The following is a 115,343-nucleotide window of genomic DNA, read 5'->3' as shown; positions in this document are numbered from 1 at the left end:
ACGCAGAGGGTCAAAGACGTTACGTAGAGAGTTTATCCTCATACGCCAGGCAGTTCTTGGGTAAACTTGACAAACCTAAAGTAGACTATATAAAAGGTATTGCCCCGGCCATTGCCATTGAGCAGAAAGTAAATTCTACAAACCCGCGATCTACCGTGGGTACCACTACGGAGATTTATGATTACTTAAAATTGCTATACGCCCGTATAGGACGTACCATATCCCCTATTTCTGGCCGTGAAGTAAAGAAAGATACGGTTACAGACGTTGTGGACCATGTAAAGAAATACGAAGAAGGAACCAAATTACTGTTACTGGCTCCTATAGTTATTGATGAAAATAGGGAACCTTTAAAATCACTTCAACTACTTTCTAAACAAGGATATGCTAGGATAAAATATAATGATGAAGTCTTACGCATAGATAATGTGCCGGAAGATATTGGCAGAAATTTTGAGTTAGTGGTTGATAGAATTATCGTAAAAGACGATGAGGATTTCTACAACCGATTGGCCAATGCCGTTGACACCGCTTTTTTTGAAGGAAAAGGAGAATGTGCTATAGAAGAACTGGCCACAGGAGAAAAAATTCCGTTTAGTAACAAGTTTGAGCTAGATGGTATGTCTTTCTTAGAGCCCAATGTGCATTTGTTCAGCTTTAATAACCCTTATGGAGCATGCCCAAAATGTGAAGGTTACGGAGATGTAATTGGTATAGACGAAGACCTTGTTATTCCCAATACTGCCTTATCCGTTTATGAAAATGCCATATTTCCATGGCGAGGTGAAAGTATGGGGTGGTATAGAGATCAACTGGTAAACTCGGCTTATAAGTTTGATTTTCCCATTCACAAACCTTGGTTTGAGCTTTCGGATGAGCAGAAGCAATTGGTTTGGAACGGGAATAATCACTTTATTGGACTCAACAAATTTTTTGAGCAGCTAGAGGAAAAAAGTTATAAAATACAGAATAGGGTAATGCTTTCCCGTTACCGCGGTAAAACAAGATGTAATGTTTGCCATGGGAAACGGTTACGGAAAGAAACCGATAATATTAAAGTTAACGGAAAAAACATTTCCGATTTGGTGGAGCTGCCCATTAAAAAATTGATCCCGTTTTTTGAGGAGCTGGTTTTGGATAAAACCGATGAGAAAATTGCTTCTCGCTTATTAAAGGAAATCAAAACCAGGTTAGGCTTTTTAAATAAAGTAGGTTTAAGCTATTTGACTATTAACCGAAAGTCCAATAGCCTATCCGGCGGAGAGAGTCAGCGTATTAATCTAGCAACATCATTGGGCAGTAGCCTTGTGGGAAGTATGTATATCCTAGATGAGCCCAGTATAGGTTTGCACCCTAAGGACACAGAGAACTTAATAGATGTTTTACTATCCTTGCGCGACCTTGGCAATACGGTTATTGTTGTTGAACATGATGAAGATATCATGAAAGCAGCGGATGAAGTTATTGACATTGGCCCAGAAGCAGGTACACATGGCGGAGAAGTAGTTGCGCATGGGACTCTTAATGATATTTTAAAATCAACCTCCTTAACGGCTCATTATTTAAACGGAACAGAAGAAATTCCCGTTCCCAGTAAAAGAAGAACTTCTACAGATTACATAACTATTATAGGAGCTCGGGAAAATAATCTTAAGAATATTAATGTAACGTTTCCGCTTCATATGCTTACCGTGGTAACTGGTGTTTCCGGTAGCGGAAAAAGCACTTTGGTCAAAAAACTGTTGTATCCCATTATCTTGAAAGAAATTGGCGGCTATGGAGAAAAAGCGGGACAGTTTACCAAAGTTGAAGGAAAATACAAGACCATCAAGCATGTTGAGTTTGTAGACCAAAATCCAATAGGGCGGTCATCACGCTCAAACCCGGTAACCTATATTAAAGCATATGATGACATTAGGAGTCTTTTCGCTGCGCAAAAACTTAGTAAAATAAGGGCATATCAAGCCAAGCATTTTTCTTTTAATGTAGATGGTGGCCGATGCGAAAAGTGTAAAGGTGAAGGTGAAATTACTGTAGAAATGCAGTTCATGGCAGATGTTCACTTGGAATGCGACACCTGCGGAGGAAAACGTTTTAAAAAGGAAGTGTTAGAGGTCAAATTTGAAGATGCCAGCATAGATGACGTCTTAAACATGACCATTGATGATGCCATTGCCTTCTTTGAAAAGTACAAACAAACCAAAATTGTTACCAAACTGAAGCCTTTACAAGATGTAGGTCTTGGCTATGTAACCTTGGGGCAGTCCTCTTCTACCCTATCAGGTGGAGAAGCACAGCGTATTAAACTTGCTTCATTTTTAGTAAAAGGCACCACAAAAGACAAGGCGCTCTTTATTTTTGATGAACCTACTACAGGTTTGCATTTTCATGATATTAAAAAGCTTTTAAAGTCTTTTGATGCTCTTATCTCAAAAGGACATTCCGTAATTGTTATTGAGCACAACATTGAATTGATTAAATGTGCAGACTATATTATAGACCTAGGCCCCGAAGGTGGTGAAGGAGGTGGAAACTTATTAGCAGAGGGTACTCCTGAAGAGGTTGCAAAAAGTAAAACTTCTTTTACGGCTACCTATTTAAAAGAGAAACTATAGGAGAATCAATATTTCACCTAATAGAATATAAAAGACCATATTTTCTGTAAAAAAGGAAATATGGTCTTTTACTTTTTCACTTTTTCAAACCTATCTAAAAACAAACACTTCTTTTTACATCGACCTCAAAACTTATAATCAACTCATTATAAGATACTTGACTATATCTTATAGTTTTTGGCACGCTGTTTGTTTATTACAACTCGAATGTAAATAATTACACTCAGGAATTTAAAACCTTATATCATGAGAAACTTACTACTCTTTTTTTCGGCCCTAATTTTTACCACTTCTGGTGTTATGGCCACAGGTACAGTTGAAGATAAGGTTGCAGAACGCAATGCTTATAGATACAACGACTCATTTATTTTTGTTGAGAATGGCATTACGTTTTCGGTATACCCAGATGGTGAATTCGATTTTTACATAGACAGTCGTGTAAGCGGCCGTAGAAATGGGGTTACCTTTAATTCGGGATTTGATTATAGTCCGTATGCCCAGTACGATGATTACGGTGCCGTAATACAAGTTGAGAACGTACCTATTTATTATGACTATTATGGTCGTGTTACACAAATTGGAGATGTAGATATTAGCTATAATAACAATCGCGTACGTAGTGTAGGTGGAATGTATGTGTACTATAACCGTAGAGGTTTATATGATTATCACACCGGATACATCAATATTTATAATAGAAATTATGTGTACAGACCTTTTCATGCATTTTTTGCAAGACCTACATTAGGCTTTTGTTTAGTGTTCAATAGACCTTATAGAAGATTTTACAGCCCTATTCGTTACACCTATTACAATCCTTATAGATATAATACTAGACGTGCTTATGCCAAAATTGGAAGAACGCATAGATATAATAAAGTAAGAAATGATAGGTCTAGAATCTATAAAAATGACAGAAGAGTAGCAGTTAGAACAAATAACTCAAGAAACAACAGGTCTGTTTCAAAGAGAAATTACGCTACTACTCGTACGAATAGGTCGGTTGCAAATCGTGATAATTCAGCAAGAAGAACCGTTTCAAAAAGTGGTGCCACACGTTCTAATAATACGAATCGTAAAATTACGAACCGTAGCACAACGGTGAAATCTAGAGCAAACACCCCATCTAGAAATAGTTCGGTAGCGCAGAGGTCTACTGCGGTAAGAAAAGCTAACGGCAATACGGTGAGCAAAAGAACAGTAACCAGATCACCACGTAGCACAACGGTAAAAAGAAGTACGACTACTTATAGAAGTCCCCAAAATAACAGGAGTACAAATAGAACTGTTAGAAAAGCTCCTTCGCAAAGTAGAAGTAACGTTAGTACAAGAAGTTCTTCTAGAAGGTCTGTAACTAAGGCCCCATCTAGAAGTAGTAGAAATAATACATCTTCAAGGGCTACAACATCAAGAAGTTCAAGAAGATATTAAGATAGTTTTTAGGTTGGTTAGTTGTTGCCCCCGCAGTAGATTTATTTGCTGCGGGGGTTTTTCTTTTTAGCACAGAAATTAGCCCACCTTTGTTACAGTAACTTTTATGGATTTACTAATTGGCGTTTTACTTTTATCCGCATACTGATCATGAGGAATAAGAACATTGGTCTCTGGATAGTACGCTGCCAAATCTCCGGAAGGGATATTGTAAGGTACCACCAAAAACTTATTGGCCGTACGCACCTCACCATTATATGAACTGCTAATATTTATAACGTCTTTTTTCTTAAGCCCCTGTTTTTCCATATCCTCCGGATTCATGAACAATACCCGTCTTTCATTATAGATTCCGCGGTACCTATCATCCATACCGTAAATAGTGGTATTGAACTGGTCATGAGACCTAATTGTCATTAACATGAACTCCTCTTCCTTTAAGTTATGTTCCGGCAAAGGGTTAACGGTCAATTGGGCCCTGCCATTAGGAAGCATACTAAAATCAAGGTTACGGACATTGTTGGGTAAATAGTAGCCTATACCCTTAGATCTCTCTTTTGTATTTTCAAAGCCCTTAACTACCTTATCTATGCTTTCCCTAATAAGTTCGTAATTCTCGCCCATGGCTTTCCAATCTACAGAGTGTCTACCACCAAAATAAGTATGGGCCAATTCAGCAATAAGTTCAGGTTCACTTTTAATGTTATCTGAAGTCGGTTTTAAAAGTCCACGAGATTGTCTTACCCGCCCCATACTATCCTCCATAGTCTGATAGCGTAACGTGCCATCTTTCATATCTTTTTCAGATCTACCAAAAGTGGGCAATATAAGTGCCGTTTTTCCAGTAACCAGGTGAGAGCGATTCAACTTAGTACTTATCTGTACAGTAAGTTCACAATTTTGCATTGCTTGTGCAGTATACATAGTATCCGAAGCGGCCATCAGAAAATTTCCGCCTAAACAAATAAACACTTTACCTTTTTCATCGTGCATGGCCTTAATAGCTCCCACAACATCTACACCTTCTTTATCCGGAGCAGTAAACCCTAAGTGTGTCTTTATACGCGCGTTTAGTTCTTCATTCACAAAATGCATAATACCCACAGAGCGATCCCCTTGCACATTGCTGTGACCACGCACCGGGCAGGTACCTGCATTAGGTTTTCCCAAAGACCCTTTTAATAACAATAGGTTTAAATATTCGCATATGGTAGCTACCCCATTTTTATGCTGAGTCAACCCCATGGCCCAACATACTACGATGTTGCTACTTGTTGCCAAAAGGGCTACCGTTTCATTAATTTTTTCGTTACTAACACCACTCAAGGCTAATAGTGATTCCTCATCATAATTCTTAAAGTCCGAAATCAAGGATTCATAACCATCTACATATTTAACCATAAAATCATGGTCAAAAACCTTTTGTCCGCTCTCATCCAAAGCGGCAAGTCTCATTAAGATGAGCTTCATTAAAGCGATATCTTGATTGATGCGGACTTGCAAATGAATATCCGTTAGGTCTTCCCCACCACCAATTAAACCATTTAAATGTTGTGGATTTTTAAAATTTATTAGACCGGATTCCTCCAAAGGGTTAATACTAATTATCTTTCCCCCATTCTTCTTGCATTTCTCCAATGCCGATAGCATCCTAGGATGGTTCGTACCTGGGTTTTGACCTGCAACAATAACGACATCCGCACCATATAAATCCTCCAATTTCACTGAACCTTTTCCAATACCTAAAGTTTCCGAAAGTGCTACACCACTAGATTCGTGGCACATATTGGAACAGTCGGGCATATTATTGGTCCCAATAGCACGCGCAAACATACCGTATAAATAAGCTGCTTCATTACTTGACCTACCTGATGTATAGAAGATAGCGTCGTCCGGTGAATTTAATTTATGTAGCTCTATAGAAATAAGTTCATAAGCCTCTTCCCAAGAAATAGGTTCATAGTTTACACTTCCTGTTCTTAGCACCAACGGTTCGGTAATTCTACCAAATTTGTTCAGTTGATATTCCGTTAATTTGGAAAGTTCCTCTACAGAGTATTTTTTAAAAAAATCACGACCAATTTTGTCCGTAGTGGCCTCATCGGCAACAGCCTTTGCCCCATTTTCACAGTATTCTGCAATAGACGAAGGGTGTTCTGGGTTGGGCCAAGCACAACTTGGACAATCAAAACCATCTTCTTGGTTAAGTTCCAAAAAGGCACGCATAGAGCGTACTATACCCATTTCTTTAAATCCGTGACGTAAAGCCTCGGTAACCCCTAATTTCCCTGCTGCATACTTAACAGGTTCTGTAATTTTAATATTTGAAAAATCTTCGGAACCTATTATTGTAACATTCCTTTGATTGTCTTTATGTGACATACTTAACTTCTATTTCTAGTGTTTCAATTTCGGGTTAGGGTAATTATCGGATTCATCTTCTCCCCTGTCTTCTAGACAATTGAAATCCTTTTCTACCAAAAGAGATAGAGTTTTTCCATCTTTAAGAGGTACTAAATTACTAAACCCTACCTTTTTACTGCTTTCCCAACCCTGAATCATTTCCGAAGGTAAAATCAAAGTAATTTTATCATTCTCAAAACTAGCCGTAAGCGAAGTTGCTCTGGTTTGGCTGCTTAAAGCATATGTAAATGTGCTATTTACAAATTGTGTTTCTTCTTGAATATATCCTTCTTTACAAAGTTGTGACACTTCTGTTTTGGTAATACGCACACGTATAGAGTTACCTTTTATCCGTATTTTCATTGAGGCACTTGTTGATACTGACTAGTAGAAATAGCCCGAAATTATAATTAATGCTAAATATACAAGTCAATATTGAAACAGCGCAGAATATTTTTTCTTTCTTCCGTTCTACCTACCGCTCTTTTCTCTTCATATAACAAAATACCATCAGAAGTTGTAATTTTAAAATAGACACCAGGCCCGGGCATGGAAGAAATAGGAGTTTCTATACTTATAAGTGGAGATAGAAACGTTTGCATATAATCTATACTCGTATAGTCAATCCTAAATTTTCCAGTTCTATCCGTTGTGGCACTCCCTAATAAATCATCTTTAACCCAATCCACATCCATAGCTGATACAACTACCCCTTCTACAGGTGTTTTCCTATCTTCAATAGACTTAACACTTCCTATAATGGTCCAAATATCAAAATGATGCCTTACTTGGCTCCACAATTGAAAACCAAAACTGTAATTCCAACTAAATTCTTTAAGTTCACCATTATTCCTCCATACAGGCATTAACCGTTTGACCGTGAAATGGATAGGGTCTATTTTTTTCTTTTTACGTGCTTGTTTATCCTTTACGACGAGGTCTATCTCAATGGCACCTTCATTGTACGAATCGCACACATCAACTACATAATTTCCTTCTGAATCTGTAAAACCACTTCCCAAAATATTTTTAGATTTATTTAAAATGGCATCGGCAGATAATATGTGTAGTTCATTTTTGTAATCGTGAGTAACTTTTGAACCACTATTTACTTTGTAGATTTTTACTTCTACATGTTCCAAAGATTCATAGAGGTCCAAATGCAGACAAGCTCTAAGATTACCTTTAACCATGTAGCTCATTTCATTTAACATTAGAAGGTGACAAAATAAAAAATAAAAGTCTATCCAATAGACCGTTACATGCAACTAGGGAGCTTTCTTTTAAAGAAGCTGAGTGTTAAGATATAGTTATTGACCTTTCTTTCCAAATACTTTTGAAAGCACTTGAAAAACATCTTCCGAGATTTTAAACTTATATAGAACCCCAACATAGAGCAAGGTTATCCCCAAACTTTTTATCATAATGCTTATGATAGGATGAAAAGGTAGGTGGATAAAATAGAAAGTAAGCAAGGTAATGGCCAACAATACCGAAATTTGAACGGTTTCTTTAGTAAAGGGTAGCATGTTGAATTTCATCTTAACATAAATCAATTTTACCGTGTTATAGATGAAAAAAGCTGAAAAACTGGCAATTGCGGCACCATCTAGACCATAAGCAGGAATAAGCCAAACATTGAGCAATACGGTTACAATAGCCAAAAATATTCCCATATATAAAACCGCCCTGTAATAATCCGAATTATATAAAATGGAATTGTTATTCCCCAACAAAGCATCATAAAGCTTTGCCAGGCCCAACCATACAAAAATTATATATCCATTACGATAAGCATCTGGCAGGAGTTCATAAAGGTCATTGAGATTCAAAAATATAAGTGCAAACAAAAGTCCGGATATAATATATAGTGTTAGCGAGCTTTTTTGATAGAGCCTGCTTAATCCCGCCAAATCATTCTTGTTCATAAGCTCCGCTGTAAGCGGATACATTATTTGATGCATGGAACGTGAAGGCACGGCTATCACCAAAGCTATAAAGCTGGCTACGCTATAATAGGCTACGTTTTCAATTTTTATAAATTGATTGATCATTACCTTATCAATCTCTAAAAGAACAATAGCAACTGAGCCACCCAAAATAATCAATGCACTATACACCAAAATTTTACGCGTGTTACTAGGGAAATCAAAAACCAATCTGGGCCTGTACAAGGTATATGCGTAGATTTTCATAAAAAGCATCCGCAGTACATATACCACCACTAGGCCATCTATAAAGGAGGTTACTGAAATTACGTCAAAATACAAAAGCACCAAAAGAACGGATTGCCCTACCCGACCGAAAATTTCTTTCATAAAATTACCAAAAACCGATTTCATATGGACTCTGGCCCAAGCATAAAAAACTTCAAAATAGGCCATGGTCATAGCTACAAAGAAAATATGCCAGACATACCCTCTTACAATTGGGTTTTCCTTGGATAAAAAGTTTGAAATACTATCGTTCACTACATAGGTTATGCCCGCAATGGGTAGCATTAATGCCAATGGCAAGAAAAGCATAAGGGTAAGAAAACCATCTTTTGATTTAACATCCGTGAAACCACTATAAAACTTTACCAAGGTATTGGGTACACCAAAAGCAAGTAATGGCATTATAACTACTGAAGCCGATAATACAACCTGTAGTAACCCATAATATTCGGGTTCCATAAAACGTAGATAAAGCACTAAAGTATTTAATGCCCCAAGACCAAAACCCAAATATGTAATGATCGAATTGTTCAGTGATTGTTTAAATACCACTCCCATTACAATAATTTTGAAAGTTCTTGAGTAAGTGCCTTTCGGCTGTACTTTTCAATATGAATAGATTCTGAAGTAATTGTCCCTTTTTTAAAGTCGTTATACCAGTTAAGTATGGTTTTTTTTAGTTCTGCATCGGCATCATAATCAAATACCTTTCCGGCCACGGTCTGTTCTATAATCTTACCTGCCTCCCAATTCTTTGGCCCCACCGCTAAAATAGGCCTTTTTGCAATCATGTATTCAAAAAGCTTGCCCGGTATAATTCCCTTAGTTTCCTCACTATCTATTTCTATCATAAGTAGTAGCTGAGACCTTTGTTGTCTTCGTTGGGCTTCGGCGTGGGAGCCATACCCTCTCATTTTTATATAAGGACCTAACTCATATCTATACATTGAATCCATTACATCCTGACTTACTACCCCCATAAACTCCAATTGAAGGTCTCCACGGAAAACGGCATTTTCCGCAGCAATTTGAGATAATACCTTCCATAGGTTTTTAGGATTTCTGCCCGTTAATAAGGATCCAATATGGGAAATTGTAAAATTGTTATCTAAATCCGCATCATTCTCATAATCGGAATCATACCCATTGGTAATTACAGAAATAGGCTGTTTTGTAATTTGCTCAAATTCTAATTTGGTCGTAGCACTGGTCACAAGAATTCTATCCGTTTCGTTCAACACGGCATACTCCAACTCCTTGTGTTTTTTTTCGGAACTTTTGGTCAGTTTTAATTCTTTGTGATACCCAATAGAAGTCCATGGGTCCCTAAAATCGGCCAACCAAGTTACCCCTTTATCCTTTTTTAATTGTCTACCGATCAGATGAACACTATGCGGTGGCCCAGTAGTGATTATCCTCTCAATCCCTTCTTTAGAAATGATATCCGACAAATATTTTACTGAAGGCTTAATCCAATATTTTCTAGCATCGGGAATAAAAAAATTTCCTCTAACCCATAGCATGGCCTTTTCAAAAAACGATTGGTTCTTGGTTTGAATAATACCAGAGCTAATACGTTTTGTTTTTTTTGAGGACAACACCTTTGCCAATCCATAAGGTTCAAAAAGGGGCTGTGAATAAATTGTAATGTCCTTAGGAACTTCAGCAATTAGAGTGGCATCCTCTATTGGGTAATGCGGGTTTTCCGGAATGTAAACTATGGGTTCCACATTAAAATCGCGAAGGTACTTTACAAACTTTAACCACCTCTGCACACCTGGCCCACCAGCAGGAGGCCAATAATAGGTGATAATGAGGACTTTCTTCATAAGCTTAAATTACTAGATGTAAGATTGGGGAACCTGTACAAACTATTTTTCAACTTCTTTCTTTTCTTGACCTTCGTCCTTCTTTGAACTATAAAATGTAAAACCTATTCCGCCTAAAACTATAAGCACCAATACAATGGAACTTGCTAGCGTAATCTGGCTTCCTATCCTTACCACTTCAGGTTCAAACTTGAATTCTATGGTGTGCTCCCCACTTGGAACCTCTATGGCCCTTAGGGTATAATTTACCTTAATATGGTCTTTTAACTTTCCATTTATATAAGCGTTCCATCCGTTTTGGTAATACATTTCGGAAAAAACAGCAAGGCCATCATTAGAATTTTTAGACTTATAAGTTAAGTGATTAGGAGCGTAATCCGTTAAAACTATAGCAGCTGTAGAATCTACCTTAAATTCAAAATTGTTCAAATTTTTAACCTTGGCCACGTTTAGGACAGCTTCGGTTCGCGTATCCAATTTATCCAGAGCCTGAATTTCTTCATCTGCAGAATTCACTTTTACTACATGGTTTACAAACCAAGCATTGCCATTGGCGTTAGGGTTTACAGCTGGGTAACTTTTACCTTCTTCATCCTGCTGAATTACATACTTTACATTTAACATGTTCAATACGCCCATGTTGCCTTTATACACGTAAAAGCTGAAAAGGTCTTCCAGTCCGGCTGGTTTTGCCGCATGATACCCACCAATAGATTGATGATAGTAAGATGTACGGGCACCGTTAATACCTTCATTGGGATCATACACCCTATAGATACTCTTATCCTTACTTATTTCCTTGTCCAAAGCAGTTTCAGGAAACGGCTGTGTCATTTTCCTTTTAGAAACAAAATTCTCGGAGTCAACATAGCGTAAACCAACACCAACCAAATCAAAAATAATCAATGCCCCAATTGCAACTATGGCTATGTTCTCTTTAAGTTTTCCTTTAATATAGAACCAAAGTGCCAAGGCCGCCAAAAAGACAAATATCATAGACCGTAAAAGATCTGAGTTATATACGGCTTTACGGTCTGCTTGAATCAAAGAAACCAGTTCATCCCCATAATTTCGTTTTAGAAAATCGTCACTAGGGCCTTCAAAATCAAAACCGGCTTTAAAGATGAACAAAGCAACACTTAAACCCAATACCATAAAAAATGATATCTTAAGTGCATTCAGCTTTTCGGAAACATCAACCGTAGATTTAAAAAGTTCGCGCAATGCTAGAATAGCTAACACCGGAGCACACAACTCCAAAATCACCTGTATAGAGGAGACTGCCCTAAATTTGTCATATAACGGGAAATAGTCAATCATGAAGTCCGTCAAGAAGTTAAAATTCTTTCCCCAAGACAGAAACAGAGACATAAGCACGCCCCCAAGAAGCCACCATTTGGCTTTTCCCTTCACTAAAATAAGCCCTAAGATAAACAGGAAAAAGATAATGGCACCGATATAAGCAGGACCTGACGTTCCCGGCTGATCGGCCCAATACAAGGGCAAACCACTAGAAAAATTCAATGCTTGGCTACGAGATACACCTTGATCTATTAAGAAATCATAACTTTTGGAGTTTTCTCCCAGGTTCTCGTTATTTGATCCCCCAAACAAGCGGGGTACAAAAAGGTTCAATGATTCCGTAATACCGTAGCTCCATTGGGTAATATATGACTTCTCCAGCCCTCCCGTATTTTCTTTTGTTGAGCCATCTGGATTAATGGTTAGTTCAGATTTACCACGGGTGCTCCAATCCGCATATTCTTTTGTTGCCATTAAACTAGTTGCATTAGCGGCAATCCCCAATATAACCGCAACCAGGAGTAGGCCTACAGAACTAAAATAATGTTTTAGCTTTTCCGTTCGGATGGCATCTACCAAGTAAACTACACCTAAAATTAAAACTAAAAGCATAAAATAATAGGTCATCTGATAATGATTGGCCCGTATCTCCAATGCCATTGAAATTGCAGTTAAAATAAATCCCCAGAGATATTTTTTACGGAACACCAATACAATACCTCCTAAAAGCATGGGCAGATACCCCAAGGCATGGGCTTTTGCATTATGCCCAACACCAAGAATAATGATGAGATAGGTTGAAAAACCGAAGGCCAAGGCACCAACTATGGCCAATCTATAATCTACTTTCAGGCAACAAAGCAAGATATAGAAGCCGATAAAATATAAAAACAAATAATCTGCGGGTCTAGGTAAAAACCGGATTAGATTATCTAATTTCTTAACGTAATCGTGAGGATAATACGCGCCTAATTGATAAGTGGGCATGCCTCCAAAGGCACTATTTGTCCAATAGGGCTCTTCCCCCGTTTTCTTTCTAAAATCGTTCTGCTCCTTGGCCATACCCGTAAACTGAACAATATCTGACTGTTCTATTACCTTGCCTTGAAGCACAGGATGAAAATAGGCCAAAGCGGCAATCACAAAAAAAATAGTAACAAAAAAATGTACGAAGAAGGCCTTCAATCCTTTTTGCATAATGGGATTTATCGGTTGTTTCGGCTAAAATAATGAAGTTATCTCTACTTTCGAATTTGTTTTGAACTTAACTTAAAAGATAGTCGTAAGTTTTAAAAACATAAACGCAGATTGCAAAGCTTTTATAGGTTCAAAAAGTATTCGATTTTAAAGTATAAAAAAAAAGAACTAGTGTAGTACAAAGAAGTTTACTCTACTTCCTCAAAATCAATATAATCACCCACCTGATTGTTTGAAGTATTCTTTTTTGATGGTTTCTTATCAATTATAACATCTCCTACCCGTTCCTTTTGATTTTGGCCATTTGTTTGTTGTGCAAATTCACCAAACTTTTCATTAAAATGTTCTTGGGTTTTTCGAGCGGCATACCCGAATATTTTGGGGGCAAACATCTTCACTAAGATCTTAAAAAGATAATAGACCAATAAAATTATTAAGATTGTCTTTAAAAATGCCATACTTTTTTCAAAATGATTATATCAAAAATACGATTCTAACGTTGTAATAACTGTGTAGAAGTGCTAAAATATTATTAAAGTAGTTTTTATGAATCTATATTTCGGATTCCAACACAGAGATAAACCACTGAAAACAAAGGCTTACAAGACGTTTTTTGTTTTAAAAATGGTTATATGCATACGATAGATTTTAGATTTTTCACACAAAAAAGAACAAGCCTGAATTAATTAATCAAGCGACCCAAAATGAAAAAGTATCTATTAACTCTCCTTTTTACGCTACCTATGGTAGCCACAGCACAATATACAGATGTAATTAATTCTAACCGCCCAGGTATGTCCGTTAGTGCATACGCAGTTGGTAGAAATGTGTTGCAGTTGGAGGCCGGTATTCTTTACGAACAGCGAGACCATACTCTTTTGGACACAAAAAGTAATATTTGGGGTTCTGATATTTCACTACGGTACGGTCTGTTGTTTGAGCAATTAGAAATAAATTATGAAGGCACGTATGTAAACCAGAACATTACTTATAACAGTTTGAACGTTTCTGAGAATTTAACTGATTTTTCAAGAAATCGGGTTGGTCTTAAGTACTTGATTTATGACCGATATAAAAACCCGGAACGTAATAAACCCAATTTATATAGCTGGAAAGCCAATTATGGTTTTAAATTTAAAAACTTAATTCCCTCTGTTTCCCTCTATGGTGGCACCACTTTTAATCTAGGCGATAACCCTTTCTACGTTGTTGACCCAACCGTATCTTACCGCGGAATGATTGCGACCCAAAGTAGATTAACTCCGCGATTTGTACTTATAACCAACATTGCATACGATAGAATTACCACGGATTATCCTGAATTAAGTTACCTAGTTTCCATAAGCCATGCTTTTCGCAATCCCAAATGGAGTGCCTTTATAGAGAACCAAGGTATACAGAGTGATCGTTATTCAGATGCCCTTATACGTGGTGGTGTGGCCCACTTACTTGCGGATGACCTACAGGTTGATTTTAATTTGGGTGCCAGCTTTAAAAACACACCTTCCAGAATTTTTATGACCGTTGGCGGGTCTTACCGATTTGACTTTCACAAAGACAAGCTCATATCAATTGATGAGCAAAGTGCCGGTGAAAATGGCGGCCCTATTAAAAAGAACGCCATGAAGAAGAAGGAAAAAGAGGATCGTAAAAAAAATAAGAAAAGCGGTGGCGCCGAGGATATCGATTTAGGTCCATCTAAGAAACAACTCAAAAAGCTTAAAAAGGAAGAGCGAAAGAAACGCAAAAACAAAGACCGTGATAACGGAGCTATAGATTTTTAAGCCAAGACAACTCATTCATTATTCATAAAATTAAGTTTCATAATTTTATTCTAACCCTATTTATCCCTAATATTGACCTTACAAAAAGAATTGTATGGTCACCCTTAAAGAAGCGATTTCAAAAGCAGAGCTAAAAGAGTTCGTGAAATTTCCATTTTCGCTTTATAAAGGCTCCTCTTATTGGGTACCACCTTTGATTGCCGATGAGATGGCTACTTTTGACAAGGATCAAAATCCAGCCTTTCAAAATGCGAGTTGCTGGTTCTATCTGGCCTATAAAAACAATACGCTTGTAGGAAGGGTCGTAGCTATAATCAACCACCTGGAAGTGAATGATCAAAACGTAAAAAAAATGCGTTTTGGCTGGTTTGATTTTATTGATGACCCAGAAGTTTCGGAAACCCTTCTAAATAAAGTTGCAGAAATTGGAAAAGCGCATAATCTAGAGTTTATGGAAGGCCCTGTTGGCTTTTCCAACTTAGATAAGGTTGGGGTGCTTACGGATGGTTACGATCAACCGGGAAGCATGGTGACCTGGTATAACCACGCCTATTACATTAATCATTACGAACGTTTGGGTTTTGCAAAGGAAAAAGGATATGTTGAAAACAAGTTCCCGGCCAGCAACGCAGATCCGGCTTTATTTACAAAATTGAACGAACTGGTAAAAAGACGTTACGGCTTACGTGAAATAAACTTCAAAAAAACCAGCGAAGTCTTACCATTGGTGGATCAAATGTTTGACCTGTTCAACCAAACCTATTCCAAATTATCCTCGTTTGTTCCTATAACCGATGTTCAAAAGGAATATTTCAAGAAAAAATACATAACCTTTATAGACCCGGAGTATATTAAGTTTATTGTAGACAAGAATGACAGCCTAATTGCGTTTGCAATTGTTATGCCCTCGTTCTCCCATGCATTACAAAAAGCTAAGGGAAAGTTGTTTCCTTTTGGTTTTTTACACCTTCTTCGTGCGAAAAAATACAATAAAGATGCCGTTTTTTATTTGATAGGTATTCACCCGGATTATCAAAATAAAGGAGTTACGGCCATTATTTTTAATGAATACTACAAAACATTCAACAAGCGCGGTATTCAAATGTGCTATAGAACCCCGGAACTAGAAGATAATATTGCCATCCGCCAAATGTGGAAGCATTTTTCCCCAATAATTTATAAGCGGCGTGCCACCTACAAAAAGAGTCTATAGCCGCAAATGGCTACTTCCCTACTCTTCATTCGCTCACTCTAAGAAATAATCGAACTCCCTATAAAAAACAAAATGCCCCATTTAAAATGAGGCATTTGTTTCATAAAGATTATTTAAGCCGATGTTACTCGCCCATAGCCGCAGCTACCGCAGCGGACAATCTTTTATAAGTACCATTCTCCAAACGGTCTCTAATAGCAGAGAATGCATCTAATGTCTCTTCTATATCCTGCATAGTGTGTGTAGCGGTAGGAATCATACGTAAAAGTATCAACCCCTTTGGTATCACTGGATACACTACAATTGAACAGAAGATACCGTAATTCTCACGTAAATCCTTTACAAGGGCCATAGCCTCTGGAATACTACCGTTCAAGTACACTGGAGTTACACAAGTATTGGTACTTCCAATATCAAAACCTCTACTCTTAAGTCCGTTTTGAAGTGCGTTTACGTTCTCCCATAACTTAGCCTTAAGCTCAGGCATAGTACGCAACATGTCCAATCTTTTTAAGGCCCCTTTCACATAAATCATAGGTAATGACTTAGCGAACATTTGGGACCTTAAATTATATTTTAAGTAGTCTATAATCTCTTTATCTGCAGCTAAAAACGCTCCAATACCGGCCATAGACTTTGCAAAGGTTGCAAAATATACATCTATATCCTTTTGTACGCCCTGTTCTTGTCCTGCACCTGCACCAGTGGCACCCAAGGTTCCAAAACCATGTGCATCATCTACAAATAAACGGAACGTATATTTTTCTTTAAGGGCAACTATTTCTTTTAGTTTTCCTTGCTCACCGCGCATTCCGAAAACACCTTCCGAAATAACTAATATTCCTCCACCGGTCTGTTCGGCCATTTTTGTGGCGCGCTCTAAGTTTTTCTCTAAACTATCAATATCATTATGCTTAAACGTAAAACGTTTTCCCATATGTAGCCTAACACCATCAATAATACAAGCATGGGCATCTACATCATAAACAATAATATCGTCCTTTGATACAAGGGCATCAATAGCAGAAACCATTCCCTGATAACCAAAGTTCAGCAAATAAGCAGATTCCTTATCAACAAATTCGGCTAATTCTTTTTCTAATTGCTCATGAAAATCAGTATGACCGCTCATCATTCTTGCTCCCATAGGGTAAGCCGATCCATATTCTGCAGCGGCTTCACCATCTACCTTCTTAACTTCAGGTAGGTTAGCAAGACCCAGATAATCGTTAATACTCCAGGTAATTACCTCTTTTCCCTGAAACTTCATTCGGTTAGAAATTGGCCCTTCCAACTTAGGAAAAACGAAATATCCCTCCGCCTGTGAAGCCCATTTTCCTAATGGCCCCTTGTTCTCAATAATTCTATCAAATAAATCTCGCATTTAGGTGTACTTTGGATTTTAGTGCAAAAGTAAGATTTTAAGAGCAACATTCATAAAATATTATTCTCTAACAAAAAAGCAACAACCTTTACGATTATTGCTTTCCCACTTTTACAAACTTGTAATTTATTCTTTTATGTATTGTACCTTTTGAGTTTCGCTTACTTCATTGGTATCAAAGAAGCCTTGATCCTCCATCCATTGATCACTATATACTTTACTCATATATCTTGAACCGTGATCTGGAAAGATAACAACAACATTATCTTTAGGACCAAATTCCCCTTCTTCGTTCAATTGTTTCAATGCCTGCATAACGGCACCACTGGTATATCCTGCAAAAATACCTTCGGTTCTTGCCAATTCACGAGCCGTGTGGGCACTTTCTGAATCCGTAACTTTAATGAACTTGTCTATTACATCAAAATCCGTTGCTCCAGGTATAAGGTTCTTTCCTAACCCTTCAATTCTGTACGGGTAAATTTCATTGGAATCAAACTCTCTTGTTTCGTGGTATTTTTTCAACACAGAACCAAAAGCATCAACACCTATTACCTTAACATTGGGGTTTTGTTCTTTTAAGTATTTGGCAGTTCCGGAAATAGTACCTCCAGTACCACTACATGCAACAAAATGTGTGATTTCACCTCCAGTTTGCTCCCATATTTCAGGCCCGGTACTCTCATAATGGGCATGCATGTTGAGCTCATTAAAGTATTGGTTGATGTAAATAGAACCGTTAGTTTCTTTATGCAACCGTTTTGCTACTTCATAATAAGAACGTGGATCGTCTGCACTTACGTGAGCTGGGCAGACATATACCGTAGCTCCCATTGTACGAAGCATATCGATCTTATCTTTTGATGATTTTGAACTAACCGCCAAAATACACTTATAACCTTTTATAATACTCACCATGGCAATACTAAAACCGGTATTACCAGAAGTTGTTTCTATAATGGTACTTCCTTCGGTTAAAATACCTTTACGTTCAGCTTCCTCTATAATGTGCATTGCGATGCGGTCTTTAGAGGAGTGACCTGGGTTAAAGGATTCTACTTTTGCATAAAAGTTGCCGGTAAAGCTTTCGGTTATTCTATTTAGTTGTACTAGCGGTGTGTTTCCTACAAGTTCTAGGATATTATTGTAAGCCTTAATTTTGTTTTCCATAAAGGATGTCTGGTTTTGGGAACTATTGATAAAAAGATAAGTTTCCACAAAATTACTTGGACAAAATTACTATTTTTTTTGAATATGTCATTTTATCATGCAAAATACCTCCAAAAAATGAAGATTTTCATTCATAAACCATGATTTGTTAACGTTTCATTAGCATAATTGCCCTAATCTAGTCAATTCTGAAGTGGTCATAAGGTTCCTTTTTATCCCCTACTTCTATTAGATTCAAAAAATTACCATATATACAGTATGCTTATTTAGCCTTCCCCTCTAAGTCCAACAGAAAGGCATACTCTTTTGCTACTTCTTTTAAGGACTCAAAACGGCCCGAAGCACCTCCGTGACCCGTATCCATATTAATGTCCATCATCAATAGGTTATGATTAGCTCTCAATTCCCTCAATTTGGCCACCCACTTTGCAGGTTCAAAATATTGAACTTGAGAATCATGCAGACCTGTAGTAACCAGTAAATTAGGATAGTCCTGTGCTGTAACTTGATCATATGGGGAATATGATTTCATATATTCATAATACGTCTTGTCATTTGGGTTTCCCCATTCATCGTACTCGCCCGTGGTTAACGGAATGGAATCATCTAACATAGTAGTTACAACATCTACAAACGGTACAGCGGCAATAACCCCGTTATATAATTCCGGAGCCATATTAATGATGGCGCCCATAAGAAGGCCTCCTGCAGAACCACCCATAGCATATAGGTGCTCAGATGAAGTATAGCCTTCTTGTACCAAATGCTTGGAACAATCTACAAAATCCGTAAAAGTATTCTTCTTTTTGAGCAGTTTTCCATCTTCGTACCAAGGTCTCCCCAGGTACTCACCTCCTCTTATATGTGCTATGACATAAACAAAACCTCTATCCAAAAGACTTAGTCTTACCGTTGAAAAATAAGGGTCTATTGTATGACCGTATGAACCATAAGCATATTGCAAAACAGGAGTGCTTTCATTGAGCGGCGTGTCTTTATGATAAACAACGGACATAGGGACTTTTACACCATCTCGGGCCGTGGCCCAAATACGTTTCTCCTTATAGTTGTCCTTATGAAATTTACCGCCCAAAACTTCTTGTTCCTTCTTAACTTCCTTCTCCTTGGTTCGCATATTAAAATCAATGATGGAGCTAGGAGTTGTCATGGAATTATATCCATAACGAAGAATCTCAGTATCAAAATCCGGATTACGGCCTACACCAGCAGTATAGGTTTCGCTTTCAAAAGGAAGGTAATATGCATTAGTACCATCCCACCTATTAATTTGCACACGATTAAGGCCATTGGTTCTTTCGGAAATAACGTAATAGTCTTTAAAAATATCAATGTCCTCTAAAAGCACATCATCTCGGTGTGGTATAAATTCTTTCCAACTGTCTGAGGAAGTATTGTTCTCATCGGTTTTCATCAATTTAAAATTGGTTGCACCGTCTTTATTGGTCAACACATAGAAATGATCACCGTAATGCGAAATACCATACTCTACTCCCCGCTCCCTTGGAGAAAACATCTTTAATTCCCCGTCCGGATTGTCCGCTCGTAAAAATTGATATTCAGAAGTTAGGGTACTGTAAGAACCAATGATGATATATTTTTTTGATTTTGACTTGTAGACATACGTTCCAAACGTATCATCCGTTTCATGAAAAACCAACTGATCATCCTCTGCAGACGTACCAAATTTATGCTTCAGAATCTGGTCCGATCGTAAAGTAACTTCATCTTTTTTGGTATAAAAAAGTGTTCTATTGTCATCTGCCCATACTGAGCCTCCTGTAGTATTTTCTATTTTATCCTCATAGATTTCTCCCGTTTCCAAGTTTTTGATACTTATAGTGTATTGGCGGCGAGAGACTGTATCTACCCCAAAAGCTGCAAGTTTATTATCAGGGCTAATGGCTATACCACCAATACTAAAGAATTCATGCCCTTTAGCCATTTCATTACCGTTAAACATAATCTCCTCAGAAGCATCAAGAGTTTCTTTTTTACGGGCATAAATGGGATATTCCTTACCAATCTCATATCTAGTAATATACCAATATCCGTTTTGTTTGTAGGGTACCGATGTATCATCTTCTTTAATTCTGGACTTCATCTCATTAAAAAGATCATCCTGAAATTCTTTGGTATGTGCAGTAGAAGCATCATAAAATGCTTTCTCCGCTTCAAGATAAGAGATAACCTCCGGGTTTTCCTTATCGTTCAACCAATAGTAATTATCTACCCTAACATCACCATGCTTTTCTAAATTATGTGGAACCTTCTTTGCTATTGGTGCTTTTACTTCACTCATATGTATTTCTTGACTTTGTACTAAAGGCACAAATGTAAGGCATAAGGCAAGAACGATTTTCTTTTTTTTACATAGCTTCATTAGTAATGGGTTTTCTTACACAATTTAGTAATTTTGTAACCTAATTCAATTTTTAAAATTAAACTTATGTTTGGAGACATGATGGGTATGATGGGGAAACTAAAAGAGACCCAACAAAAGGTAGAGGCCACAAAAAAACGGATGGATACGGTAACCCTTGAAGAAGCTTCTTCCGAAGACTTACTAAAGGTGACCATAACCGCGAACAGAGAAATTAAAAAGATCCAAATTGATGATAGTTTGTTGGAGGACAAAGAGCAATTAGAAGATTTTCTGATTCTTACCCTTAACAAAGCAATTGCAAAAGCAACACAGGTAAACGAGACAGAACTTGCTGCTGTGGCTAAAGAAGGTATACCCAATATTCCAGGTATGGATTCGTTATTTAAATAATGGCAAGCTATTTGCTTTTATTTAAAAAAAAATCGCTCATGAAGTTTTTGCTTTTTCTTTTGCTACCTCTTTTTCTAGTTGGACAGAATGATACTTCCAACACTGTCGATTGGTTGAAAGACTATGACACGGCCATAAAAGTTTCAAAAAAAGAAAACAAAAATGTTTTGGTTTATTTTACCGGAAGTGATTGGTGCCCGCCTTGCAAAATGCTTAAACGCGACCTATTTGATACAAATGAATTCTCTGAATTATCTAGCAATTATGTGTTATTGTATATAGATATCCCCAGAAATAGGGATCTGTTAAGCGAAGAGCAATGGAACCACAATCAAGAACTTTTTAAAAAATTGAACAAGAAAGGGGTGTTCCCCATGCTTGCCGTAGTAAATGAAAAGGGAAAAATGCTTGATGAATATTCCGGTTATGGTATGACCGGAGAAATTAAATATCACATAGACTTCTTGAAAAAAAACAAATAAAAAAGCCCCATATATGGGGCTTTTAATTTTTAGGGGATTATAGTTTAGTTATTTATCAACCTAAACTCCGTTCTTCTGTTTACGGCATGCTCTCTTGCTGTACAAGAAACTCCATCTTTACATCTGTTCTTAAGTTTAGTCTCACCATATCCGTTAGCTACCAAAAGACTAGAATTAATGCCTTTAGAAATTAAGTATTGAGCTACGGACTTTGCTCTACGTTCCGATAAATCTTGGTTAGAAGAAGCACTACCTTGAGCATCTGTATGAGAAGCCAACTCTACCTTAACTCCAGGGTTTTGAGCCAATACCGGTAGTAATCTTGTATCTATAATGGATTTAGCCTGAGCGGTTAAAGTAGCGCTACCCGAGTTCCAGTTTATAGGAAGTGCCTGATAGGTAACTAACTCACATTTAACCTCTTTCCAAGTGGTAAGCCCACCTTTTTCCTTCAACACCTCTTTTGTATAGGATTTTGTTACCGGTGGCACCATTTCCTCAACAGTGTAAGCATCTTTATCTAAGACTGTTCTTGTAATTTCATCATAAACGGCGGGAACAACTTCCTCAACAACCTTAGCTGGAGAAATAAGTACTCTTTTCGTATAGGTAGCACTCTTTTCCGGAATAGCCGTTTTACTAGTACTTGCATCACTGGCAAGCGTTGATGTCTCTATTGTCTGGAATTCTGCAGGGTACCCTTTGTAGCACCAGTATCTACAATCGTCCGGGTTTCCAGAGTCACAGTCCGGAGCAGATGCTCCCAATTCCCATTGGGCATAGGCAGGTTTCACCTCTATGGTCTGCGATGCACTTCCAAAACTAGCTGGGATAACATTTAAGGAGTTACCACCTTCTTTAGAAACGTAGGTCACTTTCTCGGTACCCCACTCTTCAGGAATAATTCGTAATTTCTTACTCTCTTCTTTAACTAGGACACGCTCTGTAACAGTTTTATACGTCGCAGGTACAGTTTTTAGAACCTTGTAACCCGGTTTTACGGTAATAGTTACGGTTTCGTTTACATAAACGTCAGGAGTAGTACATCGTACATAACATTTTCCTGGTTCAGGGTTTTCGGGCAGGTCTTGCGCCATACCAAATGTAGCCGTAAGCACGGCAATTGAAAAAAGAATTTTCTTCATAATACGGTTAATGTTTAATGTGTTTATTATAGTTGCTTTAAAGTTAAACTTTTAATGTTTTTTAACAAGCCCTTTCCTGTTAAACATTAAAATGATCGATGAACTACATCATATTAACCAAAAAATGCACTAAATGACAGCACTAGCATAGAATAGCTCAATTAAAAATAATGATTAAGATTAGACAGTTATTTTTCTATGGAAGAAAGGGTTTCGAGCTTTAAAAATGATGTAACATTTAAATACAACTACACATATAACTGTTCCTGTTATTTTGTATCTTTTACCTAAAAATTACAAAGTGATAGAAATAGTTGCCCTACCAAATTCCGATTTTCAGTTTCACGTCAAATCCAAAAGTGGTTCCATTTTACTCACTAGCAAGGACTTTGATGACAAAACAGCACTAGAAGATACGCTGTCCCGTCTTAACAATCTTGAAATTGCACGTGGCAATTTTGAACGAAAGACTAATCATCAAGGAAAATTTCTATTCAATTTTAAAGATGAAAACGGCAATCTACTTGGTTCAAGCCAGCTATATGACTCCGAAGCAGGAATGGAGAACGGTATAAAAAATTTACGTAACCGCTTAAACGAATTAAGGGAGTTATAAATTTTTCAAAATATTCAAGAAAGCATTGTGCATTGTATCTGTATAATCTAAATGGGTAACTATCCTGAGCTTTCCTTGCCCCATATCAATTATGGACACATCTTTTTCTTTTAGTTTTTCAACAAAAGTATCTCCCGTCATAAACTTTTCATCAATTTCAAAGATGATGATATTAGTCTCAATGGGCTCTACTTGTTTTATATAGGTTAGCTTACTCAACACCTCCCCTATTTCACGCGCTTTTTGATGATCTTCTAACAAACGTTCTATGTGATTGTCCAATGCATAAATTCCCGCAGCCGCAAGAAAACCTGCCTGACGCATGCCTCCTCCAAAGATCTTGCGTACGCGTAGCGCTTGTTGCATCTGTTCTTTACTACCCACGAGAACGGAACCTACGGGGCATCCCAAACCTTTACTTAGGCAAACACTAATAGTATCGAACAAGGTCCCGTACGCTAAGGCGTTTTCCTTTTTTTCTACCAAAGCGTTCCACAAACGTGCACCATCAAGATGATAAGCCAGTTGGTTGGTATTACAAACCTCTTTTATTTTCTTTAACTCCTCAATATCCCAACAAGCACCACCGCCTTTATTGGTTGTATTTTCAACACACACCAAAGAGGTTAACGGACTATGGTAAAAATCCGGTGGGTTTATGGCTCCTTCTACCTGTTTTGCCGTAATCATTCCTCTATCTCCATCTATCAATTTACACGAAACCCCACTGTTAAAACTGACGCCACCGCCTTCATAATTGTATATATGGGCATATTTATCGCATATTAACTGGTCTCCAGGTTGTGTATGAAGCTTTATTCCTGTCTGATTTGCCATGGTGCCGGAAGGAAAAAAAAGAGCAGCTTCTTTGCCGAACATTACCGCTACTTTTTCTTCAAGGGCGTTTACCGTTGGGTCTGTTTTAAACACGTCATCTCCCACTTTGGCGCTCATCATAGCATCTAACATTCCTTGGGTGGGCTTGGTTACGGTATCACTAATAAGGTTAATATGCATGTAAAATATCTATTGTTAAATTCTAATATTCAGGTTTTTTAAGAAGCGTCATTCTCTTTGAGAATAATCTACAATATCAAAGCAAATACCGCAAAAAACATACCCATTTGCTCATGTTTAAAATCAAAACACCAAACATTCACGCCATTTATTACACAAATGATAAAATTACATTTCGATTATTGTAGTATTCTTTCCACAAAAAAGGATGAAAATAAATAACTTAAGTACAAACAAATATACTATGGTAAACTTAGAAAATCAGATTTTTTCATCCTACCAAAGAAACCCTAATTTATTTGACGAAATCTTTGATGAAAAAGGACACGTTAAGGACGTATATTCTAAACTTTTTAACCTCTATGGAGAGCATTCTATTAACGACTATGTTAATCTAAATGAGAAGGCTAAATCGTCTTTTTTTAACCAAGGAATTACTTTTCAGGTATATGATAAAAAGAAAACTCAGGAAAAAATTTTTCCGTTTGATCTTTTCCCAAGAATTATTCCTCCTGAAGAATGGAAAGTAATAGAATCTGGCTCCATACAGAGAAGTAGGGCCTTAAACCTTTTTTTATGGGATATTTACCATGACAAAAAAATCATAAGACAGGGAATTATACCCATGGAACTTATAAGTTCCTCAGCCAACTATCTGGACCAAATGAATCACCTTGATCCTCCCGGTGGCATTTATAATCATATTTCCGGCACCGATGTTATCAAGCATACGGATGGACAGTATTATGTGCTGGAAGACAATATAAGGTGCCCCAGTGGTGTGAGTTATGTAATCTGCAATCGTACCGCTCTTAAAAGGGCTCTTTTTGGAGTGTTCAATCACTATAAAACTTACTCGGTAACCAACTATGCCGAAAACCTATTGGACTTACTTGAGACCGTAAAACCCAAAGGTGTAGACGTACCAAATGTAGTTGTTATTACTCCTGGCATGTTCAATTCTGCTTTTTACGAACATTCCTATTTAGCAAAAACAATGGGTGTTGAACTGGTTGAAGGCCGTGACCTTTTTGTTGAAAATGACTTTGTTTACATGAAAACCATTCAAGGTCCACAAAAGGTAGATGTGATATATAGAAGGATCGATGATGCTTTTATTGACCCATTAGAGTTTAGACCTGATTCATCCTTGGGTGTCCCGGGACTTTTTGCTGCCTACAAAAAAGGCAATGTTACCTTGGCCAACGCTCCAGGAACCGGAGTAGCAGATGATAAAGCGGTTTACACCTATATGCCGGAAATAATTAAATATTACCTTAACGAAGAACCTATACTCAATAATGTACACACCTATCATTGCAGCAGACCCAAAGAACTGAAGTATGTTCTGAACAACATAGAAAACTTGGTTATAAAACCTGTTGACGAAGCGGGTGGATACGGTATATCTATAGGTAACCGATTAAGTAAAAAGGAGGTTGAAGTAGTAAAGGCTCAGATACTGTTGAATCCTAGAAAATATGTGGCTCAACCGATCATGTCTCTTTCGGTACACCCAACTTATATTGATAAAAGCGAATCTTTTGAACAACGTCATGTAGACCTTAGAACATTTACCGTATTGGGGAAGGACAAGGATTTTGTCTTAAAAGGAGGTTTAACCCGTGTAGCTCTAAAAAGAGGCAATCTGATCGTGAATTCCTCTCAAGGAGGAGGCTCAAAAGACACTTGGGTACTAAAAACTTAATACACCCATCTCTAATATTCAATATCATTTTTTTACGGAACACTAATATTTAAAAAATACCTATGCTAGCACGAGTAGCCAATAATCTTTTTTGGATGGGACGTTATATTGAACGTTCGGAACACATTGCCCGATACCTTAGGGTAAATTATTTTTCGTCACTCGATGCTCCTAACCAACTATCACAATCCAGACAATTTGTACTACGCTCTATGCTAACCATGATCGGAGACCCTATAGTTAACGAGTCTCAAACCCTTAACGAAGAAGAAGTGCTCTATAAAATTGGTTTGGATCCGGATTACACTTCGTCTATACTAAATAACGTGAGAAGTTCAAGGGAAAATGCCAATAGTGCCCGGGATTTAATATCGACTGAATTGTACGAATCCATTAACAAATTCTACCACTTTATCTCTAACTATGATGCCCAAGCTTATAGCAAGAATGGGCTCCACGATTTTACCCTCACCGTAACCGAGATGTCCGCTATCCTAAGAGGCAAAGTGCGAAGTACGCTCATGCATGATGAAATTTATGCTATTATAATGATGGGGGCCAACATTGAAAGGGCAACCCAGATTATACGTATAATAAACGCCAAACATAATGACGCTCTTAAAGCTCAAGGCAGTTATGGCGATAAATTCAAGAACAGCTTTGAATGGACTACCCTATTGAAGTGTACGGAATCTTATGATATGATGCGCAGGTTTTATAAAAAAACACCTAATAGTATATCTACCCTGGAGTTTCTAATCCTTAATCCAGATTGTCCAAGGTCTATAATGAACAGCCTAAACCAAGTCTGTAAGCACATAAAAATACTAGATTCCAATAAGAAACCTTGTCAAAATTCAACCGCCTTTTTAGTGGGGAAAATTAGGGCAGAATATGAGTTTAAGTGTATTGTTCAGATTGAAAATGACATTCAATCTATAATAGACAGTACTTTAAATAGTCTTTATGAAATTAGTCAGAAAATGGAAGAAGAATTTTTTAGTTATTAAAAAAGTAGACATAATCCGTTTCGAGTAAAACATATTCAAAACCAACTTATCCAACTATACCATGCCTTTAGAATACTCTATTACCTACAAAGCAAAAAACACCTATGAAGAAGCGGTGCATGAAGCATATTGGCAATTTTTGATCATCCCCCAGGAGAATGAGTCGCAACAATTTATTGGAGTGGACTTTGCAAACTCCATTCAGGCCAACAATGAATACTCCATTAACGGTTATGGCTTTAAGACCATACGGGTACACCCCAAACAAAAATTTAATGACATTGGTTTTGAAGCCAACTTTAAATTAATAAAGAAGGAAATTAACCCTTTTGATTTTGAACCGGAACAAGATATAGAAAGGTCCTATAAAAAAATTCAAGAACTAGATTTTAAAGTTGACCACGAGGCCTTTTTAAAAACAACTCATTTTACGAGTATTCCGGAGCAGAAGACACCCCTTTTTCAGTGGAATACAAGCGAATCCATTTTTGATAATATGCTTAGGCTCAACGAATATACCTATACTTATATTCGTTTTAATGCAGATGCCACAGATGTCCACACTACACTTGCCGAAATTCTAAAAATCCGTCAGGGCGTTTGTCAGGATTTTACACATTTATTCTGTGCATTGGTACGCATGCACGGCATTCCGGCTCGCTATGTTTCAGGATATCTACACCAAGGAAATGGCTATTTTGGAGATTCCCAGATGCATGCTTGGGCAGAAGTCTTCGTTCCTTATGTAGGCTGGCACGGTTTTGACCCTACAAACAATATACTGGCCGGCACCAATCATATAAAAGTTGCCCATGGCAAGGATTATAAGGACTGTTCACCTTTAAAAGGCGTGGTATATACCGCAGGAAAGAATGAAACCGTTCATTCCGTACAAGTTAGCAGTCAAAATCAGCAATAGCTCTTTTCAACTTATAAAAACCTAAAAGACATATCCATAAGAATAGCTTATTCCTAAATATAAACAATCAACTATTTACTGCAGAATAGATAAAAAAGAGTAGTATTTTTGTTTATAAAACAGAATACAATGACAATTACTACAGACCTATTTAAAGGTCTACAGGATCGCCTTGGTGCGTTAAGGAGGTATCTTTGACGTTGATGCTAAGCTTATAGAAATAGAGAACGAACAGGAGAAAACTTTGGCTCCTGACTTTTGGGACAACCCACAAGAGGCTCAAGCTCACATGAAATTCATACAGTCCAAAAAACAGTGGGTAAACGATTATAATGTTGCCAAAACACTAGTCGACGACTTGGAAATCTTATTGGAATTCCAACAAGAGGGAGAAGATAACGAAGCAGAAGTAACGGCTCAGTACCATAAGGCATTAAGCAAATTGGAGAATCTGGAGTTCAAGAACATGCTTTCCGAAGAAGGAGACGAACTCCCCGCTGTACTGCAAATTACAGCAGGTGCAGGAGGTACGGAAAGTTGTGATTGGGCATCTATGCTTATGCGCATGTATATGATGTGGGCCGAGAAAAACAAGTACAAGGTAAAGGAGCTCAACTATCAAGAAGGAGATGTTGCCGGTATAAAAACCGTAACGTTGGAGATAGATGGCGATTTTGCATTTGGTTGGTTAAAAGGTGAAAATGGTGTTCACAGATTGGTGCGTATTTCACCGTTTGACAGTAATGCCAAACGCCACACTTCATTTGCATCTGTATATGTATACCCTCTTGTAGATGACAGTATTGAGATTGATGTGAACCCTGCTGATATTACCATTACAACGGCACGGTCCAGTGGAGCGGGTGGTCAGAACGTAAACAAGGTAGAGACCAAGGTACAATTGGTGCATCACCCCACAGGCATCCAAATTTCTTGTTCGGATTCTAGGAGTCAGCATGACAATAGGGCTACGGCCATGAAAATGTTGAAATCCCAACTGTACGAAATTGAGCTTCGGAAAAAAATGGAGGCCCGTCAAGAAATAGAATCCTCTAAGATGAAGATTGAATGGGGTTCTCAAATTCGAAACTATGTTATGCACCCGTACAAATTGATTAAAGATGTACGAACGGCAGAAGAAACAGGAAATATAGATGCCGTTATGGATGGCGATATAGATATGTTTTTAAAAGCCTATCTAATGATGATGGGGCAGAAAGATGAAGATTAGACTTACTGCATAAATTAAAATTTAAAATCAAATAACAAATGATCAAGATATACCACAACCCAAGATGCCAAAAATCCCGAGAAGGATTGAAAGTGTTGGAAAATTCAGGTAAGGAATTTGAAGTTATAAAATATCTAGAAGAAATTCCAACTAAGGAGGAGCTACGTAAGGTCATAGACTGTTTAGGAATAACTCCAGAAATGCTTGTTCGTAAAAACGAGCAAATTTGGAAAGATAATTTTAGAGGTAAGTTGCTTTCAAGTGAAGAAGTTTTGGACGCTATGATTCAGCACCCTAAATTAATTGAAAGACCAATTGTAGTAAACGGTGGAAAAGCCGTTATTGGCAGACCCGTTAATTTAATTGACGATATTATTTAAATTAAGGGTGCTTCTTAGCATCCATGCAAAAAGTAAGCATTTCGTTGATTTTCAACGGAATGCTTACTTTTGTTTTATTAAGTTTCCGTCTTCAATAATTTGGTACATTTGTTGCTGTTTCGTTTTAACAAAGCTTTAACCATAATGGGTTAAACCAATCGTAAAAAATACAATCATATAAACTGATATCGTCATGAAAAACAATATCCCATACGTTATTTTATTTTTTGTTCTATTGCTCTCAAGTCCAGAATTAGTGGCCCAATACGGCTACGGTGGCGGAGGTTATGGTTATGGTGGTGGCGGCTATGGTGGGTACGGAAGACAACGTAGTGCCATTCCGCAAGTTCAGGAAACCCCAAAAGAACCAGAACCAAAGACCGCTGAGCAAATTGTGAATGATGAGATGCCCAATATTGCAGCTGTATTGGAACTTAACGAGTTTGAGTCCGCTGTAATGAGTTCTGTGTTAAAAAAGTATCTGCAAAAGCGAATTGAAATGCAGATTTTACAACTTACACCCGAGCAAATGCGCGAGGGAATGGAAAAGATTACAAAGGCACAGGACGAAGAGTTAAAAGCTGGGCTCCCTATTGAAAAGTACGATGCTTTTGTAGAAATGCAGAAGAAAGGGATGCAGAAGACCAAGAAAGAAAAGAAGCGAGAGAAAAAACGAAAGAAGAAAAAATCCAAAGACTGACATGAATAAAACGTTCTTGATTGCCCTGTTACTGTTATCGCTAAACACATTTGCACAACGGCCGCAGCGGCCCCAAAGTCAAGAACAACAACCCATTAAAATTACCGGCACCGTTCTGGATAAGGATAACGGCCTCCCTCTTGAATATGCCACTTTAGTACTTCATAGTGTAAAAGACCCGAAAAAAGTAACCGGTGGAATTACTGATTTAGACGGTAAGTTTGAAGTTGAGACCCTGCCAGGCAAATACAATATAAGTGTAGAGTACATCTCCTATAAAACCTATAAACTAGCGGAACAGGAGCTCACACAATCCACAGATTTAGGCACTATAAAACTCGCACTTGATGTTGCCCAACTAGAAGGTGTAGAAGTTGTTGGCGAGAAAACCACGGTAGAAGTTCGCCTTGACAAAAAAATCTATAACATAGGTAAAGACCTTACCACTAGCGGCGCAACCATAAGCGACGCCCTTAACAATGTACCTTCCGTAAATGTAGATGTAGAAGGAGCTATTAGCTTGCGAGGTAACGAAAATGTTAGAATTCTAATAAACGGAAAACCTTCCGCCTTAGCAGGTTTTGGCTCTACGGATGCCCTAAGGGAATTGCCGGCAGATGCCATTGAAAAGGTTGAGGTAATTACAAGTCCCTCCGCTAGATATGATGCAGAAGGTACGGCAGGTATTTTGAACATTGTTTTGAAGCGGGAAAAAACACTAGGATTTAACGGTTCCGTAAATGTAAATATAGGGTACCCTTCACAAAGTAGTATGTCCGTAAATGCTAATTTAAGGACGAATAAGTTTAACGTATTTAATACGCTGGGCTATAGATATAATGAATCGCCTGGTCATGCTTTTTATGAAAATTCATACAACAACGGCCAATATGACCAAATTAATGAAAACCGAGATTATACCCGATCAGGCAAGGGTTTCAATAATAATTTTGGCGTTGAATATTTCTTTAACGAAAAGTCATCGCTTACGGGAAGTTTCTTTATGCGTTTTCAAGATGGGGACGACTTAACTGAAAACTATAGCGATTATTTTGAAAATGGACTTTTAACAAGGCAGAGCTTTAGAGAAGAAATTGAACTTGAGGACGAAGAAAATTATCAGTTCTCATTAAATTATGTAAATACTATTGATGATGACGGTCAAAAGCTTACCGCAGATTTACAGTATTCCAATGGTGATGAAGTAGAGAATTCTACAATTGATGACAACAATACTTTTCCCAACACCAGTCTTAACACACTTGAAAGCGTCTATCAAAACGAAATTGATGACGAATATTTAGTACAAGCCGATTATGTACTACCTATGGGAGATGCACAGTTTGAAGTAGGTTACAGGGGTACTTTTGAAAGAGAAATTACAGATTACAAACTAGACTCTTTAGATAGGTCTACCAATCAATTTGTAACCAATGAAGATTTAACCAACAAATTCAATTACCAAGAAAATGTAAATGCCCTATATACCCAATACGGTAATAAGTTCGGGAAGTTTTCTTTCTTGGCAGGTTTGCGTTTGGAAAACACGCAATTAAAGGGAGAAGTAACTTCGGACTTTGACACATCTGCCATAGAAGATGCCTTAGGCGAGGATATAGATTTAAATTTTGACAAAAACTACTTAGGGCTCTTCCCTACCCTTAACCTTATATTTGAAATTGGGGAGATGGAAAATATTTCTTTAGGCTACAATAGAAGAATCAATAGGCCTAGAGGGCGTTTTATAAATCCATTTCCCTCTAGATCCAGTAGAGCTAATATTTTTCAAGGAAATCCAGATTTGGACCCAGCTTATTCAAATTCGTTTGATTTAGGTTATTTAAAACGTTGGGACAAGCTTACGCTTACTTCATCTGTATATTATAAACGTGAGACCAATTCATTTGAATACATACAAGAAGCCACAGGACAAACCACAACGGACAGTGTGCGAATCATTAGATCCTTACCCATTAATTTATCCTCTAACGAAAGAATAGGTGCCGAAGCCGGTGTACTTTACAATCCAAAAAAATGGTTGCGCCTAAACGGTAGTGTCAACTTCTTTCAGTTCTCCAGTGAAGGAGAACATAACGGAACGGATTATGGCACGGATAACACCAGTTGGTTCGCCCGGTTTAGTTCTAAAGTAAGTCTACCCAAGAAGATAGAATGGCAGACGAATGCTTTTTACATGGGACCTCGCCAGAATGCACAGACTGAAACAAAGAGTATGCTATCCATAAACCTAGCTTTCAGCAAAGACATTATGAAAGATAAAGGTACGGTATCACTAAACGTAAGTGACCTTTTGAATTCAAGAAAAAGACAATCGTATACCGTTTCCGATGATTTTACCTCTAGAAGCGAGTTTCAGTTTAGACCTAGGTCGATTAACCTCTCCTTTAGGTATAGAATCAACCAATCTAAAGAACGAGATCGCAAAAATGGCAGAGGCGGAAATGAGAATGGTGGTGGAGAAGATGAAATGGAAGGTTAAAAGAACAGTCTCAATAAAAAATCCCTGCTAATTTAATAGATTAGCAGGGATTTTTTTATTCGATTAGATGCACAAAAAAGCAGGAAAACAATAATTCGTTTTCCTGCTTTTATATGGTTACTAGCGTTAAACGCTACGTTTTGCTTTCTTTTTATCTCTCCACTCTTTATAGAGTTCCAAGATATTTCCTCCCAACCAATAAGGTACAACAAAGGTCAACAAGAAAATCATTAACCAAAACCCAATGGTCAAAATGGTTAAAAATGCTAAAAATCCAAGGTACTGATCAAATTCCATCTTCTAAATTTTGCTATACAAAGATACTTTAGAAAGAATGAAAATTGCAAATCGAAATCAAAAAAAATAGCATAACTTAAAAAACCTAAAATTTTAAAGTCCCAAAGAGGATATAAAATGGTGAAATAGTACCTTTGTTAACTAACGTAATACTACCATAATGAGCTTTAGAATCGAAAAAGATACCATGGGCCAAGTAGAGGTGCCCAGTGATAAATATTGGGGTGCCCAAACTGAGCGTTCTAAAAATAATTTTAAGATAGGCCCAACGGCATCTATGCCTTTAGATGTGGTCTACGGATTTGCTTATTTAAAAAAAGCTGCCGCTTATGCCAATCATGAACTTGGTGTTCTTGCCGTAGAGAAAAGAGATCTCATCGCCCAAGTTTGTGACGAAATTTTAGAAGGCAAACATGATGACCAATTTCCTTTGGTTATTTGGCAAACAGGATCGGGTACACAGAGTAACATGAACGTTAACGAGGTTATCGCCAATCGTGCCCATGAAATTGCCGGAAAGAAGATTGGAGAGGGCGAGAAAACCATTCAACCTAATGATGACGTAAACAAATCGCAATCTTCCAACGATACCTTTCCAACAGGTATGCATATTGCAGCCTATAAAAAGATAGTTCAGAATACAATTCCGAGTGTTACCCAATTACGGGACACTTTGGATAAAAAATCCAAGGATTTTGCCCAAGTAGTAAAAATTGGTAGAACGCATTTAATGGATGCTACCCCCCTAACCTTGGGGCAAGAGTTTTCAGGTTATGTATCGCAGTTAGATCACGGCTTAAAAGCACTTAAGAATACATTGGACCACTTAAGTGAGTTGGCTTTAGGTGGAACTGCTGTAGGAACCGGATTGAATACACCAAATGGCTACGATGTTGTGGTGGCCAAGTATATTGCAGAATTTACGGGACTACCTTTCCGTACTGCGGAAAATAAGTTTGAGGCCCTTGCTGCGCACGATGCTATTGTTGAGAGCCATGGCGCTCTTAAGCAACTCGCGGTTTCCCTTAATAAAATAGCCAATGACGTACGTATGATGGCTTCCGGACCAAGATCTGGTATAGGCGAAATTATTATTCCGGCAAATGAGCCAGGTAGTTCAATTATGCCCGGTAAGGTGAACCCAACGCAATGTGAAGCAATGACTATGGTCTGTGCCCAAGTAATGGGTAACGATGTAGCGGTTTCTGTTGGCGGGACCCAAGGCCACTATGAACTGAATGTTTTTAAGCCTATGATGGCCGCTAACATTCTTCAGTCCGCTGAATTGATCGGAGATGCCTGTGTAAGCTTTGACGTGAACTGTGCGGCCGGTATTGAGCCAAACCATGAGGTAATTAAAGAACTCCTGAACAACTCTCTTATGTTGGTTACTGCCCTGAATACAAAAATTGGGTACTACAAAGCCGCAGAAATTGCAAATACGGCTCACAAAAACGGAACAACATTAAAGGAAGAAGCCGTTAATCTAGGTTATGTTTCTGCAGAAGATTATGACAACTGGGTAAAACCGGCAGATATGGTAGGTAGTCTTAAATAGACCAAAAACACAAATAACTGAATAAAAAAAGGGGCAATCTAGAAGATTGCCCCTTTCCATTTATATATAATGGATAGTGTGTATACTTATTATTTTAAAGTGAACTTAGAAGTTCCCAATAATTTTAATCTATCGTCATAAACATTCACCATATAGTTTCCATCTTTGAAATCTCCTGCAGGCTTGCTAATATAATCGCAAACATCTAAAGATTTGTTCTCGTAGTAGAAACCTGTTCCTTTGCTATATGTTACTGAAGCCCCAGAATCATTAGTTTTAGAGTAGCTCTCACCCAAAACGTTACCCTGTGGATCAAGAACCTCTATGAAAAACTCTCTGTCTCCAGCCTGAGCAATAACGTTATCGGCAACTGTAAAACAAATTTTAAACTTATCTGTTCTTTTAGCTCTAGAAGTAGATACCAATTTACCGCTGCTTCGCTCTTTAACGGCATCAACACTAAATTTTGATAAGTTAAGCGCAGAACCTTTCTCTACAACATCTGCCAATTGTGTGTTTTGTACAACCAAAGAATCGTTAAAAACGGTTTGTTTCTCTAATTCAGTATAAGTACTGTCTCTTTGCATTGCAATAAAAGTATTCGACTTTGTAAGTGAATCTACTTGCTTAAGCAATTGCTCTCTCTCCTGCTTTAAAACACTTACTTGTCTTCTGTATTTAGAAAGAGAAGAAATATCAGCTTTCATGTTTTTTACAGAATCAATGTATTTTGCAATGTTATCTCTAGCTGAAACCAACTCTTCGTTGGTTGCGTTGCTTTCTAGAATAGCTTTATCGTATTCAGATTTTAAACTGTTTAAATCCTCAACTACCAATTGCTTTTCTTGAGTAAGAGCGGTTTCATTCTTTTTCTTCTCTTGATAAAGGCTAACTGTGTATATGATGGTTCCCAAAAGCACCACACCTAGCAGTCCCGCCAGTACTTTTAATCCATTGTTGTTTTTTGTTTCAGTCATAATGTTAAGGTTTATTACTAGTAAGAATTATTTGTTTGTATCGCTGTATATACGGTAAGATTTTCTTTTTAGATTTTTTGATGTAAAAAAATCGATTATTAAGACAATGAAAACATTATGATATATTAACTTTAAAGTATAGTTCAATTTTTTTAAAATCACATGTCCCTTAAAATTACATCTTTTAAACCCGCGTACGCCCCAGTATTTAAAGAGCTCAACCAGAATTGGATAGAACAATACTTTTCCATAGAACCTATGGATATTTCTGTATTGGAAAATTGTCAAGAATATATAATAGATAAAGGCGGATACATCTTTTTTGCTCAAAAGGAAGATAATATAATAGGATGTTTTGCTCTTGTAAAAGTAAACAGTACCACATATGAGTTAGGAAAAATGGCTGTTTCAACAGAATTTAGAGGCCTCAAAGTGGGTCAGAAATTGTTGTCATTTGCTGTAGATTTTGCCAAAGAGCAATCTTGGGAAACCCTTATTCTATATTCAAGCACCAAATTAGAGAACGCCTTACATATTTATAAAAAATTTGGTTTTAGAGAAGTACCTATGGAAGCACATGTAGAATACGCTCGAAGCGATATAAAAATGCAATTAACCTTATAACACTGTCATGAAAAAATTATTAATCACACTTATAAGCTTTTCCGCCCTCTGTATGGGATGTAAAGAGAGTAAAAAAGAAACTGTAATTAACAAAGAGAATACGCTGGAGGTCAACACTTCTGCAAAAGCGCCTTCTAATGATAACACTAAAGCTTCAGAGGTAAGAATAATTCCCATTGAACATGCAACCGCGGTTTTAGAATGGAAGAATATCACCATTTACGTGGACCCCGTTGGAGGTTTTGATGCTTTTAAAGGTCAAAAATCACCTGATTTAATATTGATCACAGACATACATGGAGACCACTTTAACCTAGAGACGCTTGAAGCCCTAGGGACGGACAAAGCGAAAATAATAGTACCGCAAGCCGTTGCCGATAAACTTCCTAAAGTTTTCACCCCTCAAATAGACGTTTTAAATAATGGAGAAAGCAAAGAACGTTACGGAATAATGGTTGAAGCTGTACCTATGTACAATTTACGAGAAGAAGCGCTGAAGTTTCATGAAAAAGGTCGTGGCAATGGGTATATCCTAAACTTTGACAATCAACGTGTTTATTTTTCAGGTGATACCGAAGACATTCCAGAAATGAGAAGTTTAAAAAATATAGACAAAGCTTTTATTTGCATGAACCTGCCATACACTATGACTCCTGAAAGTGCCGCTGATGCTGTATTGGAGTTTAAACCAAAAGAGGTCTACCCTTATCATTACAGGGGAAAACCAGATGTTAGTGATGTTTCCAAGTTTAAGGAATTGGTAAACGCCGGTGATAAAAATATTAAAGTAGTTCAACTGGATTGGTATCCTAATGAGGATTACTAGATGTAACGAGAAGAACATAAAAAAAGCTCTTGAAGGATTTCAAGAGCTTTTTTATTGTTAAAATCGAATTTATTATCGAATCAATTTCTTGTATTTTATTCGCTTAGGAATTAAATCTCCGCCTAAACGTTTCTTCTTGTTTTCTTCATAATCCGAGAAAGAACCTTCAAAGAAATACACCTGAGAATCACCTTCAAAAGCCAAAATATGCGTACAGATACGATCTAAGAACCAACGGTCGTGAGAAATAACAACAGCACAACCCGCAAAGTTTTCAAGACCTTCTTCCAATGCGCGTAAAGTATTTACATCTAAGTCGTTAGTGGGCTCATCTAAAAGCAATACATTACCTTCTTCTTTTAAGGTTATTGCCAAGTGCAAACGGTTACGTTCACCACCGGAAAGCATGTTTACTTTCTTATTCTGCTCACTTCCCGAAAAGTTGAACCTGCTTAAATACGCCCGAGAATTTACTTGTCTACCACCCATCATAATAAGCTCTTGCTCATCACTAAAGTTTTGCCAAATAGTTTTCTCCGGGTCTATATTGGAATGACTTTGGTCTACATAGGAAATTTTTGCGGTCTCCCCTACTTCAAAATCACCTTTGTCCGGCTGCTCCTCGCCCATGATCATTCTAAAAATAGTGGTCTTACCAGCTCCGTTCGGGCCAATTACACCAACAATACCTGCCTGTGGAAGTTTAAAGTTCAAATCTTCGTAAAGCAATTTATCATCATATGCCTTACTTACTCCTTTCGCCTCCAATACATTTGTTCCTAAACGCGGTCCGTTTGGAATATAAATTTCAAGTTTCTCGTCAAGCTGTTTTTGATCTTGACTCATTAACTTATCGTAATTCTTTAAACGCGCTTTCTGTTTGGTCTGACGCCCTTTAGCACCTTGACGCACCCAGTCTAGCTCGCGCTCCAATGTCTTTTGTCTTTTGGAGGCCGTTTTACTTTCATCCGCCAATCGTTTGGATTTTTGGTCCAACCAGCTAGAGTAGTTTCCTTTCCAAGGAATACCTTCTCCGCGGTCAAGCTCTAAAATCCATCCTGCAACGTTATCCAAGAAATATCTATCGTGCGTTACGGCAATAACGGTTCCTTTATATTGGGCCAAGTGATGTTCCAACCAGTGTACAGATTCGGCATCAAGGTGGTTGGTAGGTTCATCCAATAATAATATTTCAGGTTCCTGAAGCAGTAAACGGCAAAGTGCCACTCGTCTTCGCTCACCCCCTGAAAGCACCCCTATCTTTTTATCCGGGTCCGGAGTACGGAGCGCATCCATAGCTATTTCTAGTTTTGTATCCAGTTCCCAAGCATTAGACGCATCAATTTTATCTTGAAGCTCAGCTTGCTTATCCATCAACTTCTGCATCTTGTCCGCATCTTCATAAACTTCAGGAAGACCGAACATGTCGTTTATTTTATTGTACTCATCCAGTATAGCAACCGTCTCACTAACACCTTCCTTTACAATCTCAAGAACGGTTTTATTCTCATCCAACTCCGGCTCTTGCTCCAAGTACCCTACTTTATATCCTGGGGAAAAGACAACATCACCTTGAAAATTTTTATCCACACCAGCTATAATTTTAAGCAAGGTAGACTTACCTGATCCGTTAAGACCAAGAATACCAATCTTAGCTCCATAAAAAAAGCTCAGATATATGTTTTTAAGAACGGGCGTATTTGCGCTCTTATATGTTTTGGTGACTCCGGACATGGAGAAAATCACCTTCTTATCATCAGACATAAAATAATATTAAGTAATTTATAAAAAGGATATTACACTGTTTATCTAAACTCTTCCTTTAAGTGCATTGAACACCCAAGCAATAGCAAAAAATCCTATTCCCACGGAGGCAAAGCCCCAACCCGCAACTTCATCGTATCTAAAAGCGCCTAAGGCTATTAGGGCCAGACCCACAAAAATCATTATAAAAGTGGCCCATGCCAGTACGGTATTTTTATTCATTCCCATGGTATATTGGTTTCAATTTTGGTAACTTCAAATATCGTAATTTTTATAGTATTCTAAGGCTCTACACCTTCTTTTTGTTGTTCAAAAGGAAAAATAACTCCCGTTTTCTGTCGTACTTGAAACAAAAGATCTGCTAAATCCTTACTATTTTGATGACTCCACAGTTTACTTTCTAGTTCACCGGATGCCAAACAAGCATGAACTTCTTCAATTTCATAGGTATATCCTTTACCGTGGGTTGGTAGGTCATAGTTAGTCAACTCGCTATCTTTTTCTACCGAATAGCCTTGTGCTTCATGCCATCTTGGGTGCAGAAAAATACTGCCTTCACTCCCCGAAATTTCGGCCTTCATCTCAGATTTGGAATTTAAACCACTATATAAAATAGCTTGCGCCTCCTCGTATTCAAAAATCATTGACGTCTGCATTTCTATTCCCGTTTTAAATAAACGAGAAGATGCTTGAATGTTCTTGGGCATTCCCAAAACTAAATAGGACAGAAAAATAGGATAAATACCTATATCCAATAAAGAACCACCGGCTAAATTTGGATTCAACAACCTATTTTTTGGGTCTCTTCCCAAAGCATAAAATGCAAAGTCTGCATGAATGAACCCTACAGAACCAATTTCACCCTGCTCTACCAATTGTTTTGCTTTTTGAATAGATGGATTAAAACGGCTCCAAAGCGCCTCCATTAAGAAGACTTTGTTCTTTTTTGCGGATGCAATCATCCTTGATACTTCTTGGGGGTTAACGCCCATTGGTTTTTCACAGAGCACATGCTTGCCATTTTCCATGGCCTTAATACTTAAATCTTCATGCAATGTGTGTGGTGTTGCTATATATACAACATCAACTTCAGCAGACTTAAACAAGGCTTCATAACTATCAAAAGTATGGGGCGCCCCATATTCATCTGCAAATTCTTTTGCTTTGTCCATGCTTCTTGAGGCAACACCGGTAAGCCTTCCTCCAGAAACCAAAGCCAAATCTTTAGCAAAACTATGTGCTATGCTTCCCAAGCCTACAATTCCCCAACGTATTTCCTGTGCCATATGATTTTCGATTTTTTCAAATGTAAACAATTTTACTCCTTATCTTTAAGCATTGAAATGTCAAGGCAAAAAAATGGATTTAAAATTTAACAAGAACGAAGATCACAATAAATTACTCCTAAGCGACCTGAAAAGAAGGTTGGCCCAAGTAAAATTGGGTGGTGGAAAAGCACGTATTCAAAAGCAGCACGACCAAGGCAAAATGACGGCTCGTGAACGCATAGACTATCTATTGGACGATAATACGGATAGTCTTGAAATAGGTGCTTTTGTAGGCGACGGCATGTACGAAGAACATGGTGGATGCCCCTCCGGAGGCGTTGTTATTAAAATTGGATACGTATCCGGCAAACAATGTATTGTGGTGGCCAATGATGCCACGGTAAAAGCCGGGGCTTGGTTCCCCATTACGGGAAAGAAAAATCTACGTGCGCAAGAAATTGCTATGGAGAACCGCTTACCCATCATCTATTTAGTGGATAGTGCCGGTGTTTATCTTCCTTTGCAGGACGAGATTTTTCCGGACAAGGAACATTTTGGGCGCATTTTTAGAAACAATGCCGTAATGAGTAGTATGGGTATCACACAAATTGCGGCCGTCATGGGCAGTTGTGTGGCCGGCGGGGCCTATCTACCTATTATGAGCGACGAAGCTTTAATTGTGGATAAGACGGGAAGTATTTTCTTGGCCGGAAGCTACCTTGTTAAAGCGGCCATTGGCGAAAGTATAGATAATGAAAGCCTTGGTGGCGCCACTACGCATTGTGAAGTTAGTGGGGTGACCGATTACAAAGCCAAAGATGATGCGGATGCACTGAATACCATAAAAAATATTATGGACAAAATTGGTGATTTTGATAAGGCAGGCTACAACAGAATAGAGGCCGCAAAACCCAAAGACAACCCTGATGATATTTTTGGCATTCTACCCAATTCCAGAACGGACCAGTACGATATGGGCGAAATTATAAAACGTCTGGTTGATAATTCTGAGTTTGAAGAATATAAAGAAGGCTATGGAAAAACCATACTTACGGGATATGCGCGTATAGATGGTTGGGCCGTAGGTATAGTGGCCAACCAGCGCAAAGTAGTCAAGACCAAAAAAGGTGAAATGCAGTTTGGAGGGGTTATTTACTCGGATTCTGCGGATAAGGCCACCCGGTTTATTGCCAATTGCAACCAAAAGAAAATTCCCCTTGTATTCTTACAGGATGTTACCGGTTTCATGGTGGGCAGCAAAAGCGAACATGGAGGCATCATTAAAGATGGCGCCAAAATGGTGAATGCCGTTAGTAACTCCGTTGTTCCCAAATTCACTATCGTAATCGGCAATAGCTATGGGGCCGGAAACTATGCTATGTGCGGCAAGGCATATGACCCCAGACTCATTGCCGCTTGGCCAAGTGCCGAATTGGCTGTGATGGGCGGAAATTCCGCGGCTAAAGTACTTTTACAAATTGAAAAGGCTTCTCTTAAGAAAAAAGGTGAAACAATCACCGAGAAGAAAGAAGCAGAACTTTTTAATAAAATAAAAAGCAGGTATGATAATCAAGTTTCTCCATATTACGCCGCTTCACGTCTTTGGACCGATGCCGTAATAAACCCTCTAGATACCCGTAAATGGATTTCTATGGGAATTGAAGCCGCAAACCATGCTCCAATTGAAAAGGATTTTAATTTAGGTGTTATTCAGGTATAATCTGGTTTCTAGATTACTACAGAAGTTATAAGGCGACCTTTTTCAAGGTTGCCTTTCTTTTTATTTTCCCGCTAGACGTCTCAACAAAAGCGTCTACCATAAAAATTTCTTTTGGTATTTCATATTTTTTAAGCATACCCAGATTCGCTATTTTTTCTTTAAGTGCGGCTATTTCAGGAATTCCTTCTACGAGCAAAACTAATTTCTGACCAAGGTTTTCATTGGGTACGCCTGCCACAAAAAACCTATTTTCCATAACTGCGGCCAGCTTTGCTTCCACCTGTTCGGGAAATAGTTTTACACCTCCCGAATTAATTACATTATCCAAACGCCCCAACCACTTAAAGGTTTTTTCCGAAGTTAAGTGTACCATATCATTAGTATGTATAGTTTCGTTAGCAACCAATGGCGCATCGATTACCAAACACCCCCTATCATCCCTGGTAACCTTCACGTTCGCTAAGGTTGTAAACACATCCAAATCTATATCCGTTTCAACTAATGCCGCCAATAATGGCTTCACCGCAATATGCGTTATAGTTTCGGTCATGCCGTATGTTTCGTAGACGTTTGTTCTTAGTGATGCTTTAAGAAACTCCTTCTTCAACTTATAAGAAACTGGAGCACCGCCTACAATAAGTTTTTTCACCCTATCCAACTCGTTAAAAGAACCCCCAAACTGCAAGGGAACCATAGCTACAAAATCATACGAAGCCGAAGTTTCCAATAAAGGATTTGACGAAGGAGCAACACAATCTATGGATAGCCCTAAAACCATGGCTCTAACCAACATCATTTTACCCGCTATAAAACTCACCGGAAGACAAAGGAGAGCCGTATCCTCAGGTTTAAGATTGAAGAAATCACCAGTGGCAACAGCCGAATTTACCATGTGCTGCTTTTGCAGAACAATAGGCTTTGGGACTCCTGTAGAACCCGAAGTGTGTACGGTTACGGTAGATTCATTATTCAACCAGTCTATGAGAAAATCGCCAATTTCCTTTTCAAAGGCTTTCCCCTCCTTAACAAAACTATAGGCAATTTCTTTTAGCTCTTCCTTAGAATACGAAACTCCGTTTAGCCTAAACTGTTCATGAAGTTTATTATAGGTCCGTTCGCTCATCATTCAGGGCTAAAAATGTTTCTTTGGAGGGTACGTCTCCAGTTAGACGCTCTTTCCAATCGGACCAATTGTACTTTTTGGCAAAGACAAAAAGTAAAATAGGATAAATAACAAAAACAGGAACCAATACATCCCAACCCAAAACAGGGTCGGAAACGTCACGATATAAGGAATCAACTTGAAAAGCTGTCCAATCCGCTGTTACCAAAAGTGCCGCGGTAAGATTATTAGCGGCGTGAAACCCTAAAGCCAGTTCCAATCCTTCGTCCATCAAGGTTAAAATTCCAAGAAAAAAACCGGTTCCTATATAGAATACCAAAATACCATACCCCATTTTAGCGACCTCTGGATTAAAAATATGCATGATTCCAAAAAGTAGGGAAGTCACCAAAAGGGGCACCCAACGGTTCTTTGCCATAATGCCCAAACCTTGCATCATATATCCCCTCATATAATATTCCTCCATGCTAGTCTGTAAGGGAATCATCAAAACAGAAATAATAGCAAGAATTACAAAGGGAACAAGGTTAAAATTGAACTCATAATCTTCGGGTGAAAGAGCAATATCTACAAATGTAAATGCCGATGAAACTAAAGCCCAGATGGCAAACGCAAAGAACACCCTTTTAAAATCAATTTTCCTTCTAGATGTGGTAAGCTGCGTTATTTTTTGTTTATGTACTATGATTGTATAAGCAAACAGCGCTATGAGTCCAATGACAAAGGTTAACAACATAAAGAACAATAATGTATTGGAGCCCAAAACATTGGCCATAGCCCCCATGTCTCCAGAACCTAAAACCGAAAGATTATCCGCCTCTACTAAAAGCGCAATAATCAATGGGGTTCCACCTATAAATTGCCAAACAAAAAATATGGCAACAAGGCCAAGAATATATCTCCAAGGGTCACTTAAACCTTTATAGGCCTGTGCTATATACATAAATCTTCTATTAAGTTATTCTTCCATTTTTTATTACCGTCATAAAACAACTGTCCGTTTAGGACCGTAAGCGGTGATTCTAAATTATTGGTATACAAACTACCGGTTCCCAAACCTTGTGGCATGGAGCTTTTTAAGGTATAAGTCCATTGCGCTATGGCATTCAGCCCAATATTACTTTCCAAAGCGCTGGTAATCCACCAGCCAATGTCCATTTTCTCAGCAAGTTCAATCCATTCCTGGCATCCTCTGAACCCTCCTACCAAACTAGGCTTAAGAATTATGTACTGAGGTTGTATGGTTTGTAGTAATTCTTCCTTTTTCGTTACATCAAAAACCCCTATTAATTCCTCATCAAGAGCAATAGGCAAAGGTGTAGTTGCACATAATTCCCTCATGGCTTTATATTGACCTTGTTTTATGGGCTGCTCTATGGAATGTAATTCGTATTCACTCAAATCTTTAAGTCTTTGGAACGCTTTATCAGCGGAAAACGCTCCGTTGGCATCTACACGCAATTCAATTTGCGAAGCATCATATTTTTCTCTAATCGACTTTAAAAGAGCTATTTCAGCATCAAAATCTATAGCCCCTATTTTCATTTTAATACACTTGAAGCCTTCTTCTAACTTCTGAGCTATTTGCTTATGCATAAACGTTTCTTCGCCCATCCAGATCAGACCGTTAATCTCAATAGATTGTTGTTTTTCTATAAATGCCGATGGATACAAATGAAATGGATTGGCTGCCCGAAAAGATAAAAATGCCTGCTCCACGCCAAATTGTATGCTAGGAAATTCCATTAACGCCTCCCACAAAGCCTCTTTACCAAGATGAATATTATCACAGGTCCATTTTAGCTTTTCTTCATACCCGCTCACATCATCAATGCTGAGTCCTCTTAGAATACCGCATTCCCCAATTCCTTTTTTACCATTTTCATCAAGGATAAAAAACCAAGTTTCCTTTTGTGTCAATACGCCTCGTGAAGTACCACTAGGACGCTTAAAATCTAAAATATACTTTCTGTAGATTGCTTGCATAACCAAATTCAAATTTAGCTATATTTTACCTTTTAATCCTTGTAAAAAGGCAAGCATAAACAATAAAGCGGTTTGATACAGGTAAGACGTTTTAAACAAGGGAGTTGTGGCACTCCAAGCACTCAAAATAAAAATCTAAGAAAAGTTTTTTCTAGCAGAAATTAAACCAATAACGTACACCGTCCTCGGCAGTTTTATCAATATTCAAAGTAGTTTGAAGCTGGTTTGCCAAACGGTTCATTAGTCTTATTCCCATTGAAGAATTGGCTCGCTCATCTGTGTCTTCGGGAAGCCCTATTCCATTATCCGAATATTCAAAATATCCTTCTTTCTCTCCAATTTTGCGAATATGAATGTAAATTTTTCCATTTTCATCATTCTCGGGAAAAGCGTATTTGAAGGAGTTGGAAACAAGTTCGTTGAGCATTAAACCAAACGGAATAGCACGATCAATATCAAGCTCTACACCTTCGGCATCAACAGTTATATTAATATTGTGACCACCTTTTTTATAAACGGATTGCACACTATTGATAAGACTCTCTATATAACTCTGCATTTCAATAACCGAAAGATCTTCGTTCTGATATAATTTTTGGTGAATCAATGCCATTGCCTTAACCCTACTCTTCCCTTCTTCCAAAGCTTCTATTGCCGCTTTACTTCTGGTATTCTTGGTCTGCAAGCTCAGTAAACTGGAAACCATCTGCAGGTTGTTCTTTACCCTATGGTGAATCTCTTTTAAAAGCGAATCTTTTTCTACCAAAGAGTTTTCTATAATATATTTCTGTTCTGCAATGAGCCGTTGGTTTTTTATACTCTTAAGATACGCATATACCAGTCCCGCAAAGCCTACAAGTGTGAACAATAATGAAATAAGAACCAAATTAATGTTTCTGTCCTTTGCCATCATATCACTACGCGACTTTTCCAAAGCTAATTTTTGCTCTGCCAACATGGTTTGCGACACGGCTAAATCCTGCCCCATAACGGTTGCCAATTGTTGCTTTCTTAATTCGGATTGATTATCCAATATAGAATCTCTTACGCGTATGTTCTTTTTAAGGTAAAGTGCGGCATTTTTGTAATCCTCGGTTTTGTCATAGTACAAGGCCAATAATCTATTCTTGCGCAATAAGTTCTCCGTTGTACTGGTCTCTAGATTGTCACTTAAAAAATCAGTAGCCTTTTCGTAATCTTGAAGCTGTAAATAACATTCGCTTATAGCCAGACTATTTTCGGTTATCTCTGAAGAAAGTTCTTTACTCTTATATTTCTTAAGGGTATTAATGGCACTTTCTAAATGTGGTATAGCTTCTTTATATTGCTTTAGCTCAACATGGCACTTTCCAATATTACCCTCTATAATACCTTTTAAAAGATTAGCTTGTTCAACTTCTTCTTCTGATTTTTTTCTGGTAATAAGGTTCATAAAAACATCTATGTAACCTTTTGCTTTTTTATAATGACTTAAAGCGGTGGGCGCCGATTCATCTAACCTAAGATAATTTCCTAAATTGTTGTAATATTCTGCTTGGGCATAGAAGTCATTCTCTTCAATGGTCTTCTTAACATTATCAATATAATGCTCCATTGCCTTTCTGTACATTCCTAAATTGGCATAGATATCGTAAAACGCAACGTTCTCGTTAATACCAAGTTCTCTCTGTTCTTTACGGATTTCAATCTGTTCGGTATACATGGTCAACTGGCCATAGTTGTCGTCCATTATATCCAGTAGCTTAGATTTTAGATAAATATCTAATTCCTCTTTTTCTCCGTAAAGTTCTTTTGCAATAGCTAAACTCTTATCGTAGTCTCCTAAATCATAATAGATTCTGGCTTGTATAAGTTTAAAGCGTACAATTTCGTCGGCGTCTTCATCCTTAATTGCAGCATTAAGGTATATGGTAACCTCGTCTAACCAATCGTAAGTAGAGGTTTCTTGATAAAGGTCTGGAGTATTAAAGAAAAAGGTTAGTTTTTCGCTTGCATTCTCAATATCCATGAACTGCTGAAAAGGATTCTTATCAGTAGCTTCTTCTTCCTGCGCCGACCCAACAGAACAGATAAAGAATATTGCGCAAACAAGGATGGTATTTTTAAAGTAAATGTTGTTCATATATCTAAAGGGAACAAAATCAAAAAAAGATACTCTGTTCTATTTATACTAGGTTCTTACATTAGCTTATGGCCTCTCGTCTTAACAGACACAAAAACAACATTTTAATCCACTAAAAGACTTTTCTAAGCTAATATATTTAATTGGTTATTTAGTCCATTTACTTATAAAATTATGAAAAAGGACTGTAAGAAAATAATCTATTCCAATAACAATTGAAAATATGTACACTTGACAGATTCAATACAGCTATTCAGAGTTTTTTTCTTAAAGTAAAAATACCATTAACATACAGAGAAGGGGTCATTATTGTTGTGAAACTAGGCGTAGTTGTTGTGAAACCGTGCTCTTTGAACCTTTTTTCAGAGCGCAATTTTATTCAGTATAAAATAGTATGGCTTGCGTTTTCTTACAAATATGCCCCAACTAAAAAGGAACCTAATCTTGGCAGATCAGGCTCCTTTACGAGAACACTATATGAAAATGAAAATTTGTAAATTCTTTTTCTTAAATACACCAGCAAAGTATTGCATTGATTGCGAAAAAGGAAAATAATGTTGTGAAACCGCCAAAAGTTGTGGTGAACGTCATTTTATGAAAACAAAAAAGAGGGAACATTAAAAATGCACCCTCTTTTTATAATTCTAATTTTATTTTCTAAGAATTCATTGCAGATATAATGAACTCTTTAAAATCTTTTGAAATAGGTATCAAGGTATCCTTAATCATGATATCCTTTGAATTGATTGCATCTATATGATCCACATTTACGATATACGACTTGTGGGCCCTGTAAAACTTGTTCTTAGGCAGTTTTTCTAGGTAATCCTTTAAAGGAGAACGCACCAAGAACTTCTTATCTACCGTGTTCACTTCCAAATACACGTTATCTGCTTTGATAAAGCGAATATCGCTAAACTGAATTCTGTAATAAAGATGTTGCTTCTTTACAAAGATTGAATCCTTTAGCACGGTATTGGACATAGGAACGTCTTCTTGGTTCTCCACTACCGCAGCAGATTTATCCGATCTTGTAAAGTTAGAAAGTGCTATTTCTATAGAAGTATATAAATCTTGTTGTTCAAAAGGCTTTACCAAATAACCGTTTGGTTTAACTGTTTTTGCGTTTTCTACCGTAGCCCTATCCGAGTTAGAGGTTACAAAAATGAAAGGGATATCATAGTTTTCGCGAATATGCTTTCCTAAATCGATTCCTGTTTTATCCGAAGCTAAGATTATGTCAATTAAAACAAGATCAACATGTTGTGTTTTTAAAACTTCTTCGGCTTGTTCATAGACAATAACGTTATCTACAATCTCATACCCTATTTCTTCAAGCATAGATTGCATATCATCTGCGATGATAACATTGTCCTCTACGATTAGAATTCTGATTGGTTGTTCCAAAATGGTTATTATTTAGTAGGTTTATATTCTAAATTTACAAAAAAATATTACAACTGATGTAAATCAGTACTGACAAAAAGAAAGTGCTTAACGCCAATTTCTTTAACTCAGGATCTATTTGATCATTTCTATCTGTAGCATGCACTCTTTTTAAATGCAAGAAAATAGGTATAAAGGCAATTAAAGGTAAAAAAAATAGCCCACCTTTTAAATTCAAAACTGAAAATGCCAGTATGCACAAGAAAGCCGTTATCAATAGTGCGTAATGGTAGATTTTACCCTTCTGAAAACCAATGAACACTATAAGTGTATTTTTATTCGCATTCTTGTCCGATTCATAATCCCTTAAATTGTTGAGATTTAAAACCCCCGCACTCAATAGACCAATTGCTATGGCCGGCAATAGAGACATAGCATACAACTGCTTTGTATACAATACCATTGAACCCATAACGGCCAATAATCCAAAGAAAAGAAAAACAAACAAATCTCCCAGCCCCCTGTACCCATAGGCAGAAGCGCCAACGGTATATTTTATTGCTGCCCAAATACTTGCCGCTCCCAAAATCAAAAACAAAATGGGATATAACATATCTTCAAAGCCAAAAGCAAAATACACAAGGGCAACCACCAAAATAACATCTATAATTATGCTGAAAATTATGCCCTCTTTCAGTTCTTGCCTGGAAATACTTCCGCTTTGGAGTGCCCGTTTAGGGCCTATTCTTTCATCATTATCGGTTCCCTTTACACCATCACCATAATCATTGGCAAAATTGGAGGTTACCTGAAAACCTATTGTAGTTAGCAATGCCAGTACAAAGACTACCGTATCTTCAAAACCATATAAGTTAGCTAATGCCGTGCCTACTACTATACCCGAGACGGATAGTGGTAACGTTCTTAACCTAGCAGCACTTATCCAAGGATTAATGTTTCCCAAAATTATTCTGCAGATTCAATTTGAATTCGTTTTCCTTCTTTGTAAGATGCTACAAAGGCGTCTTGAAACCCTAAATCTACCAATTGTTCACGGAATTTCTGCGCTTCTTCCAAAGTTTCAAAATTACCTAGCGAATATGAGTAAAACGGATTGGTCTTAACGAACATGGTATTGGTTAGTGCTTCCGAAGCCAACGTAATATTGTTATCTACAAACGATTTTATCTGTACGGAATATATTTTCTCCTTTTCCAAAAACTCCTTGGCCAAATAGAATTCCCTTACCAAACTTAATTCCTCGTTCTGTTGCTTTAGGTTGTCTATCCTAGATTTAATTGCGTCCAAACTATCTATTGAAACCAATAGGTTACTAGGACTTTCAAAATTATTGGAAACATTTCTTCCTGCCGTGAAAGAAAAAACAATCAACGCCCCAATAAGGAATAAGCCCGTTACACCGGCCAGTAGGTTACGCTGCAACTTCTTTTTTCTTATCTCCTTATTTTTAAACTTGATTTGATCTAGAAGACGTTCATTAATTATCTGCGCCTTGTCTATATCTTTGTGCAACTCTAGTAAGTCGCTTTCTTCTATAAATGGCATATAATTATTTTTTCGAGGTTACACTGTTAAAGTTAACCAAAATACCGAAAGATCGATGAAATGCACTCTCGGAATGTTGCGAAATTACCATATTCTGTGGTATAGCGAATTAATAGCGATGTTAAAAACTTACCGTTCATCGATTAATTCCTAGTAACGCATCCAAAAGAACCTCATTTTCAATTAGACAGCGTGTATACCATCGTCCTTAATTTCTATTTTTCGTTCCCTATATAATGTTCCTACCCCTTTTTTAAAGGTTTTTTTACTCATTTGAAGTTCCCGCTTAATAAGTTCTGGATCGGATTTATCGTGAAGTGCCAAATATCCACCATGAGCCATTAACTTTTTATAGATAGCTTCTGCTGCAGGTTCCAGAAGTTTTTCTCCAATGGGCTGCAATGAAATATCTAGTTTATTGTCCGGTCTAATATTTTTAATGTAGCCCTTGGTCCTATCACCTACGGCCACATGCTTATAGATTTCATTGGAATACACCAGACCTTTATGTTGGTCGTTTATAATAACTTCCCAACCTAAATCCGTTAATCTAGTAAAAAGTAAATCTACCTCTTGCCGTTCACGAACGGTAAGTTTGTCATTACTTAAAAACTTATCAATTTTATTGGACCCCACCAGACGAAAAGAAACTTCGTCCATATAACAGCGTACCACGTACCACTGTCCTTCTTTCATCTTATCCCTTTGCTCACTAAAGGGCACAAGCAAATGTTTTTCTAGGCCCCAATCCATGAAAGCCCCTATCTTGTTTACTTCCGCTACTTGTAGAAATCCAAACTTGTTTCTTATAACACTAGGAGTCAATGTGGTGGCAATAGGTCTTTCTTCATGGTCCAAATAGCAGAACACCTTTATCATATCACCAATATCTATTGTCTTTGGCACATACTTATTTGGCAAGAGTATTTCCGTACCAGTGGTACTCCCTAAAAAGAGGCCCACACTAGTATCCCTAAGTACCTCTAACTCATTATAATTTCCCAGTTCGATCATGGTGCAAAAGTAACTTTAAAAATTGGGTAAAAAAAAACCGTCCACTTTAAAAGCGGACGGTTAAAAAAATTATGTTTTCTAGGTCTACTAGTAAACAGAAGCTTTGTTAAAGTGCTTGCAAAGCATATAATAAATTACTGCTCTGTGCTTGTTTCTGTTTGAAGAACCATACTTTTCTACAACAGACTTTACAGCCTCCATTAATTTAGGGTCATCTGACATACCTAACTTTTTCATTAGATAGTTTTTCTTAACAGTTTCCAATTCTTTTTCATCAGAACCTGAAACCTTAGAAGCATCGATATTATAGATTGCTGGACCAAGGCCCACAGTCACTTTTGTCAGAAGATCCATGTCAGGAGTTTCTCCAAACTTTTCTTTAATGTCTTCTGCGTACTTTACAATCAAATCGTCTCTTTTACTCATAATAGTTAGTGTTGATAAATGTTAACGGTTTATATTAATTACTCCGAAGATATAAAATCAAAATAACCGAGCAAAATTTTGTTGTTCAAAAATCTTGGCGTATGGACTTCCATAATTTTTGGTTTGTCCGATAGTTCGTAAAAATCTTTGAGCCTGTTATTCAGACTAGTTACCTCATTTACCGCTATATATTCAAACCCAAATTGGCGACTTATAAGTTCTGCATTTTTATCATGGGCAGTTTCAAAGAACGTGGCAAAATTTTCGGTTTCTTCTTGACCCGGTAGGATTCTAAAAATGCCCCCTCCGTTATTATTTATAATTATTATCCTAAAATCCGGCCTAAGGTAGTTGTTCCAAAGACCATTGCTGTCGTAGAAAAAACTTATATCGCCAGTAACCAATAACGTAGGGGTTTTACTATAATAAGCAGCACCTACAGCAGTAGATGTACTTCCGTCAATACCACTCGTTCCCCGGTTACAAAAAATCTGCAAAGAAGAGTCTAAATTAAAAAGTTGGGCGTAACGTACCGTTGAACTATTTGCCAATTGCACCTGATAATTTGATGGAATTGATTTCAAAATACTATCAAACGCTAACATATCCGAAAACGGAATCTGATCTATGTACTCTTTTCTTTTTGCCTCGTATTGTACTCTCCTCTTGTTCCAATATTCAAAATACACACTGCTTTGCGGTTTTACTAAATCTAAAAAAGCCTTAAAAAAGTGATTGCTATTGGTTTTAAAATGATGTGTTAGGGAAAAAAAAGTATTGAACGCTTTAACTTCATCTACATGCCAATGATGCTCCGGTGTGCATTCCCGCAAAAATGCTTTTATCTTTTTGGAAACTACAAGACCACCAAAGGTTAGCAATATTTGTGGTCGTAAATTTTGGAACAATACTTCTTTTTGGTCGCTTTTTTCAATTGGAGCCACTATACTATCTATACTGGCAAAAAAATTAGGATGGTGAAGGTTGGATGTGGTTTCCGTTAAAACTACCACGGATGGGTCTGTTGCCAATACATCTAAAAATGCTTGCTCTACCACATTTGGTGGGTTGACACCAACAAGCACCATCTTTTGTTCCGAAGCATTCCACATATCGGCGTAAGCCTTAAAATCGATAGCAGGACTAACATCCATGCCCGTTTCCGAAACAATTTGAGCCACAACGGAAGGTTCTGTAATCGTATCATAAAGAGGCTCTTCAAAAGGCACATTAATATGCACTGGTAATTTCAATTGAAGCGTTACATTCAATACACTGTTAAGCTCGCTATTATTGTATTTTAGGATTTCTTGCTGCGCCAAATCATTGTCTTTTCCGGACAACCACTCAGGCATGTATTTCTTAACCCTATGCACTGCATGAGATACATCTTGTTTTAAATTGGCCGAATAGCCAATGTGTCTGTCAAAAACATTATCCTGTCTAATGGTCTGCCCATCTCCCACATCTATCTTATAGACCGGGCGATCTGCAGAAATGACCACCAAAGGTATTCCGCTATAAAATGCCTCGGCAACGGCAGGATAGTAGTTCAATAATGCACTTCCTGAAGTACATACTACGGCAACGGGCTCGTGTAATTGTTGGGATATTCCCAATGCAAAAAAGGCGGCACTGCGCTCATCTACAATACTGAAACACTTAAAATAAGGGTCTTCACTAAAATCAATGGTCAAAGGGGCATTTCTTGACCCTGGAGAAATTACAATGTTCTTTATCTGTTTCGCCTTGCAGTGTTGCACTACCAATTGAGCGGAGGGTATGCTAGAGTATCTCATGAACTACAAAAATACAACGGTTTATTTCTTAAACCAATCTTGTTTAAATTACACTACACCCTTTATAACTTTAAGCATGGTTTTGCTCTTGGCTACCGTTTCGTCCCATTCTTTTTCCGGGTTTGAATCTTTGGTTATACCTCCGCCAACATATATATTTACTTTATCCTCATTTATTTGCATACAGCGCAGATTTACAAAGAGTGTGGTGGTTTTGGAAATGGAACGATACACGTTATTTTCCGTGTTCCTAGGCCGGTTATTTCTGTTCCTTTCCATCTTAAAATTCAATTCACCCAAAAAACCGGTATAGAATTCACGGTCATAGTTTTCCTCGGCTATTATAAATGCTTTTGTTTTCTCTTTAGGCATACCACAAACCGCGGGCGTTGGGTGTAGTACCTTTATAACTTCTCCAAGATTTTCTTGTTTGGTAGTCCCTGATATTTTAGTGCGAAGATGCAATAGTGAACCCGCTCTTACAGACTCCGTTGGCGTTCGTTCCAAGTCAGTCACTTTACCCTCTAATGCATTAAGAATATACTCCGTAACCAGCTGCTGCTCTTCCAATTCTTTATTGCCCCAATTGGGGTTAGCGTTACCAGCATAACTCTGCGTTCCGGCCAATGACATGGTTGTTAATTTTCTATTACGCATAGTTAATAGAATTTCTGGGGTAGCCCCAAGCCACATGCCTACTTTGGGGTGATACCATAGATAACAAAATGCTGTTCTATACTGTGTTAAAAGTGACTTGAACAAAGCCAGGGAAGATGTATTTACTTTCTGTTGCAAGCGCCTTGAAAGCACCACCTTATCAAAATCCCCCTGCGCTACTTTAGCTATTCCCTTTTCAACCAAATTCAAATGAAAGGCTCTTTCCTCAGGATTTACTACTACCTCGCTCAAATCTGGATTTAGCATTTCCTCACCTTCAAAATTGGCAAGTTGTGACACTTCGTCCAATCGCAACAAAATGGTAGGCGAACTGGAATCAAAAGGAGCAAAAACAAAACCTGTTTCCGTATAATCATTTAAATACTGTACGGCGTCATCCTGTTGGAAAATAGCGGTAATTCTCTTTTCGTTAGGTTTACGGTAAGCTACAAATGGTAATTTTTTCGCCAGGTGAGCGTCAATTTTATCAAAAAAATCCAAAGGCATTAATTTTTCTTAGCTAAAGCAATAGTAGTGAGTTTGCAATAGGAAACCAATTTCCCTTCTTCGTTGCTTATCTTAATATCCCAAAGCTGTGTAGTTCTTCCTTTGTGTAAAATGGTCGCTTTTGCATAAACATATCCATCTCGCACACTTTTTACGTGGTTTGCCGAAATTTCTATTCCGCGGATAGCAAATTGTTGTGCATCCAAAAAAATATAGGAAGCCATACTCCCAATACTTTCGGCCAAAGCTACCATAGCCCCCCCGTGCAAAACACCATCCGGTTGGTGCACTCGCGAATTTACTGGCATTTTTCCCACTAAAAAATCCTCACCTACATCTACATATTCTATCTGTAAGGTCTCCATAAGTGTATTCTTAGAAGATTCATTACAAACCTTTAGTATTTTTTCTTTGTAGCCGTCCATATCATCTATTTTTGTCAAAATTAAGCATTACCACTACAATAAAAGCCATTACTTTTATAGAGATTTTATTCTATGGATTATTCTGAAAACACGGTGTCCTACACCACAACAAATAGCTACGCTACCCTAAATTCACTAACAGACCAAACTAAAAACGTTTGGATAGTTTTACATGGCATTGGCTATTTAAGTCGATATTTTTTAAGGTATTTTGACGAATTGCCTCCACAAGAGAACTATATAATTGCCCCACAAGCACCCTCTAAATATTACCTGAATAACAAATTTAGACATGTAGGCGCCAGTTGGCTTACCAAAGAAGATACGGAGCAAGAAACTCAAAATGTACTTTCCTATTTAGACGCTGTTTATAGCGCCTTGTCCATTCCCAAAAGTTGCAATTTAATTGTTCTCGGGTATTCTCAAGGTGTTTCTATTGCAACACGATGGGTTGCCAGCAGAAAAATAGCATGCAACCATTTGGTTTTATATGCAGGCGGAATTCCCACGGAACTGGAAGCCTCCAATTTTGATTTTCTAATGGAAAACCATACTAAAGTCACAACCCTGGTCGGTAATGCCGATGAATATTTGACCGAAGAAAAACAAGCATCTGAAATCAAAAAAATAAACCAACTATTTAAGGGTGAAGCGGAACAAATCTTCTTTGAAGGTGGTCATGAAGTAAAAAAAGAACTCATCCTAAATCTAATACAATGAACACGAATATTATATTAGAAAACCAATTGCTAAGACTCACTCCGTTAAAGCAAACACATCACGAACTACTTTGGCCCGTTGCCCAACAAGTAGATTTATACCAATACGGTTCAAACGATGTTTCCACAGAAGAAAAGTTGAAAGCATATATCAAAACCGCATTAAACGAAGCGCAGCAGGAAAAGTCCATTCCTTTTGCTATTTTCAATAAGACCACTAACGAATGCATAGGAAGCACAAGATTTGGGAATATTGACCAAAAGAACAAAGTGCTCCATATAGGGTGGACATGGATTTCGGTGGATTCTCGTGGTACGGGCTTAAATCATCAAATGAAATTTCTAATGCTAAGCCATGCTTTTGAACAGATGGATTTTGAGAAGGTAGAATTCCGGATTGATGAAAGAAATGTTCGTTCTAGAAAGGCCGTAGAAAAGCTGGGAGCCACTCTAGAGGGTATACTTAGAAAGAATGTCATTACCAAAAGTGACTTTAGAAGGAGTTCTTGTTGTTACGGAATCCTAAAAGAAGAATGGAACACGATTAAACAAACAAATTTTAAAGAATTCATATGAATCAAGCTATAGCTCAAGTAACTCTTGTTGTAAAAAATTATGATGAAGCCATTGCCTTCTATACACAAAAATTAGGCTTTAAACTTGTAGATGACATTCAATTAGACGCCAACAAGCGATGGGTTACCGTTTCACCTCCAAGCCTTAACGGCCTATCCCTTCTACTTGCCGAAGCTGCAAATGATAAGCAAAAAAAAGCCATCGGGAACCAAAGTGGCGGGCGTGTATTTCTATTTCTCCATACGGACGATTTTTGGCGTGATTACCGGCGTATGAAAGAACAGGGCGTTAAGTTTAATGAAAACCCGCGTGAAGAGCCCTACGGCACTGTGGTAGTCTTTAAAGACCTATATGGAAACCTTTGGGACCTTATCGAAAGAAAATAGCCAAGTATCAATAACTGGTTTCATCCAATTGAACTTTACCCCTAAACGTTCTATAAACAAAAAAGGTATAGCCCAAAACCAACGGACCTCCAATGGCCACCATGGTCAACATAATTTTTAACGATTTTGTCGATGCTGCTGCGTTGTAGATGTCTATGCTATGTTCTGCTGCCAAAGTAGAAAACAATAGCGTTGGATAGAGTTCTATGGCCACGAGAATCAACATAAAACTTATCGTTAACGAAGAGAAGAAAAACGCCAATTTGTAATTGCGCTTATTGGCTAGTCTGGGTACATTGGCTATACTTAAAAACGTAGCTAAGGGAACGATAAAAAGAAACGGATCGCTTCTAAAAGCATCCGATAAATGGGGTATATAAAGTAAGGTGTAAAGCGTTGTTATCGCAAAGCTTACCATAAAGAAAATCATACCCTTCTTTAGAAGAAATGTAAGCTTGGCAAACAACCTTCCTTCTGTTTTTAAAAGTAAATAGATAGCACCATGGGCCATAAAAAGTGATAGGGTAGTAATTCCCGTTAAAATGGCATACGGATTTAAAAACTCAAAAAAACCTGCCCCCTGGTACTGATAATCGGGGCCTATGGCAATTCCTTGAAGAACATTACCTAAAACCACACCTAATAAAAAAGCCAAAAGAATACTGGAAACGCTATAGCCAATATCCCAAGTTTTACGCCACCATTTCATTTCTTCCTTCCCCCTAAATTCAATTGAAATGGCCCGAAAGATAATGCAGACCAAAAACAACATAAATGGAATATATAGAGAAGAAAAAAGCGTAGCGTACATTACCGGAAAACCAGCAAAAAGAGCTCCTCCACCAATAACCAACCAAACCTCGTTACCATCCCAAACAGGGCCTACGGCATTTAATGCTATTCTTCTACTTTTTTCCTTTTTAAAAAATAAGTGCCATGCCCCGGCACCAAAATCAAACCCATCAAGAATGGCATAACCGGAAAACAATCCACCTACTACCAAAAACCACCATGTGGGATAATCAAGTCCTAGAAAAGTCTCCATGCTATTTTAATTTCCTGTTACTACTTGGGTAATCTCTTTTGTCAACGGACGGTCATCCTCATCACTATCATCATAAGGGCCATGTTTTATCTTTTTGTTCAACAAATACACGAACAATAAAAATAAAAGTGTGTAGACCAACATAAACAGAATTAAGGAAAACAATACCTGATTTGCCGTAACCGCTTGTGAGAAGGCCTCGGACGTACGTAAAAGTCCATATACCACCCAAGGTTGCCTACCCATTTCTGCCGTAAACCACCCTACCTGATTGGCTATTTGAGGCAAAAGAGCCGTAAATACAAATATCCATAACAACCACCTTTTTTCAAAAAGTTTACCGCGCCACCATAAAAAACATGCATAAAGGGTCACCAAAATAAGAAACATACCTATGCTCACCATGATATGGTAAAATTGAAACACGGCATTAATTTGCGAAGGTCTATCCTCTTCTGCAAAGGCATTTAATCCTGTAACGGGCGCATTAAAGTCATAATCCAGTAAAAAAGATAGTCCTCCGGGAATTTTTAATCCCGTTACTTTTTGTTCCTCTTTATCTACCCATCCAAAGAGATACATATCTGCCGGTGCCGATGCTTCAAAATGACCTTCCATGGTAGCCAATTTTGCCGGTTGATTTACAGCCACACCATCAGCGGAGCTATGCCCGGTAACCAATTGGCCCAAAGAAAAAATTGTTGCCACCACAAGTGTCATTTTAAACGCTTTTTTGGAGATATGAACAAATCGTCCTTTTAAAATATAATATGCGTGAACGCTGAGAATCAAAAACGTACCGGCCAGAAACGCACCCAGCCACACATGAAGAATACGGTCTACACTTGATGGGTTAAAAACCATAGCCCAAAAATCCGTTATTTCCGCCCTAGCTTCAAGCCCTTCTCCCACAATATGATATCCCGCAGGAGTCTGTTGCCAACTGTTGGCCACTACAATCCATATAGCCGAGAACATAGACCCCAAGAACACACCAATGGTAGCCACCAAGTGCACCCAAGGTTTTACCCTGTTCCAACCAAAAAGCAGCACGCCCAGAAATCCACTTTCCAACGCAAATGCAAAAATGCCTTCCGCCGCCAAAGCGCTGCCAAAAATATCGCCAACGTATCTAGAGTAAACTGCCCAATTGGTACCAAACTCAAACTCCATTACAATACCTGTAACCACACCAATACCAAAGGTGAGCGAGAATATTTTAGTCCAAAATTTGGCAAGAGTATGGTATTCTTTGTTTTTAGTCTTGATATACAGGCTCTCAAAGACTACCATAATTAAACCTATACCTATACTTAAAGGCGGATAGATATAATGAAAAGCAATTGTAAAAGCGAATTGAATACGGGAAAGAATCTCTACATCCATAGTGTGTAGTTTTACATTGCAAAGATACAACGCAAACTACTTTTTAGCCAGTAACAAAGGTTACGTTTTCCGATTCTTTTGTGTTAAAATTGCTTTTTGTGTGTTACACTTTTTAAAACCTTCTATCCGGAGAAAAAGCATCGATTTCCATAGATGTTTTTTTGTGGTCAATAATCTCAGCAACCAATTTGCCAGTTGCAGGCCCTAAGCTCCACCCCATCATGGCATGTCCCGTGGCCAAGGTTAAATTTGAAAGCTTAGATGACCTTCCTATATAAGGGAGTCCGTCTGGAGAAACTGGACGTAATCCTGTTTTTACGTTCGCTATTTCATTGGCATTGATATCTACCGTAGGATAGTATTTTTTAGCTCCATTTGCGATAGCCATTACTCTTTCATTTCTTACCAAATTATTTAACCCAGAGAACTCCATAGTTCCGGCAAAGCGGGTAAAACCATTCATTGGGGTTACCGCCATTTTAGACTCCATGAGAATAGCAGGAATAGTTATTCCCGTAGGTCTGGCAACGTTTATACTGTACCCTTTTCCTCCTTGTAATGGTATATTCAGGTTTAATTTTTTAGAAACGTTCCCACTCCATGAACCTGCCGCAATTATCACCTCTTCTGGAGTATAGGTTCCTTTAGACGTTATAACCTCATGAACACGGTTGCTCTTTACCTTCATGTCGGTTACCTCCTCGTTTAAACGTACATCCACACCAACATTTTTAAGGTAATCCAACATTTTGGGCATAAATTGGGTAGGTGTTGTGTGTCCATCACATTCATAATGAATGGCACCTTGGGCATCAATTGCAACCTCTGGTTCAAGTCTCGCCAATTGCTTTTGGTCTAATTCCTTAACTTCCAAACCTAAAAAACTGGCTTTGTTCGCTACTTCTTTCTCATGAAGGTAAGCCTCCTTAGTTTTATAGAGCATCAATAGACCTTTTCGTTCTAATTGAAAATCGCCCAAATCACCGGAGTTTTTTATGTCTTCAAACAATTCTCTACTAATAATATTAATATCCTTAATTACAGGAATTGCCCGCGCTACCTTTTCCTTAGTAGACGATTTATGAAAATACCAAGACCATTTGAAGAACTCCATATCCCAACGAGGTTTCATGTAAAACGGATTGGCCGAATTGAACATCATCTTGATGCCCTTAGCAATCATACCAGGTGATGCCAAAGGAATTATGTGACTAGGGGTAATATATCCCGCATTCACGAAGGAAGCTCCTGAGGTTATATCTGATTTCTCTATAATAGTAACTTCGTGCCCTTCTTTCTGCAGAAAATAAGCTGTACTAAGCCCAATTATTCCTCCCCCTATTATGATTATTTTTTTTCTCACTTCTCTTTTTAACGTATTAAATAACTTGAAACCCGTGTGCGTATGGGTCATCATCGTCTATGGTAATAGTGTTCTGCCCATACACTCTGGCCCATCCTTGAATACTTGGAACAATAGCTTTCCGGTTGCCAAGGACAGTCTCCTGTTCTACCCTTCCTACAAATTGAGAACCTATAAAACTCTCATGGATAAACTCCTCTCCTACCTTTAATTTTCCTTTGGAATACCATTGCGCCATTCTAGCAGAAGTTCCTGTGCCACAGGGAGATCGATCTATTGCTTTATTCCCATAAAAAACAGCATTTCTTGCGGTAGCAGCAGGAGATATAACATCGCCTGTCCACAAAATGTGGCTCACTCCATTAATGGTTTCATCATCTGGGTGGACAAAATTGTTTGAGTATTTTGAATTAATTCGCTCCCGAATCTCATGGCTCAACTGAACCAGCTTGCCTGCGGTAAAATCCTGAATGCCCGAAAAATTTTTCTGAGGGTCAATTATGGCATAAAAATTTCCTCCATAAGAGACATCAAAAACCAATTCGCCTAAAACAGAACTCTCAACCGTTAATTCGGTAGCGGCTAAGTAGGATTTAACGTTGGTCAACTTTACCCAATCTACCTTCTTTCCTGTTTGTTGATAATCTATCATTACAAGACCTGCGGGAGTTTCCATCCGAATTTTCCCAGGGGTCTCGGGTTTAAGCAAGCCCTCTTCTATACCAATGGTAATGGCCCCAATAGTACCATGACCGCACATGGGCAAACAACCACTCGTTTCTATAAAAAGAATACCAAAATCATTTTCAGGATTTTCTGGTTGATAAAAGATGCTACCGCTCATCATGTCATGCCCTCGAGGCTCAAACATAAGCCCTTTCCGAATCCAATCATATTCCTTTAAAAAGTGTTGGCGCTTTTCACTCATGGAAACCCCTACGAGATTAGGTCCGCCCTCTGCAACCACCCTAACGGGATTTCCACAGGTATGAGCATCTATACACCTAAAAATATGTGTTGCCATAACTCAACAATTATTCTCCTGACGTTGTTGACCCTATTCTATTTTCCTATTGGTATGCTCACTATCCACAATTCTCATGATAGAAAGTGGATTGCTATTCTGTAAGGCCTCCGGTAATTCCTCCTGTGGCCAATTCTGAAAAGAGACCGGTCTTACCCAGCGCTTAATGGCAGACACCCCAACCGATGTAAATCGGCTATCGGTACTTGCCGGAAATGGTCCGCCATGCTGCATGGAGGGACAAACTTCCACACCCGTTGGAACCCCATTGAATATCAGCCTTCCTACCCTACCTTGCAAAGCGTCTACAACAGCCCTATAAATTTTCAACTCATCAGCGTTACCAAGTACGGTACCGGTTAATTGTCCTTCCAGACAATCTAAGACATGTTTCAACTCCTTGGCATCGGCACATCTAACCACAATAGAAAATGGACCGAATACTTCTTGATGTAACTTAGGGTTCTTTAAAAAATTGGCCCCGTTAACCGTTAGTACCTTCTGTTGTGCATAATTAGGAGCTACTGAGCTTTTATAATCCGCAACAACATCGGCACCTCCTTGAGAGGAAAGCTCCTTTTTCCCTTTTTCATAATTGCTGTGAATACTTGGGTGCAACATGCAGGTAGGTTCCAATTTTTCAATTTCCTCTCCCAGCGCATTTGTAAAGACATCTAAAGAAGTACTTTTTATACCAAGGATCAAACCCGGATTGGTACAAAACTGACCTGCCCCCAACATTACGGAACCGGCATATTGTCTGGCCCAATCCAATCCCTTCTCACGTAATGCGGAAGGAAGAGCCAAAACAGGATTTATACTGCCCATTTCCGCAAAAACGGGAATAGGTTCTTTACGTTCATTCGCTAATTTATAAAGGGCCGTACCTCCTTTTATACTGCCTGTAAAACCCACACCTTTGATTTTTGGATGAAGTACCAACTGCTGACCGACTTCTATACCGCTACTATTTAAGTTGGAAAAAACGCCATCCGGCATATCCGTGCGTTCCGCGGCCTTTATGATGGCGGAAGAAACCAACTCTCCCGTACCTGCGTGCATAGGGTGACTCTTTACGATTACCGGGCAACCGGAAGCCAGTGCACTCGCTGTATCACCACCTGCGGTTGAAAATGCCAGAGGAAAATTACTGGAACCAAAGACCGCTATTGGCCCTATGGGCAGCAGCATTTTACGTAAGTCTATTTTTGGTAACGGTTTCCTTTCCGGTTGGGCCGTGTCCATAGTTGCCTCTACCCAAGAGCCCTCTTTTAACAACTGGGCAAATGCTTTTAATTGCCCCATGGTACGGCCACGTTCGCCAATAGCCCTTCCTTCTGGAAGACCCGATTCTTTGCAATAGGTTTTAATAAGTTCATCTCCCAATGCTTCTATTTCTTCGGCGATAGCCTCCAAAAATTGAGCTTTTTTAACTCCAGAGAAGTTTTTGTAATTCAGAAAGGCTTCATGAGCTTTCTGCACAGCGGCATCAATCTCTTCCTTTGTAGCCTCATAAAAACTCCATTCCGTCTCCAGATTCAATTTAGGGTCAAAGGTCTTATATGTGTTACTTTCATTAGCTGAAAGTTGATTTCCTATGTAGTTTTTTCCTGTAATCATTCTTTTGTTTTAAAGGTCTTACCAATCGCCTTGAAACTACTATATTTGAGTTGAAGCACCAAGAATTTTCACCAAAGACTTTGCTGATAAAAATTATCCCAATCCGCTTAAATCTTCGCCAATTATAAAACTTTCACGAACAAATTCTAGACTGTTCCGTGCTAGACCAACTCTTTGTTTAAAGCAGTTAGGTTTTTATAATCCGGTAAAACCGGTCTATTTTTTAATCCGGTATCTATGACCTGTAAGACCCTTTCCCGTTCTTTACCTTGCAAAGGAAGCCTAGGCTTTCTAACAGTCTCCGTACCAATGCCTGTAGCAACTTCGGCCAACTTAATATTCTGAACCAATTGTGGGCTTATATCTAGCTCCAACAAAGGTAAGAACCATCTGTAAATTTCAGTTGCTTCTTTAGTATAACCAGCTTTTGCCAATTCATAAATAGCAACAGTTTCTGCAGGAAAGGCACATACCAAACCTGCAACCCAACCATCGGCACCTATAAGAAGACTTTCAAGTGCTAGCGGATCGACACCTGTTAGAATACTAAGGTCTTTGCCAAATGCGTTGCGTAATCTTCCAATATTGATGATATCCCTAGTAGACTCTTTTACAGCGGTAATGTTCTTTAACTTTAATAGTTCTTTGAACATGCTTACCGTTACTTCAATCTTATAGTCTACGGGATTGTTGTAAATCATAATAGGAAGCTCTGTACTTCTTGCTATTTCCTTAAAGTATTCAACAGTTTCGTAATCTGTAGATTTATAGCGCATGGGCGGTAAAATCATCAATCCGTTTGCACCACTCTCCTGGGCATCTTTAACGGCCTGCAGTGCCATAGTTGTAGCCTGTTCCGCAATGGTCATAATAACGGGAATCTTGCCTTCTACAATTTGGATTGTTTCTTTGATAAGTACCTTTTTCTCTTCTGCGGTCAATGTGCTGGCTTCACCAAGCGATCCTCCCAATACTATACCATGTACACCGGCTTCTACCTGAGCCTCTATATTTTTACGGAACATCTTTAGATCAAGCGTATCATCTTGATTAAACTTTGTGGTAACTGCTGGCATTACACCTTTCCATTCGAATTTCATTTGACCATATTTAACATTACACCAGCAAAATTAACAGAAGATCACTCGTGTTAATTAGAGCATTTTATCAGAAAATTATATTATATTATCCGATTATATCTCTGAGTGCATATATACTGAATTAAATACGCATAATCACTTTTATGAAAGTTCACCCATTTCAAGTGCCAAAACCCCTGCACCAGAATTTAATAGTTCAGGTGGATCGCGAAATGATATTTTACAATAAACTGCACCAGCATGCAGAAATTCAGTTTACATTAATTGTAAAAGGAAAAGGAAAACTAATTATAGGAGATAGTGTACATCCCTTTGAAGATGGAAATTTCTTTGCCATAGGTCCCCATACCCCACATTTGTTCAAAAACGATAAAACCGATGAACTGGCACATAAAATTTCGCTTTTTTTTACAGAAGAGACTTTTGGCACATCGTTTTTTACATTGCCCGATCTGGAAGAATTGCAACCCTTTTTAGGTTTTATAAATGAGGGGTTTAAAGTTACGGGAAGCGTAACTCCTATAGCCACGACCATGAACCTACTTCCCCAGTTGGACAAACTTGATCGTTTTATTGCGTTTTTCGGCTTATTAAAAAACCTTGCCCATGCTGATAAGAGGCCATTAACCAATTTTAATTCATCAAAGAAATTGGGCAGTATGCAAGGCCAACGCATGCAAACCATTTTTGACTACGTAGTAACCCATTTTCAAGATAATATTGATCTGAACACTATTTCAACAAAGGTTCACATGACCCCAAATGCCTTTTGCAAATTCTTTAAACAACACACCAATAAAACGTTTTTTCAATTTTTAATAGAGCTACGAATAGAACACGCTTGCCAATTGTTAAACCGGTATGACAGTGAACTTTCTATTTTAGAAATCTCCGAACAATCTGGATTCACTTCTATTTCCAATTTTAACAGACAGTTTAAAAAATTGAAAAAAGTAATTCCCTCTAGATATGCCAACCATCAAAAGAAGGGCAACTAGAGGAAATACTTTCTAATTCTGAGTAACCCCAAACTCGTAAGTACAATAAGATGTGTACGTTTCACCCGGATTCAAACGGGTACTAGGAAACTCCGGGTGGTTTGGCGAGTCTGGAAAATGTTGTGTTTCTAAACAGAAAGAACCTCTGCGTACATAGGCCTTTCCACTTTTACCCGTATCCGAGCCGTCTAAGAAATTACCTCCGTAAAACTGCACCCCAGGTTCGGATGTATACACCTCTAAAGTACGGCCACTAGCAGGCTCCACAACCCTAGCGGCAAAAGTTAAACCCTCACGATTCTTGGGTACTTCATTAAGGACAAAATTATGGTCGTAACCGTTGCCTAATTTTAACTGCTCAAAGTCCTCTTCTATATCTTTACCTATTGGTTTTGGCTTTCTAAAATCAAAAGGAGTTCCTGCAACATCCTGTAATTCGCCTGTTGGAATCAAACCGCTATCTACCGGTGTAAATTTTTCTGCATTCAATAATACCTCGTGGTCATTAACCGTGCCTTCTCCCTCTCCTTTTAAATTAAAGAATGAGTGGTTTGTTAAATTCAAATACGTAGGCTTATCCGTTTTGGCTTCGTAGCTTATTTGCAACGCATTCTCATCCGTTAAAATATAGTTCACTTTAACTTCAAGATTTCCGGGATAACCTTCTTCCATATCCGGAGAGGTACGACTAAAGCTAATGGAATTATCGGTTTGCTCCTCTACCTTCCAAACTACACTTTCAAAACCTACCAACCCTCCGTGAAGATGATTTTCATTATTGTTAATGGCCAAATCGTACGTTGTTCCATCTAAAGTAAATTTTCCCTTTGCTATGCGGTTCCCATATCTTCCAATAACAGCACCGTAGTAGTTTTTTTTCGCTCTATAATCCTCCAAGTTATCAAAACCTAAAACCACATCTTTAAACTCACCGTTCTTATCCGGAACATATAACGAAACCAAACGCTGCCCGTAATTTGTAAAAGTAACCTCCATACCGTTGGCGTTGGACAGAACAAAGAATTTTACGGAATCTCCTTCTATTGTTGTGGTAAAATCGTCTGGATTAATATGCTTGTCATATTTGGTAATTGGTGTTTCTGGGACGGATGCGCTCATTTTTTCTTTTTTAGTTTGGTTACAAGAAAGGTTAATAGTACTGGCCAAGCCACAAGCAATTAACAATTTTACGATTTTCATAGGTATAAAGGTGTTGGATTTTTCAATAAAACCAAAAGCAAGTTAACTAAAAAACCAAAGAATCATCAAACATAATTATTGCTTGGCCAAGAGAACTGTTCTAATTGTTTTCGTTAATTTTGGAAACTTTGAAAGCTAACTCACACAATATGAAAAAACTCATTATTCTTGCTATAGGAATGGCAATGGCCTGCAACTCATCACAAACTACGGTTTCCGAGGGAGATAAGAACACTGTTACTGCACCTACCAATACTCCTGAAACCTTTGCGGAGACCATTACTGAAAGCGAATTAAAAGAACATTTGTACACCTATGCCTCCGATGAATTTGAAGGAAGGGAGACCGGAAAACCAGGGCAAAAGAAAGCTGTTGAATATTTAAAGGCACAATACGAAAAATTAGGGATTCCTGCTGCAAAGAAGGATGGGGACTATTTTCAAAATGTACCGCTTGAGGTTAGTAAATTACCAGAGGGAACCCTTTCCGTTGATGGTAAGACATATCCTCTGGGAGAAAACTTCCTTACTTTTTCCAAAGCACAAGGCACGTTTGATAACATTATTTATGTGGGATACGGTATTGAGGAAGGCAGCTATTCCGACTATAAAAATATTGATGTAAAAGGAAAAGTAGTTTTGGTTAAATCCGGAGAACCCATTGCTGCCAATGGAAACTATGTATTATCCGGAACCTCTGAGAAATCTATATGGAGTAACATGTCCGAGTCTCTAGGCAAGCGCTTGGAACTAGCTACATCTAAAGGCGCCAAGGGCATTCTTTATTATGATGAAACCAACTTTACCCGTTTTAAAAGTAGGTTTGAATGGATGAAAAGAAACGATAGTGGCAGAATGGAATTGGCCAAAGATGACACCGATGGCTTTTTTAATTTTCTTATTAACGGCAAATTGGCCAAAGCTATTTTTTCCAACATTCAGTCTGATAACAAGCCGCAGAAAATAACTAAAAAGCTGGTAGTTGATGTTAAAAGTGAAAATAATGGTATTAAGTCCGAAAACGTAGTGGCTGTAATTAAAGGTTCCGAAAAACCGGATGAATACGTAGTCCTTTCGTCTCACCTTGATCATATTGGAGTTTCTCCGGAAGGAGAAATAAATAATGGCGCAGATGATGACGGTTCCGGAACGGTTGCCCTTTTAGAAATTGCACAGGCATTTAAAAAGGCTGTAGACGCAGGTCAAGGACCTAAACGTTCTATAGTTTTTCTACATGTAACCGGTGAGGAAAAAGGGTTGTTGGGCTCTCAATATTACGCAGATATTGACCCAATTTTTCCGTTGGAAAATACGGTTGCCAATCTTAATATAGATATGATAGGGCGAATTGACCCAAAACGTACAGGAGAACGTAACTACATTTACCTAATTGGTTCCGATAAGCTCAGTACAGAACTTCATGAGCTATCCGAGGAAGTCAACAGCAAGTACACCAATATTGAATTGGATTATACGTACAATGATGAAAACGACCCCAATCGTTTTTACTATAGAAGTGACCACTACAACTTTGCCAAAAACAACATCCCTATTATTTTCTATTTCAATGGAACGCACGATGATTACCATAGACCAGGAGATACACCGGATAAGATTAATTATGACCTTCTTGAAAACCGTACGCGTCTAGTCTTTTATACCGCTTGGGAAGTAGCCAACCGTAAAGATCGTGTTACGGTAGATAAGGCTTCAAAATAACCCTCTAAAATTTAGAAAAACCTGTCTTTTACGACAGGTTTTTTTATACCCCTATTTTAGATAATATATAAAACCAAAAAAGCCCTGTCAAAATTGACAAGGCTTTTTGTTTTGGGGTGGAAGACCGGTTTCGAACCGGCGACCTCTTGAACCACAATCAAGCGCTCTAACCAGCTGAGCTACAACCACCATTTGTAAGCGGTGGCAAAGATACTTTTTTTCATGTAATCTTTCAAAATAAAACTTCTGTTATTTTCTTGAAGCATCACGATATCGTATCAAAGCAACTGATAATGAATACTTAAACCTCAATAAAATCTTTAAAAACATCGACAAAATGCAAGGTAATCAGGTCAAAACACACAATTTTTAGCGTTTCACAACAAATATTAGAGATATCTACATCATGTAGATACATTAGATGAATAATTAATTTTAAAATGTTTTTCGTCAAATCCCATTCTTTGACCTCTTCAAGGCTATCCAAATTATGCATTTTGCTTTTTGGTATACTGGTGTTGTCTACATTAAAGGCAAACTCACAACAAGAGACGAAGGATAGCTTGCACACCCTCATTAAGGATTTAAGAAAAACACCCAACTTTTCCAATAAGGATACTACTTACATAAATTTACTCAACGACCTGGCGTACGAACTACGGTACTACAATTCGGATAGTCTTTTGCTACTTTCTAATCTTGCCTTGACCTACAGCAGGTCTTCGCACTATAAAAAAGGAGAAAACTATGCTTTGGTAGAAATAGGCAATTACTATTCAGATAAGGGCAACCATTCCAAAAGTATAAGTTACTTTGAAAATGCCTTGGCCATGAGTAAAAGCCGAAAGGATATAGATTTGACCTTAAGGGCCCAAAACAACCTAGCCTCCCAGTTTAGTTATATTGGAAACTATTCCAAATCGTTAATTTATTATTTAGAGGGTATAGACATTGCGAATGAGAACGAAAACAAATTTATGCAGTCTGTACTTAATGAGAACGTAGCTAACCTCTATGCTTCGCAAAAAGACTATACCCAGGCTTTGGAGTTCTACAAAAAAGTAAAGAAGATAAACGAAGATATAGGGAATGAAATTTACTCCGCAGAAACCATGAGTAACATTGCCTCTATTTACGCGGATATGGGTGAATTGGAATACGCCATGTTCAACGCCAATGCGAGTATTGCCATTTTTGAAAAAAATAAAAAGATGGAATGGCTTGCCTATGCCTATGCTATAAAGGGCAAAACCTATTTAAAGGACAATAAATACAAATGGGCGTTATACTGGTATATGCAGAGTGAAATGCTGCATGAAAAAATTCAGGATCCCCGTGGCAAAATAGAATTACTTAACGGCATGTCACAAGCGTACTTAGGCTTAGAAAAGGATGATATGTCCGAGAAGTATGCGTTAGAAGCCTATGACATTTCCAATTCTATTAAAGATATGGAAGGCTCCCAACAATGCGCAAAGACACTTTACAAAATAAATAAGAACAAAGAGAACTTTACAGAAGCTCTAAAATACCACGAAATATTCCAATCGTTGTCAGATACGCTGTCCCGTAACGAAAACAAAAAAAGTTTAACTATGCTCAAAACCAAAATGGAGCATGAAAAGCAAAAGGCCGACCTCATTGAGGAAAACGAGAAGCAATTAGATATGCAAAGGGCTTACGTTAATGTAGCCTTAGGCATACTTTTGATTTTTATTATAGTTACGTTATTGGTGGGTAGAAGTGAAAAAATTCAAAAGAATTTGAACCTGGAGCTTCAGAAGAAAACAGAAGACCTTGAACAAAGTAAACTTGAGCTGCATGAGATAAACGGAACCAAGGATAAGTTATTTTCAATTATAGGACATGACCTACGTGGCCCAATTGCCGCTTTCCAAGGATTACTTAAATTGTTTAAAAACGGAGAAATAGAGCAAAATGAGTTTATGAGCTTTATGCCTAAACTTTCACATGATATAGACCACATATCATTTACGCTTAACAATCTCTTAACCTGGGGGCAAACCCAAATGAACGGGGCCGTAACAAGACCCGAGGTAGTCGCTCTGGAAACCGTAGTAAGAGATAATATTGACCTGCTTTCCGAAATAGCAAAAAATAAATCCATTCGTCTAGTAAACCACTTGGAACCCAAAACGCTTACATGGTCCGATGGTAATCAAATAGACATTGTTATCCGTAACCTTATTAGTAACGCCCTAAAATTTACTCCCGAAAACGGCATGGTTACCATTAACGCAATTGAAAAGAAAAATCAATGGCAAGTTTCTATTCGCGATACCGGTATTGGTATGAACAAAGAAACCATAGGTAAAATTTTCTCCCACAACTCTACCCTAACCACCTACGGTACCAACAATGAAAAAGGCACAGGTCTGGGATTATCCCTATGTAAAGAAATGATAGAGAAAAACAACGGAACCATATGGGTGGAAAGTTTATTACGTAAAGGAAGTACCTTTCACTTTACCTTACCAAGGGCCAAGAACAAATATCAAAAAACGGCCTAAATTAGGTCATCTATATTCTTTATAGCCACAAAGCGCTCTGTGGTAAAGCCTTCTGCATACTCTACCCCTACCAGCCTTCCTAGGTCCCTAGCCCGGTAATTTACACTATCAATAAAGTTCTTACTGCTTATAGGAGTTTCCGGTTCTTTACTCTTGGGGTCATGAAATTGTGAGGAATATGCTAAAATAGCATCCGTTTTCTTAGTAATGAATTCAGAGACATCCACAACAAAATCCGGTTCTATGTTCTTCCATTGAATATAATGGTATACTACCTTGGGCCTCCATTGCGTTTGATTTGCTCCATCAACATCCAATTGGGTTTCAATTTTTATCAGCCCGCTCAAAAAACAAGCATCACTTACCAACTTACTTCCTTTTCCATGGTCTATGTGGCGATCATCAATTGCATTGCACAAAACAATATCCGGTTGGTATTTACGCACCATTTTAATGATTTCTAACTGATGTTCCCTATCGTTTACAAAGAAACCGTCTGCAAATCCTAAATTTTCCCGTGCTGATACTCCAAGAATTTTGGCAGCCGCAGCGGCCTCGTTATCTCTAATCTCGGCGGAACCCCGTGTACCAAGTTCCCCACGTGTCAAATCTATGATACCAACTTTTTTGCCGTTTGCTATGGCTTTGGCAATGGTAGCTCCGGCGCCAAGTTCTACATCATCTGGGTGAGCGCCAAAAGCTAATATATCTAATTTCATTATGTATTTTTGAAAGTTATGCTATGTATAGATTAACTAGTCGTTACTACTTTGGTCAACCTTACTTTTTTCAATGCTTGTTCTATATCGGCAACGAGGTCTTCCGGTTCTTCTATTCCCACCGAAAAGCGAATTAATCCATCTAAAATACCCTGCTTAGCCCTTTCTTCGGCACTTAAAAGTGCGTGCGATGTCTTGGTTGGCGAAAGGACAGTACTCTCTACCCCTGCCAAACTCATTGAAGGTTTTATAAGCTGTAATTCTTTCTGAAATTGGGCCGCATCATAATCTTCATGCAATTCAAAAGACAACATTCCACCAAAACCGTTCATTTGTGCTTTTGCCAATTCATGATCAGGATGGCTCTTTAGCCCTGGGTAATACACTTTGGTAACCGCGTTACTACCCTCTAGATATTCGGCCATACGTTGCGCATTCTCGTTTTGTGCCTTAACCCGCAACCCCATAGTCTTTAAACTTCTTTCGAGCAACCAGACGGTATAATCACTAAGGCTTCCACCAAAATTCTTGGCTAGACCAAAAATCTTATCGATGTTTTCTTCCGTTGATGCTACTGCACCTGCCAAAATATCGGAATGACCTCCCATATATTTGGTTGCACTATGTATAACGATGTCAATACCAAAATCTATAGGATTCTGATTAACAGGACTAGCAAATGTATTATCAATCATGGAAACCAATCCGTGCTTTTTGGCCAGCCTCGCAATGGCATCCATATCGGTTATAGTCAATAGCGGATTTGAAGGTGTTTCAATATAAATCACCTTAGTATTGGATCTAATCTTTTGCTCAAAATCCTCTGGGCGCCAACCTTCGGTGAACGAATATTCTATCCCAAATTTTTCAAACTCCTCTACAATTAGATTATATGTACCTCCGTACAAAACCTGTTGCAAAACAATATGGTCTCCCGCTCTTAAAAAAGTCATTAACGAAGTGGTAATAGCCGCCATTCCGCTTCCAAAAATAAGTCCCGCTTCAGTATGTTCCAGAGCAGCTATTTTTCTACACAAAGCCTCTTGGTTTGGTGTATTAAAGTATCTAGGGTACCGTTTAACATCTACATCCTCAAAAGCATACGAACTGCTCATATAAAGAGGCGAAACAGCACCTTTAAATTGCTCATCCTTTACTTCGCCTACATGGGTACAAATAGTATTTAACCCTATTTTTTTCTGCTCCATAATTTAAAAAGTTTAGAAAGCTAAAGTTACAAAAAGCCTATTAGACACTCACCTTTTTCCAGTTTCCTTTTTTAAACCAGACCATAGAAATCACGGCCAAAAGCACCTCCGCTGCAGTAATAGCAATAAACACGCCCATAGCGCCTAAATTAAAAGTTATGGCAGCCAAGTAAGCAAACGGCAACTGAAACAACCAAAACGCAATAAGATTAATTTTTGTGGGTGTACCCGTATCCCCAGCTCCGTTAAAAGCTTGAGTTACAACCATTCCGTACGCATAGAATATATAGCCAATAGCAATAATTTGTAGACACAGCCCACCGTTTTGGATTACAACCTCATTAGTATTGAACCAACCTACAATATCATAGGCGAAGAATAGGTAAATTAAGGATACCACCCCCATAAAATAGGCGTTGTACTTCCCCGTTTTCCAAACTGAAGTTTCGGCTCGTTCCGGCTGCTGGGCGCCCAAGTTCTGCCCTACCAAAGTTGCTGCGGCATTGCTCATACCCCAAGAAGGCATTAACGTAAAAAGCATAACACGGATGGCAATCGTATATCCTGCCAGTACCTCACTACCAAACTCGGACATCATGCGCATTAAAAACACCCAACTAGAAGTACCAATAAGAAATTGAGCTATACCTCCTAGGGAAACCTTGACTAAATTAAGCATTACATTAAAACGGATGACCATATCCTTAAAGCCAATCTTAATACGGCTCCACCCAAAGAACAAAACCGCTAGTTGAAATAAAACGGCCGTTCCGCGACCTATGTTCGTTGCTATAGCAGCACCTGTTACTCCGTACTTCGGAATGGGTCCCCATCCGAAAATAAAAATAGGATCCAGAATAATATTGAGTCCGTTGGAAAGTACCAAGGCCCACATAGCAACGGAAGCGTCTCCCGCTCCCCTAAAAATTGCGTTGATCAGGAACAAAAGCAAAATGGTAATGTTACCGCCAAGTAAAAGTTGGGTATACCTATACCCTTCGGCAATCAAATCAGGTTCCGCTCCCATTAGCGCTAAAATGTCCTTGGCATATAAAAATCCGAACACGCCAACAAGCAAGGAAACCAAAACACCCAAAGCTATTGCCTGTACGGCCGCTTCTTGGGCTCCTTTTATATCCTTTGCCCCTATACGGCGAGCTACAATGGCCGTTGCCGCCATACTGAGCCCTATAGCAACAGCGTAGACTAACGTTACCACAGATTCCGTAAGACCGATAGTAGCAACGGCATTTACACTTACCTGCGATACATAAGCGATATCTACAATAGCAAAAATGGACTCCATCATCATCTCTAAAATCATGGGGATGGAGAGCATAAAAATGGCTTTCCGGATGCTTCCTGAAGTGAATTCTGTTTCTTTACCGGTTACGGCAACTATAAAGTACTGAAACAGTCTTTTAAAAGTGATTCTATTTAAATGTGGCATTTGAAATGAAATTATGTTGATAAAAGGAAGAGCATGTCAAAACCGAACGAAGAAAGTTCGATTAACCTTAGGCATATAACCTGGTGACATCTATACGGAACATAATTTCTATAACTTCATGATGGTTCAAATATCCAATTAATTTTTTAAATAAAAAAGAAAAAAATAAAACCGCCTCAAACATAACAGGCTCATAATGAACTCCTATCACCTTTGAAGCGGTTAATAATTAAGTGTGTCAGAAAGAATTATTTTGTAAAATAATTAAAACATCCCACCTCAACTTTTTACTCTATTTTAATTCCAACTCCTTGATCTCAACATCAGAAGTACCTCTAATCGCCTCATAATCGGCAATTAATTCTTGAAGTTTTTCCGGGTTTTCTTTAGCAAGGTTTTTCGTCTGACTAATATCTTCTTTAACATTATACAATTGGTATTCACTATCATTACCCAATTCTATATTAACCTGCTTATTTATAGCAGCTCCCTTATATGGTGGTATCATAGCCCAATCTCCTTTTCTAAGGGCCGTTCTAGAACCTGCTTCCAATACCAATTCAGTTCTTGCTTCTTTAGTTTCGCCCAAGAATGCACCTAAAAGGTTCTCACTATCCTCACCTTTTTTATCGCTTCCCACCAATGCCGCAATAGAAGTAAGTAAATCTACTTGACAAACCAAAGCATCTGATTTGGCAGGAGCAATCTTGCCTTTCCAATATGTGATAAATGGAACACGTGTACCCGCCTCGAACAAACTGTATTTACCACCGCGTAAAGCACCTGCCGGTGTATGTTTACCCAATTTTTCTTCGGAATCATCATAGTACCCATCGTTTACTACAGGGCCATTATCACTAGAGAAAACAATAAGTGTATTTTCCAAAAGACCTTGGTTCTCCAAAGTTTTTATGAATTCGCCTACAACCCAATCCGCTTCAAGAATAACATCGCCACGAGGGCCCATTCCGGATTTTCCAACAAAACGTGGGTGAGGTGTACGCGGTACGTGTGGCTGTTGCAAGGCATAATACAAGAAGAAAGGCTCGTCTTTATGAGCGGTTACATATTCCTGTGCTTTTACCAAAAAGTGATCCGCCATTTCCACATCCTTCCATTTAGCGGCCTCGCCACCTTTCATATATCCAATACGCGGAATACCGTTTACAATACTATTGTTATGGCCATGGTGCCATTTCATAGTTGTCAACTCCGGATTATCCAATCCTGTAGGTTCACCCTCAAAGTTCTTTTTGTAATCAACTTCTATAGGATCGTTAGGATCAAGACCGTCTACATTTCCGTTATCAATATATACGGTTGGTACCCTGTCTTGTGTTGCCGCAAGAATATAAGAGTAATCAAAACCAACTTCGTTAGGCCCTGGAGATACTCTCTCGTTCCAATTTACGTTTCCGTTGCCTAAGCCTAAGTGCCACTTTCCTACAATACCCGTATAATAACCTTTTTCCTTAAGCATTTTAGGAACGGTAAGCTGATCCGTACTAATAATTAAAGGAGCTGTGCCCGGAAGTATCTTGGCGTCCTTATTTCTCCAAGGGTATCTACCGGTAAGGATGGCGTAACGACTTGGTGTACACGTAGCCGAAGTAGCATACCCATTAGTAAATTGAACTCCGCCTTCCGCTAGAGCATCAATATTTGGTGTGTTTAATTCCGTTGCACCGTATGAGCTAAGGTCTCCGTACCCCAAATCATCCATATAGATAAAAACAATATTGGGTTGCTTTGGACTTTCATCTGGAACTGCCGCTTTTTCTTCCTTTGATTTACAGCCGGATAACACCAATAATAAGAGGGCTCCTTGTAAAAAATAATTCCTTAAACTTGTCATGAAACTGTTTTGTATTTATAAATTAATTTACTTTCAAATTTATTCCTTTTTGTTTAGACGGAAATAGACTTTTTAGGATCAATGGTTATTTCTATACCACTTATGGTTTTTTCCTTGCCTCCTTCTCCTATTACCAAAGTGTATTTGCCCTGTTCATATACGGAGGGCGTATAACTATTCTCTTTCATACGCATGGCGTGCACCAATTCTTTGGTGTCCTCTTTGATAATTTTTAGTAACTGGTTGGCCGATTCTGTGTTCAACTTAGGAAGGTACCCTATTGGTCTTCGGCCATCATTATCTGTCTGTTGAATTGTTAATGGCCAGCCCGGGTAGGTGTTTTTTTCTGAATCGATATCTAAGTTAGCAAGAAAGCGGATTGCTTCCATTTTTATAGTACGCTTCTTAGTATCAAAAGTAACCAGCCCATAACCTGAAGCCTTTTTCTGTGCTTTTTGGTAACGGTCATACTCTTCTTCAAAATCATCCGTAGGATTTCCTACTGCATAGATATAATTATCGTTTCCAAATCCGTCACGATAACAGCCTGTATTAGGAAGACCATGTTCCGGTCTATCGGTAAAAGGTACATTAACCGAATCCGGTTGCCCCCATCTTGGATACCCCGTAGATATAGCCGGTGTACAGAACGTCCACCCTGCATCCCTAGGTTCATCTATACTGTATTGTACCATAAAGGGTAAATGTTGATCACCATTAATATGAAAAGCACATGCTTTTCTAATAGTCCTTATTACTTCGTCTCTTTTGATTTTTGGCCAACCACCGGAATCTAGATCTCCGAACAAAAATTCTTTTGTTGGCCCGTGGTGCGTACCCACATTAGAAAACAGGGTTTGACTAAGCAATACTTTCATGTTCGCTCCCTTCCAGTCCGCCACCCAATCATTTAAAAAGTCTAGTTGCCTTTGCCCCATAAAATCCAGGTCCTCCGATTCAAGTTCGCCGGGTTTGGCCGGTGCCGTTAAATGATCTATTCTTCCCTCTCCGGACCTAACCATTTCCGGCCCCGATTTAAAAAGCCGATCACTTACAATAGCAAAGCTTACATTACCATAGACCAAGTGCGTGTACCATGTACTAATGTTAGATTTCATAGGCGCTTTATCAAAAGCATCGGGCATATGACCGCATTGAGTTTTGTTAACCACATTTACAAAATTTGGAGTTTGAACTAAACCACCGTGAGCATCGCGGACTTTTTCCCACTCTTCAAAACCAATACCTTCACCACCTTCTCCCCATAGATTACCTTGATATACATCATGATCATCTGGAGTACAGATACTTGGTCTATTCCTTAATACATCACCAAAAGCCCAACCGAACATATACCACTTACCCAAATAGTTGAGAATGGCCTTGTTCTCCGGTTGTCTCTTTATAGGATAACCACCGTTGCCTTCGTACAACTGATCTCCTGAAAAATATAGCATATCAGGGTTAGACCTATTCAAGTTCTCTACTAAAGGGCGGTATGGGAATCCCATAGCATGCTGGCAGGTTAGTCCCCCAAAAGTTAGAGGTCTATCCAAAGGCTCCTTACGAATAACGCCTTCATACACATGGCGTTCTTTATCCAATGTGTAACGCAAACGATATTTTATATCTTCTATGGCGTCCCAATCATCCACAGAAAAAATAGATATAAAAGTTACCGGGTCTATTTGCCCTTTTGCTTCTTTTATCCATTTTCCGTTTCTCAAAAATTGAAGTTCTATTTTTTGGGAATCCTTTTCGCCAATTGGCGGAAGCTGTGCGGTTAGTTTTAATTTACCCCTAGAAAGGGTGTACATTGCCCATAAAATGGGGCCAAAACTATTTTCCGCCTTGTGTTGCACTTTTGAGCCCGATAATTTTACATCGGCCCACCAAAAAGTGCTTTCTTTTTTTTCATTTCCTTTATTCTCTAAAGCCACTAGCCCACTAAGGTTACCCTCTAGCGTATGTCTTAACGTTGCTGTCTTCCCATTTGCATCAGTAGCCAGAAGCGTAAGCTCAGTTTCTTTTTTCTTATTCTGTGCTTTTAACTGTAAAGAGAAGTTCTGAAAACCGAATCCCTCCGGTAGCTTTTCCTTCTGCTTATCAATATAAATTTCTCCTTCTAGATTTATCCCTATGGAAATACCTTTTCCAAAATAACAAGCAGCTTTAACACTATTAGGATCCGTATAGTCTTTTATACCAACCGAAAAGCCAACGCCTCCTTTATCCCCCTTATTCTGCAACAAACCTAAATTACCCGAAAGCATGAAATCTCCCTGATTGCCGTTAAGAATATGAGTCAAAATGTGAAGCCTTGATTGCTTTTCCACACCGGAAAACTCCAATCTGTTGTTTTTTATTTCCCAATCTTCCATGGGCACTGCCCAGAAAGAACTCCCTATCCATACCCTTTGGTTCAGCTTTGTAAAATCAGTTTTAAAACTATCATTTGCTGTATCAAAAGCGGTATTTTCTACAAAATCCTTTGCCAAAATAGGGTTAAAAGGACTTGCCAACATGGGCACGGCAAGTCCTAGGTTCTGTATAAACTTTCTCCTTTTTATGGTCATCTTAATTACCCAATTTAGGGTTAACATTTACCTCAGACTCTGGAATAGGCCAAATATTGTCTACACCTGCCCTAAAGTTTTTTGAAGTAACAAACCATCTGGATTGTGGGTCAATTTTCTTTGATGTTGTTGGATATAATGTGGAATTTGGAAAAGGAGCTCCCCAAAAATCACCGGTTAAAACTTCGTCACCAATGTCCCATCTAAAAATATCCCAAAGACGTTGACCTTCCAACGCTAATTCAATTCTTCTTTCATTTCTTAATATAGGACGAAGCGCCGCCGGATCAGTTTCCGTTATAGGCGGAAGCCCTACGGACGCACGACCACGCACTTGGTTAATAGTTTCATCCAGTAAAGCCTGTGTTATTGGATTACCCGCCTCAAGTTCTGCTTCTAAATAACTCAATAAAACTTCGGCATATCTAATAATCGGGAGATTGCCTCCATAATCCGACCTTAGATTTCCACTGAAAGACTCGTCAAAAAACTTACGTAGTCCGTACCCAGTTCTCGTTGCCTGTTTAGAATAGGTTAACTGATCTAAAGATTCAGTATGATCTGGGTGACAGTCATAAATCTTATCCCCAAAAGTAGAGCCGTCCCAGAGTAGGTTATACCTGAACCTTGGATCTCTATTGGCTCCCATATCATCATAGTCAAATCTAGGGTCATCATAGGATAGTGGTGTACCGTCGTCAAAACCATAAGCATCTGCCAGACTCCCTAAAGGGTTGACAATATGCCAACCAGAAGACACAGCAGGATAAGCATGTTGTGGTAATGCATTACCGGCTTGGCCGCCAAAATATTGTGTGCTGAAAATATTTTCACTGCTGCCTTCATTGGCCGGAGTAAAGAGAGAAGCATAGTCTGGATCTATCACATTCTCACCCATATCGATAATTTCTTTGTACACCTTTGATGCTTCCGCAAAGTTCTTTTCCCCCAGGTACATTCTGCCCAAGAAAGCCAAAGCCGCCTGCTTGTTGGCTCTACCTGCCTCCGTACCGGACAATTCCGCATACGATGGTAAATCTGCAGCGGCGGCCTGCAACTCACTAATTACAAAAGAAACCAATTCTGCTTTTGTTGCTTTATCAACATTGTTTGCCTCATCAGGAGTTAATGTGGTAGTAACTAAAGGAGCACTACCCCAGAACTGGGTAATATAGAAATAGGTGGCCGCCCTTAGAAAACGTACCTCGGCACTCATTCTGTCAATTTTGGATTGATCCATATCAACATTACCCACGTTTTCCAAGAAATCGTTACAAATGGCAATTCGCTTATAAGAACCTTTCCAATATCCGTTAATAACATTATTGTTGGGTAAAAGCGTGCCGTTCGTCAAACGGTTTTGAGTAGAGTTATCCCCTCTACGGTCATACGCGTTATCCGTTGCGAACTCCATAAAAACAATTCCGCAATAGGTCCACCAATCAGATGGCACTACCTGAGTTCCGTATTCAATGGCACCGCGGTAAGCACCTGTTAAAGCTATAGTTGCATTAGACTCCGATGTCCAAAAATTATCTTTTGCAAAAGCGTTGCTCGGAAATTGTTCCAGTTCTTTGTCGCAACCTGAAAAAAGTACCACTGCCAAGCCCAAAATAATGAACCGAGCAAAAGATGGAATACGACTTATATATGTGTATAAAGTATTTGACATTGTTCTAAAATTTTAAGTTTAAACCAAAGGTGTACGTTGTTAAAATAGGGTAATAACCACCTGATGAATTAATTTCAGGATCCCACCCGTCTCTGTAAGATTTGAAAGTGTGCAAGTTTTCTGCACCCAGATATACTCTTAGGTTGTCTATGCCTACCAATTCGGTAACCGATGATGAAAAGTTATAGCCCAATTGTACGTTTTTAACCCTTAGGTACCCGGCATCTATCACCCAAAAATCAGAGGTTGTCGTGTTTGGAGTACCACTATTCGTAACCACCTCTAGCCTAGGATACTCTGGGTAACGTACCGGATTTTCCGGATCGAACCTACCTTCCATTTGCCATCTTTGAATATTACCCAAATTGAAAAATGCATATCCGGCGTAATTGGTCAACTCTCCTTTTACACCACCAACACCTTGTAAGAACAAAGAGAAATCAAAGTTTTTATAATTTAAATTGATGTTGGCCCCATACGTATACTTTGGTATACGACTACCTAAATATTTACGATCGTAGGTAGGATCAACCTTTCCATCCGGTACACCATCAGGACCGCTAATATCCTTATATCTGAAATCACCAGCTTGCGAACCAGGATTTACAGCAGTTTGATCTGCCCAACTAGAAACTTCGCCGTCATTAAGAAAAACACCGTCCGTCTCATATCCATAATACATTTGCATAGGAAAACCGATAAAAAGGTCCGATCCGTTACCAACGTAACCATTGGGCTGGTCTACATTACCCAAACCTAATGTAACGACCTCATTTTCTATTACCGAGAAGTTTCCGTTAATGGAATAACTAAAATCACCTTTACTTCCCCTATGTCCTATATCAAATTCCCAACCGGTATTCTTAACCGCACCCGTATTGGTTTCACTAATACCAACTCCTAATACCGAGGATACACTGGAAGATGGTTTAAAAAGAACATCTGTTGTATTTCTTCTAAAATAGGTAGCGTTAAAAGTTAGTTTTCCATCAAAAAACCCTGTTTCAAGACCAATATCAGTAGTTTCTGTAGATTCCCATTTAATATTGGCATCACGATACGTAGAATACGCCGCACCAGTTGAAAGTCCGCCACCCAATGAATAATCACGACCAGAAGCTAAAACGGTTTGGTACGGATAGTTACCAATATTCTGGTTTCCTAAAATGCCCCAAGAAGCTTTAACCTTTAAATTAGAAAGCCAATCTACTTCCTGTAAGAATGATTCCTGAGATGCTCTCCAACCAAACGCCGCTGCCGGGAAAACTGCGTACTTATTACTTTTAGGAAATCTAGAAGACCCATCATAACGCAATGTGGCCTCAAAAAGATAGCGCTCATCAAAACTATATTTCAAACGGGAAAAGAAAGATTGCAAAGCCCATTCTGCATCAAAACCTGCCGTCTGTTGGTTTTCAGCACTTCCTAGGTCCAATACAGTATAGTCATTGCTCGCAAAATCTTGACGGTATCCGTTGAAAAACGAAAACTCTTCGTTTTCAAAAGAATAACCTCCCAAAAAACTAAAGTCATGAACGCCTACTTCTTTGGACCACTCTCCCGTAAATTGAAGTGTTTTATAAAGTTCCTTATTGCTATATTGATTTAAATAGGACTGTCCCAGGTTAATTTGATCATTAAGTCGCTGAGATGCGTAATATGAGCGCTCCTCATGTAAAGTGAAATTATATCCGCCTATGGCCGAAAACACCAAATTGTCATTAGGTTTATAATCAAGCTTTACATTTATTCCCGCTTTAGTACGTGGGTTTTCCAAATAAGAATCAGAAGCCAACCAAGCAACCGGTGTACCTCCACTTTCAGGGCCAATACCAAAATTACCTTGAGAATCCTGACCCAATTCTATTGCCGGATATCTAACTGCATTGGATACCAGTTGCGTAACGAAACTTCCTGCGTTATTGGTGGCATCACTGGCCCTATCACTTTCACCTTGGTATCCGGAACCCTTGTTACCCGTTACTTGTGGTTCTTCCCTCTTCTCTACAGAGCCGTAAAACCTAGTGCTCAAATCAAACTTACTGCCCAACTTGTTCTGAAGGTTCATTCTAAAATTGTACCGGTTAAAGCTATTTTTTGGTACGATACCATCCTGCTCCAAAATACCTGCAGAAACGTAATACTTGTTCTTTTCATCACCTCCATTTAAGGTTAACGTATGGGACGTCTGAACACCGTTTTTAGAGAAAAGATCCTCCAGAAATTTTGTATTCGGATAATTATCCGGGTCATCCTGAGCTTTATATTTTGCTATGTCTTCCGCAGAAAAGCTGTTGCTACCAGAAGCTATGTTGTACATTTCTGCATATTCCCAAGAATTAACAAATTCAGGAAGCTCGGTAGCGGCATTAAACCCTACATAGCTGTTGTAATTGATAGAAAATTTATTCTCGCTACCATTTTTAGTGGTAATAAGGATAACCCCATTAGCAGAACGTGCCCCATAAATAGCTGCTGAAGAAGCGTCTTTTAATACCGAAATGGATTTGATATCATCCGGATTAATGTCGTTCATGCTCCCCGCAATACCATCTATCAACACCAAAGCATCTGGCGTAGCTCCAAAAGAACCAACACCTCTAACACTTATATTTCCTCCACTCTGACCTGGCCTACCCGAACGTTGCACTACGGTAACCCCTGGCATTTGACCTGTAATGGCTTGCGATACTTGAGTAACCGGTCTATTTTCAATATCCTTGGAGGATACCTGAGAAACCGAACCAATTACATTTACTTTTTTCTGTGTGCCAAAACCTACTACAACAACCTCGTCCAATCCAGCAGCACTTTCTACTAACTGAACGGTTAATGAAGTTTGCCCGTTAACCGGTATCTCTTTAGTAGCAAAACCTATATAGGAGACCACCAAAATAGCATCATCAGAGCTTAATTCCAGACTAAAATTTCCATCAAAATCTGTTGTAACACCATTAGTAGTACCTTTTTCAACCACATTTGCCCCCGCCAAAGGCACACCGGTTTCATCTGTAATTACCCCGATTATGGTCTGTTGTTCTTCCTTAATTCTATCAGATAATAGTAATTTATTCTCGTTTTTTAAAGGTTTTTTATTTTTGAGAACAATCTGATTTTTAACTAAAGTATAGGTTACATCTTCTCCAAATAATACGCCTAACACTTCTTTTATAGGGCGCTTATCTATATTGATCGTCACTCTTTTAGCAACATTGAGCTGTCCTGTTTTGTAAAAGAATCTAAACTCACTTTGCGTTTCTATTTTTTTAAGTACACTTTCAATAGTCTCATTGTTTGCCTCAATAGAAACCTTCTTGTTTTGCGAATAGGAATTCGCATGAAGGTTGAACAAGGCAAAAGCAAACATTAGAATGGAGATTTTCACTGTTCGGTTCTTGTTAAGAATGTTTTTCAATAGAATGAAAAACAATGGTTTTTTTTCCATATTTTTAAAGGATTTTGATTTGTTATTTCTAGTATTAAAATCACTCTTGATCGGGGAACGTGGCAGCGTTTCCCGATTTTTTTCTTTAAGTTAAGTCATGGTTATACTGGTTTTTTAATTAATATATGATTGTTGGTTATTTCATAATCGAACTCTGCACTTTCCTTAAAAGTATCAAGCAGGTCCTGTATGGTTTCATTTTCAAAATATCCTCTAAAGCGCACCGCTTCTAACTCCGTATATCCGTTTTCAATACGGACTCCATAACGTCTTTCAATTTTTTTAATAATATCCTTAAAGGATTCGTTATTAAAAGTTAGATCTCCGTTTCGCCAGTTTAAATAATCATGTATATCAACTTCACTTATGACCAAAGCGCCTTCTGTCATTGCTGCCTTCTGGCCCGGTTTTAGGAAACTTAAGTCCTCGTTCATTGTCTCTTCGCGTTTATCGCTAATGGCCACACTACCTTCTGCGAGTACGGCATACGCTTCTTCATTGGCATAACTGCTAACATTAAAATGGGTTCCTAAAACTTGAACATCCATATCTTTAGCCTCTACCACAAATTTGTGTAATGAATCTTTGGCCACTTCAAAATAAGCCTCTCCTTTTAAGAATACCCTTCTATCCTTTCCTTCAACAAAACTTACGGGATATTTTAAAGAGGTATCTGCATTTAGGTGTACCAAGGTGCCGTCCGACAGCTTTAATTCAAATGTTTTTCCTTTTGGGATAATAATCTCATTATACACCAACTCTTGCGTTGGTTTACCATGATAAACAATTTGGTCGTTATCTTGTGAAGCCAGAACGTTTCCATCTGCATCCGTAATAGCTTCGCCGTTACCTACAATTATTTTTTTGGATTGATTATTACTCGTTTTTAATACAATTGCATTGTCCTCTATTAGTAGTTCAGGAGATTTATCTTCCTGAATTCTCAAAAAATTAAAAACTAACCCTAGTCCTACCACACCAATAAAAATGGCTGCATACTTTAAAACAGAGCGATTAAAATTGATATTTCTTGTTTTTGTAGGTGACTCGGTTTTCTTAGCTATTTTGTTCCATATTTCTTGTTTTACCTGTCCATCAAACTTAAAGTTTGACATTTGCTCATCCTCACCTTGATAGGATTCTAGGAACCGTTCTAAGAGTTCTTTTTCCACCTGAGAGCAATTGTTATTTACGTATTTTTTGAAAAGCTTTTTTGCCTTTTTTTCATTCATCTGGGTCGCAATTAAATAACGATACTACTATTAAGTACCCTAATTAATGCGATGGTACACGTTGAAAGTCAATTATTTTTCAAAATTGATAAAATATAAGTGAAAAAATTAAGATATTCTCACCTTTAAAGTCGATGAATGATTTTTAAAAATGCGGATAACACACTAATATTCAGGAAGGTTGAAAGGATATTAGATTGGTTAATGCAGAAGAATAAGCGATATAATAACGGCCTCTTCTAATTGAAGGTGATTTCTAAGAAAAGCCAGTGCTTTTGAAATTTGATTTTTTACGGCCTGAACGGATATTTGAAGCTCTTCCGCAATTTCTTTGTTGGATTTGTGATGGTACCGGCTCAATACAAAGATATGACGACACCTTTTGGGCAGTTTGGCAACATGATCACGAATTATTTGATTGAGTTCCGAATATTCAAGTTCCCCCGAAACATTCATGGAAACATCTATAATATTCAACCGTGTTAAATCTTCTGTAGAAAGTTTGTTGTTCCTAAAATGATTAAATACCTGAAACTTTACCGCTTGAAACAGATAGGGTTTTAAAGCAGAAATATTGGTCGTCTTTCTTTTGGCCCAGAGTGAAATAAAAACTTCTTGAATAATATCCTCACAAATGGTCCTCTCTTTTATAATATTGAAAGCATATACAAATAACACCTTTGAATATTTCTCATAAACCGCTCTGAAAGAAGCATTATTGTCTTCTTTCATACCGTTCAATAATTCAATATCTTCTGTTATCATCTTCATTCTACAGCAATAAGTATGCTAAATCTATAAAAAATAGACCGAAAATTACAATAACAGTAAAAAGATGACTCGATTTTAGGTGATTATCTCAAAATCTAATGGAAATGTAATCCTATTTCACATAGTTTGCCCTATACCTCCAATAACTTATGGCACCAAGAATTACCGCTCCTAAAGCTATATACCAAACATAATCTGGAGTAATAGCGGCTGCGCCACTTTGTCCGTAACTATGAAGACCTACCAAATAATAATTTACTCCAAAATATGTCATCATAATACTTCCAAATGCTATAACACTAAGAAAATTGAAAGTCCATCTACTCCTTAAACCAGGAACCAAACGTGTGTGAACCACAAAGGCATATACCATAATAGAAATTAGTGCCCAAGTTTCTTTTGGATCCCAACCCCAATATCTACCCCAACTCTCATTGGCCCATTGTCCGCCCAAGAAATTACCTATAGTAAGCATCACAAGACCTACGGTCATAGAAAGTTCATTGATTATAGTCAGTTCTTTAATGTTCAGGTCCATTACCGCTTTGTTCTTCTTATTGGTACATATCATAAGTAACAAAGAAACCAAACCAAGAATCATAGCTACGGATAATGGGCCGTAACTGGCAACAATTACAGCTACGTGAACCATAAGCCAATAACTATCCAATACAGGTACCAAGGTTGAAATTGCAGGGTCTACCCAATTTAAATGTGCAATAGCAAGTAACATACTTGTAACAAAAGCCGATGCTGCAATGGTCATATCACTCTTTCTGGCAAACAGAAGACCCATTCCCATGGTTGCCCATGATACATAAAGAATACTTTCGTACGCATTTGTCCAAGGCGCATGACCAGATATATACCATCGCAATACAAGGCCGGCCGTATGCCATAGGAACAAGATAAAAATAGTGCCTTTTAAAGCATAAACCCCTATACGCCATATAGAACGGTCTTTAAAAATCTGAAACACCAAAACAAAGAACATAATTACACCTACTAAAGCGTAAAGACGATATAGGGAATTGAAAATATCAAGTTTATTATAAATTACCTCCGTATTGATTTTAGATTCCGATGGAAGCACCTCCTTACCATGGTTCTTTTGATTTTGCTTAAAGGCATCCAAAAGCTTATCGGCATTGGTATAATCTCCCGTTTCTTTTGCCTTGCGCAATGTCATGAGGTAGTAAGGCAGCGAATTTTTTATAAAATTGGCATAGAGCGAATCCGAAACCTGATACTGCCCTCCCCTATATTCTATCGCCGAAATCCATTTGTTATTCTCATCGTTCAACAAAGGAAAAATCTTTATGATACGACCACTCAAGGCTTGATCCAAAAGGCTTAACCGAACATTGGCATCCTTAATATCGGTATCAAATTTATTCGGGATATTTGTTGATGTGGCTTTTGCCAAAAAGGGCTCTAACTTATAGTTTCCTTCTTTGTCAAAAAAGTCCGTTGCCTTTACAAACTCTTGGCCTTCGGGAATACCTATTACATGACGGATACTATCGTTCTTCCCTTTTTTATCAACGGCCAAAAACTGTGCATTGTACCATGCCGCCGGACTCAGCATCATAGATAAGAACACCTGATCGGCATTCATGTCTTTATACACATCCTTTAAACTTAGCTTTCTTAGTAATTCCGAAGAAAACGTGTTTATAGGCTTCATACGACCTCCTTCGTCTTGAATCACAAGTTTTCCAAACTTCTCCGCATGCTCTTCAGAAACAATCGTAGTCTGTAAAAGCGAATCTATTTGAGACTGTGTTGGCGCCATACTAACCCCATGGTCATGGCCGTCATCTGCGGTGTGTTCTTGGGCGTTGGTACTCAACAACATACCCAAAACAAGAACCGTTGTAAGTTTTGCCCTTTTATTCTTTAATTTTTCCAATGACACGGCCAAATCCTTAAACCGGGTCTTTCCAAAGAACATAATCCCCATTAAACCAATATAAAGCAAGAAATACCCTAAATAGGTTATACCTGTACCCCATTGATCATGGTTTACCGATAAAATAGTTCCTTTTTCATCCGGGTGAAAACTAGATTGGAAGAACCGGTATCCTTTGTGATCCAAAATATTGTTCATGAAAATCTTATAGTCAAAAGGACGCTCATCTTCAACTGTAACCTTACTCATAAAGGATTTGTACCCTTGCTCGGTTCCCGGATACTTTTCTGCAATAAAATCGTTTAGTTTAATGCTGAACGGAAGTTCATATACTTTGGAGCCATAACTCAAACTAAAATCCAATCCACCCACATTTATTTTATCCGAAAAATTAGAAACCCCTTTACCACCCAGTAATTTTTGCTGTACTGTTTCGCCGTTTACGGTAATGTCTACAATCATAGCATCCATAGTAGCATCCGTTATTTCGTTCTTCGGAACTTTTACTATGCCGTAAGAGCCTTTAACTATGGGCTCCGGTATAACAAATTGCATCCCGGCGGTTGCATACAAAGAGCGTAACTGCAATTCCTGTATACTATCCTTTATCAACTGACCTTGAAATTGGTCCGCCATACGCATAAAACTACCTTCAAAAGGAGATTCTATTTCGTAAGCACCATCCTTTTCTAAAATATTAATTGCTCCCTCCGTTCTCTTATTCAAAGAGAAAAGTACGTTGTGAATGCTAGAAACTTGGCCACTTTCCAAAAAGTGCTCATGGCGCTGGCCATCTCCAGCTTCAACAATCTTTAAGTATTCCTTACCATTTTCATCCGGAATCATTCCTTCTTTGGCCCCATCTATAAAACCGGCATAGGAAATAGTAAACGGCTGTCCGTTAAAATCTGACTTCCATGGTAAATTAGACTTGATATCTTGGGCAGTTACTATTAAATCTTCCTGTAAAGTTTTTCTTTTGGCCTCGCCATTAATCTCTCCATCTACGTAAGCTGTCAAGTATGTTTTATCCGAGTAGAATACTTTTTCTGATTGCCCCTCTCTAATAGGCATCATACCCTCATAACTGATATATCTCGTAACGAACGCTCCAATTATGATAAAAATCCATGAAAGGTGAAGCGTTAAAACTGCCCATTTTTCCCATCGTAGAAGACGGTACCTAAACATGTTACCAATAAAATTGATGACAAAAAACACCATAATAGCCTCAAACCACCAAGTATTATAAATCCAGATTCTTGCGGTCTCGGTACTGTACTTACTTTCAATAAAAGTACCTAGCCCCATGGCCACTGCAAACACTATAAAAAGAACGGACATTAAACGTGTGGAGAAAAAGAATTTTTTGAGCATGTTCATGAGCAGCAGCTAAAATGGTTTTCAGCATGCAAAAATACGCCCTTTTTATTATTTAGAGGAAGATAGACGGACCTAAAGTCTTATCAAAACTGTTAATTATAAGTGAAAATTTTAAGAAATTCGTTTTAAGAAATCACTCTTTTTCATAAAGCATAAAAGGCTAACCTATTCATTGCAAATAACACAGACATCTCAGATTTGCATACGCACCCTCAACCGTAAAAAAACAACTTCTCGTTTCTTCACTTTTCTACAATCCAAAGTAAACAATACATAAATATATGCTTATTTTCGCTGCATGATCAAGGTTAGTATTTTAGGAACCGGAAATGTTGCCACCCACCTTTTCAGGGCTTTTTCCAACTCTGCAGAGATTGAAATTGTTCAGGTAATAGGTAGAAACAAAGAGGCGCTTCAAGCCTTTGGAACGGAAGAAAAGACCACAACGGATTTCTCTAGATTAAAATTTTCAGACATTTATATTGTTGCTTTAAGTGATTCTTCTATAAATTCTGTTTCACAGGAAATTACAATTAACAACAGTTTAATTGTTCATACCTCTGGAAATACTCCAATGAGCGCGCTCTCTACGCACCAAAGACGAGGAGTGTTTTATCCATTACAGACTTTTAGCAAATCTAATGAGCTGGATTTTAAAAATGTTCCCGTCTGCCTGGAAGCGAATGACGAAGCCGATTTGGCCTTGTTAAAAAAACTCGCCCATCTGGTTTCAGAAAATGTTTATGAAATAAGCACGGAACAACGCAAAAGCCTTCACCTTGCCGCTGTATTCACAAATAACTTTACAAACTACATGTACCATGTTGGCTCTGAAATCTGCAAAGAGAATAATGTGCCTTTTGAAATATTGAGTCCGCTTATTCAAGAAACAGCGGAAAAAATAAAAAACCTATCTCCTTTTGATGCCCAAACGGGCCCAGCTAGAAGAGGAGACCACAATACCATATCAAATCACTTAGAACAATTAAATAATCCCGAGTACAAAGCGGTCTATGAACTGCTCAGCAAATCAATAGAAAAAACATATGGAAAAGAGTTATAAAGAATACCTTAAGAACATAGATACTTTTATTTTTGATGTAGATGGGGTTTTTACGGACAGTACCCTAATCATTACTACCGAAGGAGAAATGCTCCGCAGAATGAGCGTTAAAGACGGTTATGCGGTTAAGACCGCCCTTCAGAAAGGGTATAAAATCTGTATTATCTCAGGAGGAACCAACGAAGGAGTCCGTAAACGATTAAAAGAACTTGGAGTTACGGACATTTATTTAGGCGCGCACCATAAAATGGATGTCCTGAAAGAGTATATGGACAAGCATGGTATTGACCCAAGCACAATGCTTTATATGGGTGATGATATTCCGGATATTCCACCAATGGAAACCGTTGCCCTACCCACTTGCCCGCAGAACGCCGTACCGGAAGTAAAAGCAAGATCTATGTATGTTTCCCATAAAAACGGCGGCGAAGGCTGCGTAAGGGATGTTATAGAACAAGTCTTAAAAGTAAAAGGGCATTGGATGACTAATTTTAGCGCGGCAAACGATTAATTATGCTCAACCTGAACCAACACACCATCATACTTGCCAGTGGCTCCCCAAGAAGACATCAGTTTTTAAAAGAAATGGGGATTCCGTTTGAGGTCCGATTAAAATCGGTAGATGAAATTTACCCTCCCGAATTAAAAGGAAGCGAGATTAGCGATTATTTAGCAAAATTGAAAGCAGATGCTTTTGACGGGGCATTGAAAAAAGAAGAGATTCTGATTACTTCGGACACCGTAGTCTGGCACAATGGTATTTCATTGGCCAAAGCAGCAGATGCCGAAGAAGCCTACGAAATGATAAAAGCGCTATCCGGAGATTGGCACGAGGTCATAACATCGGTTTGTTTTACTACACCCAACAGTCAAAAAGTAGTTAATGAAATTACCCGGGTCAAGTTCCGGAATTTATCCGACGAAGAAATCCGTTATTATATTAACACTTACAAACCCTATGATAAAGCAGGTGCATATGGTATTCAAGAATGGATAGGCCTTACCGCAATTGAAGAGATTAAAGGGTCTTACCCTAATGTTGTGGGGCTCCCCACCCAGTTGGTATACAAAACGTTAAGCACTATGGTTAAATAGTTCTTTTTGATTAATTTTAATAAAAATTCATCTCATGACAACCGGAACAAGACAAAACCTATCGCTTATAGTCATTGCTGCGCTCTTATCTTTTACCCAATCCTGTAAAGAGGTTGGAAAAGATACAAATAAAGAGGTAGCCCTAAATACTGAAAAGCCCGTAGAAACATCAAAAAAGGAGCTTTCCAGTGAATTTAAGGAGTATTGGTATGGCGGAGAGGCGGAAATAACATCTTACAAATTAGAACAGGCCCGCTATGGTGAAATCCGAGACGGCGAAGCGGTTTTAATTTATGTTACGGAACCTTTTTTGAAGAAGAAACAAGTAAAAGCGGATGGACATAATCCTGGTAACATCCCCGTTTTAAAACTCAATTCCACAAAAAAATACCTTACCGGAATTTATCCTTATGCCATCATGAACAGTACTTTTTATCCCGTTCATGACAATGACCACGCCATTAAGGTCTCCTTCTCTGCACAGGAATGGTGCGGGCAGGTTTACGCACAACTTAACAACCGGGATAAATTTGATGTAATGTCTCACTCTTATTTTGAAAGTGAGGCGGACCAAAATTTACAATTAGAGAAAACAACTCTTGAAAACGAGCTTTGGAACAAAATTCGTATCGCACCAAAATCTTTACCAACAGGCGAATTGGAAATAATTCCTTCAATGGAATTTATTAGACTATCTCACAAAGAGTTAAAAGCATATAAATCAACTGCAAGTTTAAGTGATGCCAATGGTATTTCAACCTATAAAATAACGTATCCGGAATTAGAAAGAACCTTAGAAATAAATTTTACCACTGCCTTTCCGCATAGTATTGAAAGCTGGACGGATACCTTTGTAAGTGGCTTTGGAAAAAACGCTAAATCCATGACCTCTACCGCTACCAAAATAAAAACTTTAAAGACTCCCTATTGGCAACAAAATGGAAATAAGCATCTATCTTTGCGGGATAGTTTAGGTTTATAAATTTATGCAAGAATTTCTTATTTCCAACAAGCACGAAATCATAGCTACAGCTATTACTTTCTGCATCCTTCTAATTCTAAAATTTATAACGGATAAAACCATTCGTAAAATTGGCAGAATTAGTGATATTGTTGAAGCACGCACCCTTTTAATTACAAAATACGCCTCTTTACTCCTTACTTTAATTGGGTTTGGGGTCATTTCCTTTATTTGGGGCGTAAATTTCAAAGAAGTAGGCCTTGTGTTTTCTTCGGTCTTCGCCGTAATTGGGGTTGCCTTATTCGCCAGTTGGTCTATTCTGAGCAACATAACTGCAGGTGTAGTTCTGTTTTTTTCATTTCCGTTTAAAATCGGGGACAAGGTTAAAATTCTAGATAAGGATATAGAGTCCGAAGAACCTTTTTTAATAGAGGACATAAGGGCTTTTCATGTAAGCCTAAGAAAATCCAATGGCGAACTTTTGGTATACCCGAACAATTTGATGATGCAAAAAGCGGTAACGCTTATTTACAATTCGGAAGATACCCCAGACGGTAGTGAAGAAGCTTAATCTTAAACATCCTTAATTTATGGGTAAAACCAGAAATTTAATTTTGTTAAAGAAGTTTTAAAAACCCCGCTTGCCCCCTTTAAACTTTCTATCTTTGATTTGGTGCCATCTCTGTAAATTGGTGGCTTCACCAAACAAAAACCAACTTTATGCGATATCTTTTGGCAATCTTTGCCGGAACTTTTCTGTCCTTAAACATTACTTATGCACAGAAACCTGTGCAACCGTCCACTTCCGAGATTTACCATTCCCTTGAAAAACTTAATTTCTTGGGTACCGCATTGTACATTGCCGCACACCCGGATGATGAAAACACAAGGCTTATTTCCTACCTGTCCAACCATACCAAAGCCAGGACCGGTTACCTTTCATTAACTAGGGGCGATGGTGGACAAAACCTAATTGGTCCTGAATTGCGTGAGCTTCTTGGAGTTTTACGTACGCAAGAGCTTCTGGCCGCCAGACGCGTAGATGGTGGAGAACAGTTTTTTTCCAGAGCCAATGATTTCGGATACTCAAAACACCCGGACGAAACCCTTGAAATATGGGATAAAGAAGCAGTGCTAGGAGATGTGGTTTGGACCATTAGAAACTTTAGACCAGATGTAATCATAAATAGGTTTGACCATAGAAGTCCGGGAACTACTCACGGGCACCATACTTCATCTGCAATGCTCAGTTTTGAAGCTTTTGATTTAGCCAATGACAAGTCTGCGTACAGTGAGCAATTGAAACTGACCCAAACTTGGCAGCCCAAAAGGCTTTTTTTCAACACATCATGGTGGTTTTACGGCAGCCAAGAAAAGTTTGATAAAGCCGATAAATCCAAAATGGTGAATTTGGATATTGGAACTTATTACCCAGTACTTGGGAAGTCCAACAACGAAATTGCGGCATTGGCCAGCAGTCAGCATTTGTGCCAAGGGTTTGGTCGCCTATCACAACGCGGCTCGGAAAATGAATATGTAGAATTGCTGAAGGGAACAATGCCCAACAACTCCAATGATATTTTTGAAGGAATAGACACCTCTTGGTCTCGCATAACCGGTGGAAAGGCAGTTGGGGAGATTCTTTATGCAGTTGAAAAGAATTTTGATTTTACCAACCCATCCAAACATTTGCCCCAATTATTGGAAGCCTACGAGCTGCTCCAAAAAGTTGAAGACAATTACTGGAGGGAATTAAAGTCACAAGAACTAAAGATCATAATTCTGAACATTAGCGGTCTCTATTTAGAAGCTTCCGCCGAAACCTCATTTACAAACCCTGGCGGCAAAATTAAAATTAACGTAGAGGCCGTGAATAGGAGTTCTTCGGATATTACTCTGAATACTATTTCCATTTCTTCAACAAATAAAACTATTCAACCTTCCATCGCACTAAAAAATAACGAGAAGCAAAATTTTGAAATTGATATAGACGTACCAAGTGCTACAAATTACACAAGCCCTTATTGGCTAAACGAAAAGGGTAGTTTAGGCATGTACAAGGTAGATGACCAAAGCCTTATTGGCAAGCCCGAAACACCACGCGCATTTCTGGTGAAATTTGAGCTTGAATTTAATGAAAAAAGTATAACAATTGAAAAGCCTGTTATACATCACTATGCTAAGCCGGATAAAGGCGAAATCTTTCAGCCTTTTGAGATACTTCCCGAAGCAACTGCAAGTTTTAGTGATAAAGTTTTGATTTTTGCCGATGGTGAACCTAAAAAAGTGCCCGTTACGATTAAAGCCCATGCCGATAATATAAAGGGAGAGCTTTTGCTTAACCATTCCAAAGTTTGGGGCATAGATGCTGAATCAAAGTCTTTTGAGATTGCAAAAAAGGGAGACCAACAAACCTTGGTTTTCACTTTAACCCCACCTGCAACCGAAGATGAGAGCTATATTTCACCCATCATAAAATTAAACGGCAAGGAGGTTACTAAGGAGCTGGCGATTATAGCCTATGACCATATTCCAACCCAGTCCGTTTTACTGCCATCAGAAGCTAAAGTAGTCCGCCTGAACATTAAAAAATCTGGAGAACACATTGGTTATATTGTTGGTGCCGGTGACGAAGTCCCAGAGAGTTTAAGGCAAATTGGTTACATTGTACACACCATTGACCCAAATACTATAGCTAAGGGAACGTTGGACAAGTATGATGCCGTAGTGGTTGGAATTAGAGCATATAACGTACTTGACCAATTAAAGTTTAAACAACGGTATCTTTTTGATTATGTTGAAAACGGAGGTAATCTTGTGGTGCAATACAATACTGCGGGAAGATGGGGAGACCAATTTGAAAACCTTGCGCCCTACCCTATTACCTTGTCTAGAGACCGGGTAACCGATGAAAACTCAGCTGTTGAAATATTGGCCAAAAAACATGCTTTAATAAATTACCCCAATAAAATTAACAAAGATGATTTTAATGGGTGGGTACAAGAACGCGGATTATACTTCCCGAGCAAGTGGTCCAAGGAATTCACCCCTATTTTATCTATGAGCGATAAAGGGGAGTCTGCAAAAAAGGGAAGTCTTTTAATAGCTCCTTACGGAAAAGGGAATTACATTTATACAGGATTGAGCTTTTTTAGAGAGCTACCTGCAGGCGTACCCGGAGCATACAAGTTGTTCGCCAACATGCTCTCCGTTGAAAAGAATATACAACCTACCAAATTGAATTAGACCATGTTAGACAAGTTCGATTGGAAAAAAGAATACTCGCTAGTACTGATACTGAATATCGTCTATGTGCTAATATTTAGCTACTTAATGACCGCATTTACCTAATATGGGAACATTAGATTGGATTGTTTTATCAAGTACACTCCTATTCATTGTTGCATACGGTGTTTGGAAAACCAAAGGCAGCAAAAGCGTAGAAGACTATGTTGCTGGAGGAAAAGACGCCAAATGGTGGACCATAGGTCTATCCGTTATGGCAACACAAGCCAGTGCCATAACGTTCCTTTCAACGCCGGGACAAGCCTTTCATGACGGTATGGGCTTTGTGCAATTTTATTTTGGGTTGCCATTGGCCATGATCATTATCTGTTTGGTGTTCATTCCCATTTACCACAGGCTAAAAGTGTATACCGCCTATGAATTTCTTGAAAATCGTTTTGATTTAAAGACCAGGTCACTAGCCGCTATACTATTTTTAGTGCAAAGAGGCCTTGCGGCAGGTATTACCATTTTTGCGCCATCGATCATCTTATCGGCAGTACTGGGTTGGGACCTAAGGACTCTTAATATTATTATTGGCGTGTTGGTTATCATCTATACCGTATCCGGAGGAACCAAAGCAGTAAGCGTTACGCAAAAGCAGCAGATGTTCATTATTATGACCGGCATGTTCATCACCTTCTTTTTTATATTGGGGTACCTTCCGGCAGACATCAATTTTGGAAAAGCACTTAAAATAGCCGGGGCCAGCAACAAACTGAATATCATAGACTTTAGCTTTGACACCAAAAGCAGGTATACTTTTTGGAGCGGAATAACGGGAGGACTCTTTTTAGCACTCGCCTATTTTGGTACGGACCAAAGCCAGGTACAACGGTATCTTTCCGGAAAATCACTACGTGAAAGTCAATTAGGATTAGTCTTTAACGGATTACTTAAAATACCAATGCAATTCTTCATCCTATTGGTAGGCGTTATGGTATTTGTGTTTTATCAGTATAATCCATCACCTTTAAACTTTAACCCAGCCGCTACCGAAGCCGTTATGAGCTCCGAATATGCAAAGGACTATTCCATTCTACAAGAAGGACAGGAACGCCTAGAGGCCGAAAAGAAAATGGCGCAGAATAAATTCTCTGCAGCCTTGGAGCTTAAAGAGTATAGTGCAGTTGAAGAGGCCAAGCAGGAAATAATTCGTTTAAATGTTAAAGATAGTACCAACCGTGCCGCTGCCAGAGCCCTTATAAAAGAAGCGGATGACGTGGTCGAAACCAATGATAAAGATTATGTCTTTATCCATTTTATACTACATAATCTTCCTAGAGGTTTAATAGGGCTACTTTTGGCAGTTATATTATCTGCAGCCATGTCCTCCACGGCTTCGGAACTTAACGCCCTAGGTACTATTACAGCCTTAGATTTATATAAAAGAAACAAGAAAGACCCCTCTACGGACGAGCACTATGTTAAAGCAACAAAATTTTTCACCCTTATCTGGGGAATTATAGCCATTTTTATAGCCAGTATCGCCAACCTGTTCGACAATCTTATTCAATTAGTAAATATTATTGGTTCTGTGTTTTACGGTAATGTTCTAGGTATATTCCTGTTGGCATTTTTCTTTAAGTTCGTAAAAGGTAATGCTGTATTCTTTGCGGCTGTACTTACTCAGTTAATTGTCTTTGTGCTTTTTTACAATCTCATATTCATTCACCCTACCGGGGAGGAAAAGTTAGGATATCTTTGGCTGAACTTTATAGGCGCGGCCATGGTAATCGCAATGGCAATTGCTTTTGAAGGGTTTGACAGGCTATTGAAGAAACCGCTGGCAAGTAAATAATTTATAGAAGTATTCCTGCTTTATATTTTTACATTTTTTCTTCAGTACGTATAAAATAAAACCCCGGCCTTCCAATGGAAGGCCGGGGTTTTTATATAAGAATACAAAGCTTATTTAGCGCTCCACTCTTTAATAGAGTCGGTATTCATTTTAACGTAATCATCATTACCTGCTTCTTTTGCCTTTTCCAAAGACTTTTTAGCAGTTTTGATAGCTCCTTTTTTATCGCCCGATTTTGCCTGAATAAGGGATTGCTGACGCAATTGCCAAAAAGCAGGCTCTTCAGTCATGGACATAGCCTTGTCCATCCATTCAGATGCTTTTTTAATGTCTTTATCCTCACTTGAAAAATAAACAGCGGCAGCGTAGTAATCATCTGCTTTTGGAGAACCCGCCATAGTTTTTTCAATATCCGCCATTACTTTTGAATCCGTTGGAACTTCAAAAGGAACAGCAACATAAGTTTTCTCCCACATCATTCCTAAATTGGCAGAATTACTTGTCATATCATCTATTGTAATAGTAAACGCCTCAATATCTACAGGTAACGTATAAACTTCTGCTGATGTTTTGGCTACTACTTTACTATCGTCCCAATTTTTAGGTGTACCACCTCCATCAATATCCGTATAAAAGAAAACTTCCCAAGAACTTGCTCCTGGCTTCGTAAAAATGGAATATGTACCTGCCTTAACATCTTGACCAGCTATTTTTACGTCATCACTAAAACTTACTTTAGTATACGCATTAGCTCCTGTTCTCCATAATTTGCCGTGCGGAACAAGATCTCCAAAAATAGTTCTCCCACGCATTGATGGCCTAGAATACTCTACGGTAACATCTGTTAAACCTACGGTTTGTTGTAGCTTAGAAGCTGGACTAGGTGCTGGTGTGTTTATTTGGGCCTGCATAGTAACAGAAGCAAATATTACACTTGCTAAAAGGATAATTTTTTTCATTTGAATTGATTTTTTAGTTTCCACAAAACTAAATATAAACCATCTTACATATGTTAATGAAATCCTAAATTAGACCGCTTAAAATACTACGAAAGGCTGTGAAACTACTTTACTCTCAAGAAAAAAAGTTAGATAGTAAACCCCTGATTTTAAAGTGGAAGTATCAATACGTGTCTCACTACTTAAATCTTCCTTAAAATGACTAACACGTTTACCTAACGCATCATAAACAACCTTGGACAATACCCTCTCATTGGAGTTTAGCTTATATTCTAACTGCTCAGCACCAAGTTGCTTATACAATATTAAATCATCCTTATCGGTAGGTTTCAACTCTTCTGAAGGCAAAGGATTGTCAGAACCCATTTCCTCTTCTTCTTCTTCAGTCTCTTCTAACTCGTCCGTATCTAGTTCTTTTTCAAGTGTAGAAAAACCAAATAACTTGGGCTTAAACAACAAATTCCAATTATCATTTTCAAAACGCTCTGACGTCATCAAATAAGAATTACTATCCAAAGAGGCAATACTTTCAATCTGTGCATTTTCAATACTCATCGGTAGCCTCTCAACAGAATCTTTAAATACCTCAGAAGAAGTTGCTCCTTCAATTTTAAATATAAATGGGGCCAAAACTGAATTGTAACCAACTATATACAATGATTTTGATAACGGATTATATTCCGCTCCCGTAACCAAACCATCTACGAAATAGTCATCCAACCGTTTTGCTACATGCTTTCCGGGCTCCGTAGACAGTTGATAAGCAACCGTACCCTTAGATTGCCATTGCTTGGTAAAAATTAAAAGTTGGTTCTCTACTACAACTAAAGCTTCGGCATCCCAGTCACTATTTCCGCTATTTTCAAAATTTTCCTGATCCTCATAAGTGAATTCAATCTTATCTGCGACTACATTATCAGACTTTAAATAATCGGATTTAGAAATACGATATACTGCTAAATCCCTTCTAACTCCATTATTATTCCCAAAATCCCCTATATAAATGAATGTATCATCTTGAGCAATATCTTCCCAATCGTTATTTTCAACATTTGTAATGCTTACGGTACGACTTACCTGAAAAGAAAGCGTATCTATCTCGTAAAGTTCAGGAAGATTACCAGAATCGTTATGAGTTATAAGTCTACCGTCAAAAAAAAGCAATCCTGAACTTTCGGATACCTCTGTAGGCAATTCACCTACTTCTCTTTGGGAATTTTGGGCCGATAAAAATAAACCGGAGAAAAGTAAAAGAAAAAACAGCAGTAAGTTTTTCATAGCATAGATACGCCTGTAATGTACAAAATAGATGCTACACTAAAGAACTCTTTAAACTTTCAAAAGAAAATGAAACCCCAAACAAATTGCCAATAGAGACAATTTGTTTATCAATAAAATAAAAATGTTAAACAAAATGTATTTACATTTGTTTTATGAAGTTATATCAGCTACGTTCCAAACAGTCATTTCCCATAAGCGTAAAAGAAGCGTGGGACTTTCTATCAGACCCAGGCAATCTTAAGGTTATTACCCCGCCACATATGGGTTTTGAAATACTCTCAGGTAATGACCGCGCCATGTTTCCAGGACAAATTATTCAATACACCGTTTCCCCTTTTCCTGGATACAAAACTAAATGGGTTACCGAAATTACCCATGTAAAGGAGGGCGAGTACTTTGTAGATGAACAGAGATTTGGTCCTTATACACTTTGGCATCACAAACATTTCATTAAACCTATTGACGGTGGCGTAGAAATGGAGGATGTAATAGATTATAAAATTCCTTTTGGGATTTTTGGACAAATGGCCCACCCACTTTTGGTTAAAAAGCAGTTGAAACAAATTTTTGCTTTCAGGGAACAAAAATTGATAGAACTATTTGGAAGCCTTAAGAATACTACAAAAGAGCTGCAATTTAAAACGATTTAAGATTTTTCCATGAAAAAAAATATACTTTTAATAGGAGGTTCGTATGGTATTGGTCTTCAAATAGTAAAGCAACTCGCTGATGAGTATACGGTATATGTTGCCTCTAGAACATCTGACGGACTGAACGGAACAGGTGCCATCCATATTCCTTTTGACGCGAACACTGATGTATTAGATACTACAATTCTTCCCAAGGAACTGCATGGTTTTGCCTACTGCCCAGGATCCATCAACTTAAAGCCTTTTAAAATGCTTTCTCTGGAAACTTTTGAAACAGATATGCAGCTGAATTTCTTTAATATGGTTAAAGTAGTTAAAGATATTTTACCTTTAATGGTCTCTGGAGGAGCAATAATTCTGTTCAGCACGGTTGCCGTTGGCTCCGGAATGCCCTATCACACGAGTGTTTCCGCAGCCAAAGGTGCAATTGAAGGTTTTGCTAAATCTATGGCGGCAGAATATGCGCCCAACATTAGGGTTAATGTAATTGCACCATCTTTAGTAAATACGCCATTGGCTAAACGCTTACTGAGTAACGAGAAAAAAATAGAAATGATGTCTCAAAGACACCCTTTAAAGCGTATTGGTGAGGTTAGTGATATTGCAAATACAGCGGTGTTCTTGTTAAGTGAAAAAAGTTCATGGATTACTGGTCAAGTAATAGGTGTTGACGGAGGAATGTCAACTTTAAATTTAAGTTAGTTTATGGCAGATAAAATATCGATTTTTTGGTTTAGAAGAGATTTACGTCTAGACGATAATATTGGGTTCCTAGAAGCCCTAAAGGGCAATTATAAAGTGTTGCCCATTTTTATTTTTGATTCTGAGATTCTTGAAAACCTTCCAAAAGATGATGCCAGAGTTACTTTTATCTACGAGAACTTGCAGAGAATGCGAGATACGCTTCAAAGTAAAAACCATAGTTCTATAGCAATCTACCACGGTAAACCTATATCTATATTCAAGGATTTACTTAGTCAATATGCAATAAATGCAGTCTACACAAATCATGATTACGAGCCTTATGCCAAAAAAAGAGATGAGAGTATAAAAGAGCTACTCCAAGAGAACGACGTTACTTTTCACACCTTTAAAGATCAGGTTGTTTTTGAAAAGGATGATATTCTTAAAAGTGACGGTGACCCGTACATTGTGTATACCCCTTACAAAAACAAGTGGAAAGAACATTTTAACCCGGATGAACATTTAACCATTCATTACACAAAACAATACCGAGACAACCTTATTCAGAATACGAGACTACCAAATCTCTCTTTAACGGATATGGGTTTTAAAACTTCATCCTTAAAAATTCCAGAATATACGGTTACCCCAACCCTAATTGATAATTATGAGAATACCAGGAATTACCCGGCCATAGAAAACGGTACATCATTGTTAGGACCACATCTACGGTTCGGAACGGTGTCCATCCGAAAAATGATAAAAAAGGCGATTGCCGAAAAAAATGAAGTTTTTTGGAGCGAACTTATTTGGCGTGAGTTTTTTATGCAAATTCTATGGCACTACCCTAGAACCGTAAATGAAGCGTTCAAAAAGAAATATGACCGAATAAGTTGGAGAAATAACGAAGACGAATTTGAAAAATGGAAGGAAGGGAATACGGGTTACAAACTGGTTGATGCAGGAATGCGGGAATTAAATGAAACGGGATATATGCATAACCGAGTACGAATGCTCGTCGCCAGCTTTCTTTGCAAACACTTACTTATAGATTGGCGTTGGGGCGAAGCGTATTTTGCCGAAAAGTTGTTGGATTATGAAATGAGCAGCAATGTGGGCAATTGGCAATGGGCAGCGGGAAGTGGTGTTGATGCCGCTCCTTATTTTCGCATTTTTAACCCAATGACTCAGGTTGAAAAGTTCGATAAGGATAAAAAATATATTTCAAAGTGGGTTCCCGAGCACCATACGGAAGACTACGTACAAAAAATGGTAGACCATAAAGAAGCTCGGGAACGGTGCTTAAAAACGTATAAGGAAGCACTTAACTAAAGCGAAACCTAACGGGAAAGTTGTCTTTCTAATTGACGTTTTTCTTGCATACGATATTTAAGGATGTTCACGTAACGCAATGCCTCTCCGTTATTATAGTCCGTATAAGATTTAGAGGCCCATTCCATCGCCTTTTCTAAATCACCGTTAATTTCATTTATGATTGCCATATTATAACAAGCCCTACCGGCTATTTTACCGTCCGGATTATTCACTTCCTTTTCCCAAAGAACGGCCGCTCCATCCCAATCACCTGTCTGGGCACGTCTTTTTGCAATTACAAAATTCTCGGTACCTTTTACAAAGTAATCTCTGGAAACCCTTTTTCTTAAAGGTCTTACATCATAACCATAAGAATTACCGATGTTACTACTACGTTGAATAACAGCTTCTTTTCTTCCAATTACCGCCTCAACCGCTTTCATAGGATTAACACCGGACCCAATAGATGTGATACGATCATTAAAAGTATACTCATCCAATATTAATTTGTTCTGTGGGTCATACACGCGCCATCCATTTTTAATAGCGGTATTAAGTGTAACCTTATGACCCGGCAGCGAAGCTTTTATGCCTAAATCATTTGGTATGGTTACCGTGGTAAGTTCATAATCTACTCGCGTATCCGTATCGTAGAACTCTAATGAAAATAGTACATCTACATCATTAGCATCGCAAATTTCTTGAACCGACTGCCAGTCCAAAGCTGCAGGAAAAATGCCTAGCCCTTTTCGTTGAATATCCGTATCATCAATAATAGTAATGGTTTCAAAACGAGTGTTGCGCGTAAGCTCATCATAAAGTCCCGTTACAGCAGACTCTGCTCCTTCCCTGTCCAAATTGAGTCCCTCTAAAGAAAGAATCTTATCTATTTTATCTACCACTTTGTTTTCTTCGGATGGAATACTCCTATTAATTAGACCCACGCGTGATGCATTTGAGGGTAAGCTTATACGTGCTGGCTCAGTAGCACCCATTGTTAATTTGTTAGTTGACACGCAACTGGATAATAGCAGTAATATAGCTCCGGCGGAAAGTAGTTGGTTAAGATTTTTCATGGGACAAAAGTTAAATCGTTATCTCTTTTCAAAAAATTAAAAAGTTTAAGTAGGTTCGATATAAACTAAAACCCGTCCTAATTATTGCTTTTAGCCCAGCTATGATCAATAAACTCGACCAACTACATCTTTTTTATCGGTGAATTATAAGAATCACGTTTAAGAGTCTTCACTTAAACCTTCTAAATTATGTATAGACCAGTTACTGGCTCCCATTATTGAAATGCTTTTGTATCTTACACACCCAAAATACAGCGCTAAGCTGTTTTTATATGAATCCCATACTATTCCAAACCACATGAAAAAAATCCTTTTTGCATTTATTTTTGTAGCCGGCACCACTCTATTGGCTCAAGCACAAACTTTTGATTTTAAAATTGATCATTTTGCGCTAGTCGTTGAAGATTCTGATATTAGTGCAGATTTCTACGCAAACATTCTAAAATTAGAAGAAACGCCACATCCTGATTTAAAACCTGGTTTCAGGTGGTTTATTGTAAGTGGAAATTCTCAGATTCACCTAATCGAAAAGGAATTTGCGCCCTTTGAAAAGAATAAATCCATGCATCTATGCCTTTCCACGCAAGATTTAGATGGAATGATAGCCCATCTTGAAAAAAACAATATCAAATATTGGGATTGGCCCGGTAAAGAAAATGCAGTCACTTTACGTACAGACGGTGTACGCCAAATTTATATTCAGGACCCGGATAAATATTGGATAGAAATCAATACAGCAAAACATTAAAACGAGAAAGAGGCCTTATGGGCCTCTTCTCTATTTTAGTATATTTTCAACTTTTACTTAATTGAATATCCAGGAGCCAAGACAGCTTTACCTTCTTCCGGGTGACGTTTGAGATATGCTGCCACAAACGGACATAAAGGAGCCATTTTCATACCACTCTCCTCTATAAATTTCAATACTTTTGAGACCAAAGCACTTCCCACACCTTGCCCACCTAAAGATGAAGGCACTTCTGTATGTGTTAAGTACATGATGTTCTGTTTGGAAATCATATATTCCATAAAGGCTATCTCCCCATCAACATCCATCTCAAACCTACCTTTCTCTCCCTTCTTATTTACAAGTGGAATTTTTGAAAAGTCTCTTTTTTCCATAAGAAAGACGCTAGGGGTTCACTGATTTAAACTCTGGTAATTTTAGCACCAATAGCACGTAAACGTGTATCAATATCTTCATACCCACGATCTATCTGTTCGATATTATGAATAGTAGATGTTCCTTTTGCGGATAGGGCTGCTATCAGCAAAGAAACTCCTGCCCTAATATCCGGAGATACCATGGTGGTTGCCTTTAATGTAGATTTAAAGTCGTGCCCAATTACGGTAGCACGGTGTGGATCACAAAGAATAATCTTAGCACCCATATCAATCAATTTATCCACGAAGAACAAACGGCTTTCAAACATCTTTTGATGAATAAGCACCTCTCCTTTTGCCTGTGTGGCAACTACCAGAATAATACTCAATAAATCCGGTGTTAGACCTGGCCATGGCGCATCTGCAATTGTAAGGATAGAACCATCTATAAAGTTCTGTATCTCGTACCCGTTGGTATGCTTAGGTATGAATATATCGTCATCCTTTTTTTCTACGGTAATACCCAGTTTTCTAAAAACCGTAGGTATTTGTCCCAAATCGTCCCAACTTACATTTTTGATAGTAAGCTCGCTTTTGGTCATTGCCGCCAATCCGATCCAGCTTCCTATTTCGATCATATCCGGAAGCATTCTATGTTCCGTTCCTCCTAAGGAATCTACGCCTTCAATTTCCAGTAGGTTTGACCCCACACCGGAAATCTTGGCGCCCATACGGTTCAGCATTTTACACAACTGCTGTAAGTAAGGCTCACAGGCCGCATTGTAAATTGTTGTTTTTCCTTCGGCAAGAACAGCTGCCATGAGAATGTTAGCAGTACCTGTTACGGATGCTTCATCCAGCAGCATATACGTGCCTTTAAGTTTTTTGGCCTCAACACCGTAGAAATATTCTTCTTTGTTGTATCTAAACTTGGCGCCCAGTTTTATAAATCCTTCAAAGTGCGTATCCAAACGTCTACGACCAATTTTATCACCGCCTGGCTTAGGAATGTATCCTTTTCCAAAACGTGCCAACAAAGGACCAACTAGCATAATAGACCCTCTAAGACCGCGACCATCTTCTTTAAATTGGTCAGACTGTAGGTAGTCTAGATTTATATCATCTGCTTTAAAGCTATACGATCCTTTTGCTTTTTTCTGGATTTTTACACCCAAATCTTCAAGCAACGCAATCAGCTTATTTACGTCTACAATGTTAGGAATGTTGTTTATGGTAACCGTTTCATCAGTAAGTAGTACGGCACAAAGAATCTGTAAGGCTTCATTTTTAGCGCCTTGTGGCGTAATTTCACCAGAGAGCTGGTGACCGCCTTCAATTTTAAAGGTACCCATGTAAGATTGAGGAGTATTAATATCGCTTTTTACCGCGATTGTTATTGTTTCGTTGGTTGTTTTTCTTTCCTGAATTATTGTTCCTTGAAGTTTTAGCTACACGATTTTTCAAAAACTGTCCGCTATCCGTAAGGTTTTCTCCACTAAGGTCTATTTGTCCGTCACTGAGTTCAAGTAAATGATTGAAAATTGCTTTATCATCAACCGTATCCTTGTTCCAGTTCAGGTAACATTTTTTCATGTGATTGGCAATGGCATATTCCAACCCATCACGCATATCTCCTTTTTCCCATTTTACGGCAACATCAATCATTCTCTTGATATTGTTTCCGTAAAAACGGTATTTTGGAAAATTCTGAGGATACTCCAAAGGCTCAGGACGCTTCCTAAGTACCTCTTTACTCGTAATAGGAAAAGGCGATTTTACATCCAATTTAAAATCGGACATAATAAACAACTGATCCCATAATTTATGCTGAAAATCAGGTACATCTCTTAGGTGCGGCTGAATATTACCCATAACACTAATAATAGCTTGGGCCACTTTGTTTCTCTCTTCTTCGTCTTCTATAGAAATGGCATGATCTACCATTTTCTGAAAATGACGCCCGTATTCGGGAATGATCAATTTTGACCTTTCCGTGTTATATTCTAGGTTTTCTACTAAATTCAAATTGAAAATTTTTGCTTAAAAAAATTAAGGAAGTGTTCTTATAACGTCTGCAAATTAAGAAAATTATGGTTCAAATACTATTTAAAGGGATATAACCCCTTCAACCTTGCCCACTTCTTTGTATTTCTCTATTACCGCATCCGGGTTTTTCATGTTTACCGTTATGGAAACACTGGTATACTTTCCGTTTTTAGATTCCTTTAATTCTATTACAGCTCCTGTATTATCAAAAATTTTATGAATTTGATCTACTTTTTCAGGAATGGATTGTACTATAAATTTATATAAGTAATTAGAAGGCCAAGTTGTACTCTCTCCTAGTTGCTCTCGTAAGCGCTTATAGAACGCTTCTGGATTTTCTTTGTCCATATAACCATTTTTTACAAAGATAACGGTTCAACCTCAATTTTAATATCATAATGGAATGATTACTTTTGCATGAACAACAATTATCTATTGGATCTTAAAAAAGTAGTTATTACAGGTGGCCCAAGTACGGGCAAAACATCGGTTATAGAGAATCTTGAAAAGAAAGGTTTTCCGTGTGTTCATGAACTCATCCGAAGTATGACTTCGTCTGAAAAAAATGAAGACAAAACCACTAATTTTGAAGTTAACCCCATAGTTTCGGTAAAAGACCCTAAAAAGTTTAACCAAAATCTTTTAGACGGAAGAATAAAACAATATACCGATGCGGATTCCATAAATGGAGAGGTGGTGTTTTTTGACCGTGGAATTCCAGATGTTCACGCCTACATGAACTGTTTTGGGCAAGAGTATAGCACAGAATTTGAAAAACCTTGTTACACCTACAAATACGATCAGATTTTATTGATGCCGCCTTGGAAGGAAATACATGTGGTGGATAACGAACGTTTTGAATCCTTTGAGGAAGCAGAACGCATTTATGAACATCTCAAAACCACATACGAGCATGTTGGTTACCCTATAACATTAGTACCTATAGGTACCATTGAGGAACGCACCCAATTTATTTTAGAACTGCTAAACCTAAAGTAATGCACAAAGACCCGATATCCATTTTACGGCAATATTGGGGCTTTAATAGTTTTAAAGGTTCCCAGAAAAAAATCATAGATGCCATTATTGACAAACAGGATGTATTGGCCCTACTACCTACCGGTGGAGGAAAATCTGTTTGTTTTCAGGTTCCCGCCATGGCCCAAGAAGGTCTCTGTATTGTAGTTTCTCCTTTAATAGCATTAATTCAAGATCAGGTAGAAAGCCTTAAAAGAAAAGGCATAAAAGCCATTGCCCTAACCGGAGGAATTCCCTTTAATGAGCTTTTGGACCTGTTGGACAATTGCCTGTACGGCGGATACAAATTTGTCTATCTATCTCCCGAGCGTTTGCAACAAGAATTAGTCCAAGAGAAAATACGCCAAATGAACGTAAACCTCGTAGCCATAGACGAGGCCCACTGCATTTCTCAATGGGGACACGATTTTAGGCCAGCGTATCTTGAATGCGCCCAACTACGAAAACTGTTGCCACAGACTCCGGTAATAGCACTGACCGCAACCGCTACAGACCGCGTTGCCGATGACATTATTGAGAGCCTTCGCCTTACCGCTCCTACCGTGGTAAAGGATTCTTTTGCCAGAAGCAACATTGCTTTTAAGATTTTATGGGAGCAGGACAAACATTACAGATTGGCCCAGTTATGTTCTCAAATAGAGAAAAGCGGGATTGTTTATGTGGGCACCCGAAGAGGAACCGTAGAGCTTTCACAATTTTTAAATTCCAAAGGGTGTAGTGCTACTTTTTTTCATGGGGGAATTCCCAAAAAAGAAAAAGAGAAAAAGTTGAATCTTTGGCTAACCAACAAAATACGGATTATGGTGGCCACTAACGCTTTTGGAATGGGAGTTGACAAACCTGATGTTTCCTTGGTGGTCCACTACCAAATACCGGATTGTCTTGAAAACTACTACCAAGAAGCCGGTAGAGCGGGACGTGACGGCCAACCAGCAGAGGCCGTTCTTATTACCAACCCTAATGACGAAGAGCAGTTAAAGAATCAGTTTTTAAGTGTGCTTCCGGACACCGCTTTTCTAAAAAAAATCTACAACAAACTCAATAATTTCTTCAGAATAGGATATGGCGAAGGAAGTCATGAAACGTTTCAATTCAATTTTAATGAATTTGTTAGAATCTATAGTTTAAATTCATTTCTAGCCTATAACGGATTAAAAATTTTAGACCGAAACTCGGTAATTTCCCTTTCGGAATCCTTTTCAAAAAAAACACTGGTTCAGTTTATATCGGACAAGGACACTATTTTTGACTACTTGGATATGCATAAAGGCTCCGCCAATATTATCCAAACCATTTTAAGGACTTACGGTGGAATTTTTGACTTTGAGACCAAAATGGACCCAAGTTTGGTGGCTAAGAAAACAAATACTTCGGAACAACATATTTTTAAAGTTCTGGAACAAATGAAGAAAGACGACATCATAACGTTTGAAGCCCACCAGAGCGATCTGGAAATTACCTTTCTTGTACCTCGCGAAGATGACCTTACTATAAATGTCTTTGCAAAAAAAGTAAAGGAGCAGAACCAGGTGAAAACCGAAAAGGTTTTCCAAATGATAGATTACGTTAAGAATACTACTATATGTAGGAGCAAGCAGATTTTAGAATACTTTGGAGAAAAAGACACAGCAGACTGCGGTAAGTGCGATGTCTGCTTGTCAAAAGGAATTATACAAAAACCAACTTTTGACCAAGTATCAAAAGAAATTAGCTCGTTGCTATTAGAATCACCATATACTTCAAGAGCAATCATACGTGCCATGACCTATAAAGAACCCATTGTTTTAAGGACACTACAGCTTATGCTAGAAGATGGAGATATTACAATCAATACCAAAAACGAGTATACACTAAAATAGGTTTTACTTCATTCGAAATAAAAAATAGAGAACACAATGAGAGATTTACGCATCGTTTTTATGGGAACCCCAGAGTTCGCCACTACCATTTTAGCCTCACTTGTAGAAAACAACTATAATGTGGTAGGTGTAATAACGGCACCGGACAGACCTGCCGGAAGGGGGCGAAACCTGCAACAATCGCACGTAAAAAAGTACGCCCTAGAAAACAATCTAAAAGTACTCCAGCCTACCAATCTTAAAAATGATGATTTCTTAAGCGAATTAAAGGCGTTAAATGCAAATCTTCAGGTTGTGGTTGCTTTTCGCATGTTACCCAAAGCTGTATGGGCCATGCCGGAATACGGTACTTTTAACCTGCATGCATCACTTTTGCCGGATTATAGAGGGGCTGCGCCTATAAACTGGGCCATAATGAACGGAGAAAAAGAAACAGGGGTTACCACTTTCTTTATAGATGATAAAATAGACACCGGAGAAATTATCTTGCAAGACCGTACGGATATTGACGAAAATATGTCTGCCGGGGAATTACATGACAAATTAATGGTCATGGGAGCCAACCTTGTTCTAAGGACGGCAGAAGCCATTGCCAAAGGCCCGGTGACCACTATAGCTCAACCCACTACAAAAGAATTAAAAGAAGCTTTTAAGATACATAAGGATACGTGCGAAATTAATTGGAATGCTCCTATAAATGATATATATAACCATATAAGAGGATTAAGCCCTTACCCCGGTGCTTGGACCAACTTGATAAATGGGGAAGAAAAGATCTTTGTAAAAATCTATGCCACTGCGAAGGAAAAAACTGACCATCAATTACAAGTAGGAGAAATAGAGGCTACTAAAAAGGAACTCAAAATTGCAGTAGACGGAGGCTATATTAACCTATTGGAAATGCAATTACCAGGTAAGAGAAAAATGAAAGTAACCGATGTTCTAAATGGCCTAAACTTGCAAAAAAATGCTAAAATGGCGTAAAGCCCTAGTATCATTGGGCTGCGAGAAGCGTAAAAAAAGCCCTACTTTATCAACAAACGCCTATAGTTATTAACAAAAACGCCGATTTCCCCCCAATTTACTTGCGTTGGAAGCAAATCCGTATAAATTTGTTTAACATTAAAATACGTTTAACAACAATTAATTAATTAAATTATGAACAAAACAGAATTGATCGATGCAATGGCAGCAGACGCCGGCATCACAAAAGCCGCAGCAAAAAAAGCATTGGAATCTTTCCTAGGAAATGTTGAAGGTTCTCTTAAAGGAGGTAACCGAGTTTCTTTAGTTGGTTTTGGATCTTGGTCAGTATCAAAAAGAAATGCAAGAGAAGGAAGAAACCCATCTACGGGTAAAACCATCAAAATTGCAGCTAAGAACGTTGTTAAGTTCAAAGCAGGATCTGACTTGGCTAATTCAGTAAACTAAGACTTACGAGCCATATTATAAGAAAAGCGTCTACAGTGTAGACGCTTTTTTTTTTATTCGTATTTGCTTTTTATAAGAAATGTCTTATTTTAGTTATAACTAGTTCATATAATTATGGTAGATCTGAAACCAAACAAAGGCAAGCTCCTAATTGCCGAACCGACCTTAACCGGAGACGTGTCCTTTAATCGTTCAGTAGTTCTTTTAGCGGAGCATAACGAAGAGGGATCCGTTGGTTTTATCTTAAACAAACCTTTAGAGTACACCATTAGCGAGCTTATAACCGAAATAGAAATCCCGTTTCAAGTATATAACGGTGGTCCTGTTGAGCAGGACAATCTTTATTTTATTCATAAAGTCCCGGATTTAATAGCCAATAGCATTGAGATTTCCGATGGTATTTATTGGGGAGGAGATTTTGAGAATACCATTGGCCTTATCAACGAAAAAATAATATCGGAAAATGATATCCGGTTTTTCCTTGGTTACTCAGGTTGGTCTTCATTCCAATTGGACAAAGAGCTACTTTCCAAATCTTGGATCGTTGTAGAAAATGACTATGAAAGCTCCCTGATCCATAAATCTTCCGAAGCATTTTGGAAAGAGAAAATGGTAGAACTGGGCGGTGATTATCTTCTTTGGTCCAATTCTCCTGAAAACCCAAGCTTAAATTAAAGCTGCACCTTAATCTTAAGAAAGACGTGCCGTTGCATTTAACTTGCCCAAAAGTTCTTTTGCTACCGCATTCCCAAATTCTTTTTTCCTGTACTTGGTAACAGGCTGTATACCCACAATGCTGTTTGTAATGAACAATTCATCTGCCTTTTGCAGTTCAAAAGGAGATATGGAAGCTTCTTGAAATTCGTAACCCTCAATTTTGCTAAAAATATCGATTAGTTTCTTTCTAACAATACCATTAAGGCAACCATCTTTTAATGGAGGAGTTTTAATTACCCCGTTCTTTACAAGAAAAATATTGCCATTTAAAGCTTCTACTACTTGTTTTAAACCGTTCAATAGAAGACAATTTTGGTAATCGTTTTCCTTGGCAAAAACACTTCCTACCACATTTATAATCTTATTGTTCGTTTTTAAGGTAGATAACATGTCCGCATTTACGTAAAAGTCCTTAAAAAGTTCCACTTCATAAAAATCTTCACTTAACACGAAAAAAGGGCTTTTAAGTGGCAAAGCTTCTATACAATAGCTGATTTCATTTGTTGCTGGTAGATAAAGACCTCCCTTTTCCCTAAAAATAGTGAGTCTAACCCTAGATTGGCCTCCTAAATCATTCGCCTCTACTATCTCACCTATTTTAGACTCCAAGAACTCCATAGTGAACTCCATTGGTATTTCCATACGGAGAATACGCATAGAAGCCATTAACCTAAGGTAATGGTCTTCCCAGAAAAAGAGTTTTCCGTTAACCATTCTCATGGTTTCAAAAAGGGAGTCACCATAACGTAACCCTCTGTTCTGGTGGTCTAAAAATTGTATGTTTTCCTCTAGTAGATTTCCGTTGTAGCTAACCATAAAAAAGTCCCGATAATTTATCGGGACCAAATATAAGATGATATTAGAAGAATACGGTTACTTAGAGCCTAAAACCTGTTTAAGATCCGTTACTTGATTGGTCCAAAGCATTTTGGCCTCATCTACTTCATCTTCCTCGGCAAAATCGGTTATAAATAGTGATACATCCTTGGTAATTTCATCAACAATTATTTTCAATTCAAAATATGAATCGTCTTCATTGTCTACCCATGCGAATTTTACAAATTCATCACTTTTTCGCTTTAATAATTTTGCTTCCTCTTCGGCACCGTCCCATATAAAACTGAACATTTCACCTCTGGAGTTTACATTATCGGCAAACCATTCGGAAAGTCCTGACGGGGTTGACAAGTACGTATATAGCAACTGTGGCGAAGATTGTATTACAAATTCTAGTTCAAATTTTATTTTATCGTCCATTCTTAAGTGTTTACGATGGGCAATATATAGATTTCCTTATGATAAAAAAATAAAAGAGATAGAATAATTTTAGCAAAGTATTGCCCAAGAACAAGAAATAAACTTTATATTTGCAGCCGTTTAGAAATAACAATACGGCGAGGTAGCTCAGTTGGTTAGAGCGTCGGATTCATAACCCGGAGGTCGGGGGATCGTGCCCCCCTCTCGCTACAAGGCTTAAAACCAATGAAAACAACGGATTGTGTACTCACAAGCCGTTTTTTTATGCCTTCTATTTCCGTACTTTTACAAAACGTACACGAAACAGTACACACTTTTAGAATGAAACCAAACTTTACCGAGCCAAAGATTTATACTGGCGGAGTGGATATTAAACAGTGGTCCAAACTCACCAAAACTGAACAAGAAAATGCCCTGAACAAATCTTGGTATATCTATTTTTCCTTTCGTGATCCTAATACTGGGATACTTAAACGCCAACCCAACATCAAAGCTGGTGCGAACCGATTTACCAATAAAAGGGAGCGACTTTCCTTTCTGAAAATTCTTCAGGCTAAGTTAATTTTGCTTTTGAACGAAGGGTTTAGTCCTTATCAAAGAAATATAGAACTGGAAAATAAGTTCAAAAACCCTGAACAGGTTAGCGAGCAAATTAAAGATACTCCTCAGCTCCCCGTGAAAAGAACTGAAGAGGTCAAAAAAGTAATTGTTCCAAAACCGACCGCTCCACCACCCCCTAAAGAAATAGATATTTTTTCTGCGTTGGATAACGAACCCATTGGGGGCAATGATGAAATCATTGAAACTACAGAGGAACCCAAAATATCCGTTGCGGAAGCTTTTGAACTCGGTTTTAAAATAAAAAAGAGTACTCTTAACGCTAATTCGTTTTCAAAGTATTCAAATCGGATTATCAGGTTTCAGAAGTGGTTGGATGAAAACAATGTCGACACTTCGGATATTAAGAATATAAATAAGAAAATCGTCATTCAACATTTAAATTGGGTACTTCAAAAAACCAGTGCCAGAAACAGGAACAATGTAAGAACAGCTTTAAGTTCCTTTTTTACCACTCTGGAGAACAATGAACTCATAGAAGATAACTTCATCCTTAAAATCAACATATTGAAATCTGTTCCTAAACGGAACAAAACCTACACACCTCAATTAATAAAGGATATTGACAATTATATGACTGAGAACGATCCATTATTGCGTTTGTTCGTTCAATTTGTATCCTACAACTTTTTACGCCCTATTGAAGTGTGCAGATTAAAAATAAGAGATGTTGATGTTCAAGACCAAAAACTATATGTTAGGGCAAAAAACAAACCTGTAAAAATAAAGATTATACCAAAAATCATGCTTGATGTATTACCTGATATTTCAAAAATGAGAAAGGATGATTTTCTTTTCACTCCATACGGAATTGGCGGAAAATGGGAGGCCGATGAAACTCAGAAAAGAAACTACTTTTCTAAGCGCTACAAAAAAGTCAAGGACCATTTTAAACTAGGGGAAGAATATGGCCTATATAGTTTTAGGCATACCTTTATTACGCGCCTTTATAGGGAAATGGAGAAAAATAGTACTCCGGAAGTTGTAAAAAGTAGATTGATGCTTATAACTGGACATTCTACAAGAGATTCGTTAGATAAATACCTTAGGGATATAGACGCTGCGTTACCGGAAGATTACTCAAAGCTTTTAGAATAATAGAATTAAATTGAACCAATGACTTACTTCGGACTATTAAAAGACTTGGATTTAAATTCAGTAACTCTAAACGAGCTAAAAGAAATACATCTATCCAATGGACTGTTTCAAAAAGTGGACCGTGTCATGCTTTCCCTTGATAAGAGCCCGAATCCGGTTACTCAACAGAACAGTCAACCGGTGTACGTACCCAATAGCGAAATGTGCAAAGAATTTTATGATTACATCCTTGAGGTTTACGAGGATGTAATCGAAAATTCCCTAATAGGGTTTCTATACAACTTTGAAGAAGATGTCATGGGGCTCGATGAAATAGAGGCTAGAAAGATTGCCCTGAATTATTATAAAGAGATTGCTCAGTTTATCATAAAAGATGAATTTGATATCCTAAGCGTTAACAATTCAGAAACTGGCTTTACTAATATGAAAAGGGCAAAAAAGCTAGAGCTTTTTAATATGAGAAAGGAAGTGTTACAAGAAATACTTGTTACCCAAAACCCTATGCCACTCACCCACTTCCTTGTTGGTGACACTAACTATTTTGATGAAACCTTAATATCTAAACTTCCTATATTTGATGAAGTACTGAAGTTTGAAGCTTCATTAAAAATTATGTTGATTTTAAATGAACAATATAATTTTGAACAGGATGACACCAATTCTAACCTTGCCGCAAAACGGCAATCAGCATCTTCACCAGAAAAGAAACTAAAAGTTAAAAAGAAAAAGGCACCCCTATTATCTGAAAGTGATGCCATAAACTTTTTGATCGACAATGTTTTTATCAAACAAGCGGAAAAGAATACAACCAGAATCTCCTAGTAATTTTCGCCCTATTCAATCCAAATCTTTAATTGAAATTCAACAAGAATGGAAAACACTTGGTCCTGATTACAGTAGTATATACCATTTTTGACCGTTATCTCCATGATTAGGCCACGTACAAGAAAAAAATGTAATCTATTGATTATCAGGTTATAAAAATATATTGTGTTTTAAAAAATGGGCTTACCACCGGCTTACCAC

Annotated in this window: 97 protein-coding genes and 2 tRNA genes (1 of these 99 only partly in view); 43 read left to right on the top strand and 56 right to left on the bottom strand. The window is 38.2% G+C overall.

Going from position 1 to position 115,343, the window contains the following annotated elements:
* Nucleotides 1-2,615, top strand: the 3' portion of a protein-coding gene (gene uvrA, locus KO513_RS03260; protein WP_215912275.1) for an excinuclease ABC subunit UvrA. It extends 163 nt beyond the left edge of the window; 2,615 of the gene's 2,778 nt are visible here — the last part of the coding sequence; its start codon lies off the left edge, out of view; it ends in the stop codon at nucleotides 2,613-2,615.
* A 246-nt stretch (nucleotides 2,616-2,861) separates the two neighbouring features.
* Complete coding sequence (locus tag KO513_RS03255) at nucleotides 2,862-4,046, top strand: hypothetical protein (protein ID WP_215912274.1); 1,185 nt, start codon at nucleotides 2,862-2,864, stop codon at nucleotides 4,044-4,046.
* Between the two features lie 78 nt (nucleotides 4,047-4,124).
* On the opposite strand, the gene KO513_RS03250 is transcribed toward KO513_RS03255, so the two are convergent.
* The 7 genes from KO513_RS03250 to KO513_RS03220 form a co-directional block, all read right to left on the bottom strand.
* Nucleotides 4,125-6,428 carry an FdhF/YdeP family oxidoreductase gene (locus tag KO513_RS03250; RefSeq protein WP_215912273.1) on the bottom strand — a complete coding sequence of 768 codons (2,304 nt, stop codon included), beginning with the start codon at nucleotides 6,426-6,428 and terminating at the stop codon, nucleotides 4,125-4,127.
* Between the two features lie 15 nt (nucleotides 6,429-6,443).
* Nucleotides 6,444-6,812, bottom strand: a complete 369-nt coding sequence (locus KO513_RS03245; RefSeq protein WP_215912272.1) for a DUF7009 family protein — start codon at nucleotides 6,810-6,812, stop codon at nucleotides 6,444-6,446.
* Nucleotides 6,813-6,865: 53 nt separating this feature from the next.
* A complete protein-coding gene (locus tag KO513_RS03240) occupies nucleotides 6,866-7,651 on the bottom strand; it encodes a hypothetical protein (RefSeq protein WP_215912271.1) in 786 nt (261 codons plus the stop codon).
* A gap of 108 nt (nucleotides 7,652-7,759) precedes the next feature.
* Nucleotides 7,760-9,223, bottom strand: coding sequence for a lipopolysaccharide biosynthesis protein (locus KO513_RS03235; protein ID WP_215912270.1), 1,464 nt, complete (start codon nucleotides 9,221-9,223; stop codon nucleotides 7,760-7,762).
* Nucleotides 9,223-10,494, bottom strand: a complete 1,272-nt coding sequence (locus KO513_RS03230) for a glycosyl transferase family 1 (RefSeq protein WP_215912269.1) — start codon at nucleotides 10,492-10,494, stop codon at nucleotides 9,223-9,225. The genes KO513_RS03235 and KO513_RS03230 overlap by 1 nt, the downstream gene beginning before the upstream one ends.
* A 42-nt stretch (nucleotides 10,495-10,536) precedes the next feature.
* On the bottom strand, nucleotides 10,537-12,993 hold the full coding sequence (locus tag KO513_RS03225) for a YfhO family protein (protein WP_215912268.1): 2,457 nt from the start codon (nucleotides 12,991-12,993) through the stop codon (nucleotides 10,537-10,539).
* Nucleotides 12,994-13,181: 188 nt separating this feature from the next.
* A complete protein-coding gene (locus tag KO513_RS03220) occupies nucleotides 13,182-13,451 on the bottom strand; it encodes a DUF4834 family protein (protein WP_215912267.1) in 270 nt (89 codons plus the stop codon).
* Nucleotides 13,452-13,697: 246 nt separating this feature from the next.
* Between KO513_RS03220 and KO513_RS03215 the strand changes: the two genes are divergently transcribed.
* Entirely contained in the window at nucleotides 13,698-14,777 is a 1,080-nt protein-coding gene (locus KO513_RS03215) for a transporter (RefSeq protein WP_215912266.1), read from the top strand.
* Nucleotides 14,778-14,871: 94 nt separating this feature from the next.
* Nucleotides 14,872-15,990, top strand: coding sequence for a GTP cyclohydrolase (locus KO513_RS03210; protein ID WP_215912265.1), 1,119 nt, complete (start codon nucleotides 14,872-14,874; stop codon nucleotides 15,988-15,990).
* A gap of 124 nt (nucleotides 15,991-16,114) precedes the next feature.
* Here KO513_RS03210 and KO513_RS03205 read toward each other — a convergent pair whose 3' ends face one another.
* The 3 genes from KO513_RS03205 to KO513_RS03195 form a co-directional block, all read right to left on the bottom strand.
* On the bottom strand, nucleotides 16,115-17,374 hold the full coding sequence (locus tag KO513_RS03205) for an aminotransferase class I/II-fold pyridoxal phosphate-dependent enzyme (protein WP_215440575.1): 1,260 nt from the start codon (nucleotides 17,372-17,374) through the stop codon (nucleotides 16,115-16,117).
* A gap of 126 nt (nucleotides 17,375-17,500) precedes the next feature.
* Nucleotides 17,501-18,544, bottom strand: coding sequence for a PLP-dependent cysteine synthase family protein (locus tag KO513_RS03200; RefSeq protein ID WP_215912264.1), 1,044 nt, complete (start codon nucleotides 18,542-18,544; stop codon nucleotides 17,501-17,503).
* Nucleotides 18,545-18,806: 262 nt separating this feature from the next.
* Entirely contained in the window at nucleotides 18,807-20,864 is a 2,058-nt protein-coding gene (locus tag KO513_RS03195) for a S9 family peptidase (RefSeq protein WP_252735659.1), read from the bottom strand.
* 147 nt (nucleotides 20,865-21,011) lie between these two features.
* Between KO513_RS03195 and KO513_RS03190 the strand changes: the two genes are divergently transcribed.
* Both KO513_RS03190 and KO513_RS03185 read left to right on the top strand, forming a co-directional pair.
* Nucleotides 21,012-21,338: a YbaB/EbfC family nucleoid-associated protein gene (locus tag KO513_RS03190; RefSeq protein ID WP_215912262.1), complete on the top strand. Its 327-nt coding sequence runs from the start codon at nucleotides 21,012-21,014 to the stop codon at nucleotides 21,336-21,338.
* 38 nt (nucleotides 21,339-21,376) lie between these two features.
* Nucleotides 21,377-21,820 (top strand): thioredoxin family protein, encoded by a 444-nt coding sequence (locus KO513_RS03185; protein ID WP_215912261.1) that lies wholly within the window; start codon nucleotides 21,377-21,379, stop codon nucleotides 21,818-21,820.
* A 44-nt stretch (nucleotides 21,821-21,864) separates the two neighbouring features.
* Here KO513_RS03185 and KO513_RS03180 read toward each other — a convergent pair whose 3' ends face one another.
* On the bottom strand, nucleotides 21,865-22,965 hold the full coding sequence (locus tag KO513_RS03180; protein WP_215912260.1) for an OmpA family protein: 1,101 nt from the start codon (nucleotides 22,963-22,965) through the stop codon (nucleotides 21,865-21,867).
* Between the two features lie 301 nt (nucleotides 22,966-23,266).
* Between KO513_RS03180 and KO513_RS03175 the strand changes: the two genes are divergently transcribed.
* Nucleotides 23,267-23,581 carry a YegP family protein gene (locus KO513_RS03175; RefSeq protein WP_215440581.1) on the top strand — a complete coding sequence of 105 codons (315 nt, stop codon included), beginning with the start codon at nucleotides 23,267-23,269 and terminating at the stop codon, nucleotides 23,579-23,581.
* On the opposite strand, the gene KO513_RS03170 is transcribed toward KO513_RS03175, so the two are convergent.
* Nucleotides 23,576-24,598, bottom strand: coding sequence for a threonine aldolase family protein (locus tag KO513_RS03170; protein ID WP_215440582.1), 1,023 nt, complete (start codon nucleotides 24,596-24,598; stop codon nucleotides 23,576-23,578). The genes KO513_RS03175 and KO513_RS03170 overlap by 6 nt on opposite strands.
* Nucleotides 24,599-24,842: 244 nt before the next feature.
* Here KO513_RS03170 and KO513_RS03165 point away from each other — a divergent pair, with 244 nt between their 5' ends.
* The 7 genes from KO513_RS03165 to KO513_RS03135 all read left to right on the top strand — a co-directional run bounded on the left by KO513_RS03165 (nucleotide 24,843) and on the right by KO513_RS03135 (nucleotide 33,046).
* On the top strand, nucleotides 24,843-26,306 hold the full coding sequence (locus KO513_RS03165; RefSeq protein ID WP_215912259.1) for a circularly permuted type 2 ATP-grasp protein: 1,464 nt from the start codon (nucleotides 24,843-24,845) through the stop codon (nucleotides 26,304-26,306).
* Between the two features lie 62 nt (nucleotides 26,307-26,368).
* A complete protein-coding gene (locus KO513_RS03160) occupies nucleotides 26,369-27,316 on the top strand; it encodes an alpha-E domain-containing protein (RefSeq protein WP_215912258.1) in 948 nt (315 codons plus the stop codon).
* 61 nt (nucleotides 27,317-27,377) lie between these two features.
* Complete coding sequence (locus tag KO513_RS03155; RefSeq protein WP_215912257.1) at nucleotides 27,378-28,235, top strand: transglutaminase-like domain-containing protein; 858 nt, start codon at nucleotides 27,378-27,380, stop codon at nucleotides 28,233-28,235.
* Between the two features lie 129 nt (nucleotides 28,236-28,364).
* Nucleotides 28,365-29,466 (top strand): peptide chain release factor 2 gene (gene prfB, locus KO513_RS03150; RefSeq protein ID WP_252735658.1). Its coding sequence is split into 2 segments (ribosomal slippage): nucleotides 28,365-28,430 and nucleotides 28,432-29,466, totalling 1,101 coding nucleotides; the frame shifts between segments, so codons are not numbered across the junction.
* Nucleotides 29,467-29,504: 38 nt separating this feature from the next.
* Nucleotides 29,505-29,846, top strand: coding sequence for an arsenate reductase (glutaredoxin) (gene arsC / locus KO513_RS03145; protein WP_215440590.1), 342 nt, complete (start codon nucleotides 29,505-29,507; stop codon nucleotides 29,844-29,846).
* Nucleotides 29,847-30,039: 193 nt separating this feature from the next.
* Complete coding sequence (locus KO513_RS03140; protein ID WP_215440592.1) at nucleotides 30,040-30,546, top strand: hypothetical protein; 507 nt, start codon at nucleotides 30,040-30,042, stop codon at nucleotides 30,544-30,546.
* Nucleotide 30,547: 1 nt separating this feature from the next.
* On the top strand, nucleotides 30,548-33,046 hold the full coding sequence (locus tag KO513_RS03135; RefSeq protein WP_215912256.1) for a TonB-dependent receptor domain-containing protein: 2,499 nt from the start codon (nucleotides 30,548-30,550) through the stop codon (nucleotides 33,044-33,046).
* Nucleotides 33,047-33,172: 126 nt separating this feature from the next.
* Here the strand turns inward: KO513_RS03135 and KO513_RS03130 are convergent, their stop codons facing one another.
* Nucleotides 33,173-33,343 (bottom strand): hypothetical protein, encoded by a 171-nt coding sequence (locus KO513_RS03130; RefSeq protein WP_162857241.1) that lies wholly within the window; start codon nucleotides 33,341-33,343, stop codon nucleotides 33,173-33,175.
* Nucleotides 33,344-33,503: 160 nt separating this feature from the next.
* Between KO513_RS03130 and fumC the strand changes: the two genes are divergently transcribed.
* A complete protein-coding gene (fumC, locus tag KO513_RS03125; protein ID WP_215912255.1) occupies nucleotides 33,504-34,901 on the top strand; it encodes a class II fumarate hydratase in 1,398 nt (465 codons plus the stop codon).
* An 89-nt stretch (nucleotides 34,902-34,990) separates the two neighbouring features.
* Here fumC and KO513_RS03120 read toward each other — a convergent pair whose 3' ends face one another.
* On the bottom strand, nucleotides 34,991-35,878 hold the full coding sequence (locus tag KO513_RS03120; RefSeq protein WP_215440597.1) for a hypothetical protein: 888 nt from the start codon (nucleotides 35,876-35,878) through the stop codon (nucleotides 34,991-34,993).
* A gap of 162 nt (nucleotides 35,879-36,040) precedes the next feature.
* On the opposite strand from KO513_RS03120, the gene KO513_RS03115 reads away from it, so the two are divergent.
* Both KO513_RS03115 and KO513_RS03110 read left to right on the top strand, forming a co-directional pair.
* Nucleotides 36,041-36,502: a GNAT family N-acetyltransferase gene (locus KO513_RS03115; protein WP_215912254.1), complete on the top strand. Its 462-nt coding sequence runs from the start codon at nucleotides 36,041-36,043 to the stop codon at nucleotides 36,500-36,502.
* A 7-nt stretch (nucleotides 36,503-36,509) separates the two neighbouring features.
* Nucleotides 36,510-37,328 (top strand): MBL fold metallo-hydrolase, encoded by an 819-nt coding sequence (locus KO513_RS03110; RefSeq protein ID WP_215912253.1) that lies wholly within the window; start codon nucleotides 36,510-36,512, stop codon nucleotides 37,326-37,328.
* Between the two features lie 72 nt (nucleotides 37,329-37,400).
* Here the strand turns inward: KO513_RS03110 and ettA are convergent, their stop codons facing one another.
* From ettA to KO513_RS03095, 3 genes are read right to left on the bottom strand one after another with little or no spacing between them, the layout of a single operon-like run.
* A complete protein-coding gene (gene ettA / locus KO513_RS03105) occupies nucleotides 37,401-39,092 on the bottom strand; it encodes an energy-dependent translational throttle protein EttA (protein ID WP_215912252.1) in 1,692 nt (563 codons plus the stop codon).
* Between the two features lie 45 nt (nucleotides 39,093-39,137).
* Nucleotides 39,138-39,320, bottom strand: coding sequence for a CAL67264 family membrane protein (locus KO513_RS03100; RefSeq protein ID WP_013995358.1), 183 nt, complete (start codon nucleotides 39,318-39,320; stop codon nucleotides 39,138-39,140).
* Between the two features lie 53 nt (nucleotides 39,321-39,373).
* Entirely contained in the window at nucleotides 39,374-40,378 is a 1,005-nt protein-coding gene (locus KO513_RS03095) for a Gfo/Idh/MocA family protein (protein ID WP_215912251.1), read from the bottom strand.
* Nucleotides 40,379-40,451: 73 nt separating this feature from the next.
* Between KO513_RS03095 and KO513_RS03090 the strand changes: the two genes are divergently transcribed.
* Nucleotides 40,452-42,080, top strand: coding sequence for an acyl-CoA carboxylase subunit beta (locus KO513_RS03090; RefSeq protein WP_215912250.1), 1,629 nt, complete (start codon nucleotides 40,452-40,454; stop codon nucleotides 42,078-42,080).
* Nucleotides 42,081-42,105: 25 nt separating this feature from the next.
* On the opposite strand, the gene KO513_RS03085 is transcribed toward KO513_RS03090, so the two are convergent.
* The 12 genes from KO513_RS03085 to KO513_RS03030 all read right to left on the bottom strand — a co-directional run bounded on the left by KO513_RS03085 (nucleotide 42,106) and on the right by KO513_RS03030 (nucleotide 55,091).
* Entirely contained in the window at nucleotides 42,106-43,206 is a 1,101-nt protein-coding gene (locus KO513_RS03085; RefSeq protein ID WP_371735289.1) for an AMP-binding protein, read from the bottom strand.
* Nucleotides 43,184-44,146 carry a CPBP family intramembrane glutamic endopeptidase gene (locus KO513_RS03080; protein ID WP_215912249.1) on the bottom strand — a complete coding sequence of 321 codons (963 nt, stop codon included), beginning with the start codon at nucleotides 44,144-44,146 and terminating at the stop codon, nucleotides 43,184-43,186. The genes KO513_RS03085 and KO513_RS03080 overlap by 23 nt, the downstream gene beginning before the upstream one ends.
* Entirely contained in the window at nucleotides 44,137-45,189 is a 1,053-nt protein-coding gene (locus tag KO513_RS03075; RefSeq protein ID WP_215912248.1) for an o-succinylbenzoate synthase, read from the bottom strand. Before KO513_RS03075 ends, KO513_RS03080 begins: the two co-directional genes overlap by 10 nt.
* A 151-nt stretch (nucleotides 45,190-45,340) precedes the next feature.
* The gene (locus tag KO513_RS03070) at nucleotides 45,341-47,311 is read right to left on the bottom strand and encodes a sensor histidine kinase (protein ID WP_215912247.1); all 1,971 of its coding nucleotides are present in this window, start codon (nucleotides 47,309-47,311) and stop codon (nucleotides 45,341-45,343) included.
* 657 nt (nucleotides 47,312-47,968) lie between these two features.
* Nucleotides 47,969-48,718: a LytR/AlgR family response regulator transcription factor gene (locus tag KO513_RS03065; protein ID WP_215440610.1), complete on the bottom strand. Its 750-nt coding sequence runs from the start codon at nucleotides 48,716-48,718 to the stop codon at nucleotides 47,969-47,971.
* A gap of 34 nt (nucleotides 48,719-48,752) precedes the next feature.
* Nucleotides 48,753-49,661 (bottom strand): 1,4-dihydroxy-2-naphthoate octaprenyltransferase, encoded by a 909-nt coding sequence (menA, locus tag KO513_RS03060; protein WP_215440611.1) that lies wholly within the window; start codon nucleotides 49,659-49,661, stop codon nucleotides 48,753-48,755.
* A 2-nt stretch (nucleotides 49,662-49,663) separates the two neighbouring features.
* Nucleotides 49,664-50,263, bottom strand: a complete 600-nt coding sequence (locus KO513_RS03055) for an SPOR domain-containing protein (RefSeq protein ID WP_215440612.1) — start codon at nucleotides 50,261-50,263, stop codon at nucleotides 49,664-49,666.
* A 183-nt stretch (nucleotides 50,264-50,446) separates the two neighbouring features.
* On the bottom strand, nucleotides 50,447-51,277 hold the full coding sequence (locus KO513_RS03050; protein ID WP_215440614.1) for a CvfB family protein: 831 nt from the start codon (nucleotides 51,275-51,277) through the stop codon (nucleotides 50,447-50,449).
* A gap of 87 nt (nucleotides 51,278-51,364) precedes the next feature.
* A complete protein-coding gene (locus KO513_RS03045) occupies nucleotides 51,365-51,703 on the bottom strand; it encodes a DUF2853 family protein (protein WP_215440616.1) in 339 nt (112 codons plus the stop codon).
* A gap of 38 nt (nucleotides 51,704-51,741) precedes the next feature.
* Nucleotides 51,742-53,502, bottom strand: a complete 1,761-nt coding sequence (menD, locus tag KO513_RS03040) for a 2-succinyl-5-enolpyruvyl-6-hydroxy-3-cyclohexene-1-carboxylic-acid synthase (RefSeq protein WP_215912246.1) — start codon at nucleotides 53,500-53,502, stop codon at nucleotides 51,742-51,744.
* 48 nt (nucleotides 53,503-53,550) lie between these two features.
* A complete protein-coding gene (locus KO513_RS03035) occupies nucleotides 53,551-54,666 on the bottom strand; it encodes a chorismate-binding protein (protein ID WP_215912245.1) in 1,116 nt (371 codons plus the stop codon).
* Nucleotides 54,666-55,091, bottom strand: a complete 426-nt coding sequence (locus KO513_RS03030; protein ID WP_215912244.1) for a PaaI family thioesterase — start codon at nucleotides 55,089-55,091, stop codon at nucleotides 54,666-54,668. Before KO513_RS03030 ends, KO513_RS03035 begins: the two co-directional genes overlap by 1 nt.
* 72 nt (nucleotides 55,092-55,163) lie before the next feature.
* Here KO513_RS03030 and KO513_RS03025 point away from each other — a divergent pair, with 72 nt between their 5' ends.
* From KO513_RS03025 to KO513_RS03015, 3 genes are read left to right on the top strand one after another with little or no spacing between them, the layout of a single operon-like run.
* Complete coding sequence (locus KO513_RS03025) at nucleotides 55,164-55,811, top strand: alpha/beta hydrolase (RefSeq protein WP_215912243.1); 648 nt, start codon at nucleotides 55,164-55,166, stop codon at nucleotides 55,809-55,811.
* Nucleotides 55,808-56,386 carry a GNAT family N-acetyltransferase gene (locus tag KO513_RS03020; protein ID WP_215912242.1) on the top strand — a complete coding sequence of 193 codons (579 nt, stop codon included), beginning with the start codon at nucleotides 55,808-55,810 and terminating at the stop codon, nucleotides 56,384-56,386. The genes KO513_RS03025 and KO513_RS03020 overlap by 4 nt, the downstream gene beginning before the upstream one ends.
* Nucleotides 56,383-56,772 carry a VOC family protein gene (locus tag KO513_RS03015; protein WP_215912241.1) on the top strand — a complete coding sequence of 130 codons (390 nt, stop codon included), beginning with the start codon at nucleotides 56,383-56,385 and terminating at the stop codon, nucleotides 56,770-56,772. Before KO513_RS03020 ends, KO513_RS03015 begins: the two co-directional genes overlap by 4 nt.
* A 7-nt stretch (nucleotides 56,773-56,779) precedes the next feature.
* Here KO513_RS03015 and cydB read toward each other — a convergent pair whose 3' ends face one another.
* The 6 genes from cydB to KO513_RS02985 form a co-directional block, all read right to left on the bottom strand.
* On the bottom strand, nucleotides 56,780-57,817 hold the full coding sequence (gene cydB / locus KO513_RS03010; RefSeq protein WP_215912240.1) for a cytochrome d ubiquinol oxidase subunit II: 1,038 nt from the start codon (nucleotides 57,815-57,817) through the stop codon (nucleotides 56,780-56,782).
* 6 nt (nucleotides 57,818-57,823) lie between these two features.
* The gene (locus KO513_RS03005) at nucleotides 57,824-59,203 is read right to left on the bottom strand and encodes a cytochrome ubiquinol oxidase subunit I (RefSeq protein ID WP_215912239.1); all 1,380 of its coding nucleotides are present in this window, start codon (nucleotides 59,201-59,203) and stop codon (nucleotides 57,824-57,826) included.
* A 112-nt stretch (nucleotides 59,204-59,315) separates the two neighbouring features.
* Nucleotides 59,316-60,566, bottom strand: a complete 1,251-nt coding sequence (locus KO513_RS03000) for an NAD(P)/FAD-dependent oxidoreductase (protein WP_215912238.1) — start codon at nucleotides 60,564-60,566, stop codon at nucleotides 59,316-59,318.
* A gap of 16 nt (nucleotides 60,567-60,582) precedes the next feature.
* Complete coding sequence (locus tag KO513_RS02995) at nucleotides 60,583-61,590, bottom strand: 4-hydroxyproline epimerase (RefSeq protein ID WP_215912237.1); 1,008 nt, start codon at nucleotides 61,588-61,590, stop codon at nucleotides 60,583-60,585.
* Between the two features lie 33 nt (nucleotides 61,591-61,623).
* Nucleotides 61,624-63,210 (bottom strand): aldehyde dehydrogenase (NADP(+)), encoded by a 1,587-nt coding sequence (locus tag KO513_RS02990; protein ID WP_215912236.1) that lies wholly within the window; start codon nucleotides 63,208-63,210, stop codon nucleotides 61,624-61,626.
* 161 nt (nucleotides 63,211-63,371) lie between these two features.
* Complete coding sequence (locus KO513_RS02985) at nucleotides 63,372-64,310, bottom strand: dihydrodipicolinate synthase family protein (protein ID WP_215912235.1); 939 nt, start codon at nucleotides 64,308-64,310, stop codon at nucleotides 63,372-63,374.
* 143 nt (nucleotides 64,311-64,453) lie between these two features.
* Between KO513_RS02985 and KO513_RS02980 the strand changes: the two genes are divergently transcribed.
* Nucleotides 64,454-65,308 carry an AraC family transcriptional regulator gene (locus KO513_RS02980; RefSeq protein WP_215912234.1) on the top strand — a complete coding sequence of 285 codons (855 nt, stop codon included), beginning with the start codon at nucleotides 64,454-64,456 and terminating at the stop codon, nucleotides 65,306-65,308.
* Nucleotides 65,309-65,320: 12 nt separating this feature from the next.
* Here the strand turns inward: KO513_RS02980 and KO513_RS02975 are convergent, their stop codons facing one another.
* The gene (locus tag KO513_RS02975; protein WP_252735657.1) at nucleotides 65,321-66,427 is read right to left on the bottom strand and encodes an aldose epimerase family protein; all 1,107 of its coding nucleotides are present in this window, start codon (nucleotides 66,425-66,427) and stop codon (nucleotides 65,321-65,323) included.
* Between the two features lie 230 nt (nucleotides 66,428-66,657).
* On the opposite strand from KO513_RS02975, the gene KO513_RS02970 reads away from it, so the two are divergent.
* Nucleotides 66,658-68,226: a M28 family peptidase gene (locus KO513_RS02970; protein ID WP_215912232.1), complete on the top strand. Its 1,569-nt coding sequence runs from the start codon at nucleotides 66,658-66,660 to the stop codon at nucleotides 68,224-68,226.
* Between the two features lie 112 nt (nucleotides 68,227-68,338).
* Here the strand turns inward: KO513_RS02970 and KO513_RS02965 are convergent.
* Nucleotides 68,339-68,415: transfer RNA gene (locus KO513_RS02965), tRNA-His, on the bottom strand.
* Nucleotides 68,416-68,723: 308 nt separating this feature from the next.
* On the opposite strand from KO513_RS02965, the gene KO513_RS02960 reads away from it, so the two are divergent.
* Nucleotides 68,724-70,757, top strand: coding sequence for a tetratricopeptide repeat-containing sensor histidine kinase (locus KO513_RS02960; RefSeq protein WP_252735656.1), 2,034 nt, complete (start codon nucleotides 68,724-68,726; stop codon nucleotides 70,755-70,757).
* Here KO513_RS02960 and bshB1 read toward each other — a convergent pair.
* From bshB1 to ccsA, 10 genes are all read right to left on the bottom strand, one after another.
* Nucleotides 70,754-71,476 (bottom strand): bacillithiol biosynthesis deacetylase BshB1, encoded by a 723-nt coding sequence (gene bshB1, locus KO513_RS02955; protein WP_215912230.1) that lies wholly within the window; start codon nucleotides 71,474-71,476, stop codon nucleotides 70,754-70,756. The two genes, KO513_RS02960 and bshB1, sit on opposite strands and share 4 nt — an antisense overlap.
* Before the next feature lie 32 nt (nucleotides 71,477-71,508).
* Nucleotides 71,509-72,684 (bottom strand): trans-sulfuration enzyme family protein, encoded by a 1,176-nt coding sequence (locus KO513_RS02950; RefSeq protein WP_215912229.1) that lies wholly within the window; start codon nucleotides 72,682-72,684, stop codon nucleotides 71,509-71,511.
* 40 nt (nucleotides 72,685-72,724) lie between these two features.
* Nucleotides 72,725-74,134 (bottom strand): MATE family efflux transporter, encoded by a 1,410-nt coding sequence (locus KO513_RS02945; protein WP_215912228.1) that lies wholly within the window; start codon nucleotides 74,132-74,134, stop codon nucleotides 72,725-72,727.
* Nucleotides 74,135-74,426: 292 nt separating this feature from the next.
* Nucleotides 74,427-75,989, bottom strand: a complete 1,563-nt coding sequence (locus tag KO513_RS02940) for a sulfatase family protein (RefSeq protein WP_215912227.1) — start codon at nucleotides 75,987-75,989, stop codon at nucleotides 74,427-74,429.
* 53 nt (nucleotides 75,990-76,042) lie between these two features.
* On the bottom strand, nucleotides 76,043-78,565 hold the full coding sequence (locus KO513_RS02935) for an alkaline phosphatase D family protein (protein WP_215912226.1): 2,523 nt from the start codon (nucleotides 78,563-78,565) through the stop codon (nucleotides 76,043-76,045).
* Between the two features lies 1 nt (nucleotide 78,566).
* Nucleotides 78,567-80,237, bottom strand: coding sequence for a RagB/SusD family nutrient uptake outer membrane protein (locus KO513_RS02930; protein WP_215912225.1), 1,671 nt, complete (start codon nucleotides 80,235-80,237; stop codon nucleotides 78,567-78,569).
* A 4-nt stretch (nucleotides 80,238-80,241) separates the two neighbouring features.
* Complete coding sequence (locus KO513_RS02925; protein WP_215912224.1) at nucleotides 80,242-83,682, bottom strand: SusC/RagA family TonB-linked outer membrane protein; 3,441 nt, start codon at nucleotides 83,680-83,682, stop codon at nucleotides 80,242-80,244.
* A gap of 101 nt (nucleotides 83,683-83,783) precedes the next feature.
* Nucleotides 83,784-84,914, bottom strand: a complete 1,131-nt coding sequence (locus KO513_RS02920; RefSeq protein ID WP_215912223.1) for a FecR family protein — start codon at nucleotides 84,912-84,914, stop codon at nucleotides 83,784-83,786.
* Nucleotides 84,915-85,115: 201 nt separating this feature from the next.
* Nucleotides 85,116-85,685 carry an RNA polymerase sigma-70 factor gene (locus KO513_RS02915; protein WP_215912222.1) on the bottom strand — a complete coding sequence of 190 codons (570 nt, stop codon included), beginning with the start codon at nucleotides 85,683-85,685 and terminating at the stop codon, nucleotides 85,116-85,118.
* Between the two features lie 112 nt (nucleotides 85,686-85,797).
* On the bottom strand, nucleotides 85,798-88,980 hold the full coding sequence (ccsA, locus tag KO513_RS02910; RefSeq protein WP_252735655.1) for a cytochrome c biogenesis protein CcsA: 3,183 nt from the start codon (nucleotides 88,978-88,980) through the stop codon (nucleotides 85,798-85,800).
* 298 nt (nucleotides 88,981-89,278) lie between these two features.
* Between ccsA and KO513_RS02905 the strand changes: the two genes are divergently transcribed.
* From KO513_RS02905 to KO513_RS02875, 7 genes are all read left to right on the top strand, one after another.
* Nucleotides 89,279-90,043, top strand: coding sequence for a Rossmann-like and DUF2520 domain-containing protein (locus tag KO513_RS02905; RefSeq protein WP_215912221.1), 765 nt, complete (start codon nucleotides 89,279-89,281; stop codon nucleotides 90,041-90,043).
* Entirely contained in the window at nucleotides 90,027-90,554 is a 528-nt protein-coding gene (locus KO513_RS02900) for a KdsC family phosphatase (RefSeq protein WP_215912220.1), read from the top strand. The genes KO513_RS02905 and KO513_RS02900 overlap by 17 nt, the downstream gene beginning before the upstream one ends.
* A 2-nt stretch (nucleotides 90,555-90,556) precedes the next feature.
* Complete coding sequence (locus tag KO513_RS02895; protein WP_215912219.1) at nucleotides 90,557-91,138, top strand: Maf family nucleotide pyrophosphatase; 582 nt, start codon at nucleotides 90,557-90,559, stop codon at nucleotides 91,136-91,138.
* A 34-nt stretch (nucleotides 91,139-91,172) separates the two neighbouring features.
* Nucleotides 91,173-92,120: a septum formation inhibitor Maf gene (locus tag KO513_RS02890; RefSeq protein ID WP_215912218.1), complete on the top strand. Its 948-nt coding sequence runs from the start codon at nucleotides 91,173-91,175 to the stop codon at nucleotides 92,118-92,120.
* A 4-nt stretch (nucleotides 92,121-92,124) separates the two neighbouring features.
* A complete protein-coding gene (locus KO513_RS02885) occupies nucleotides 92,125-92,670 on the top strand; it encodes a mechanosensitive ion channel family protein (protein WP_215440664.1) in 546 nt (181 codons plus the stop codon).
* 149 nt (nucleotides 92,671-92,819) lie between these two features.
* Nucleotides 92,820-95,345 (top strand): PIG-L family deacetylase, encoded by a 2,526-nt coding sequence (locus KO513_RS02880; RefSeq protein ID WP_215912217.1) that lies wholly within the window; start codon nucleotides 92,820-92,822, stop codon nucleotides 95,343-95,345.
* A 106-nt stretch (nucleotides 95,346-95,451) separates the two neighbouring features.
* Complete coding sequence (locus tag KO513_RS02875) at nucleotides 95,452-97,185, top strand: sodium:solute symporter (protein ID WP_215912216.1); 1,734 nt, start codon at nucleotides 95,452-95,454, stop codon at nucleotides 97,183-97,185.
* A gap of 110 nt (nucleotides 97,186-97,295) precedes the next feature.
* Here KO513_RS02875 and KO513_RS02870 read toward each other — a convergent pair whose 3' ends face one another.
* Together KO513_RS02870 and KO513_RS02865 are read right to left on the bottom strand one after the other, a co-directional pair.
* Nucleotides 97,296-98,144: a DUF2911 domain-containing protein gene (locus KO513_RS02870; protein WP_215912215.1), complete on the bottom strand. Its 849-nt coding sequence runs from the start codon at nucleotides 98,142-98,144 to the stop codon at nucleotides 97,296-97,298.
* A 78-nt stretch (nucleotides 98,145-98,222) separates the two neighbouring features.
* Entirely contained in the window at nucleotides 98,223-99,422 is a 1,200-nt protein-coding gene (locus tag KO513_RS02865; RefSeq protein WP_215912214.1) for a T9SS type A sorting domain-containing protein, read from the bottom strand.
* Between the two features lie 155 nt (nucleotides 99,423-99,577).
* On the opposite strand from KO513_RS02865, the gene KO513_RS02860 reads away from it, so the two are divergent.
* From KO513_RS02860 to KO513_RS02850, 3 genes are read left to right on the top strand one after another with little or no spacing between them, the layout of a single operon-like run.
* Nucleotides 99,578-100,075 (top strand): SRPBCC family protein, encoded by a 498-nt coding sequence (locus KO513_RS02860; protein ID WP_215912213.1) that lies wholly within the window; start codon nucleotides 99,578-99,580, stop codon nucleotides 100,073-100,075.
* 9 nt (nucleotides 100,076-100,084) lie between these two features.
* The gene (locus KO513_RS02855) at nucleotides 100,085-100,777 is read left to right on the top strand and encodes an SDR family NAD(P)-dependent oxidoreductase (RefSeq protein WP_215912212.1); all 693 of its coding nucleotides are present in this window, start codon (nucleotides 100,085-100,087) and stop codon (nucleotides 100,775-100,777) included.
* A 3-nt stretch (nucleotides 100,778-100,780) separates the two neighbouring features.
* Nucleotides 100,781-102,091 (top strand): cryptochrome/photolyase family protein, encoded by a 1,311-nt coding sequence (locus KO513_RS02850; RefSeq protein ID WP_215912211.1) that lies wholly within the window; start codon nucleotides 100,781-100,783, stop codon nucleotides 102,089-102,091.
* 8 nt (nucleotides 102,092-102,099) lie between these two features.
* Here KO513_RS02850 and KO513_RS02845 read toward each other — a convergent pair whose 3' ends face one another.
* Complete coding sequence (locus KO513_RS02845) at nucleotides 102,100-103,149, bottom strand: DUF6340 family protein (RefSeq protein WP_215440674.1); 1,050 nt, start codon at nucleotides 103,147-103,149, stop codon at nucleotides 102,100-102,102.
* A 298-nt stretch (nucleotides 103,150-103,447) separates the two neighbouring features.
* Here KO513_RS02845 and KO513_RS02840 point away from each other — a divergent pair, with 298 nt between their 5' ends.
* Nucleotides 103,448-103,897 (top strand): VOC family protein, encoded by a 450-nt coding sequence (locus tag KO513_RS02840; protein ID WP_215440675.1) that lies wholly within the window; start codon nucleotides 103,448-103,450, stop codon nucleotides 103,895-103,897.
* 53 nt (nucleotides 103,898-103,950) lie between these two features.
* Here the strand turns inward: KO513_RS02840 and KO513_RS02835 are convergent, their stop codons facing one another.
* The 4 genes from KO513_RS02835 to KO513_RS02820 all read right to left on the bottom strand — a co-directional run bounded on the left by KO513_RS02835 (nucleotide 103,951) and on the right by KO513_RS02820 (nucleotide 106,647).
* Nucleotides 103,951-104,271, bottom strand: coding sequence for a GNAT family N-acetyltransferase (locus tag KO513_RS02835; RefSeq protein WP_215440676.1), 321 nt, complete (start codon nucleotides 104,269-104,271; stop codon nucleotides 103,951-103,953).
* A gap of 26 nt (nucleotides 104,272-104,297) precedes the next feature.
* A complete protein-coding gene (murA, locus tag KO513_RS02830; protein ID WP_215440678.1) occupies nucleotides 104,298-105,605 on the bottom strand; it encodes a UDP-N-acetylglucosamine 1-carboxyvinyltransferase in 1,308 nt (435 codons plus the stop codon).
* Between the two features lie 16 nt (nucleotides 105,606-105,621).
* Nucleotides 105,622-106,278 carry a DUF4290 domain-containing protein gene (locus KO513_RS02825; RefSeq protein WP_215440680.1) on the bottom strand — a complete coding sequence of 219 codons (657 nt, stop codon included), beginning with the start codon at nucleotides 106,276-106,278 and terminating at the stop codon, nucleotides 105,622-105,624.
* 81 nt (nucleotides 106,279-106,359) lie between these two features.
* Nucleotides 106,360-106,647: a DUF493 family protein gene (locus KO513_RS02820; protein WP_215912210.1), complete on the bottom strand. Its 288-nt coding sequence runs from the start codon at nucleotides 106,645-106,647 to the stop codon at nucleotides 106,360-106,362.
* A gap of 69 nt (nucleotides 106,648-106,716) precedes the next feature.
* On the opposite strand from KO513_RS02820, the gene KO513_RS02815 reads away from it, so the two are divergent.
* The 5 genes from KO513_RS02815 to KO513_RS02795 all read left to right on the top strand — a co-directional run bounded on the left by KO513_RS02815 (nucleotide 106,717) and on the right by KO513_RS02795 (nucleotide 111,302).
* On the top strand, nucleotides 106,717-107,298 hold the full coding sequence (locus KO513_RS02815) for an AAA family ATPase (RefSeq protein WP_215440684.1): 582 nt from the start codon (nucleotides 106,717-106,719) through the stop codon (nucleotides 107,296-107,298).
* Entirely contained in the window at nucleotides 107,298-109,196 is a 1,899-nt protein-coding gene (locus KO513_RS02810) for a RecQ family ATP-dependent DNA helicase (protein WP_215912209.1), read from the top strand. The genes KO513_RS02815 and KO513_RS02810 overlap by 1 nt, the downstream gene beginning before the upstream one ends.
* A gap of 36 nt (nucleotides 109,197-109,232) precedes the next feature.
* Entirely contained in the window at nucleotides 109,233-110,180 is a 948-nt protein-coding gene (fmt, locus tag KO513_RS02805) for a methionyl-tRNA formyltransferase (protein ID WP_215912208.1), read from the top strand.
* Between the two features lie 174 nt (nucleotides 110,181-110,354).
* A complete protein-coding gene (locus tag KO513_RS02800) occupies nucleotides 110,355-110,627 on the top strand; it encodes an HU family DNA-binding protein (protein ID WP_038233355.1) in 273 nt (90 codons plus the stop codon).
* A 114-nt stretch (nucleotides 110,628-110,741) separates the two neighbouring features.
* Nucleotides 110,742-111,302: a YqgE/AlgH family protein gene (locus tag KO513_RS02795; RefSeq protein ID WP_215440689.1), complete on the top strand. Its 561-nt coding sequence runs from the start codon at nucleotides 110,742-110,744 to the stop codon at nucleotides 111,300-111,302.
* Nucleotides 111,303-111,317: 15 nt separating this feature from the next.
* Here the strand turns inward: KO513_RS02795 and KO513_RS02790 are convergent, their stop codons facing one another.
* Both KO513_RS02790 and KO513_RS02785 read right to left on the bottom strand, forming a co-directional pair.
* The gene (locus tag KO513_RS02790; RefSeq protein ID WP_215912207.1) at nucleotides 111,318-112,160 is read right to left on the bottom strand and encodes an aminotransferase class IV; all 843 of its coding nucleotides are present in this window, start codon (nucleotides 112,158-112,160) and stop codon (nucleotides 111,318-111,320) included.
* 57 nt (nucleotides 112,161-112,217) lie between these two features.
* On the bottom strand, nucleotides 112,218-112,601 hold the full coding sequence (locus tag KO513_RS02785) for an START-like domain-containing protein (protein ID WP_215440691.1): 384 nt from the start codon (nucleotides 112,599-112,601) through the stop codon (nucleotides 112,218-112,220).
* A 136-nt stretch (nucleotides 112,602-112,737) separates the two neighbouring features.
* Here KO513_RS02785 and KO513_RS02780 point away from each other — a divergent pair.
* The 3 genes from KO513_RS02780 (at nucleotide 112,738) to KO513_RS02770 (ending at nucleotide 115,139) form a co-directional block, all read left to right on the top strand.
* A tRNA-Met gene (locus KO513_RS02780) sits at nucleotides 112,738-112,811 on the top strand.
* 15 nt (nucleotides 112,812-112,826) lie between these two features.
* Entirely contained in the window at nucleotides 112,827-114,317 is a 1,491-nt protein-coding gene (locus KO513_RS02775) for a tyrosine-type recombinase/integrase (RefSeq protein ID WP_252735654.1), read from the top strand.
* A gap of 18 nt (nucleotides 114,318-114,335) precedes the next feature.
* Nucleotides 114,336-115,139 carry a hypothetical protein gene (locus KO513_RS02770; RefSeq protein WP_215912206.1) on the top strand — a complete coding sequence of 268 codons (804 nt, stop codon included), beginning with the start codon at nucleotides 114,336-114,338 and terminating at the stop codon, nucleotides 115,137-115,139.
* Nucleotides 115,140-115,343 lie beyond the last annotated feature (204 nt).

This window comes from Zobellia sp. B3R18, assembly GCF_018860715.1.
Classification (GTDB): Bacteria; Bacteroidota; Bacteroidia; order Flavobacteriales; family Flavobacteriaceae; genus Zobellia; species Zobellia russellii.
Note: the sequence above shows the minus strand (reverse complement) of the source record. Positions and strands in the feature narration are given on the sequence as shown.

What these genes read in the sequence shown, in the direction of transcription:
- ccsA (WP_252735655.1), bottom strand. Translation starts at nt 88,980, where the DNA reads ATGAACATGCTCAAAAAATTCTTTTTCTCCACACGTTTAATGTCCGTT.
- KO513_RS02810 (WP_215912209.1), top strand. Translation starts at nt 107,298, where the DNA reads ATGCACAAAGACCCGATATCCATTTTACGGCAATATTGGGGCTTTAAT.
- KO513_RS02785 (WP_215440691.1), bottom strand. Translation starts at nt 112,601, where the DNA reads ATGGACGATAAAATAAAATTTGAACTAGAATTTGTAATACAATCTTCG.
- KO513_RS03015 (WP_215912241.1), top strand. Translation starts at nt 56,383, where the DNA reads ATGAATCAAGCTATAGCTCAAGTAACTCTTGTTGTAAAAAATTATGAT.
- KO513_RS03155 (WP_215912257.1), top strand. Translation starts at nt 27,378, where the DNA reads ATGCCTTTAGAATACTCTATTACCTACAAAGCAAAAAACACCTATGAA.
- KO513_RS03225 (WP_215912268.1), bottom strand. Translation starts at nt 12,993, where the DNA reads ATGCAAAAAGGATTGAAGGCCTTCTTCGTACATTTTTTTGTTACTATT.
- KO513_RS02770 (WP_215912206.1), top strand. Translation starts at nt 114,336, where the DNA reads ATGACTTACTTCGGACTATTAAAAGACTTGGATTTAAATTCAGTAACT.
- KO513_RS03070 (WP_215912247.1), bottom strand. Translation starts at nt 47,311, where the DNA reads ATGAACAACATTTACTTTAAAAATACCATCCTTGTTTGCGCAATATTC.
- KO513_RS02835 (WP_215440676.1), bottom strand. Translation starts at nt 104,271, where the DNA reads ATGGAAAAAAGAGACTTTTCAAAAATTCCACTTGTAAATAAGAAGGGA.
- KO513_RS03185 (WP_215912261.1), top strand. Translation starts at nt 21,377, where the DNA reads ATGAAGTTTTTGCTTTTTCTTTTGCTACCTCTTTTTCTAGTTGGACAG.
- KO513_RS02870 (WP_215912215.1), bottom strand. Translation starts at nt 98,144, where the DNA reads ATGAAAAAAATTATCCTTTTAGCAAGTGTAATATTTGCTTCTGTTACT.
- KO513_RS03190 (WP_215912262.1), top strand. Translation starts at nt 21,012, where the DNA reads ATGTTTGGAGACATGATGGGTATGATGGGGAAACTAAAAGAGACCCAA.
- KO513_RS03115 (WP_215912254.1), top strand. Translation starts at nt 36,041, where the DNA reads ATGTCCCTTAAAATTACATCTTTTAAACCCGCGTACGCCCCAGTATTT.
- KO513_RS02890 (WP_215912218.1), top strand. Translation starts at nt 91,173, where the DNA reads ATGACAACCGGAACAAGACAAAACCTATCGCTTATAGTCATTGCTGCG.
- KO513_RS02790 (WP_215912207.1), bottom strand. Translation starts at nt 112,160, where the DNA reads ATGGTTAGCTACAACGGAAATCTACTAGAGGAAAACATACAATTTTTA.
- KO513_RS02845 (WP_215440674.1), bottom strand. Translation starts at nt 103,149, where the DNA reads ATGAAAAATCTTAACCAACTACTTTCCGCCGGAGCTATATTACTGCTA.
- KO513_RS03220 (WP_215912267.1), bottom strand. Translation starts at nt 13,451, where the DNA reads ATGGCATTTTTAAAGACAATCTTAATAATTTTATTGGTCTATTATCTT.
- KO513_RS02995 (WP_215912237.1), bottom strand. Translation starts at nt 61,590, where the DNA reads ATGGCAACACATATTTTTAGGTGTATAGATGCTCATACCTGTGGAAAT.
- KO513_RS03250 (WP_215912273.1), bottom strand. Translation starts at nt 6,428, where the DNA reads ATGTCACATAAAGACAATCAAAGGAATGTTACAATAATAGGTTCCGAA.
- KO513_RS02945 (WP_215912228.1), bottom strand. Translation starts at nt 74,134, where the DNA reads ATGCCACATTTAAATAGAATCACTTTTAAAAGACTGTTTCAGTACTTT.
- KO513_RS02865 (WP_215912214.1), bottom strand. Translation starts at nt 99,422, where the DNA reads ATGAAAAACTTACTGCTGTTTTTTCTTTTACTTTTCTCCGGTTTATTT.
- KO513_RS03205 (WP_215440575.1), bottom strand. Translation starts at nt 17,374, where the DNA reads ATGCGAGATTTATTTGATAGAATTATTGAGAACAAGGGGCCATTAGGA.
- KO513_RS03245 (WP_215912272.1), bottom strand. Translation starts at nt 6,812, where the DNA reads ATGAAAATACGGATAAAAGGTAACTCTATACGTGTGCGTATTACCAAA.
- KO513_RS03235 (WP_215912270.1), bottom strand. Translation starts at nt 9,223, where the DNA reads ATGGGAGTGGTATTTAAACAATCACTGAACAATTCGATCATTACATAT.
- KO513_RS03005 (WP_215912239.1), bottom strand. Translation starts at nt 59,203, where the DNA reads ATGGATGTAGAGATTCTTTCCCGTATTCAATTCGCTTTTACAATTGCT.
- KO513_RS03140 (WP_215440592.1), top strand. Translation starts at nt 30,040, where the DNA reads ATGAAAAACAATATCCCATACGTTATTTTATTTTTTGTTCTATTGCTC.
- KO513_RS03030 (WP_215912244.1), bottom strand. Translation starts at nt 55,091, where the DNA reads ATGGACGGCTACAAAGAAAAAATACTAAAGGTTTGTAATGAATCTTCT.
- KO513_RS03020 (WP_215912242.1), top strand. Translation starts at nt 55,808, where the DNA reads ATGAACACGAATATTATATTAGAAAACCAATTGCTAAGACTCACTCCG.
- KO513_RS03240 (WP_215912271.1), bottom strand. Translation starts at nt 7,651, where the DNA reads ATGAGCTACATGGTTAAAGGTAATCTTAGAGCTTGTCTGCATTTGGAC.
- KO513_RS03075 (WP_215912248.1), bottom strand. Translation starts at nt 45,189, where the DNA reads ATGCAAGCAATCTACAGAAAGTATATTTTAGATTTTAAGCGTCCTAGT.
- KO513_RS02815 (WP_215440684.1), top strand. Translation starts at nt 106,717, where the DNA reads ATGAACAACAATTATCTATTGGATCTTAAAAAAGTAGTTATTACAGGT.
- fumC (WP_215912255.1), top strand. Translation starts at nt 33,504, where the DNA reads ATGAGCTTTAGAATCGAAAAAGATACCATGGGCCAAGTAGAGGTGCCC.
- KO513_RS03050 (WP_215440614.1), bottom strand. Translation starts at nt 51,277, where the DNA reads ATGATCGAACTGGGAAATTATAATGAGTTAGAGGTACTTAGGGATACT.
- KO513_RS02970 (WP_215912232.1), top strand. Translation starts at nt 66,658, where the DNA reads ATGAAAAAACTCATTATTCTTGCTATAGGAATGGCAATGGCCTGCAAC.
- murA (WP_215440678.1), bottom strand. Translation starts at nt 105,605, where the DNA reads ATGGGTACCTTTAAAATTGAAGGCGGTCACCAGCTCTCTGGTGAAATT.
- KO513_RS03035 (WP_215912245.1), bottom strand. Translation starts at nt 54,666, where the DNA reads ATGCCTTTGGATTTTTTTGATAAAATTGACGCTCACCTGGCGAAAAAA.
- KO513_RS02880 (WP_215912217.1), top strand. Translation starts at nt 92,820, where the DNA reads ATGCGATATCTTTTGGCAATCTTTGCCGGAACTTTTCTGTCCTTAAAC.
- KO513_RS02940 (WP_215912227.1), bottom strand. Translation starts at nt 75,989, where the DNA reads ATGACAAGTTTAAGGAATTATTTTTTACAAGGAGCCCTCTTATTATTG.
- KO513_RS03195 (WP_252735659.1), bottom strand. Translation starts at nt 20,864, where the DNA reads ATGAGTGAAGTAAAAGCACCAATAGCAAAGAAGGTTCCACATAATTTA.
- KO513_RS02925 (WP_215912224.1), bottom strand. Translation starts at nt 83,682, where the DNA reads ATGGAAAAAAAACCATTGTTTTTCATTCTATTGAAAAACATTCTTAAC.
- KO513_RS03045 (WP_215440616.1), bottom strand. Translation starts at nt 51,703, where the DNA reads ATGAGTAAAAGAGACGATTTGATTGTAAAGTACGCAGAAGACATTAAA.
- KO513_RS02855 (WP_215912212.1), top strand. Translation starts at nt 100,085, where the DNA reads ATGAAAAAAAATATACTTTTAATAGGAGGTTCGTATGGTATTGGTCTT.
- KO513_RS02820 (WP_215912210.1), bottom strand. Translation starts at nt 106,647, where the DNA reads ATGGACAAAGAAAATCCAGAAGCGTTCTATAAGCGCTTACGAGAGCAA.
- KO513_RS02840 (WP_215440675.1), top strand. Translation starts at nt 103,448, where the DNA reads ATGAAAAAAATCCTTTTTGCATTTATTTTTGTAGCCGGCACCACTCTA.
- menD (WP_215912246.1), bottom strand. Translation starts at nt 53,502, where the DNA reads ATGAGATACTCTAGCATACCCTCCGCTCAATTGGTAGTGCAACACTGC.
- KO513_RS03090 (WP_215912250.1), top strand. Translation starts at nt 40,452, where the DNA reads ATGGATTTAAAATTTAACAAGAACGAAGATCACAATAAATTACTCCTA.
- bshB1 (WP_215912230.1), bottom strand. Translation starts at nt 71,476, where the DNA reads ATGAAATTAGATATATTAGCTTTTGGCGCTCACCCAGATGATGTAGAA.
- KO513_RS03095 (WP_215912251.1), bottom strand. Translation starts at nt 40,378, where the DNA reads ATGGCACAGGAAATACGTTGGGGAATTGTAGGCTTGGGAAGCATAGCA.
- KO513_RS02885 (WP_215440664.1), top strand. Translation starts at nt 92,125, where the DNA reads ATGCAAGAATTTCTTATTTCCAACAAGCACGAAATCATAGCTACAGCT.
- KO513_RS03080 (WP_215912249.1), bottom strand. Translation starts at nt 44,146, where the DNA reads ATGTATATAGCACAGGCCTATAAAGGTTTAAGTGACCCTTGGAGATAT.
- KO513_RS02775 (WP_252735654.1), top strand. Translation starts at nt 112,827, where the DNA reads ATGAAAACAACGGATTGTGTACTCACAAGCCGTTTTTTTATGCCTTCT.
- KO513_RS03135 (WP_215912256.1), top strand. Translation starts at nt 30,548, where the DNA reads ATGAATAAAACGTTCTTGATTGCCCTGTTACTGTTATCGCTAAACACA.
- fmt (WP_215912208.1), top strand. Translation starts at nt 109,233, where the DNA reads ATGAGAGATTTACGCATCGTTTTTATGGGAACCCCAGAGTTCGCCACT.
- KO513_RS03160 (WP_215912258.1), top strand. Translation starts at nt 26,369, where the DNA reads ATGCTAGCACGAGTAGCCAATAATCTTTTTTGGATGGGACGTTATATT.
- KO513_RS03025 (WP_215912243.1), top strand. Translation starts at nt 55,164, where the DNA reads ATGGATTATTCTGAAAACACGGTGTCCTACACCACAACAAATAGCTAC.
- KO513_RS02795 (WP_215440689.1), top strand. Translation starts at nt 110,742, where the DNA reads ATGGTAGATCTGAAACCAAACAAAGGCAAGCTCCTAATTGCCGAACCG.
- KO513_RS03130 (WP_162857241.1), bottom strand. Translation starts at nt 33,343, where the DNA reads ATGGAATTTGATCAGTACCTTGGATTTTTAGCATTTTTAACCATTTTG.
- KO513_RS02860 (WP_215912213.1), top strand. Translation starts at nt 99,578, where the DNA reads ATGAAGTTATATCAGCTACGTTCCAAACAGTCATTTCCCATAAGCGTA.
- KO513_RS03180 (WP_215912260.1), bottom strand. Translation starts at nt 22,965, where the DNA reads ATGAAGAAAATTCTTTTTTCAATTGCCGTGCTTACGGCTACATTTGGT.
- KO513_RS02980 (WP_215912234.1), top strand. Translation starts at nt 64,454, where the DNA reads ATGAAAGTTCACCCATTTCAAGTGCCAAAACCCCTGCACCAGAATTTA.
- KO513_RS02850 (WP_215912211.1), top strand. Translation starts at nt 100,781, where the DNA reads ATGGCAGATAAAATATCGATTTTTTGGTTTAGAAGAGATTTACGTCTA.
- KO513_RS02895 (WP_215912219.1), top strand. Translation starts at nt 90,557, where the DNA reads ATGCTCAACCTGAACCAACACACCATCATACTTGCCAGTGGCTCCCCA.
- KO513_RS03255 (WP_215912274.1), top strand. Translation starts at nt 2,862, where the DNA reads ATGAGAAACTTACTACTCTTTTTTTCGGCCCTAATTTTTACCACTTCT.
- ettA (WP_215912252.1), bottom strand. Translation starts at nt 39,092, where the DNA reads ATGTCTGATGATAAGAAGGTGATTTTCTCCATGTCCGGAGTCACCAAA.
- KO513_RS02950 (WP_215912229.1), bottom strand. Translation starts at nt 72,684, where the DNA reads ATGGAGCAGAAAAAAATAGGGTTAAATACTATTTGTACCCATGTAGGC.
- cydB (WP_215912240.1), bottom strand. Translation starts at nt 57,817, where the DNA reads ATGGAGACTTTTCTAGGACTTGATTATCCCACATGGTGGTTTTTGGTA.
- KO513_RS03120 (WP_215440597.1), bottom strand. Translation starts at nt 35,878, where the DNA reads ATGACTGAAACAAAAAACAACAATGGATTAAAAGTACTGGCGGGACTG.
- KO513_RS02930 (WP_215912225.1), bottom strand. Translation starts at nt 80,237, where the DNA reads ATGTCAAATACTTTATACACATATATAAGTCGTATTCCATCTTTTGCT.
- KO513_RS03170 (WP_215440582.1), bottom strand. Translation starts at nt 24,598, where the DNA reads ATGCATATTAACCTTATTAGTGATACCGTAACCAAGCCCACCCAAGGA.
- KO513_RS03210 (WP_215912265.1), top strand. Translation starts at nt 14,872, where the DNA reads ATGGTCACCCTTAAAGAAGCGATTTCAAAAGCAGAGCTAAAAGAGTTC.
- KO513_RS02900 (WP_215912220.1), top strand. Translation starts at nt 90,027, where the DNA reads ATGGAAAAGAGTTATAAAGAATACCTTAAGAACATAGATACTTTTATT.
- KO513_RS02935 (WP_215912226.1), bottom strand. Translation starts at nt 78,565, where the DNA reads ATGACCATAAAAAGGAGAAAGTTTATACAGAACCTAGGACTTGCCGTG.
- KO513_RS02905 (WP_215912221.1), top strand. Translation starts at nt 89,279, where the DNA reads ATGATCAAGGTTAGTATTTTAGGAACCGGAAATGTTGCCACCCACCTT.
- KO513_RS03100 (WP_013995358.1), bottom strand. Translation starts at nt 39,320, where the DNA reads ATGGGAATGAATAAAAATACCGTACTGGCATGGGCCACTTTTATAATG.
- KO513_RS03215 (WP_215912266.1), top strand. Translation starts at nt 13,698, where the DNA reads ATGAAAAAGTATCTATTAACTCTCCTTTTTACGCTACCTATGGTAGCC.
- KO513_RS03110 (WP_215912253.1), top strand. Translation starts at nt 36,510, where the DNA reads ATGAAAAAATTATTAATCACACTTATAAGCTTTTCCGCCCTCTGTATG.
- KO513_RS02800 (WP_038233355.1), top strand. Translation starts at nt 110,355, where the DNA reads ATGAACAAAACAGAATTGATCGATGCAATGGCAGCAGACGCCGGCATC.
- KO513_RS02915 (WP_215912222.1), bottom strand. Translation starts at nt 85,685, where the DNA reads ATGAAGATGATAACAGAAGATATTGAATTATTGAACGGTATGAAAGAA.
- KO513_RS02875 (WP_215912216.1), top strand. Translation starts at nt 95,452, where the DNA reads ATGGGAACATTAGATTGGATTGTTTTATCAAGTACACTCCTATTCATT.
- KO513_RS02990 (WP_215912236.1), bottom strand. Translation starts at nt 63,210, where the DNA reads ATGATTACAGGAAAAAACTACATAGGAAATCAACTTTCAGCTAATGAA.
- KO513_RS03055 (WP_215440612.1), bottom strand. Translation starts at nt 50,263, where the DNA reads ATGCCATTTATAGAAGAAAGCGACTTACTAGAGTTGCACAAAGATATA.
- KO513_RS03085 (WP_371735289.1), bottom strand. Translation starts at nt 43,206, where the DNA reads ATGATGAGCGAACGGACCTATAATAAACTTCATGAACAGTTTAGGCTA.
- KO513_RS03165 (WP_215912259.1), top strand. Translation starts at nt 24,843, where the DNA reads ATGGTAAACTTAGAAAATCAGATTTTTTCATCCTACCAAAGAAACCCT.
- KO513_RS03200 (WP_215912264.1), bottom strand. Translation starts at nt 18,544, where the DNA reads ATGGAAAACAAAATTAAGGCTTACAATAATATCCTAGAACTTGTAGGA.
- KO513_RS02985 (WP_215912235.1), bottom strand. Translation starts at nt 64,310, where the DNA reads ATGAAATTCGAATGGAAAGGTGTAATGCCAGCAGTTACCACAAAGTTT.
- KO513_RS02975 (WP_252735657.1), bottom strand. Translation starts at nt 66,427, where the DNA reads ATGAGCGCATCCGTCCCAGAAACACCAATTACCAAATATGACAAGCAT.
- KO513_RS03230 (WP_215912269.1), bottom strand. Translation starts at nt 10,494, where the DNA reads ATGAAGAAAGTCCTCATTATCACCTATTATTGGCCTCCTGCTGGTGGG.
- KO513_RS02920 (WP_215912223.1), bottom strand. Translation starts at nt 84,914, where the DNA reads ATGAATGAAAAAAAGGCAAAAAAGCTTTTCAAAAAATACGTAAATAAC.
- arsC (WP_215440590.1), top strand. Translation starts at nt 29,505, where the DNA reads ATGATCAAGATATACCACAACCCAAGATGCCAAAAATCCCGAGAAGGA.